Source organism: Nostoc sp. JL31 (assembly GCF_017114965.1).
Taxonomy (GTDB): domain Bacteria; phylum Cyanobacteriota; class Cyanobacteriia; order Cyanobacteriales; family Nostocaceae; genus Nostoc; species Nostoc punctiforme_A.
This window is the reverse complement of record NZ_JABXKO010000040.1, coordinates 1-115,343: the sequence shown is the minus strand read 5'-3', so window position 1 is coordinate 115,343 and position 115,343 is coordinate 1. Positions and strand designations below refer to the sequence as shown.

Here is a 115,343-nt window from a genome sequence, read left to right as displayed (position 1 = left end):
TTTTTTTAAACTCTACAATGATACTTATGGTCATTTAGGAGGGGATGATTGTTTGCGGCAATTAGCAAGTGCCCTCAAAAATATTGTTAAGCGTCCAGCCGATTTAGTCGCTCGTTACGGTGGGGAAGAGTTTACTATCATTCTGCCTAATACAGAGATTCAAGGAGCAATCTATGTAGCTCAAACTATCCGACAAGCAGTCCGCGACTTAGCCATTCCCCATGCTCAGTCTCGCGTGTGCGATCATGTTACCGTTAGTCTAGGCGTTGTTAGCATTGTGCCAAATTCCGAAATTTCGCCGCCAGACTTGATTAATGCAGCAGACAAAGCACTTTATGTAGCCAAACAGCAAGGACGCGATCAAGTTCATGCTGTTTCCGTCGTTATCCCTTCTTGACACCTAGTTGCGAAGGGGAGGCTCAATTACGAATTATTACTATACCTTGCTTTCTATCCTTAGCCTACAGTTGATAACCTTTAAGAAAATCACTGTTAAAAAATCTAAACATTTTAGTAAAAGTACTCACTGGGTTGGCCAGACTTGTATTTTTAGGTAAATGTGGTTTCTTAGATATTTATAAAGTGTTGGGGAGTCTAGTAGATGAAGATATTGGTACTGAGTTGGGAGTTTCCACCAAGGATTATTGGGGGAATTGCGCGGCATGTAGCGGAGTTGTACCCGGAGCTGGTAAAGCTAGGACATGAAATCCACCTGATTACAGCAGAGTTTGGTCAGGCATCGATGTATGAGGTTGTTGAAGGAGTGAAAGTACATCGAGTACCAGTGGCATATAGTAACGACTTTTTCCACTGGGTAGTGAATCTCAACTTGAGTATGGGAGATCACGGTGGTAAGTTGATTTTAGAAGAAGGGCCCTTTGATTTAATTCATGCCCATGATTGGTTAGTCGGAGATGCTGCGATCGCTCTCAAGCATAATTTTAAAATACCGCTAATTGCTACAATTCACGCTACAGAATACGGACGCTATAACGGTATTCACACAGATATCCAAGGCTATATCAATGGCAAAGAAACCTTGCTAGCTTACAATGCTTGGCGGATTATTGTTTGTAGCGACTATATGCGCCAAGAAGTAGAACGAGCGCTCTACAGTCCTTGGGACAAAATAGATGTCATTTATAACGGTATCCGAGCCGAAAAGAAACAGCATCACATCGATTTTCATGCTCTAGATTTTCGCCGCCAATTTGCCGCAGACGATGAGAAAATCGTTTACTACCTCGGTCGTATGACCTATGAAAAAGGTGTACCTATATTACTTAATGCCGCACCCAAAATCCTTTCAGAAATGGGAGGTAATGTTAAATTTGTGATCGTAGGTGGTGGCAATACTGACCATCTCAAACGCCAAGCCTGGGATTTAGGAATTTGGCATCATTGTTATTTTACCGGTTTTCTCTCCGATGAATACTTAGATAAATTTCAAACTGTCGCTGACTGTGCGGTTTTTCCGAGCCTTTACGAACCCTTTGGAATTGTAGCTTTAGAAAGCTTTGCTTCTCGTGTACCCGTAGTCGTTTCTGATACTGGTGGTTTTCCAGAAGTGGTGCAACATACCAAAACAGGTATTGTGACTTGGGTGAACAATCCCGATTCATTAGCTTGGGGAATTTTGGAGGTTTTGAAAAATCCAGGTTATTGCCAATGGCTGGTGGATAACGCTTATGAGGATTTAGAACAACGATTTAGCTGGCCGAAATTAGCCAAGCAAACCGAGCAAGTATATCAGCAAGTTGTACAAGAGCGATCGCAAATTGCTTGGTAAGATAAATCCTTGACTTCTTGAAGAAGTCGGGGATATAAAATTTTATTTGAACCTGCATAAATCCTTAATCAACCTTTGATAAGTTTATAGCTGGCACTGCTTCAATTTATAGAGTAGTGCAAATTTAATCTGGTTTTAGATATTACAGCATATTTCAAGTTAGTAAGGTACACAAGCTAAATCTGTTACCCAGGTATAAAGCGTTTTTTACTCCTGAATTATGCTGCATTTTTGGAAATGCGAAATCAGTAACACTAGAAAAAGCTAATTCATCAAGGATGACTATAACTATATGAAACTGCTTCCTTTGGATAAACTAGGAGCTAGAGAAGCCAACGGTATTGTTGATTTTGGACTATTTCTGCCTTGGGTTTCTCAAAAGGATGGAAATCGGCTAATAATTAAAATTATCCACGAAAAAGATCAATTTATCCAAGATATTCAGCCCTTAGAATTTGAACTAAAGCATTCTATCGACTCAGAGTATGGTGATTATTGGTCAACTCAGGTAGATATCAAAACTCAATCAAAACCTAGTGCCAAATCTGCATGGGGAGAACCAGGTAGATATGTTTACCGTTATTGCTTACAAAATCCCAATCAGGGAGAAATAGATTGGATTCTTGACCCTTTTGCCAGAGAATTTGGTGTAGGTAAATTATCCGCCTTCACACTTGGCTATCAACAATATGAGTGGAGCCAGAAGGAAAAAACTTGGAAAACTCCAAATTTAAAAGATATTGTTCTCTACGAATTGATGATTGATGAATTCGGCGGCAATATTGATGGAACAATTGAAAAACTCGTCTATCTAGCAGATTTGGGAGTTAATTGTCTGGAAATCATGCCACTTTCCAATGTAGCCTTAACGGTAGATTGGGGCTTTTTACCAATTGGCTATTTTGGTGTAGATGAGCGATTTGGCAAAAGAAAAGATTTACAAGGTTTAATTGATGCGGCACATCAACACAACATTGCTGTAATTGTAGATGCTGTTTATGGTCACACTGGTGATAGTTTTCCATACTCTTATGTTTACAGAAAACTAGGGTATCGTGAGAATCCTTTTATGGGGACATTTGCTAAAGATTATTTTGGCGAAAGTACAGGCTATAATCGTAAGTTTACCAAAGATTTTTTCTATACAGTCAACTATCACTGGCTAGATGTTTATCATGTTGATGGTTTTCGCTATGACTGTGTACCCAATTACTGGGATGGTTCTACAGGAGTTGGTTATGCTAACCTAGTTTTTAACACTTACAAAACAGTCAAAGAAAAGAGACAAGCTGGCGAGGATTGGCAGAGATTCTTTAACAATGACACAATCAATTTGATTCAGTGTGCTGAACAATTAGAAGGACCAAAGGAGATTCTCGAACAAAGTTATACTAACTCTACCTGGCAAAATGAAACTTTTGGTGCAGCTGAAAGTGTAGCTCATGGAAATAAAGGTGATTTAGCTAATCTTGGCTTTAAACTTGGTCTGGATGGCTATCCTTCAGAGATTACAAACGATGGTGACAAAATTGCTAAAACAGCACTGCAATATATCGAAAATCATGACCACTCCCGCTTTGTTTGTAATTTTGGTACGATCGCCCGCGATAATGATTTATTAAAAGAAGGTAATCGTGACTTATGGTATAAAGTCCAGCCTTACCTAATTGGGATTTTCACTGGTAAAGGGATTCCGCTACTGTGGCAAGGTCAGGAATTTGGCGAAAACTATTTCCTGCCAGAACAAGGTTTTGGTAGAGTGATGTTGCTTCGACCTGTACGATGGGATTATTTTTATGACCCCATTGGTAAGAGTGTGCTTTCCTTAGTACGCAAGTTGATTAAACTGCGTCGTCAGCAACCGCAATTTACGGAAGGTGAACATTTCTTTTACAACGATTATGACCGCTATCATTCCAAAAATGTGCTGCTATTTTCGCGCAAACATGGTAACAAGTTTAGCCTAGTGGCACTTAACTTTAGCGATCGCGATCAAAATGTACCCTTCTGGTTCCCAATTGCTGGCAATTATCAGGAAGAACTAAATGGTGAAAACAATTTAATTGGCGTTCCCAGTTATTCAGAATATTGGGTAACTATTCCCAGTAACTACGGAAGGATCTGGACAGTGACAACCAATACCTAATCTATTTTAGGTTTCATCTGACCAGAATTAAACGCTACAAGCAATGTAGAATTTTTGCACAGTAACGCAGACAATTAATGATCGCTCTGCGTTATTTTGCGTTAACAAACAGTACAAGCCCTGTACGCTGGAAATTCTACCCTATCTAGTGCCACAGTTAAGCTAGTGCGCGTCTAAATTGCACATTTTTCGTTAAGACTGTCCTAAGTCAATTGGTTATTCACAACAACTGATAAATGACTAATGACAAAGGACAAATTTCACGAATAAATAAGCAATTAAAATGCGTCACAGCCTAGCAATAATTGCAGTTTGCTCTAGAAGTTTAGTATGACAAAGGCATTCCCAAGCATAGCAAGGCGCTTGAAAAGTACAGGAATCAAGTTGTTGAAGATGGGAACCTTCCTAATAACCCGTTTTATTGCAAGCTGGAAACGCTTCTTCCTGGGTGACACTGTTGATGTTCGCCCCTCCACCTCTCCTTCCTTTGATGTCCGTCCCTCCTTAGCGGGCCCAGTCCTGAGTTTGGGTGGGGGAGGCCCCGATGTCGATGATGCTATCCAGTGGATGATTAACCAAGTTAGGGGTGGTAGTAACTCCAGCACTAAAGTTAATGTTGTAGTTCTCCGCACTAACGGTAATCACGATTACAATCGGCTAATTTATGCCATGAAGGGTGTAAATTTTGTGGAAACTCTTCTGGTTAGAGATAGACAAGAGGCAAACAAAGCTGAGATTTATGAAAAAATCCGAAATGCTGATGTAGTTTTCTTTGCTGGCGGGGATCAATGTCAATACATCCGCAACTGGAAAGATACCAAGCTTGAGGCTGCCGTTAAGTCAGTTTACCTTAAGGGAGGTGGTATTGGTGGCACTAGTGCGGGTGCAATGATCCAAAGTGATTGTGTCTATGATGCTTGCGCTTCTTCCGAAAAAGGCATTGAAACTAGAGACGCACTCGAAGATCCCTATCGAGACATTACTTTTACTTACAACTTTTTCAATTGGAGTAATTTGAAGGGAACTATTGTAGATACACACTTCGACAGACGGGAAAGAATGGGGCGAATTATGACTTTCATTGCCCGTCAAATTAAGGATGGTGTATCTAGCAGTGTTTTAGGTATAGCAGTTAGTGAAAGTACATCGGTTCTTGTGGATAAAAACGGTTTGGTGAAAGTTATGGGTAGGGGTGCAGCATACTTTGTACTTGGTAATCATCTACCAGAAGTATGCGAACCCCGAAAGCCTTTGACCTTTTCCAATTACAAAATTTGGAAAGTTCGCAGTGGCGACACCTTCAACTTAAGAAACAGACCAACTTCTGGGTACTATCTCAGGAGTGTCAAAAGGGGACGGATTGATTCAAATCCCTATTGAGTCGGGAATGATGGGCAGGGCTATTTTATATCTTGTCCGCTTGATTACTTATTAAACCCGAATCACCCCACCCCGCAAAAGGTACGCTTTGCCTCCCCTCCCCGATGCTTTGGGGAAGGGGATTAATTTTTAGGAATTATTTGTGTGTACACCGTAGCCTATTAAGAAAGGGAAACCTGTAGCTTTAGCTATAAGCTCTTTGAGGTTCTTTTATTATGGGCAATTTAACAGACATGATATCAATCTTAACCTGTGAATTTGATAGGTTGCTTAGGGGTTGTTTGAAAAGTGGTTGGCTATGATTTTAGGCACTAGCTGATCCCCCCTAGCCCCCCTTAAAAAGGGGGGAACCGGAATCAAAGTCCCCCAATTTATCGAGGGATTTAGGGGGATCTAGAATGTTTTGTTACCGAAAAGAAAACTTTTAAAACATCCTTTTAGGGTGTCGTCTGCGGTGGATTGGTGGAATTAGGAAATGGAAGAATTGGTACGATTACAGGCTGTGGTTTTGCGCCTTGCAGTTGAATTTGGGCTTGATTGCGGCCGTCTATTGCTTGTTGGTAATTAGGCTTGTATTTTATTGCTCGATCGTAAGAAGCGATCGCTTCTTGATATCGTTTTAAATTTAATAGGGCATTGCCTCTGCTATACCAGCTTTCGGAATGGTCGGGTTTATAACGAACTGCCTTATTATAAGACGCGATCGCATCTTCATATTTCTGCAATATGTATTGCGAATTCCCTAAATTATACCAGAGTTGATAGTTATTTGGCTTAAGCGTTGCCGCTTTATTATAAGCTTTTATTGCTTCTTCATAGCGTTGGTTTTGATGCAGCGACCATCCCAAATTATACCATGCTTGATAGCTTCTGGGGTTGTATTTAATTACTTGATTAAAAGATTCAATCGCTTCTGGATAACGCTGCAAATTCAGCAGGATATTACCTCTAGATAACCAAGCTTGGTAATAATCTGGCTGATATTGCACCGATTTATCATAAGCTGCAAATGCATCTTGATAGCGTTTTAAATTTACTAGCGCATTCCCTAGATTATACCAGGCTTGCTCGTAGTCTGGTTTTAAATCAACGACTTTTTGATAAGCTGCGATCGCTTCTTCATATTGCCTAGAATTCTGCAAGGCTAATCCTTTTTTATACCAAGCCTCATAATTATCTGGTTTGAGTTCAATCGCCTTTTCATAAGATTTAATTGCCTGGTCATATTGGTTTAAATTACTGAAAGCTTCACCTTTAGCATTCCAGACTTCTGAGTTGTCATTCTTTAATTCTAAGGCTTTGTCAAAAGAGGCGATCGCTTCTTGATATCGTTGTAAATTTCCCAATACAGTGCCACGTCCAATCCAAGCATCTAAATAATCTGGCTGAATTTGAATTGCTTTATCATAAGCCACTAATGCTTCTTTATATTTTCTTAATTTATTTAGCGTTTTGCCTTGACCATTCCAAGCTTTAGCATAATCTGGTCTAAGACTAATGGCTTTTTCATACACTTCTAGCGCGTCTTGATAACGTTGCAAATCAAAAAGCGTATTTCCTTGTTTAGATAATTCTATGGCATTATTTGAATTAATGTAACTCCAAATAAATATTGATGCTACTCCGCCAACAGTCAGGAAAAATATTGTTAGTAAAATTTTACCTAATATACCTTTTTTAGGTTCAGGTTTGTTGATATTTTTTGGTGGAGAAGGAGGAGTTAACGCTATTGTTTGGGTGGGTGGTTGTGTTAACTCTTTCAGCGCTTGTAATGCCACTGTTGCTGAAGGATAGCGTTGCCGAAAGTCGTAGCACACCATTCTATCTAAGAATTGAGCAAATTCTGGTGTTACCGTGGCTTTGTCATGCCAGATAATTTCGTTAGTATCAGCATCCTTTACTATTTCCTCTGGTGATAATCCAGTGAGAGCTTGAATAGCAATTATTCCCGCAGCATAGATATCACTGCTCAATTTTGGCGTACCATGAGCTTGTTCGCCAGGAATATATCCAGGTGTACCGATAGCTACTGTTGCTAGAGTTTGACCTTGGGGAGTAATAACTTGAGTAGCAATTTGTTTCACTGCACCAAAATCAATTAAAATTAATTTGCCATCTGGTTGGCGTCTGAGAATATTGTGGGGATTTACATCACGATGAATTACATTTTGTTGATGGACAAATTCTAAGATTGCCAAAAGTTCTTGTAAAAGTGAAATGACTTCCTCTTGACTGAGGATTTTACCTGGTGTTAATTCTTTACTCAAGTCATGACCTTCGATCAATTCCTGTACAAGATAGAATTCGGCATTTTCCTCAAAGTAAGCTAGAAGTTGGGGAATGCGATCGTGAGTTCCTAATTTATACAGAACTTGCGCTTCCGTATCAAATAAACGCCTAGCTGTTTCCAAAGTTACTGGATCGCTTGCCTGGGGTTTGAGTTTCTTAACAACACATAGAGGTGAACCAGGTAATTGGGTATCACAAGCCACAAAAGTTTCACCAAAACCCCCACCTCCCAAGTTACTAATAATTTGGTATCTTCCTACAAGTGTGTTTCCTAGCATCTTGTTTGCCTAGTTAAGTGCGATGCGATCTGATTTCAATCTTGCCACACGTTAAGGGGAAGTGAAGGAGTGAGGGAGGCAGGGGAGGCAGAGGAGGCAGGGGAAGAATAACTAATGACTAATGACCAATGACTAATGACAAATCTATATGATTCCTATTAGTGATAATATTCGTTGTCGAAGTAAGCCAATTATTAATTACTGGTTGATTGGCATTAACCTGGCTGTATTTTTATGGGAACTTAAACTAGAGTTTAGCGGTCAATTAGGCTATTTTGTCAATAGTTGGGGTGTGATACCAGCACAGATTAGTGGAGCAGTTACAAATGCTCTCTTTTTCAACTCTGCGGCTTGGATAGTTGTTATTTGGCGGGTATTTACCCTATTTTTTGGCATATTTCTACACGGCAGTTTTAGTCAAATATTAGGAAATTTACTATTTTTGTGGGTTTTTGGGAAAACTGTAGAAAATCTTCTAGGACACGGACGCTATCTAGGATTTTATCTGGCTGCTGGTGTGATGACAGGGGTAATACAAATTTTGGCTGAACCGAGTTTAACAGTTCCATTGATTGGGGCAAATGGTGCGATCGCAGCTATTTTAGGAGTATACGTTATGAAGTTTCCTAAAGCTAAAATTGACACTGTTTTGCCGCTTATAATCTTGTATATCCCTATCCAGCTACCAGCCTTTTTCTATATATTTTGGTGGTTTGTACAACAATTATTTTATGGTATCGGAAGTTTAAATATTCCTCCTGTTGGCGTAAATCAATCGGGTGTTGTCTTCTTAGGGCAGGTTGTGGCACTATTAATTAGTGCAGCTATCATCCGATTGAAGAAATAAAATTTATTTAGCTATCTAGCTATTTTTGTAGGGTCGGTACTATTAAGTGACTGATGTCACAAAGCTCGATTTTGATATTTTTGGCAGGCGGTGCTTACCCTACAATTATCGAAACTCATATATACCTTTTGGGTGAGATTCATAAACTGTTTTTGCTCCAAAAAGCATATATTCAATAATAAAAAAACGATCGCGGCGATAATTTTTTAATTTTTAATTTTTTATGTACCTTTTCAGAGGTTACATTTGATAGCTGGAAAATTTATAGGTGAAACTAGGGGATACCTACTCTTCAAGTCGATATTATTAAGTATTAACGGGGTATAATATGCAAGATGTTGATAAAATTAACTTTCAAGTTACTGATGAATTAGCAGTTTTACGGCAGCGTGTTGCTGAGTTAGAGCAATCAGAAATATTTTATCAACAAAGGCAAACAGCCCTTGAGGAAGAATTAATAGAACTACAAAGACAGCTGCCAGTAAAAGCAGAAAATTCTCATCTTCAAGTTGTTGATTGGCAGATTGAGAAGGATGCATCTGGACATCAAAATTTACCAAGAGATGTAGCAGTAATTTCACAACAACTCCAACAAGAAATTGCAGAGCGACAGGAGAGTGAAGAACGACTGAGGCTAGCTCTAGATGTATCCCAGATGGGCTTGTGGGATTGGAATATTGTTACCAATCAAGTTATCTGGTCAAAAAATTATGAACTGCTTTTTGGTTTACTTCCAAGTAGTTCTGATAGCCCTTATGAGACGTTTAAAAAGTGCGTTCATCCTGAAGATAGCCCATCTGTCATGGAAGCGATCGCCCACGCTTTGGCACAAAAAACTGACTACAATGATGAATTTCGTATAGTTCGCCCAGACCAAAGTACACATTGGATTTCTGCCAAGGGAAAATTTATCTATGACGCTCAAGGGCAAGCGGTGCGAATGATCGGCGTTTGTATGGAAACTACTGTGTGTCAGCAGGCAAAAGAAAGTACTCGCGAACTCACGACACAAGTCCAAGAACAGGCAAATATTTTAGATGCCATCCTTACCGCCTCAGTCGATCATATTTACATCTTTAATCGCCAAGGTTGTTATCAGTATGTCAGCCGTGATGGCGCAACTTTACTAGGTTTAAAGCCCCAAGATATTGTCGGGAAAAGTTTGCCAGAAATGGATTTACCCGCTGACCTAATAATGCAAGTAGATATTCAACGACTTACTGTCATGAGAACTGGGCAGCCGATAAAACATGAGTGTAAATATTTTACTGCCGATGGGTTGCATTATTATGAATACATTCTCACACCATTACGAAATTATAACCAAAGTATTGAAGGCGTAATTACTGTTTGTCGCGATATTACCGAACACAAACGGGCAGAAAAGACTTTACGTGAAAGTGAAGCGCGATTTCGGCGTTTGTTTGAATATAACTTGATTGGGGTCGCTTTTTGGAATGTGCATGGCTTTGTAAATGATGCCAATGATGCCTTTCTTCAACTAGCTGGCTACACTCGTGAGGAATTTGCCACTCTAGGTAGAATTAATTGGAGAGAACTTACTCCTATTGAGTATAAAGATTTAGACGATCGCGCCTTTTTGGAGGTGCAAACCACTGGAGTTTCCAGAATTTTCGAGAAAGAATACATCCACCGCAACGGTAAGCGAGTACCAATAGTTTTGGGGATAGCTTTGCTAAATGACTCCCAAGACAACGGTGTTGCTTTTGTACTGGACATAACCGAGCGCAAATTGGCTGAAGAAGAATGCGATCGCCTACTCTACCGCGAAAAGACAGCACGCCAACAAGCAGAAATCGCCAACAAAATTAAAGATGAATTTCTGGCGGTTCTCTCCCATGAACTGCGAACCCCACTCAACTCCATTCTGGGATGGTCAAAAATGCTGCGGACTCGCAAGTTTGATGAAAAAACTACTCACCACGCTTTAGAAACCATTGAACGCAACGCCAAGTTACAAACCCAGCTAATTGAAGATTTGTTGGATGTGTCGCGCATTCTCCAAGGAAAATTAAACTTGAATATCTGTCCTGTCAGCTTGGTAATGGTAGTTGAAGCAGCACTAGAAACAGTACGACTAGCAGCACAAGCCAAGTCAATTCAAATTCAGACCGTATTTGATACCAATTTGGGACAAGTGATGGGCGACCCAAATCGGCTGCAACAAGTTGTGTGGAACTTGCTCTCCAATGCAGTAAAATTTACACCAACAGGAGGACGGGTAGAAGTTCGACTCATGGAAGCTGCAAATCAGGCTCAAATTCAGGTCAGCGATACAGGTAAGGGAATTAGCCTAGACTTTTTGCCTTATGTGTTCGATTACTTTCGTCAATCTGATGGCACAACTACAAGGACATTTGGTGGACTAGGTTTAGGACTAGCGATCGTGCGTAAGGTTGTAGAAATGCATGGGGGAAATGTTCAAGCCGAAAGTCTTGGAGAAGGTTTGGGTGCAACCTTCAGTGTCGAGTTACCGCTTTTAGTCAGAAGCGAACAGGTTCGGGGTGAAGAGAATCAGTCTTCATATTCTGAGCCTGAATCCTCACTACTTGCGGATACTCAAGTTTTGGTAGTGGACGATGAACCAGATATCCGCGATTTAGTTACCTTTATTTTACAAGACTACGGTGTAGAAGTAACCGCCGTATCCTCAGCAGAGGAAGCATTACAAGCGCTATCTGAGTCAATACCAGATGTTTTAATTAGCGATATTGGAATGCCAAAAACAGACGGTTATATGCTGATGCGGGAAGTACGATCGCGATCGCCCCAACAAGGAGGAAACATACCAGCGATCGCTCTGACAGCTTATGCAGGGGAAATGAATCAGCAGCAAGCATTAGCCGCAGGATTTCAATTGCATATCTCCAAACCAGTAGATCCAGATGTATTGGTGAAAGCGATCGCTGATTTGATTGAACCAAGCTGATATAGGTAAGCGTCCGTCGGCTGTCCATAAAAGCCGATGCAATCGCATTGTTAGCCGACACAATCGCATTGTTAGCCGATGCAATCGTATTGTCAGGCGAAACAATCGCATTGTCAGCCAAAACAATTGCATTGTCAGGCGAAACAATCGCATTGTCAGGCGAAACAATCGCATTGTCAGCCCCCAAAACGCGATCGCCCCGGAACACTACTAAAGGTACTAGTTATCCCTTTGAAAATCGCTATAAGATGACTAAAAGGGTCTTCTACGTTTGGATGAAAATGACTGAGCAACGTGATGCCGACTTACCGTCAACTGATTCTCAGCAATTGAGTGAACCGAGCGACAAAACGATTACCAAGTCGGTTGATAATTCCTGGACAAATCAGATTGGTGGTGTTTGGAACAAAGCAACAACACGTCTAACGCAACTTTTACCCGTAGAACAAGTGGCACAGACAGTTGTGGAATGGTTTAGTGTAAGCGAGACTCAGGTTGCAGAGATTTTAGAGAAAATCCGAGCCGAACTGCCAACAACAGAAGCCCTTTTAATTGGTAAACCCCAAGCCGGAAAAAGTTCTATTGTCAGAGGATTGACGGGAGTTACTGCTGAAATTGTCGGCCAGGGATTTCGCCCACACACACAACACACCCAGCGCTATGCCTATCCTTCCAATGACCTGCCATTACTGATTTTTACTGATACAGTGGGGCTGGGTGATGTCAGAAAAGATACTGAAATAATTATTCAAGAGTTAGTTGGCGATTTACAACAGGAAACTCGTTCCGCCAGAATCTTGCTTTTGACCGTTAAAATCAATGATTTTGCAACTGACACCCTACGACAAATTGCTCAACAACTACGCCAGAAGTATCCAGACATTCCTTGTCTTTTGGTAGTCACCTGCTTACACGAGGTTTATCCTAGTGATATGGTCGATCATCCCACCTATCCGCCAGATTATCAGGAAGTCAACCGCGCATTTGCGGCAATGCAACAAGCCTTTGCAAAAATAACAGATCGCTCTGTACTCATTGACTTTACCTTAGAAGAAGATGGCTACACGCCGGTATTTTATGGCTTAGAAGCACTGCGAGATTCCTTAGCAGAACTACTCCCACAAGCAGAAGCCCAGGCGATTTATCAGCTATTAGATCGAGAAGAAGTTGGGAAGCAAATTGGCAACCTTTACCGAGATGCTGCACGTCGTTATATTTTGCCATTTGCAATTATGTCTGCAACTCTGGCTGCTGTACCTCTGCCATTTGCCACAATGCCCGTACTGACTGCCTTGCAAGTATCAATGGTGGGTTTGTTGGGTAAATTATATGGGCAGACAATTACTCCATCTCAGGCGGGAGGTGTTGTGAGTGCGATCGCAGGTGGTTTTTTAGCACAGGCCATTGCACGAGAGTTAATTAAATTTATACCAGGTTTTGGTAGTGCGATCGCAGCCTCTTGGGCAGCTGCCTATACCTGGGCACTAGGCGAAGCAGCCTGTGTTTATTTTGGTGATTTAATGGGAGGTAAGAAACCCGATCCCCAAAAAATTCAATTGGTAATGCAAGAAGCATTTCAGGCGGCGCAAGAACGGTTTAAGGGAATCAAACGTTAATACTTAAGAATCCCTTTCACAAATGAGAAAGGTTAAGATAAAGCACCTGTTGCCAATCAGTTAAAATACTCAAAATATTTTTCATGAAAATGATAATTGTATATGAGGAGAAGGCGAGTAACGCTCGCCTGCCTTTGATGTGAGATTATCTGTCTGTAGGGAAGCAATAAAATCATGCAAGACCGAACTTGGCAGCCACCAGGATTTATTCAACTCAACGGTCAATTTGTAACACTCAGACCCCTGATTCCAGAAAGGGATGTGGAAACCTTGTATGTAGCTTCACACGGCACTCCTGAAAAAGAAGCCGTATGGAATTATCTATTTTACGGCCCATTCGATCGCCCTTCTATAATGAAAGACTGGATGGAAAAAAACATAGTCAGTAAATCCGACCCTCTGACTTGGACAGTCTTTGAAAACTCAGCAAATACTCAAGTTGGCATTGTGGCATTACTTGCGATTGTTCCAAATCATGGTCGTGCTGAAATTGGTCATGTCTGGTTTACTCCCGCAGTCCATAAAAGTAAAATCAATACAGAATCACAGTTTTTGCTACTTCAGCATCTTTTTGATCGTCATTCTTATCGTCGAGTTGAGTGGAAGTGTAATTCCCTCAACCATGCGAGTCGAACTACCGCTACCAGAATGGGATTTATTTATGAAGGTCGTTTTCGGCAACACATGTTTGTGCGTGGAAAAAACAGAGATACTGATTGGTTTGCAATGACAGATAAAGAATGGTCGCGTTGTAAAAGCAATTTTGAAAAATGGCTTTATTCCCACGAAAATGTTTCATTAATGGAACTAAACAACAGCTAGTTTTGCATTCTTTAACACAGCAGTTACCAAAAAGTTTTTTACACCTTCTCCTTTGGTGCTGGTACAATCCCAAACTTATTTAAACGTGCATCGATTTCTCTAAGTGTTTTAAAATCCTCCTCTGGCAAAGGATAGCTGCTACTGCTGAACAAACCCCCACTGAAAGCAGGCTGTTTTTCCAAAAAAGAGAAAGCTTGGCGAAACTGATGCGGTTTAGCTTTAATTGGTGAATCAAAGTGGCAGGGAATTATCCACTCGAAGTCCCAACTTGCAACTTTATCAGCCCAGTCAATGGTTTCTTGTGGTGCGCGATTAAGAATCAGCGTTTGTAAAATTGGTGCGACAAACAAACGCCCATCACCTCGCAGGGCATCAAACGATCGCTGCCAATCTGACTGCCATTTAAAGGGATATAATCCAAAATAAGCTTTCCTTGAGCGTTGTGGAGCTTTCAAGGAATCTTGTAACACCTGACTCCATCGGCGTATATCTAATGCCTGTGGTTGAAAATACAAAGCAAACAGACAGATGCGCTGCCAACCCTTACGGCGATTTACTTGAATATCTGCAACAAGATCAGAAGCAGAATCCTTGGCATGAAATAATAAGGGATATGAATCTAATAAAACGATCGCAGGTGGATCTTCTGGGATCGAAAGTACAGAATCTGTTACTAAAAGAGTATGCGATCGCTTGTGGAAAAAAGCAACTTCCGCAAACCTTCCAGGACCAAGCCCGATGGGGCCCAGCATTGCATAATCAAACTCGTCAGCAAACGGCGTTTTGCTACTATCTTCTGGAAGTACTTGAGTTCGTTTTGGGGGTAAACCAAGCCAGCTAAGGGGGAGATTTAGCGGGAAACTCCACTGATGCGGAGCCACAAACACCTGTGCAGTCGGAAAGTATCTGGCGAAGGGGCCAACGAAGACTTTGTGTTCTATACCAGAGATAGTTGGCAAAATGATGTACTTAATGTTGCCATATTTCGCCACCAACTCATTCACAAGTCTGATGCACTCTGGGGTTGGTGCAACAGGCGCATAGACGAGAAGACCCCCTGTTTCCAGCTTTACAACAGTCATGCGAATCGGGACGACAACGTAGAAAATGCCCTGAATCTGGTCAAAATTCCAGATTGTGTCCTTAAGCACTTCTTGACGAATTGTCTGCCGCCTACCGTAGGGGTAGAGTGGCACAACAGGCCATAATCCCCAGGAAAAATCCTTTGGATAAATCTGTTGTGTGTTGACTATGCGTTCATCAGCCACTCTGCAACCCCCTCCAAATTCGCAATACTCAAATTGTTTGTATTTGCTATCCACGAAGTTGGAGAGCAAATTGTTGAGATAATAATACCAATTTGTAATTCGTAATACTTGCCAAAGGTAAGAAGTAAGCTACGTAATTAGTAATTCGTAATTAAAAGGGGTTAGATTTAATCTGGATTTCCAGCTTTGCATCTGTAGGTTTTTTTGCAAATGGTATTACCAAAAAGAGATTTTACGGCACTGGGGTTCTTTTTATGCGTCTTCATAAAGAATTGGTATCAGTCCTAAAAACAATTAATCGGAGAACAACGTGAAAATAGCGATTATTGCTAAAACATTAATTACATCTATAAGTTTGTTAACTTTGTTTGCCCCAAGTCAAGCATCGGCTCAACTGATACCGCAACCTTGGGTTTCAGTCGGTGGAAAAGATGGTGATGTAACTTATGCTGTCGGAGCTAGGGCTTTGAATTTCGGGGTTGAAGTGGGAACTGGCGCTGATGGTGCTACGGGAGTAGATGTTTTAAAATTTATCAATTTGCCTGTAATTTCACCTTATGTAGGAATTGGACTTTATTCTGAGGATAAAGGCGTTGCAGTTTCAGGTGGCGTTCAGGTAGGTGCTACTAATAACGTTTTTGTTGGTGCTGGTTACAATACTATTCGCGGCTTTAACGGGCAATTGGGAATAAGATTTTAACTAATTCGTAATTCGTAATGACGTTATCACAGCGTCATTATCAATTACGAACGAATTAATTATGCAGGGGGAGTAATTGAACTTGAGATTAGTTTTCTAACATGCTCTGCGGAATCTTGTTGCAATGCTGATGCCGCGATCGCTTCACTTTCAACTATACAAAACCTAGCGATCGCCTGTTTCACTCCAGGTATACTTTGAGGATTCACGCTCAACTCATCCAGCCCTAAACCTAATAAAATTGGTGTTGCGAAAGTATCTGCTGCCAATTCTCCACATAATCCTACCGAAATCCCTGCCGCATGGGCAGCTTGGACAGTTTGCTGCACCATTCGCAGTATGGCTGGATGTAGCGCATCAACCAAATTTGCCACGCGTGGGTTAGTGCGATCGCTAGCCATGACGTACTGAGTCAGATCGTTAGTCCCTATACTAAAGAAGTCTACTTCAGCAGCTAACCGATCGGCGATCGCAACTGCTGAAGGAACCTCCACCATAATTCCTACTTTCATCGCGGCATCAAAGGAAATACCAGCTTGATTTAGTTCAGCTTGCACTTCACCCAAAATTACCTTAGCTGCACGTACTTCAGTTACAGTAGCAATCATCGGCAACATGATCTTAATTTGGTGTCCTACGCTAGCTCTCAAAATTGCCCGTAACTGAGTTTTGAAGAGTTCTGGATGATCTAAACAGAAACGAATTCCCCGCCAACCTAAGAAAGGGTTAGCTTCTGGAAACCCTACTCTGAGATAGGAAAGTGGCTTATCACCACCGACATCGAGGGTACGAATAATTAGCGGACGATTATCTAAAACTTGGGCGATCGCCTGATATACTAATAATTGTTCTTCTTCAGTCGGGGCGCTGGTTCGGTCTAAATACAGAAACTCAGTGCGGAGTAGTCCCACACCTTCTGCACCGCTAGCCACAGCAACTTGCACATCATTTATACTACCAATATTGGCGAAAACGCTAACTTGCCGACCATCACGAGTAATCGCTGGCTGATGTGCCTTAGCTCGTGCTTCCTGTTGAGCTGTTTGCCAAGCTGACTGCTTTGCTGCCAGTAAATCCAGGATTTCTGATTCTGGTTCTACCCAAGCTCTGCCACTTTCACCATCAAGTGCCATCAGTGTACCATCAGCCAACTGCAACACCTGGGCATCTACTCCCAAAACTGCGGGAATACCCAACGTTCGGGCGATAATTGCACTATGGGAGGTGGCGCTACCAGAAGTTGTACAAATACCCAACACCTTTGTCGGATCTAGTCCCGCCGTATCTGAGGGGGTTAAATCAGTCGCCACCAAAATTGCAGGTGACTCAAGATGCAAGTTAGCTGCGGCATTCCCAGCGAGTAATCGCAGCACTCTTCGCCCGACATCTACAACATCGTCAACTCGCTCTTGCAGATAAGAATCCTCAAGTGCGCGGTAGGAAGTCGCTACTTCATCGACTACAGCTTGCCAAGCTGCTTCAGCATTTATATGGTTTTCTAAAATGCGCTGATGAGCCACTTCCAAGAGTACTGGATCTTCTAAAAATAGTAATTGGGCATCAAAAATGGCGGCTTCAGCATCACCAATTTGCAGAGATGCTTGTGAAAAAACCGCTTGAATTTCTTGTCGGGCAATATTAATAGCTGCCTGTAATCGTTGCCACTCTGCATCAGGATCGTCTACGTGGTATTGCTTAATCGCAATGTGAGTAGGTTGATAATGAACAACAGGTGCGATCGCTACTCCTGGAGAAGCTGCAATGCCCGAAAGTTCGCCGTGAGTTGCTGGAGCAACTTCATGGTGAAATGCTGGTGGAGAATTCAAGGCAACATTATCTTCACCAAAGTTATTTGCAAATAATGCCTGCAATGCTGACAGCGCCTGATCTGCATCAGAACCTGTGGCAGTAATTAGCAGTTCGTGTCCTTGACGCACCCCTAAAGTTGTAACTTGGTTAATACTGTTACCCCTGACTAGCTCAGTATTTCTCGTTAAATTCTGCACCAGAATTTGCGATTGAAACCGGGCTGCGGTTGCCACAAACTGGGCTGCGGGGCGGGCGTGTAATCCTAAGCGATTGCTCACAATCAGCCGGATTTCTGGCGTTGGCGATTCTATATTGGTTGTTATTGGGGTAACAACTGACAACGGCCTACTAACTACACCTAATTGAGTTGCTTTGGCGAGGAGTGCGCCGCGTGCTTCCGCTATAACTTGGTGAATATCTCTACCAGCCGCCGCCGCCACGACAGCAGCGATCGCGCCTTCTACTAGAGGTGCTTCGCACAAATACACTTTCTCCTGCTGTGCTTCTGGCAGAAACTCGATTGCCATTTCTGCACTCAGCAAAGCACTACCCAAATCCATCAACACCAAGACACCATCATCAGAAAAAACAGAAGCGATCGCCTCATAAACCTGAATCGGATCTGTACCCAATGGATTTTCAGGATCTTCAATACCTGCTGCAACAGCAATGGGGACTTGGCCTTGAACCATCTGCGCGGCGAGTTCCCGCACACCCAAAGCTAGTTGTTTACTGTGAGAAACAATAACAATTCCGATCAATGCCACACCGTCAACCTTGTTGAGAGGTTTGCGTTTAGCTAGTTATCCATTTCATTTTCCCATTCTGCTACAATTGCAACTGCCCGAAAATATTCCGGTCTTTCCAGCTAGAAATACGAATAAAATAGCCTTCTGTTACGGAAATACGTGGTGTCCACTCATAAACTCCATCGCTAGCAGTACGGGAAGAAATGTTTTGGATAAGTTTGTTCCCATCGTACAACTTAATCGAGACATCACCGCCAAAATTATCCCGCCACAATATTAAAAAAGGTTGATCCTTCTTTGGAAGTACCTTACCAACTGGTTGAGCGATCGAGATTTTTGGTGCAACCTGATTTGTGCTTTTCTTACGGAATCCCAGATAATGAGGTAAATGTCGGAAAGTAGGATTTTCTTGCAGATTAGACAGTTGGGGAACAATAATGTTTCCCTTTTGGGAATTGAACAAATAAGTTGATCTGCCACCGTCAATGGTAATGATATCGCCTTTGACTCCTAATTTACGTAATAAATCGGCTGCCTCATCAAGAGTTGCTTGGTTCACCGTCATAATCAACAAAAGCTCGTCACCTTTAACACCATCCTTGTTTAGAGTACCGATGACTTGATACTTATTCGCTTGGTTTTGGGCTAATACTTTCGCCGGATGATCGCTATATCGGTAAGTGACGATCGCATTCTTCACTGCTTTTTGGTTAAGAGGCGCACCGCTAGCTTGGTTGTAATCGGTAATGTACGCCTGTTTATCATCCCAGACTAAAGTCTTGAGGCGAAGTAGTCGAAGTAGTCGAGATGCTCGGCACAAGTCAAGGCAAGTCACTCAGTGACCGAGGAGCAGGGGGAAAAGGCTTTTCCGATTTTTGCACAGATGCGATAATCATAAGTGATTAACCGGACTTGAGATCGCTAGACATCTCTGAAAAAGAAGTAATTGCATTGAGCAGTCGAATGCAAGGTGCTTACAAAAGCACCTCGCAACCTGTGTCGTTTAACGAGCAGAGAATGTTAATTACGATTAAACTAATACAAAGTTCTTTTCAGTTAGTGTTACACCACCAGATAGTTGTGCAAATTTTACCTGAGTAAATGTACTTGCACTGCCATCAAGGTCAAAATATAGCGCACCTGTAATATCGTCATAGATAAATCGTTGATTGCTTGTTGTTGCAGATGTTCCGATGGTAAACTGACGTGTTTGAAGTGAAGGCGTTGACAACCCGCCACCAAAATCATAAGTCGATACCTGAATCAGTTCATTAGTAGCATTGAAGTCATAAATAGTATCAACACCTTGGTTGTAACTATTGAAAGCAAAGGTATCAGTACCAGCTCCTCCAATTAGACTATCATTACCATTGCCACCTATGAGAAAGTCATTGCCATTGCCACCTGTGAGGATATTTTTACCAGAGGCGTCATAGGCTATAAGAGTATCATTACCATCGTCCCCAGATAGCAGGTTATCGCCTGTTGAACTGCTAGCATCCAAGCGATCATTTCCTGCACCTCCGTTGAGGGTGTTATTACCAGACGAGCGAGAGTCGTTGAAATCACTGGAGTTGTAGCTGTAGTAGTTACCAGAAAGATCAAGCTGATCATTGCCATCACCTCCCGAGAGCAGGTTATCACCTGTTAAACCACCAGCTCTCAAGCGATCGTCACCTCCACCTCCGTCTAGGGTGTTATTGCCCTCCGATCGTGAGTCGTTAGAGTCGCCGTAGCTGTAGCTGTAAGAGCCAATAAGGTAAAGAGTATCATTGCCGTTGCCACCAGAGAGCAGGTTATCGCCTTTTGAACCACCAGCACTCAAGGTATCGTCACCTGCACCTCCTTCTAGGGTGTTATTCCCCAAGGAGCGAGAGCCGTAGGAGTTGCTGGGGAAAACTGAGCCAGAAACCCTAAAAAAGCCAGAGATGTCAAGAGAATCATTGCCATCACTTCCAGAGAGCAAGTTATCGGTTGTTGAACCGCTAGCATTCAAGGTATCGTCACCTGCACCACCGTCAAGGGTATCATTGCCTGTAGTGGTAATGAGAGTATCATTTCCCACACCGCCAATGAGAATATCATTTCCTACACCACCTCTAAGCAGGTCATTACCACTTTTGCCGTCGATGATGTCGTCACCCCCTTGACCATTGATAACATCATTGGAGTTGTCAAAACCCGTTATATTGTTGTCGAGGTCATTGAGGAAGGTAACTGTGTTCCTGTTGAAAAGGCTAGTTTGAGTGGAATTGGCATCAAACACATCAAAACTGTCAATGATGCTAGTTTGTCCATCAAACAGGATATTTCCAATAGCTGGTTGTGAAGAAGTTACTGGCAGATTATCCAGATTTTCTAATTTGAAGTTTTGGAGAATGACTTTGCTATTAGGAACATTTTCAAAGGTGATTTCTAAGTTGTTACCATTTTGAGTTAATTGCAGATTTTGAGCAGTGAAGACACTACCTATAGCGAATACACCACCCGTAAATTGCAAGGTGTCTGAGGAGGCAATCACTGCCGCAGACGGATTTGAGCCTTTACCTACGCCACCGAAATCGGTGATAATATCAGTGTTAGTGTCGTTAGAGTAGTAGCTGTCGTTGAAGTTGTAAACAAATTTATCATTGCCCGCGCCACCAGTTAGGGTGTCGTCACCACTCCCACCTGTCAGGATATCATTACCGACACCGCCAATAATCGTATCATTTCCACCATAGCCCCCAAAGAGCGTATCATTACCACTGTTACCAACAATGTTGTCATTGTGATATGTACCTGAGATATTTAATCGCTCGATATTTTTGTAGCTAACCCGATTCGTGCCTGCCGTAATTGCTCCAATGTTAGTAGAGGCATTGAATGTCGTTGTAATCCCCCCAGAAACACTGTTGTAATTGCTGTAATCGACAGACAACACATCGTCACCCTGACCTCCATCGATCGTATCTTTACCACCATAGCCCGCAGAGAGTGTATCGTTCCCACTGTTCCCCACAATATTGTCATCGTAGGCTGTACCTGAAATATTTAATTGTTCGATATTCTTGTAGTTAACCCGATTTGTGCCTGCTGTAACTTCTCCAATGTTAGTAGTGGCATTGAATGTTGTTCTGATTCCACCTGGAGAATTGCTGTAATAGACGGACAACACATCCTCACCCTGACCTCCATCGATTGTATCTTTGCCACCATAGCCCGTAGAGAGCGTATCGTTGCCATTGCTCCCCACAATATTGTCGTCGTAGGCTGTACTGGAGATATTTAATCCTTCGATATCCTTGTAGCTAACCCGATAAGTACCCGCTGTAACTTCTCCAATATTAGTAGTAGCATTGAATGTCGTTGTGATCCCTTCTGTAGCTAAGGTGTAATCTACAGACAACAAATCATCACCCTCACCTCCATCTACTGTTTGAGTCACTAAATCAGAGGGGGCAGTCTCTGGGGATGTCGTCTTTAAATAGAAAGAATCATTGCCATCGCCCCCAGAGAAGAAGTTATTGTTTGTTGAATACTCAGCACGCAATGTATCGTCACCAGCGCCACCATTGAGGGTGTTATGGCCTGAGGAGGTTAAAAAATTGTCGAAGGGTGTGACATAGCCAGAGATGTCAAGAGAATCATTGCCATCGCCCCCAGAGAGCAAGTTATTGCCTGTTGAATTGCCAGCATTCAAGGTATCATCACCAGCACCACCGTTGAGGGTGTTATTGCCTGATGAGCTAAAATTAGGCTCCGACCTATAAGTATAAATGCCAGAAGTGGAGAGAGAATCATTGCCATCTCCCCCAGAGAGTAAGTTATTGCCTGATGGAGACTCAGCATTCAAGGTGTCATCACCAACGCCACCATCGAGGGTATTATTGCTTGAGGAGGGGTAATAGATGTATCCGCTGACGCTACTATAAACGTTAGAGGTAGAGAGATAATCATTGCCATCGCCCCCATAGAGTAAGTTATTGCCAGATGTTGCCCCAGCATTCAAAACATCATCACCAACCCCACCGTTGAGGGTGTTATCGCCTGTTGAAAATTCGACATTCAAGATATCATTGCCCGCACCACCAACGAGAGTATCATTGCCTGTGAGGGAGTCATTCCCGACACCACCAACGAGAGTATCATTCCCCACACCACCAATGAGGAAGTCATTACCCGCACCACCTCTGAGTATGTCGTTGCCACTTAAGCCGTCAATCAAGTCATCCCCGCCCTGACCATTGATGACATCATTTGAGTTATCAAAGCCGCTAACATTATTGTTGAGGTCGTTAAGAAAAGTGACTGTATTCAAGTTGAAGATAGTGCTTTGAGTAGAGTTAGCATTGAAGACATCAAAGCTATCTATAGTGCTAGTTTCTCCATCAAATAGGATATTGCCCAAGTCTACAGTGGCACCTGTAGATTTGCTCAGGTTTTCCAGGTTTTCCAGAGCAAAGTTTTGCAGGATAACTGGGACATCAAAAAACCTCGTTATATAAGCATCCCCTGCAAAACTGATTTCCAGATTGTTGCCTTTTTGGGTCAACAACAAATTTTGGGCTATAGCACCAGTGCCCTGGAATTCTAGGGTATCCACTTCGGCAATGACTGCTGCTGTTGGGTTTGTCCCTTTACCTACACCACCAAAATCGGTGATTATCGTAGTATTGTTGTAGTAGTTGTTGTTATAGTCGTAGTAGTAGTAGACGAATTTATCGTTGCCGCCTCCACCACTTAAGGTGTCTTTGCCACCGTTAGGATATATGGTATCGTTGCCTGCAAGACCCTTAATTGTATCCGCGTCATTATAAGTACCCTGTAGGGTATCATTACCGTTGGTTCCAATGATATTTGCCATAACTTTTACCTACCTAAATCGATTTTTTTAGTAACATCAGTTGTCAATTTGCAGATTGTGCTGTTTAAGAGCGCAAAAATTCACCGAAATTTACATACTTTATACGTCACCCTTGAGGAACAGTAAATTTCTCGAATATTCACCTTATTCCAAGGTTTTTACGTATACTTTTTTAAGAGTCTCAAACTATCTAAGTCTTAAGCAACTGTACAAATTAATTAGCGTGTGAATTTCCGATAACTGGTGATTTCAGGCTTTTTTTATCATTCTTTTTGAGTAAAAATCACTCTTCCAAGTATCGGAAATTTCAGCTTCAATGAAATTCATCCTTCATATTTGATATTTGTTTTTTTGCCAGTGCCTAAGTCCTTCTAGAAGAGAAAATAATCAACAGTTGACTCTTAATCGGGAAAAAGATTTTGATGTCTTCTTTGTGGGCTGTTATCCGTGGGTGTCTAGCTTGAAAATAGAGAACATCTTAAGACCCTCAAAATAACTACATAGTCAATAAGCTGTTAAGCATATAAGAAAGCACATTGAGATCGCAGGGGGGCAGGGGGCAGGGAGCAAGGGAGAGGGTTTGCAGCTTTTATCACCATAAAAATGATGCAATTTAAATGACGATTAGCTTATCATACTTAGATGTCTATACTTAAATACTCATCTTTGCATACTCTTCACATTACTTGCTGAAAAATGTATACACAAGTACTGAGCTTTGTATATTCTTTATATTCTACTGAGGTCTAGGCAATAAGAAAGTAGAACCTAGTAGGCAAATGTTTTAAAGAGTAATAAAAAATACATCTTTTCTTTTTTAAAGGCTGCGATACCTTCTCTGCCAGACGCTACGCGTAGCTTGCTTCCCCGGAGGGGTACGGTAAGCTTTCCTGCGGAAGGCTGCGCGATCGCTAACGCCTGCAGTTTTTGCTAGCCTACGCCTTGGTTAACTTATACTACGATGAGAGCGATCGCCTGCCAATATATAATCGTGCAAAAATCACTATAGGTTATCAAAATTATTAACGCAGACATAAATTAACTTAACCAAGAATACTGCAAACCATCCGTACCCATGCCAAAAGTTAAGGAACAAAACCTAACACATCCTCTCTGTTAAAAGTAATTGTATCGATCAATCGTATGCGAGGTGTTGAAAAGAACACCTCGCAAGCTGTATCCAGACTGATGCCAGAGCGCTAATAAAAATTAAATAACCACAAAGTTGTTTTCGGTTAGTGTCAAGCCAGGAGATAATTGTGCAAATTGTACCTGAGTCTCTACACCCGCACTACCATCAGAGTCAAAATACAGTGCACCTGTAGTGAAGTCATAGATAAATCTTTGATTGCTTGTCGTTGCAGATGTTCCGAGGGTAAACTGGCTTGTCTTAAGTGAACCTACTGATAACCCGCCACCAAAACCAGCAGCCGATACTTGAATTAGTTCATTAGTCGCGTTAAAGTCATAAACGCGCTCGATACCTTCTTCATTATAAATACTATGGAAAAAAAAGGTATCAATACCATCTCCTCCATAAAAGGTATCGTTATCTGAAAGCCCAGGATGAGATAATGAATAATCGTTATAACCATAGCCCCCGGAGAGCGTATCGTTGCCATTGCTCCCCACAATATTGTCAGGGCTAAATGTACCTATGATATTTAATCCTTCGATATTCTTGTAGCTAACTCGATTATTGCCTAGCGTAATCGATCCACTGTTAGTAGTGGCATCAAAAGTCGAAGTGATTCCCTCGGTATTACTAACATCACTATAGTAGTAATAGGAGAACAGCACATCGTCACCCTTTCCCCCATCTATAGTATCTTTGCCACCATTATTACCATCATAGCCAAGAGAAAGCGTATCGTTACCATTGCTCCCCAGAATGTTGTCATCGTAGGCTGTACCTGAGATATTGAATCGTTCGATAAACTTATAGCTAACTCGATCGTTGCCCGCAGTAATTGATCCACTGTTAGTAGTGGCATCAAAAGTCGAAGTGACTCCTCCTGTAGCAAAGGTGTAATTGACAGATAACACATCGTCACCCTTTCCTCCATCTATCGTATCTTTGCCACCAGAACCTGTGGAGAGCCGATCGTTACTACTATTCCCCACGATGTTGTCATCGTAGGCTGTACCTAAGATATTGAATCGTTCGATAAACTTATAGTTAACTAGATCCGTACCTGCCGTAATTGATCCAATGTTAGTAGTGGCATCAAAAGTCGAAATGATTCCTCCAGTAGCAAAGGTGTAATCGACGGACAATAAATCGTCACCCTTACCCGCATCTACCGTTTGAGTCACTAAATCAGAGGTGACAGGAGGATATTGAGATCGGGTGTTTAATAGGGTGCTGACATATAAGAAATCATTGCCATCGCCACCAAAAAGCAGGTTATCGCCTGTTGAACCGCTAGTATCCAAGGTATCATCACCAGCGCCACCGTTAAGGGTGTTATTGCCAGATGAGACAGAGTTCGAGGAGGAGTCGTAATTATATTCGATAAAGCCAGAGACGGAGAGAGAATCATTGCCATCATCCCCAGAGAGGAGGTTATCACCTGCTGAACCACTAGCACTCAAGGTGTCGTCACCAGCACCACCGTTAAGAGTATTATTGCCTAATGCGCGATTGTTGCTGTACTGGAAAGAGTCGCCGCCAGGGTTTGAGTAATAGCCAGAGACAGAGAGAGAATCATTGCCATCGCTACCAAAAAGTAGGTTATCGCCTTTTGAACCGCTAGCACTCAAGTTATCGTTACCGGCACCACCGTTGAGGGTATTATTACCCTCTAAGCGAAGATCGTCGCCTTGTGTGTCGTCGCCTTCTTGGTATTGGCTGGAGTAATACTGGTAGCCAGAGGCAAAGAGAGAATCATTGCCATCGCCACCAAAAAGCAGGTTATCGCCTGATGAAGAGTCAACATTCAAGCTATCATCACCAGTACCACCATTGAGGGTATTATTGCCTACACCACCTCTCAAAAGGTCATTGCCACTCAAGCCGTCGATTTTGTCATCGCCTCCCTGAGCATTGATGACATCATCTGAATTGTCAAAGCCGCTAACATTATTGTCGAGGTCGTTAAGAAAAGTGACTGTGTTTTTTTTAAAGACCGTGTTTTGGGTAGAGTTGGCATTGAAGACATCAAAGCTGTCTGTGATACTAGTTTGCCCTTCAAACAGAATGTTGCCTAAGTCTACAGTCGCTCCTGTAGATTTGCTGAGGTTATCCAGGTTTTCTAGGGCAAAGTTTTCCAAGATGAGTTTGCCTTTAGGAAGCCACCCTGCAAAGGTGATTTCCAGATTGTTGCCATTCTGGGTCAGCAGCAGATTTTGAGCAGTAAACGAGAAGAAGAAGTCATTGTCCTGAAAAGTTAGGGTGTCCAGTTCGGCAATCACTGCTACCGAGGGATTTATGTTTTTATCTACTCCACCGAAATCGGTGATAATATTATTAGTTTTGCTGTTGTATGAGAAATTGTAAACAACAAATTTATCCTTGCCACCGCCACCTGTGAAGATATTATTGTTTATGCCACCGACACTTGTGGTGAAGATATCATCGCCATTACCACCGTTGAGGGTATTATTACTACCAAAGGCGCCGGAGACAAGAGAATCGTTGCCATCGCCTCCACTCAGTAGATTATCGCCTGATGAAAAGCTAGCATTCAAGGTATCGTCACCTGCACCACCCTCAATGGTGTTTTTGCCATACGAGCCAGAGCCAGAGAGGGAATCATTGCCATCGCCTCCATTCAGTAGATTAGTGCCTAATGAATAGCCGCCAGCACGCAAGGTATCGTCACCTGCACCACCAATGAGAGTATTATTCCCCATACCACCTCGCAGCACGTCGTTGCCACTCAAGCCGTCGATTTTGTCATTACCCCCCTGACCATTGATGACATCATCTGAGTTATCAAAACCGTTAACATTATTGTCGAGTTCGTTAAGAAAAGTGACTGTGTTCTTTTTAAAGAGAGTGCTTTGGGTGGAGTTGGCATTGAAGACATCAAAGCTGTCTGTAATACTAGTTTGCCCATAGAACAGGATATTGCCAACCTGGGCTAAATTGTCTAGGTTCTCCAGGACAAAGTTTTCCAGAAAAACTGTGGAACCAAACTCCGCCCCGTCAAAGCTGATTTCTAAGTTGTTTCCATTTTGAATTAATAGAGTTAATAGCAAATTTCTCGCAATTAATTGCTCTTCTCCTGTAAATTGCAAGGTATCCACTGAGGCAATCACCTCTGCTGATGGGTTTGAGCCTTTACCAATGCCATCGAAATCGGGGATGATAATGGTACGACTGTTAAGGTTAGCCTCGTAAATAAATTTATCCTTACCGCTGCCACCTTTGAGGGTATCGTAGGCTCCATTAGGATATAGTTGATCGTCACCGACTAAACCATTAATCAAGTCATCACTTGTTGTCCCATAGAGGGTATCATTACCGTTTGTGCCATTGATATTTGCCATAACTTTCTGCCTATCTAAATCGGTTTTTTCAATAACTTTAAATTTTCAACCTGCGGTTTGTGCATTTTTATGACACAAATAATTTGGTGAAATTTGACGTTTTTGGCATACTTTTCTGTCACCCTTTAAGAAAAGTAATATTTCTCTAAAATTCACCCTATTTCAAGGTTTATACGTAGCAATTATCTAACCAAATAAGTCGGTGAGAAAAATTCAATGTATATAAAGAAATATAAATTAGCTGTAGGGTGTGTTATGCCGTAGGCTAACGCACCTGGGATTGTTGACGGTGTGGCGCTTGGCGACAACACACCCTACATTAAAATTCCTTAACATAGCTGGAAATATTAGCACCGACTTACTTATCTCAAACTATCTAAGTCTTAAGCACTGTACAATTAATGAGTGTGTGAATTTAGACAATCTGCCATTTCAAACTTTTTCGATCGTCTTTGTTCAATAGAAATCACTGAACAATCATCAACAAATCTGACGATTAAATGCCTAAAATTCGCCGTTTATATTTGGTTTTTTGCCAGCGCCTAAGTCCTACTAGAAGAGAAAATAGTCAATAGTTAACTCCGATCGGGAAAAAGATTTTGATGCCCTCCTTTTGGGCTGTTATCTGTGAGTGTCTAGTTTGAAAATAGAGAATATCTCAAGAGCCTCAAAATAACTACATAGTGAATATGTTACTTAGATGTCTATGCTTAAATACTCATCTTTGCATACTCTTCACATTACTGGCTGATAAATGTATGTACAAGCACTGAGCTTTGTATATTCTTCATATTCTTCTAATTTCTAGGTCATAAGAAAGCATAACTCAGTAGGTAAAATTTTTCATGAGTGATACAAAATATATATGTTTTCTTTTTTGTGCTGCGATACCTTCTCTGCGTTCGCGCAGCGTGTCGTAGACAGACGCTACGCGTAGCTTGCTTCCCCGGAGGGGTACGGCAAGCTTTCCTGCGGAACGCTGCGCGATCACAAACGCCTGCGGTTTTTGCTAGCATACGCATTAAGCAAGAATTATTATAAGTTGCTAAAATTACAAACGCAGACATGATCCAACTTAGCCAAGAACACTTGCAAACCATCCGCACCCATGCCGAAAGCACCTACCCAGATGAGTGCTGTGGTATAATTTTGGGCTATCTGGCTAATGAGGGCAAAACTGTGGTAGAAGTCATACCAACAGAGAATGCTTGGAATACAGAAGCGGCTGCTGAGTTTCCAGGGGGACGCACAACAGAAAGTAAAAAACGGCAATATACGATCGCACCCGAAGTTATGTTAAAAACACAAAGGGAAGCTCGCGATCGCTCATTGAACATTATCGGCATTTTTCACTCCCACCCAGATCATCCTGCTATACCCTCAGAATGCGATCGCCTATACGCTTGGCAGGGATACTCGTATATAATAGTTTCCGTCCAAAACGGCAAAGCTGGAGAACTCAAAAGTTGGAGCCTTGATGATACTCATCAGTTTCAAGCAGAGGAAATTGAAAATATAAAATAACTGACTTAGTTTAAAGACAGTCACTCATAGCTGTTTTCGCCGCTATCACAAATGAAAATTCGTCTTTCCCACTCCTAATAAGATCCAGTTTTTCGATAGGATTAATATTCCGCTTTCCCACATCATAACTGCTATGCTCAATCCCAATCTGGACGAAATCCAGTTGACCAAAGACGATTACGAACGCTACTCCCGACACCTGATTTTACCGGAAGTAGGACTAGAAGGACAGAAGCGCCTGAAAGCCGCTAGTGTAATGTGTATCGGTACAGGTGGACTCGGTTCACCACTACTTTTATATTTGGCGGCGGCGGGTGTTGGACGCATCGGAATTGTGGATTTTGATGTTGTCGATACTTCTAATCTGCAACGCCAAGTAATTCACGGGACATCCTGGGTGGGTAAACCCAAGATTGAATCGGCAAAAAACCGTATCCACGAGATTAACCCCTATTGTCAAGTTGATTTATACGAAACTCGTCTAACTTCCGAAAACGCCCTGGATCTGATTCAACCTTACGATATCGTAGTGGATGGTACTGATAACTTCCCCACCAGATATCTAGTTAACGACGCCTGCGTATTGCTAAATAAGCCCAACGTCTACGGTTCAATTTTACGCTTTGAAGGGCAAGCTACTGTATTTAATTACGAAGGTGGCCCGAATTATCGTGACCTTTTCCCAGAACCACCACCACCAGGGATGGTTCCTTCTTGTGCAGAAGGTGGCGTATTGGGAATTTTGCCAGGAATTATTGGTTTAATCCAAGCAACCGAAACTGTTAAAATCATTCTGGGACAAGGCAACACTCTCAGCGGGCGATTGCTGCTATACAACGCCTTGGATATGAAATTTCGGGAATTAAAGCTCCGTCCGAACCCGATTCGCCCAGTGATTGAAAAGCTGATAGATTACGAAGAATTCTGCGGGATTCCACAAGCTAAGGCAGAGGAGGCAAAACAGCAGTTGGAAAGTCTAGAAATGACCGTCAAGGATTTGAAGAAATTGTTGGATAGCGGTGCGAAGGATTTTGTACTGCTAGATGTCCGCAACCCCCATGAGTACGACATTGCCAAGATTCCGGGTTCAGTTTTGGTGCCCTTACCAGACATTGAAAATGGGAATGGCGTTGCTAAGGTGAAGGAAATATTGAACGGCCACCGCTTAATTGCTCATTGTAAGATGGGTGGGCGATCGGCAAAAGCCCTAGCTATTCTCAAGGAAGCCGGAATTGTGGGGACGAATGTTAAAGGCGGAATTACTGCTTGGAGTCGAGAAATCGATCCTTCAGTTCCAGAGTATTAACAAGAGAGGCAGGAGGCAGGGGGAATATTACTCTCTGTTTCCTACCGTGAGCAGAGCGAGTTTGCAGTTTAAATCCCCACTTCCCATCTCCTGATGACCTTTTTGGAATTAAAAGTTAAAAATTAAAAAATATTCTATTTTTAATTAATTAATTTTGGTACAGAGCTAACAATGATAGATAGCGTAGTGTTAGCTAGGCCACGTACTCCTGCAAAGAAGCAAGCTAGGCGCAGCGTCTCGTAGAGAGCGTCTTGAAATTTTTAATTAATAATTTTTAATTTTTAATTGGAGCGAAGCGACTTGACTACCTCGAAATCTCATCTCAATATTTTATGGGTGCAAGTTTGGGTGTTGGCAGCGGTGCAGGGAGCAATTACCCTCTCGTGGTTAATTTATAATATATATTTGCCGCAACTTTTGACTCAGTTTGGTTTTCCTGCTTCACTGGCAGTTGGCTTGGTGTTAGTCGAAAATGCTTTGGCTGCGGTGCTGGAACCATTGATGGGCGGACTTTCAGACCAAGCTAGGCGCTGGGTAGGAACTCGGTTTCCCTTCATCTCAGTAGGTATGATTCTCGGATCGGCTTTGTTCATTGCGATACCATGTGTTGTAAGTTTGATCCCACCTACTACCGTGATCCGATCGCTCTTACCTATAGTGTTGGTAGCTTGGGCATTGGCAATGACAATATTTCGCTCTCCAGTTATGTGCCTATTGGGGATGTATTCAAAACCAGCCCAGTTACCTTTAACAGTAAGTTTTGTCACTTTAACAGGCGGTGTGATTGGAGCTTTTAAACCAATAAGCTACAAGTTTATTCTGAGCTTAGGCCCAGTTTATACCTTTGCAATCGGTTCTTTTGTGATGCTGGGGGCGGCAGCCGTGTTTCGCTTAGTCAATCCCTCAGAAGCACCAGTGGATAGACACCAAGCAGAAACAGTAAAGTTGCCCTTAGAGAAATTGGCTTTGATTTTAGGAACTGGTTTTGGTGTAGCCTGGGGTATCCGATTTCTCATGGATGTCTTGGGTAAAGTACTCAAAACCCAACTGAATACTGATAATATTGATATGCAACTGGTGTGGATTGGAATAGCGATCGCAATTGCCAGCATACCAGCGGGTATCTTCGCTGTCAAAATTGGTAATCGTCAAGCAATGCTTTGTGGGATCTGTGCAATCATTCCCTCGTTATTAATAATGATATCTCTGGGCGCACAAATTCCGATCGTTGTGGTAATCGTTGCGAGCTTTAGTTTAATTGTCAACGGGGCAATTCCTTTTGCTTTGGGACTAGTACCCCAGCGGTGGGCGGGATTAGGAATTGGGATGTATTTTGGTGGGTTTGCTTTAGCGATGAGTTTGTTTGGCATTATATTTCCCCAACTGCAAGTAATAACACCTTTTATTGGTGCTGTTGGGGGTGGATTGGCATTTTTGTTTGCTGGTGTTTGCATTGCGGTGAGTGGCATTTCTGAAACGCAGAGGAACCCAGAGGTTTAACGCAAAGGTACGCAAAGTTTTTCTCTGCGTACCTCTGTGGATGAAATCTGACTTTCTTAATTACGAATTACGAATGAGTTACAGGTTTAACTTGACTCAACAAACTGTGCAGTTTTTCGCCTTCAATGACCTCTGTTTCTAAGAGTTGAGTAGCGATCGCTTCTAGCAAGTCTCGATTCTGTCTGAGAATCTCTAGGGCTTGCTCGTGGGCTGTTTCCACGATTTCCTTGACTTCGCTATCAATGGCTTTGGATGTGTCTTCACTTACCGCCCGTCGAGGATTAGCCCCACCATTACCCAAGAATGCTGCTTGTTGTCCTTGTTGATAAGCTAATGGCCCTAAGACTTTACTCATTCCATAAGCTGTTACCATCCGTTCTGCCAAGTCAGTTGCTCGTTGCAAATCGTTGGAAGCACCTGTGGTAATACTGTTAAACACAACCTCTTCGGCGGAACGCCCACCTAACAAAGTTGCAATTTGACCTCGCAGTTCGTGTTCATTCATCAAAAAGCGGTCTTCAGTTGGTAATTGCAGAGTGTAGCCCAAAGCTGCCATCCCACGAGGAATAATCGAAATCTTTTCTACGCGACCGTTTCCTGTTGTGAGCGCCCCGACCATTGCGTGACCAACTTCATGGTATGCAACAATCTTTTTCTCAGTCTCGTTCATCACGCGACTCTTCTTCTCTAAACCGGCGACAACTCGTTCAATTGCTTCGGCAAAGTCTTCTTGAGCAACCTTTTCACGCAGATTGCGCGCTGCCAATAATGCGGCTTCGTTCACCAAGTTTGCCAAATCTGCGCCAGCAAAACCGGGGGTACGAGTAGCGATCGCTTTTAAATTTACATCATCCCCTAATTTTACCTTTTGAGCGTGAATTTTGAGAATTGCTTCACGATCAGATAAATCGGGACGGTCTACCAACACTTGGCGGTCAAAGCGTCCTGGACGCAGCAATGCAGGGTCTAGTACTTCGGGGCGGTTAGTAGCAGCTAGCACAATTACGGTTGCATCTCCAGCCGCAAACCCATCCATCTCAGTTAGTAATTGATTGAGAGTTTGTTCTCGTTCATCGTTACCACCGTAGAAGCCGTTACTGCTACGAGACTTACCAATCGCATCCAATTCATCAATGAATATAATACAGGGAGCTTGTTTTTTAGCCTGTTCAAACAAATCCCGGACTCTGGAAGAACCTACACCGACAAACAATTCTACAAACTCGGAACCAGAGATGCTGAAAAATGGAACTCCTGCTTCTCCTGCTACGGCTTTCGCTAAAAGTGTCTTACCAGTACCAGGAGGGCCAACCAACAGCACACCTTTGGGAATCCTAGCGCCAATTTGCGTAAACCGTGCCGGAGTCTTGAGGAAATCTACAATTTCTACTAACTCAGTTTTTGCTTCTTCTACCCCAGCCACATCTGCAAAGGTGATTTTAGCAGATTCGCCTTCAACGTAAACCTTAGCTTTGCTCTTACCAATGGAAAGCGCACCTTGGGGGCCACCGCCACCACCACCACGAGCGAGAAAGAACTGCCAAATACCAATAAAAATCAGTGGTGGAATCACCCAACTTAAGAGGGTTGTAAACCAAGTATTCTTGGGTGGCGGTGTAGCAGCGAACTCAACTCCCTTTTCTTCTAGCAGTTTGGGTAACTCTAAATCAAAGATTGGTGTCGTTGCAAACACTTGAGCCGGTTCGGCATTTTCTGCTTTTAATTGGTAGATAATCTGGTTTTGACCAACGGAAACGCGGCTGACTTCCCCTTCTTGAACTTGATGAATAAATAAGCTATATGGAACACCAGTAGGGCCAGAAGCAAATAAACCAGGCAAAAATAAATTTAAGAGCAGGAATAACCCTGATACTGCCAGTAATATATTCGCAATGATCCGAAACCGAGGTGACTTAGGCTGTTCTTTAATTGCCATAGATTTTACCAATCCTTAAGAATGAAAACTAACTTGAATAATTGGGCATAGGGCATGGGGCATTGGGCATTGGGCATTGCTTTTCCCCTGCTTCCCCTGTTCCTTATTTCCCTTAACGCTTTGAGAAACTTGATTAAAGACTGGTCAAGAATGCTGGTATATTCGCCCAATCTGAGCAATGTCTACAACGGGCTGTAAGGCTCATGATGCTCGTTAGCCCTTGCATCTCTCTTTGGGAGAAGACTCGCTAACGGTAAGGCAAAGTTGTTCTAGCTTGTCTCGGTCTTCAAGTATACTACTTTTTCTCATAATCTCTCCCATTTAGCAATGTTTGCAGCATTTTTTTACTTATTTATGTAACTAAACTTAACAATTTAATTAATCTTTGTGAACTAACGAGCAAATACGGTTTACCGTACTCAAAAAATATGCAGAGATTGGGAGACGCAAATAGAAATCCCCCACGAAGAGTTATTCTGAAGCCTTGGCGGAGCTTTCTTTGCTCCACTCCTGAATTCTTCAATAATTTCACTTTGAACTCTGGAACTGCGTTCTCCATATATGCGGTTCCTCCTAGCCATTAATGTCCATCATTTGACCAGTGGGGGCGATCGCTAGATAATTTAATCACACCGTAAGAACGGCCAACCTGCCATAAAATAGAATTTTCATAACTCGTTCGTGGCTGATCGATACTAACTGTCGTTCCGCTAGCGTTTTTGATCTTTAAGGTTCCTGACCAAGTAATTTCCCAATCAATTGCTAATCTTTGGGTATGACGAGAGGTAAGAACAGGTCGAAAAGCAATATTATAAGCAGACACCATTTCTTTAGCAGCTTGGACAGAACCAGCATTGGTGTAATGTAGCCAATTAATATCTACATTAGGCATAGGTGGAACATTTTTGGCAGCAATTTCATTATTGCTAATACGGAAAGCATAGTGCATTAAATAAGCTCGTTCCGAGGGTCGAAATACTGAAGAGATATCAATATTAGCTCCGGCATTTTTTAAGGCTTGCTCAAAAGCTTGTACTTTTTGACGGAAGGGAGAAGCTAAATCATCAATTAAGTCGCTGTCTGGGAAAAAATTAACCCAGGCTTTTCCACTCAGTAGTTGTCTTAATTTTTTGGCGTATTCAGTTATGTTGTCTAAAGCCAACTCTAAATCAATGCCAAGCTTGGTTTTTGTTGTATTAGAAAGCTGTTGAGCTAACTCGGCTCGAAAATTGATGTCTCTTATTTTATAAGTTTCCGCTAGTCCTTTTGTACTGTTAGGGCCAAAGTCCCCATCAGCGACTAACGGCGGATTCAAACGACCGATCGCTGTTAAACTTTTTTGTAAGTCCTTGACCTCATTTTCTCCAAAGTTAAGATAGGCTAAGAATTTTTTCCCAGCATCGGTATAGATAGCAAAATAAATTGCAAAACCTTGTTCTAGCGCTTTTTTATAAGTAGCAGTATCGACAATTCCCGTTACTGTTAAAGCATTACTAGTCTGATAATCACGAGTTGCTTGAGCTGTAATATTCCCAAAATCTCCATCAACGGCAGCAATAGGGAAGTCGAAATCTAAAAGAAATTTTTGCCAAGCAACTACAATTAGCCCTTCGGATTTTTTCTGGAGGGTTGGAAGTTGCAAAGCTTGAAGTTTAAAGCTCATAGTTTTTATTGAATGAAATAATTGTTTTCATCTGATTTTTCTGTCACTATTCGTTGTACAATTTTAGTTAAGTTCGCTGTCAAATTTGGTATCTCTTACTTTATTAGAGCGATTGGAGTTTAATAAACGCTGTTTTGCAAAACCCACTTTAAATTATAACATCCGTAGTTATGTTAGCTTTTTGCAGGGATACTAAAAATAGGAAACAGCGATCTCTTTGACTTACCCCTCGCAGATGTTGACGAACGGGGTCAGAAACTGGAGGTTAGCCATAGCGAATTGTGTAGGCTAACAAAAACCACAAGCATCACCCATACTATTGTCAAAGATCCGCCAATTCTGATTTGGAATGAGGATACTTCTCGCGTTAGATAATAAAACCGAAGCGGGTATTCAAAAATTTCTAGCTATGATTAACCAAAATTGTATAAGCATAGCGTAGGCAAAGCCCGCCGTAGGCATCGCTCATCACCCTATATGTAGCGCATCTACCATTTTGGTCTTTCTGTGATATCTTACGGTCAGTCGCTACGTGTAATACGTTAATTAAATTCATCCTATCAGGTGAGTCTAATGGATGAGGTACAAGAAACAGGAAGTATTGTACCTTGAGGCTATAAATAAATGGTTGTTTAGCACCCCAATTTATAGGCTCAAAAATTAGGAAGTAGATAATGACTGTAAACCAAATTATTGGAGATTCAAAAAATCAGATTTTTGCAAACCTTGGGAAACATTTGTTTGGCTGGATGATGGTTACAAGTACCAGGAAATACGATAAAATTGTCAGCGATCGCAAACATTCTCTTTTTGCTAATCTCCAAGGTAAAGTGTTAGAAATTGGGCCCGGAACAGGCACTAACTTATCCTACTATCCTAAAGATATTCACTGGATAGGAATTGAGCCAAAGGCAGATACACATTCTTCTCTCCAAAAACAAGCCGAAAAACTGGGTTTAAATATCGACCTCCGCATTGGTAATGCTGAATGGTTAGATGCCGAAGATAATAGTATAGATACTGTTGTTAGTACATTGATTTTGTGTTCAGTGCCAAATATAGATTATACATTACAGGCAATTTTAAGAGTACTTAAACCAGGTGGACGCTTCTTATTTATTGAACATGTCGCCGCAGATCAAGGAAGTTTATTGCGACAAATACAAAATACAGTTAGTCCGATTTGGAAAGCAATAGGTGATGGTTGTCATCCAGATAGAGAAACTTGGATAGCATTAGGAAAAGCTGGTTTTAGTAGCATCCATTATGAGCGATTTGATGTGCAATTACCAATTGTTAGTCCTCATATTATCGGCGTAGCGACAAAATAAAAGTATGAATAAACCCCCGACTCAAGCCGTGGGGTTTATGAAGTTTTCCACCAGAGATTTTATGGATTCTCGCGCAGGAAAGTTTCAATATCATTTAGTTCCTGCTGATTGAGGCGGAATTCTCCAGCACCAATGATTCCTTCCACCTGCTTGGGATTGCGTCCGCCAACGATCGCCGCAGTCACCGCCGGATTATTTAAAGTCCAAGCGATCGCCACCTCACCTGGTGAGCGATCGTGTTGTTTACCAATGTGTTGCAACACCTCGACTAGCTTCAGGTTACGAGATAGACGTGGCTCCTGAAATTCACTATTGTTTTTGCGCCAATCATTATCTGGGAAATTAGCAACCCGCTCAGGTGTAATCGCACCTGTGAGCAAGCCAGATTGCATAGGTGAATATACAATCACACCTATATTATTTTCTTTAGAAAAAGGCAGAATTTCTTTTTCGACATCAGGCTTCACCAATGAATAAGGCGGTTGTAATGACGTAACTGGTGCAATCTTCTGGATACGTTGCAACTGTTCGACATTGAAATTGGAAACTCCGATATAGCGAACCTTCCCCTCATCCTTGAGCTTGGCCAGAGTTGTCCAGCCTTCTTCGATATCTGAGTCAGGGTTGGGCCAGTGGATTTGGTAGAGGTCGATGGTTTCAATGTCGAGTCGGCGCAGACTGGCTTCAACCTCCCGCCGCACAGAATCTGCTTTGAGACTGCGACCAATTTCACCCTTTTCATCCCAGATCATTGAGCATTTCGTGAAAATGTAGGGGCGACTAGATCGACCTTTGAGTGCCTTAGCAACAACCTCTTCAGAATGTCCTAAACCATAAATAGCTGCGGTGTCAATCCAATTAACGCCGAGATCAAGAGCGCGATTGATCGCTGCGATCGATTCCTGATCGTTTTGCTCTCCCCAACCAAAAGCCCATTCACCGCCACCAATTGCCCAAGCACCAAAGCCGATTGGGGTAATGTTAAGCTCCGAATTGCCAAGCTGTTTGGTTTGCATATCTACCTTCTTTAAGAATTTTTGAGTCAATTGTTACTTTACGCTGCAAATATTTTCTCAACAGCTATCTCAGGTGTGAATTACTACTGGTGCAAACACGACAGCCAATCACTCTTAAATGTTGTATTGATATACACTACTGATATACCAATAGGCTTGGGTTAAGGGTTATTGGTATAGATAATTGGTATTTGAAAACACGATTTATCCTAAATCAAAGGGTTTAAGACCCCTACCTCTACAGGTAGCGCCAGTTTCAGTCGGGGTTTAAATCCCCGTCTGAAAATGTCTTTAATTTTGAATTTTGAATTTTGAATTTTGAATTGTTAACGCGTCTCTACATCAGGATTTTGTATTGACTCGTATACTAAACTTGCTCAAAGATAGTAACATTTGTCAGTGTCGAGCAAAATAGAGAAGCTATATGTCAGAAGATTTAAAAGGCAAAGTTGCGCTGATCACAGGTGCAAACAAAGGTATTGGGTATGAGATTGCCCGCCAATTAGGTTCTAGAGGTGCTACTGTTCTTGTTGGGGCAAGAGATATAAGACGTGGTGAAGAAGCGGCGGATAAACTTCGTTTCAGCGAGATCCATGCCCGAACAATTCAACTTGATGTGAGTGACCAAAAAACAATCGACTCTGCGGCTAAACAAATCGAGAGTGAATTCGGAAAACTTGATATCCTGGTGAACAATGCTGGAATAATAAGTGATGGCGATCGCCTTCCACCTAGTCAAGTTGATATTGAAACACTGCGACATACTTATGAAACGAATGTATTTGGAGTGTTTGCAGTTACAAAAGCATTGTTACCACTTTTAAAGAAGTCAAAAGCAGGGCGAATAGTGAATTTATCAAGTAGTTTAGGTTCTCTGACTCAGAACTCCGATCCAAATTATGAATTCGCTGATTTTAAGCTTCTTGCTTATAACTCATCAAAGACAGCAGTGAATGCAATCACAGTTTTATTGGCTGCCGAACTTAAAGATACCCCAATTAAAATCAATGCTGCCGATCCTGGTTTTACAGCAACTGACATTAATCAATATCAAGGATATCGCACTGTTGAGCAGGGAGCGATCGCAGCAGTGAGACTCGCTACTTTACCAGATGATGGTTCTAGCGGAGGTTTTTTTGATGAAAATGGTGTGGTTCCTTGGTAAAAAGTAGAGGCTATTGGGCATGGGTTATTTCCCTTGTCCCATCGCAAGCTACATACAGCATCTCGTAGAGAGCGTGATTACGAATTACTAAATTTACCGAATATTAATTTCTTGAAGGTAATTTACTTCTTGAAGATATTCAACCTGAGTAGTTGAGCTTTTCGGGGCGAATAAATTTGTTCTTTTTGCAGAAGCTATCTTTTGATTGTCAGCCAGTACGCGTTGCTTTTGAGTATACTCATTCAATTTGACTTGAGCTTGAGCATAAACTAAAGTATCTTGGGGAATATTTCTGAGAAATTTTACGGCACGATTAAAATCACCAATAGATGCTTTTTTATAGGCTTTCTGTAAAAAGTAGGCTGCTCTGATCTGCCGCTTTCGATTGTATTCAGCTAACTTGTCTTGAACTAAAGCACCTGCATGGCTTTCTTGAGGAATTTGACGCAGATATTGTAAGGCAGCAGAAAAATCTTTTTCGGTAGCTCTTTCGTAAGCTTTTGTTAATAAATCTTGCGTCTGTATTTCAATGTTAACAGATGCTTTCTGAACTATTTTATCTGTTTTAGATTGCCAATAGAAAATCTTGGGAACTTTCGCAGCAGCATGAAGAACATCTGACCATCTGCTCTCATTAAAAGCTAGTTGTGCTATTTCATATTGCTGTGCAGCTACTTGCCATTGTTCTTGCCATTCTTCAATTGTGGCTTGCGCTTCTGGATAAACATTGCTGTGGGAAGGAATTGATTTAGCGAGTGCGATCGCTTCTTTCAAATCTCCTGCTTGATATTCTTTTGTTGCTTTAAATAAAGTATCTGTTTCTGAGTATGCAGGTGCAGTACTAGCTAAAGAATATACACTAAATCCCATCAATAATGAATTAGCCGCCAGCCCTACTTTCATTCCTGTTAATAACGGGGATGATTTTCTAGACGCAGGATTTTTCGCTACTTCTAGGGAAAATTGAGAATCTCCCTCTAATGTTTCTGATGGCTGAGGTTCCCAGATTATTTGTTTGAGTATCCGCAGCACTTCACCCGCAGACTGAAAGCGGTCTTGGTGATTATAGCGGATCATTTGGCTGAGAACAGCAGCTATATAATCGTTAACTGGCGTGTTTTGAGAACGCCAAAAAATTTCATTAGTAAAAGGATCGGTTTTTAATTGTAGTGGTTCTAGCCCTGTTAAAGCCTGGATAGCAATCATACCCAAAGCATAAATATCACTGTTGGGCTGTGTTTGACCAATAAATTGTTCTGGCGGTATGTATCCCAATGAAGTGACGGGAATTCTATAAATGGGCAATTCTGCACCGATGCCAAAATCGATAGACTGGATTGAGCCAAAGTCAATCATAACTAACTTGCGATCGCTATCACGTCTGATCAAATTTTCCGGTTTGATATCGCAATGGATCACGCCTTGAGAATGGACAAATTCTAGAATAGCTAAGACATCTATCAAAAATTCTACAACTTCGCTTTCACTCCACAGACACCCGAAATATTCGTCAATTGGCAATTCCGCAGTCAGCGCATGTCCTTCAATACACTCTTGCACTATATAAAATCGCTCGTTTTCTTCAAAGCAGGCGATGAATTCAGGAATTTGGTCATGGCTTCCCAGAAGCTTCAAGGTTTGGGTTTCAGTCAGAAACAGTAACCTCAACATATCCAAGTAGCCGGATTCGGAACTGCTAACTTTAATCTGCTTAACAACGCATTTGGGATTCTCTGGATAATCTACGTCTACAGCAATGTATGTTTCTCCAAATACCCCTGCACCGAGGCTTTGGACAACTTGGTAACGCCCTTGTAGTAATTTACCGATTATGTGGTTGGTCATGACCTGGTTACTCAGTAAGTCCTTTTATCTAGTGTTTCTGACATTCCCTCCTGTTTCCGGAACACTTTAGAAATAAATAACCAGAATTTTGATACTTTAAATACAAGTTAAAATTTGTTAAGTATTATTGCGTAGAATTAATTCAAGCTTATATCAAAATAAATACTTAAATATTTGCTTGCAAAGTATTAGCGATGCTACATTCTTAACTGGGATATTGATGTTTATAATAGTTGCCTTGTAGAAAAAATACCTTAAAATACTTAGTATTAATTCTTAGAAAAACCGCAAATTTAAATTTCTTCTTGGGTAAAAGTATTCTTCAATATCTTGCGGAAAATACGCTGAAGATGAAGGTATTTTCTGAACAAAAGACATCTGAGGACAACAGGAGAGTAATACTTACAGCAGGTACGCCACCGCACCCATTTATGAGAACGCTATTTGCCTTATGCTAAAGCGGAAAGTAAAAACAACACTTATGAAATTTGCACAAAATATTACTCGCTGCAAAGGCTTACTGAAAGCCCTGACTCTAGCAATCCTTGTATTGGCATCCGTAATGCCCCCAACTGTTCTAGCCAACGATAGTGAAAAAGCAACATTTAACAGCACAACCACACTCCAAACCATACTCAGCAGCAGTCATCGCTCCATTGCAAATCGTGACCGAGATAAGTACCGCCACCCAGCCCAGACCCTCGAATTCTTCGGTCTGCGCCCAAATATGACCGTAGTTGAATTGTGGCCAGGGGGCGGCTGGTATACTGAGATATTAGCCCCATTTCTAGCGTCCAAGGGACTACTTATAATTACTAACTTGACTCCCAGCACGAGTAAACCCGCTTTGGCTTTCCAAGAGAAGCTGGCAGCTAATCCAGAGGTTTTTGGTAAGGTCAAAGTCGCCCAAATCAATCCCCCAAATGAACTAACTCTAGCCCCAGATAATTCTGTGGATATAGTTGTTACCTTCCGCAATATTCACAACTGGGTCAAAGCTGGCTATGACGAGCAGGTTTATGCGGCGGCTTATAAAGCACTCAAGCCAGGGGGCATCTTGGGAGTGGAAGAACACCGCGCCCTTGAGGGGACTTCTTTAGAAGAGAGTATTAAAACTGGCTATATGTCTGAAGCTGGGGTAATTGCTGCTGTGGAGAAAGCTGGCTTTAAATTGGTAGGCAAATCAGAGATTAATGCCAACCCAAAAGATACCAAGGACTATCCGGGCGGAGTTTGGACACTACCTCCAACCTTGAGCCAAGGTCAAAAAGATAGGCAACGCTTTCTCACTATTGGGGAGAGCGATCGCATGACCCTCAAGTTCATCAAACCCAAAGCCTCCTAAGAGCGGAACAGGGAGACAACTGTTGCCTCCTGACATGAATAATTACTATTGACTGTGCCAATTTTAGATTTTAGATTGAGGATTTTTTAATCCAAAATCGTCAATCCAAAATCAGTTGACCCTTGTGGTCGGGATCAATCCAAAATCCAAAATTTAAAATCCAAAATCAGTTGACTTCTTCATCATGTTCAACCACCTCAGATTTATCTTGTAATGGCTTCACCACTCGCGCGATCGCTTCCTGAATAAAAGCTTTAATAAATTCATCTCTGCGATTAATCTGAAACTGTCGCTGTACAACTTCCGTCATTCCCCCATCACCCCAATCTTGGTCATGACGAAAATATTCAATAAAACTTTTACCGGCAATTCGCGTTAAATAAGCTGCTGTCACGCCTTGAATTGCTCTACCAATAATAAAGGTGGCAACATTGAGTTGCAACGCTGTAGATAATAATTGAATTGCTCCCTTAACAATGCCTAAACTAGCGATGGTTTTCGCTAAAGAAAGAGCTAATTCTCGTCCCCGTTCCATATTCAATTCACAGCCATACACTCTGCCAATTTCCACAACCATTTGAGCGTTGACTGCGGCTGTTGCCAATAAATCTACAACTGGTATCGGCGTGACTGATACCACACCAGCACCAATCCATTGAAACCGTTCTACGATTTTGTCAGCTTGACGGCGACGCTGACCATCGATGAGTTTTCGCGCTTCATCTCCCAATCGCAGAGATTGTAAAAGAATATTATCCGCCACCAAATCTTCACCTTCGGCGCGTAAAACAGCAGCCGTGCGCCGCAGCAAAGGAACAATATCCGGTTCCGGCTGGAAGGTTTCGCCAGTTTCAAGTTGTGCAGGTTGCGGATTCGCAGCGATCGCTACCACATCATTAGTAGCAATAAATCCCCGTACCCGTTGACGCAATCTTGCGAGGATGGATTCTTTATCTTCGTCTGTATATAAATCAGTTTTGTTGAGAACTAGGAGCGATCGCTTGCCAATTTCTGCCAACCCCCGTAGCGGCTCATATTCTGAGCGTCGTAAATCGTTATCTACCACGAACAACAGTAAATCTGCTTCTGTCGCCAGTTCTCGCGCCATCTGTTCGCGTTCCGTTCCCGCCACCCCTGCTTCTAAAATTCCCGGCGTATCCGTAATTAAAATCTTGCGTTCTAATCCCTTCAACCGCAGACAATAGGTTTCTCCAACCTGAGTTGTACCCATTGGTGCATCCACCTGACCAACCATGCGTCCCATAATCGCATTTACTAGGGAAGTTTTGCCAGCGCTCCCCGTACCAAATACCACTACTTGAATTTCACCTCGTGCAAGGTTGGCTTCAATCTCTCGCGATCGACTTAATAAAGCCTGGCGTGTGACTTCATCTTGAATTTGCGCTACCTGTTGCCGTACAGCCTGGAGAGTTGTAGAAGCTGCATCAGATTTAGCAGCCGGAATTTGTGCCGCAGTCGCTCGCTTCGGATTGCGACGCGATCGCTTTTCCCCGGATCTAATCACCAATACATAATAAACAAAAGCTGCAACCAAGGCTCCAATCAGGATAATCAGCAGCAACAGCAGTAAATTGCCTAGCAACGGCGAATAGGATAATTGCCAATAGAGGCGTGACAGGGAATCAATTAGCCATAGGGCTAGCCCCAAAATGACGATCAGACCGACAATCAGCGTTACTATGCGTGACAGAGGCATGGCTGGGAAAGATTAGTGAGTATTCAGTAGGCAGATGCTTCTAATATTAATAGTTTCGGTATTTTTTACCAGAGTAGTGAGAGGCAGGGGGCAGGGAGCAGGGAGCAGAGGGACAGGAGAAAACAGGCTTTCTTAATAAACCAACAACGCTCACTCCATTTTTTGCATCTTTAAAAAATTGCAACAATGTAAAAATGCAATTGTCTACATTATCGATATTTCGAGAAGTTTTAGTATGCAGACTATTACCAAAAAGTCAATAAATAATTCCTGGGCTGGTGCGATCGCAGAACCTGCAAAAGAATTTCCCCTTACTCAACTGTCAATTATTTCTGGCAAAATTCCAGATGGCTTGCGTGGCACACTTTACCGTAATGGTCCCGCACGACTAGAACGTGGTGGCGATCGTGTTGGCCACTGGTTTGATGGAGACGGGGCAATTCTCGGCATTCATTTCACAGATGCAGGAGTTACCGGAGTCTATCGCTATGTGCAAACAGCAGAATATCAAGCTGAAACTGAAGCGGATAGGTTTCTTTATGGTGTCTATGGTATGCATCCGCCAGGCCCCATCTGGAAGCGCTGGGGTCAACAAATCAAGAATGCAGCGAATACCTCAGTGTTGGCATTACCTGATAAATTATTGGCTCTATGGGAAGCAACAAATCCCTACGCTCTTGATTTGCAAACTTTAGAAACGAAGGGGTTGGATGATTTAGGTGCTTTGGATAACGGATTACCTTATTCTGCTCATTACAAGCGTGATGCACAAACAGGCGAGATTTTTAACTTTGGAATCAGTATCGGAAGTTCTGTACAACTGAATCTCTACAAAAGCGATCGCACTGGCAAAATTATCCAAAAAACTGCTTTTAAGTTAGATCGCTACTCGATAATGCATGATTTTGTTTTAACTCAAAGGTATCTGGTGTTTTTCATGCCACCGCTGCGGATGAAAATGCTGTCACTTTTGCTAGGTTTGACTACCTTTAGTGAATCTCTGTTGTGGGAACCTCAATTAGGAACCCAGGTGTTAATCTTTGACCGGGAAAACTTATCCTTAGTTAGTCGTGGCGAAACCGATCCTTGGTTCAATTGGCATTTTGGCAACGGCTATGAAGATGAAGACGGTTCTGTGGTTTTGGACATGGTGCGATATGCAGATTTTCACCAAACTAATGAGTATTTCAGAGAATTCGCAAGTGGTGAGACGCACACAGTAACTCAAGGAACATTGTGGCAAGTCCGCCTCAATCCTCAAACTGCTAAACTGACAGCAATGCAGCAAGTTGTCAACCGCAAGTGTGAATTTCCCGTAGTGCAGCGATCGCAAATTGGGCAACCTTGGCGCTATACTTATGTATCATTAATGCCCCACAGAGGGGATATAGACAAAGAATGGTTCGGTGCGATCGCCCGCTTCGATTACAAAACTGAAACCCTCACCGAAGCAGACTTAGGCGAAAACCGCTATCCTTCAGAACCCATCCACGCCCAAGATGCCCAAAACCCTGAGCAAGGCTGGGTGCTAACTGTTGTATACGATGGTAATACTCATAGTAGTGAAGTTTGGGTATTTGATAGCGATCGCCTGGATACAGAACCCGTTTGCAAACTAGGATTGCCTAGCGTCATTCCCCACAGCTTCCACGGCACTTGGAACCCAGCTTAACAATTCGACTGGGGAATGGGTAAGAAGCAAGGGAGCAGGGAGAAATCAATTCAAAATTCAAAATGACGCTCTCTACGAGACGCTAAAAGCGAACGCGGACTCGCTAACGCTGCGCTAACAAAATTCAAAATTGAAGACTGTGAGAGATACGGGGATAAGGAGAATAACTATGCCCCATGCTCCATGCCCCATGCCCAATCCCCAATTCACTCTAATCTTTGATAATTGCTAAGTGTAAAAACGTAGTATCCTACATATTGGTATCTAAAAATAAGTCCAAAATCATGAGGAGAAACTCTATAGCATTACTAGTTAGCGGAGTGATTGTCAGCTTTGGACTATCATCATTGTTAGCTCAAGCACAACAAAAAGTTTCTGATGCCCAAGTCGCGGCAATGGTAGAGGCGTTGCGACTAGCTGCACCGCAGACCGGCATCGCAAATGATGGACTTTACAGTGAATGGCAAGTTAAACCAGAAACCTTAAAAGGCTGGTCGAAATATTGTCTCAAAAAAGAACTAACTCCGACGCAGTTTGAAAATAGCCCCACGAAGGCACGCCAAGTTGTATCTTGCATCACGCGCCGTGAGTTTAACAAGCAATTTCTCGCCAGCAATAATAATGAAACCGCTGCTGTGCGTGGCGTCGCTTGCTGGTGGATGACTGGCAGCTATACAGGCTGCAACAGTGGATTTACTGCTACATATCTTCAAAAGGTTGTCGGTTTTTACCAGCAGCAGCGTTCAAAACCAGCAACTACTCCATAGATATCACCGAATTAATCGCCGCGATGTGGCAATAGAAATATGAGTAGAAAGTAATTTAGAGACGTAGTAGTGGTATGTCTCTTCAAGGGTTATGAAAAACGCATATTTAATTTCACCGAATATCTAATGATTAAGCGATCGCAATTAAGTAAAATCAACCCCTATGCGTGTATGTTGACTTTAATACAGAGTTTTAGCTTTAACCCAACTGTCTTGAGTTATATCTAAACAAGGGATTGTTTGAACTTTGCCAATGCTGTTAGAATGCCTTGATGTCAAAAAAGCAACATTTATTAAACAAAAAACTCGGTTGGTCTTTGGATGAGCGAGATCCAAAGTTCATAGAATCTCTGATGCCTCTGTTTGGCTTTTTGTATCACTACTATTTCCGAGTTCAAACTAGTGGCTGGGAGAATATTCCACCCCAGCAAAAAGTCTTATTAGTTGGTTCGCACAATGGGGGACTCGCGGCACCCGACATGGCAATGATGATGTACGACTGGTTCCGAAGATTTGGTGTAGAGAAACCAGTTTATGGTTTGATGCATCCCAAGGCTTGGCAGGTTAGCACGCCACTAGCGCAGATGGCCGCCAAGGCTGGAGCAATCATCGCCCATCCGAAAATGGCTTACACTGCCTTGCGCTCTGGAGCGAGTGTGCTAGTTTATCCCGGTGGAGCCGAAGATGTCTTCCGACCGCATTATTTACGTAACAAAATCTACCTTGCGGGGCGACAAGGATTTATCAAGTTAGCGTTACGGGAAAATGTGCCGATTGTGCCTGTGATTTCCTGGGGCGCTCACGATACACTCATTGTTATCGCTGACTGCTACAAAGTTGTGCAGCAACTCCACGAGTGGGGGATGCCTTGGCTATTAGGTATCGATCCAGAAGTTTTTCCAATCTATCTCGGACTGCCTTGGGGATTAGCAATTGGCCCATTACCCAATATTCCATTGCCAGTGCCCATATATACGCGGGTTTGTCCGCCAATTGTATTTGAACGCTACGGCCGTGAAGCAGCTAGCGATCGCTATTATGTCGATAAATGTTATGAATTAGTTGTTAGTCAGATGCAGCAAGAGTTAGATAACTTAATAAAGCTAACTGCTAAGACCAATTCTCTTTGAATAGTTATGAGTTAGAGTTTTGAATTTTTAATTTCTCACTCCTAACTCCTAACTCCTAACTCTTTTCCTAGCCGCCGCTAACTGGTGGAATCAACACAACCTCATCCCCATCTTGTAGTAGGGTATCTGGTTCGACAAATATCAAATTAATCCCAAAACGTGTTAAATCGCGCCATTGGGAGAGTTCAGGGTGTTCAGCTATGAGGCGATCGCATACTGCTTTGACTGGCATACTATTAGGAAATTCCAGCACTAGTTCCGAAACCCTAAAGGCTTCTTGATAAGCAGCGAACAATTTGACGGTAACGGTGATTACAGATTTAGACATAGAACATACTTTGGCAGTACGAGCAAGTGTTTTAATAATTGCCAATAATCTAAACAAATGTTCAACATACTTATGTATGTCTTGCTTCCCCGCCCCTTGTGCGGGAAACAGATCTAAGTATACGCTGTTAGGACTTGCTCTAAGCGTACTCCTACGCAGTAGCGTCTCTAAAAGTTGCTTGCCGTTGGCGTACTTCTGCAAGTCTCGCAGATAAGCCTCTAGTACCATTTTTTGGAAGTAAGCTACGCGTAGTAAAGAAGGCTTTACGCTGCACTATCGTCAATCTAAAATTGCAAATCTAAAATCCCAAATTGTTTGACTATTCAGCGTTGAGGATTTTTGGCACTTTGAAAAATTCGCCTTCCTGTTCAGGCGCACCGTTGAGAATACTTTCCCGGTCAGGATAGGGTTGCAATTCATCCTCTCGTGTGATATTGCTGACATCAATTGCGCGTGTTGTTGGCAGCACATTACTGACATCAAGTTCATTCAATTGTTCGATATAGTCCAGAATACTTCCCAACTGGGAAGTGAATTGTTTCTCTTCTTCTGGAGTCAATTCTAAACGAGCAAGATTAGCTACTTTGTGAACTTGTTCTTGGTCAATCATCTTTTTTTAGTTAGGAGTTAGAGACACAATTAATTGCGTCTGTACAGAAGTTAGGAGTAGAGACGCGATTAATTATCGCGTCTCTACAGGAGTTAGGAGTGATTGATTAATAATTCCTAACTCATCACTTTTAGAAGAATACGTCAATTTGCGATCGCCCGGTGGTTTTCAGCCAGTTTTGAGCTTCGACATAGTTATTGGGGGCCATGCGAATCGCACGAATCCAATAATCTGCTGCTTGGTCAAAAAGTGCTTCGCCAGCCTCGTTATCTCCAGCTTCTTTTTCTTTTTCGCCTTGGTAGTGATAAATCACAGCAATGTTGTTCAAGGCTTGGGGCATACGTGGGTTTAACTCAATTGCCTGGTGATACAGTTCTAAAGCCTTGTTGTGGTCGCCATTGCTGGCATAGATTAGCCCCATATTGTAGAAAATATAGCCGCGATCGTTGGTATCTTCCTCTAGTGTTAGAGCTTCTTCATAATATTCCAATGCCTCAGCATATTCCCCTTCCGCTTGGGCCGACATACCATCTCGATAATAAACAAACGCTTCTTTAGCTTTTTTGTTGGTTGGCAGGATCTTCAGAATGATATCCGCCATCACAGTAAAGGATTTGTCAATAAAATTATCGTTTTTTTGTGTTCTTGGCATATTTGTCTCTGGGTATTGGGTATTAGGGCATTGGGCATGGGGCATGACGCCTGGAGGAGGGACAAGGTAGACAAGTCAGAGGGGGGAGACAAGGGAGAGACTTGTTCAATAATTCCCCCTTGTCCCCTTGTCCCCTTGTTCCCCTATTCTCCCGCCCCTCATCTCTCTCATTTCCCCAATCCCCTAGTTCACTCAATAGTTAATTTAACTGATTTGCGGGGGCATTCTTCTCGCTGAGGGGTACGATACATTCTGAACTATTATGTCGAGAGTTGTTTACCAAGGTGCTAACTGGATATGCAATCATTGCTGGCGCTGGATAGGGACGCAATAGCTGCTGTAGGGTTTGGGCCGTTTGCACTTGGGAATCTAGCCATAAATCGTAATCTTGTGGCTCTAGAATCACTGGCATCCGCTCGTGGATGGGTTGGAGTAATTCGTTAGCTGCCGTTGTCAAAATTGTACAAGAGATTATTTCTTCGTTAGCAGGCGATCGCCATCTCTCCCACAAACCTGCAAAACCGAAGGGTTGCCCATCTTGAAGACGAAAATAAAATGGCTGCTTCTTACCTTGTTGGCGTTGCCACTCATAAAAGCCATCAGCTAACACTAAACAGCGTCTGTGCTTAAAAGCCGAACGAAAAGCGGGTTTTTCGGCAACAGTTTCGGCCCTAGCATTAATCAGCTTTGCCCCCATTCCTGCATCTTTCGCCCATGACGGAATTAATCCCCAATGCAACTGCTTAAATTCCCGCTTTTCGCTTTCGGGATTTTGCAACACTGTCGCCACCATTTGCGTAGGCGCAATGTTATATTCGGCTGCCAAATCGGGAACAGACTCGACATGGAAAACTTCAGACAATCCTGCTGCCGACTGATTTAGAGTAAATCTTCCACACATAGTTTTATTTTCGACTACTAACTACATTAAATGTCTCAATCTAGAATCTCAATCTAGAAATAAATAATGCTTTTTTTTATTTTCTCGAATAATTTCCTGTAGTACGTTCAGATACTAAATACAAAAAAAATATCCGGTTTTGGGAAAATATTTTGGTAAAATATTGTATTTTGAACCTTCACTTCTCAACATATTCCTAACTGGATTTTAACATGGAACTACTGCATCTGTACGATTTTTTACCTTCTGGACATGGTTATAAGATACGTCTTTTATTGACACAACTAGGTATGCCTTTTGAGAGGATAGAGCTTAACATCTTGAAAGGCGAGACTCGAACACCAGAATTTTTAAGTAAAAATCCTAACGGTAAGATACCTGTTCTGGAAATCGAGCCAGGGAAATATTTGGCAGAATCAAATGCCATATTGGTTTATCTGAGTGAAGGTACAGAGTTTTTACCTTATAACCGCTTTTTACGAGCGCAGGTGCTGCAATGGTTATGTTTTGAACAATATAGCCATGAGCCTTTTATTGCTACATCAAGATTTTGGATTTCTATTTTAGGTAAAACTGAAGAATATAGTGAAGCTATCAAACAAAAACGTGAACCAGGCTATGCAGCACTTAACTTGATGGATAAACACTTAACTTCTCAAGATTTTTTTGTAGGAGAGCGTTACACGATTGCTGATATCGCCTTGTTCGCTTACACTCATGTAGCTGATGAAGGTGGGTTTGATTTAATACAATATCCTGCTATCCAAGCTTGGATAGAAAGAGTCAAAACTCAACCAAGGTATATCAGCATTACACAGGCATGAATCAATTCAAAATTCAAAATTAAATTCAGCCACAAGGGGTGGGGTTTCTACCTATCTTGGGAAGCAAGGATTCTTTCGCCCACAAGGGGCGAGGTTTTAAACCTTCACTTTTTTCGTAAAAATTAATTTTACAAGTTTATATCTCTCCTTTCTTGCCTCTAGTAGAGAATCTACTAGGTGGAATGTATGCTCACAGGAGATAGCAAAGTCTTCAAAAAAAGTATTTATTATTAAGTAGCAGTTAGGTATTCGTATCAATTTCCATCAGCTTTTGCCGAGAGGAAAAACCTGACTTAATTCTGATATAAGACTTGGGTACATCAAATTTATCTGCTAGTAGTTTAATTAACTCTTCATTAGCCTTACCATCAACTGGAGCCGATTTTAAATAAACAGTCAGACTGCCATCAGGTTGTTCTTCAATTTTTTGCTGTTTTGAATTAGGTTTAACCTTGACTTTTTTTTGCATAACCTATTCCGTGTAATTGTCGCAGCCACAACCAGCCTAAAACAGAACCCAATACATAATGAGGAAAATCCCACCAAACAAAGGTGGTACCAAGTAACAATTTACCTATCAAAGTGGCACGAATTTGCTCTAATAGTGGCGGATGCCAAAGTTGCAAGAATTCTAGTATACAGGTAATCACAAAAACCCATATAGGAATTTGGATTACTGCTGCCCAACTTCTGAAAAAGCAAAATGCGAACAGACACCAAAATATTTCGTAAAATACAGCTGCTCCGTAGTCATTAAACCAGTGATGGGCAGGCCCATTATAATACTTAAACAAAAACCCTATTGGTACAACGATGAGCACAGAAATAATAATAAATATTGTTTGGTTACGGTATCGAAGCATTTTCTATAGACTAGAGACTAAGCAAAATTTTAGCAACGGAATGACTATAAGTCTCGGCTGGGTACTAGGGAAGAAAATATAAGTAAGATTTGTTTAGCGTCTGAATCGCCATTCAAATTTTCAATAGTCCCCAATTTACGCGCTCTGGTTTGGCTTCAGTCACATTTCAATCCTACATAGGCTATTGCTCCAAATACAGAGTTGGGATGTATTGATCTATAGGGAAGCAATATATGACTAAATATTCATGTTTATCATCCCACAGCATAGAGAAATGTTATTTTGTAATTAAACATAATAGTTCTTTAACAAAAAAAGATATTTAAACCTAACTTCATGACAAACACCATCAAGCTAAAAAGCTGGCGAAATCAACATTAACCAAACAAATCAGTAGATTTGAAAAAATATTTAATTTCAGGTTTACAGACACATATCAATGTATTATAAATCGTATTTATTAAGGATTTTGAAGATTTGGTAAAAAAGCTCATGTAACATCATACTTCATGATAATTAAATAATTACAGTATAGGTTCAAAAAATTGGCAGCAAACCAAAGTATTTGAGCTAATTACTCAATAATTTGCGTAATCAATTAAGGGATTTTCAGAAAATAAATTATCTGATTTTGTAGGGTAGGCGTTTCGCTTGCGACTGTGGGCTGACCGGAAAAGTCAGCCCACAGTAAGTAGTTGGATATTTTCTCTTGAGAAGTTCCTAACTAAATAGTTAATGTTTTTTAACATGAGATTATGCAAATTACAAGTAATCTACATTGAACTGATAAATAGTTCTTTGATTAATGCTGAACTTACGTATTTAGTGAGAAATTTAGGAGAGATAAGATGGCTTTCGGTACTACAAATCCTGACACGATAAATGGGAGTTCGGGAAATGACACCATAGTTGGTTGGGCTAGTGGTGGTAACGCCAATAGTACCTCCGGTAACGATATCTTGAATGGTTTGGCTGGTAACGATTCCCTCGCAGGTGGGACTGCAAACGACAGTCTAAGCGGTGGAGATGGCAATGATACACTTGATGGGGGCACAGGAAACGACACTTTAAAAGGTGGTGCAGGCAGTGACATATTCAAAGGCAGTCAGGGTAACGACAACATTGATGGTGGAGATGGCATTGATACCGCAGACTATACTCAACTAGGTCAAACTATTACCTTATCAGGTGTTGGAACTATTCAAAAAGCTGGGGGATTGGGAAAAGACCTACTCTTTAAAGTAGAAAAGGTTATTGCTAATTCTAAGGTTGCCAACAATACCATAGATGCATCCCAATCTTTGGCTGGGGTATCTATCGCCGTTAACCTGCAAACCCAAAGTTTGGCTGCCAGTAACGTTCCTGGTTTAGGAACATTGTCATTTACCGCAGTCAACTTTGATAATGTCATCGGCACAAATGGAAATGACAGCATTGCTGGTGACAACCAAAATAACCGATTATCCGGTAATAATGGCAATGACACACTTGATGGAGGTGTAGGAAATGACACTTTAAAAGGTGGTGCAGGCAGTGACATATTCAAAGGCAGTCAGGGTAACGACAACATTGATGGTGGAGATGGCATTGATACCGCAGACTATACTCAACTAGGTCAAACTATTACCTTATCAGGTGTTGGAACTATTCAAAAAGCTGGGGGATTGGGAAAAGACCTACTCTTTAAAGTAGAAAAGGTTATTGCTAATTCTAAGGTTGCCAACAATACCATAGATGCATCCCAATCTTTGGCTGGGGTATCTATCGCCGTTAACCTGCAAACCCAAAGTTTGGCTGCCAGTAACGTTCCTGGTTTAGGAACATTGTCATTTACCGCAGTCAACTTTGATAATGTCATCGGCACAAATGGAAATGACAGCATTGCTGGTGACAACCAAAATAACCGATTATCCGGTAATAATGGCAATGACACACTTGATGGCGGTTTAGGTATTGATACTTTGAATGGGGGAGCAGGTGACGATACTTACATTGTTGACACTACTCTTGATACCATTACAGAGGCTGCGAATTCAGGCATAGATAACGTCCGGTCTTCTGTCAACTACACACTAGGAGCCAATCTGGAGAACTTGAGGCTCAGAGAAGGTGGCAACATTACCGGGATAGGTAACAGTTTTAACAACTTTCTTTTTGGTAATACTTCTAATAACACTATAAATGCGAGAGCAGGCGATGATACCCTAGACGGTAATAATGGCGATGATATCCTCAATGGTGAGGACGGCAATGATAGCCTACAAGGTGGGCCGGGCAATGAAATACTCAATGGGGGATCTGGAAACGATATCCTCATCGGTACTTTTCCTGGTAGTCCATTTCCACCTGGATTAGGGGAAACTGATACCTTAACTGGCGGGGCTGGGGCAGATAGATTTATTCTAGGGGATGCTGTAAATGTTTTCTACGACGATAACAATACTACGAATCCTGGTTTTGGAGACTTGGCTTTTATTACTGACTTCAACTCTAGCCAAGACCGAATTGAACTCAACGGATTTTCACAGGATTACCGCTTGCAAGTTGTTGGAAATAACACACGAATATTCTTAGACAAACTGGGAGCAGAACAAGATGAGATCATCGGTATTGTGCAGGGAGTAGTGGGTCTGACACTTGATAGTGACAGCTTCACTTTTCTATGAGCGGAAAAATACTAGATAAAGTACAAATAATACACTTGCCAGCCCTGAAGGGTTATCTTGCCTGAAGATGGCGGAACTTTCTCTGGTAACAGTTTTAATCCTGATTTTTCTTATACACTAGGAGTCAGTTTTGCATAAAAACTTTGCCAACTTAAGAAAGTACTAATTTCAGAATACAGATTCGAGGATACTTTTCCTCGTGGCTAGGGGAACACGGCTGCGTGTTCCCCTTTGTCCGACATAAGACTATTTACAAGCTAGTACTTATCTCCAGGGGCAACACATCTTAATTATTTCTAATTGATTAGCGTTCTAAAATTATCTTGATAATTGCAATTTTGGGTAAATGATAGTCAAAACTAATCACCTAGACAAATTGAATCGTCAATAGTTGCAATAAAACCGATGAAATCCCTTAAAAGTCCTTCATCCAGCTTTTCTAATTTTCAAGCACCAGAACAAACTCCTCAATTGGCCTATAGACCGTTTGGTGGCCAAACTCAAAAAGCTTCATTCTCTACGCCCGTGACACAAACGGACGTAGAGAATGAAGCTTTTGCAGAAGAAAAGATGGAAGTAACTGGATTGGAATTACAAGCCAAGCATCGGACGATTACGCCAGAGGGACAAGAACGGCTGACTGTATTGCAAGCCAAGATGGAGCGATCGTTGAATTCTCGACTGGAAAAAGCAACTCGATTTGGTCATAGCTTTGCCAATATTCCAGTCAGAAGACCAGATACACCAACACCAATTCAGGCAAAACTGACGATTGGGGAACCTGGAGATAAGTACGAGCAAGAAGCTGACCAAACGGCGCGTCAGGTGATGCAAAAAATTCATCAGCCACAGAGTGAGCAACTTCAGCGAGAAGAATTACCTGATGAAGATGAATTGCAAATGAAACCAGAGGGCAGTATTCAGTGCGAGGAACTGCTAGAGGAAGAAAAAGTACAAATGAAATCTTGGGGAGAGACTCCCTCGTTGCAACGGGAGGAACTACCAGAGGAAGAATTGCAAATGAAGCCGCTTGATACTTTATCCCAGATAGTGAATGAGGTAAAATCCCCAAGCAAACCACTTGGACATGACATTAGTCGAATATCACTGCGGCCTCCACAAACAAAACTGACAGTTAACGAGCCTGGAGACATTTATGAACAGGAGGCTGATAGCGTCGCTCAGTTGGTGATGCAGAGGATGAGCGAACCTGTGCAGTCTATCCAACGGGAGGCATTATCAGAGGAAGAAGACCAATTACAAATGAAATCCCTGGCGGATTCCATTACTCCTTTGGTGCAGCGTCAGGGTGGAGGAAGAACAGCAGCAACATCTGAGCTAGAAACTTCTATCCAACAAGCACGTGGAAATGGGCAGCCGCTTGCAGATGATATTAAGCACCCAATGGAGCAAGCATTTGGGGCTGATTTTGGCGGTGTCCGGGTTCATACTGATGCTCAATCTAATCGCTTAAATGAATCTATACAAGCTCGTGCTTTTACCACAGGGCAAGATGTGTTCTTCCGTCAAGGCGAATATTCTCCTGGAAGTGATGCAGGCAAGGAATTACTGGCTCATGAGTTGACGCACGTTGTCCAGCAGAATGGCAGTGCAGTGCAGCCGAAATCTCTTTATGTAGCACCAAAAGAAAATAAACTTCAGACAAAAGTGCCGACAACCTCTGCGGGGTATGGGCTAGCTATCCAACTGCGAGAGAATTTCCAAAAACCAAGTGACGAAGATAACCAAAAAAATTTAGAATCCAAAACTGATACGAAAAACGGCGAACAACAAAATCAGGCTACGACAGAAAAACACCAAGCTATCCCCACACCCCCAGATGATGGTGGGAACGCGGCAACAGATCCACCTCCGACAAAAAAGGTTGGTGCAGCAGTAACTCAGAAACAGGTTGAGGTTGGGGGTAATCAACCAAAAGAGCCTGAGTCAAAAGATACCAAAGCTAATACAGAGAAGGTCGATTCTCAACAGCAAGCTCAAAGCAAAGGAGCAGATGTAGCTAAGGGAGCCGCAGATTTACCTGGAGGAAACGCAGGGAAAGCGATCGCCGGATTACCAGGAGCAAATGTAGCCATTACAGCAGATGATGGTAAAAAAGCTCCCACTTCTCCTGAAGATGACCCAGCATTTCAAGCGGTAGTCGGCACAACAAAAGAGGTTGCCGGACAACAGAAAAAACACTCACCTGCCAATAGCAAAGCCCAAGAAGCCCAAGCAGCAGCCCAACCCCCAGGTAATGAAGTAGACAGCAAAGCGCAAGCCAATCAAGTTGGGGAGATGCAACAAGCCCCAACACCAGGATTTGACGCTGCCGCCTTCAAAGCCAAATTGATGGAGCGCATTGCTGATATGGCTCCCAAGAACTTGGAAGAGGCAGACAACTTTAAAAATAACAACAAACTTGACTCTGTGAAAGGCGATTTGAGTGGTCAAGTTAAAGAAGAACAGAAAAGTTCTCAGGGTCAGCTAGAAGAGAAAACCAAAGAAAAACCTGATGCCAGTGGGATTGAGGCTAAACAAGTAACACCACTGCCAAAGAATGAGCCAGGGACAACGCCAACAGGCGTTGATGCAGATAAAGCTGCACCCAAATCTAAAGGACAAGGTGAAGTCGAGGCACCACTGCAAGATGACAGTAAAAAACTTGACCAGCAGATGAAAGAGGCGGATGTTACCGAGGAGCAATTGGCAAACTCCAATGAACCGGAGTTTCAAGGGGCACTCGCAGCCAAGAAAGATGCTCAAACCAATGCACAAGAAGCGCCGCCACAATATCGCCAGCAAGAGCAAGGGATACTCGCAACCGCTCAAGCTACGGCAGAAGCTACAGCCCAGCAACATTTGCAAGCAATGCACGGTATCCGTACCCAAAACTTGGGTCAGGTAGGGGAGCAGCAGATTGGAGCCAAGAGCAAGGATGAGCAAGCACGGGCAAAAGTTGCTGGTGATATTAATAAGATTTATGACAAGACCAAAGGCAAAGTTGAGAAAACCCTTGGTGAACTAGACGGGCAAGTTATACAAGCCTTTGATGCTGGTGCTGCTGATGCCAAAAAAGCCTTCGAGGATTACGTTGGCAAGCGAATGGACGATTATAAGAGCGATCGCTATAGTGGCTTTTTTGGACCATTAAAATGGCTGAAAGACAAATTGTTTGGTATGCCCTCAGAGGTGAACGCTTTCTATCAAGAGGGACGACAGCTTTACATTAATCAGATGGATGGTGTGATTAACAAAGTTGTCGCCATTATTAGTAAGGGACTTACCCAAGCCAAAGCAGAAATAGCCAATGGTAAGCAGGAGATTCAGAATTATGTTAACCGACTGCCGCAAGACTTAAAAGGGGTCGGTCAACAAGCAGCCGCAGATATTGACAGCAAATTTGAAGAATTGCAACAAAGTGTTGACGATAAGCAAGATGAGCTAATTGACACCCTAGCGCAGAAATATCAGGAGAATTTGGAAGCTGTTGATGCCCGCATTGAAGAGATGAAGGCAGCAAATAAAGGTTTTATTCAAAAAGCTTTCGACTTCATCGTGGGAGTCATCAAGACGATCATTGAACTGACCAAAATGCTTTTGCAAGTGCTAGCGCGAGTTGCTGGCGTAGTTGGGCAAATCCTCAAAGACCCGATTGGTTTCTTGACTAATTTGATCCAGGCGGTGAAACAAGGCTTCCTCAACTTCATGAATAATATCGGGAAGCACCTCCAGCAAGGATTAATTGGCTGGCTGACAGGCACAATGGCAGAAACTGGTATTGAAATGCCAGAAAACTTCGACCTCAAAGGGATCTTTAGCCTAGCAATGCAGCTTTTAGGCTTCACTTATGAAGCAATTCGTGCCCAAGCTGTGAAACGATTGGGTGAAGAAAAGGTCGGCCGCTTGGAACAAACTGTTGATGTATTTCAAGTCTTAGCCAGTGAGGGTGTGGCTGGGATGTGGCAGTTTGTCCAAGAGAAGATGGGCGACCTCAACGCCTTGGTGATCGAACCCATCAAGAATTTTATTATTGAAAAAGTGATTACAGCAGGCATTGAGTGGATTCTCAGCCTGTTGACCCCGGCTTCAGCATTCATCAAAGCTGCTAAGGCGATTTATGAGATTGTCAAATTCTTTATTGAACGTGCCCAGCAGATTGCCGATTTAATTAATGCGATACTGGATGCTATTGGTGCGATCGCTAGTGGTGCGATCGACCAAGCAATCAAGGGCGTTGAAAATGCCCTAGCGAAATCTTTACCAGTCGTCATCAGTTTCCTAGCAAGTCTTTTGGGCTTAGATGGAATTGCTGGCAAGATTCAGGCAATCTTCCAGAAGCTGCGGAAACCGATGGAAAAAGCAGTTGATTGGGTAATTGATAGAGGTGCGAAGGCGTTTAAGAAAGTTGGTAACAAAGTTAAGAATAGCAAGTTTGGTAAGAAGGCTGGAGAACTGAAAGATTCGGCGAAGGAAAAATATAAAGCCGGTAAGCAATGGGTTGAGGATAAGAAGGAAGCTGGTCAGCAATGGGTTGAGAATAAGAAAAAATCCGTTAAGGATAAGTTTGATAACTTTGGCAATAAAGTCAAGGATAAGTTTGGGTTTGGTAAAGATAAACAGAAAGGGAAGCAAGCCAAAAATGGCAAAGCTAATGAGCAGACTGACAAGCAAAAGCAGACGATTGTTGCTCAAGCTGTCACCGATGCTGAACAGATTCTCAACCAGCAGAGAGCTACCCCTGATACCATTAAGGCAAAACTCCCACAACTAGAATCAAAATATGGACTCAAATCAGCCAAGCTGAAAAAAGACAAAGAAGGCGCTTATTACATCAAAGTTAAGATTAATCCTGAAGGCGATACAAAGAAACGCAAATTGGATGAAACTGATGAACCAAAAGGTGCGTTTGCTTTATATAGAGGAATTCATTTCAATAAGAATTGGAATCAAGAAGATTATAATGCCCAATTAGAGAAAAAACTAGTAGGCGAACCTACTTTCAGTGCAGCAGCGCGTGAAATAGCAGGGAGCAAAAAACCGGATGGTTCTGATGTTAGTAAATCTGAACTAGAAATAGCAGCACAACTTGTACGTGAGAAAGTAGAAACTACAAAAGATGCCAATAGCATTCGACAGTGGTGGGGAGATAAAAAGCACATATTTGATAATTTATTCTTGGCTATGATTCAAGACTATGTTAATAGACAGAAAATTTTTGAAGCAGAACTTAAAAAGGCAGAAAAAGGTCAATACAAAGACTTAGAATTCATTAGTACACCGATTATATCTACCTCGAAAAATGCAGAACACGCAGCTAGATATGCTTTTGGAGAAAAAGGAACATTAAAAGAAAATCAACGCACTACGGGAGATATTGTTGGTAGGCTATTTATATATCTGTTTACAGCTAAAGAACTGGTAGACCAAAAAGCAATCAATATCCAAGATTTACAAAACCAGGGTAAGGTTAAAATTAAAACTAGAATCCTCAACGAAGCTGAGGTAGCATTTACTGGTAGTGTCCCAGGAGAAAACCTTGTTGCTCAAGATGATGCTCAAATGAGTGAAGGTCCTCAAAGATTGGGAGCCAGAGCAAACCAAACCGCACGCCAAAAAGCTCAAAGTCAAGGTGGATTACGCGAATGGGAATCTTAAGCCATCAAGATTTTTGTGAATTTGTAGCACAAGAGGTTGAAAAAATTACCTTATTGTCAGTATCAGAACGTCGGATTGGCGTTTCTGAATATGCAACTGATGTCATTCACTATATTCAAAGAGATTTGAATACTGTTAAGAGTTTGATTAGTGAAGAAAACTTAACCTGGGAGAAGGCTACAAAATCGATCACAGAGTTGATATTAGAAATTACTTCATTATTGTACGCAGTTGGAGCCGAGCATACTGTGTGGCGGCATTGGTCTTCTTTAACAGCATTCGGAATGTTTCTTCAAGGTCAAATGATCCAAGCCGCTCAATATGCAGCTCTTGGGGGAGAGTGGGATTTTATCCAAAGCCTCCCAGCAACACCTGTAAAGAGTCAGCAAATATCAGAGCAGGTTTTCTGGATGTTGGTCAAAGGGAATTTTACTGCTGCTAATCTACCAGAAAGTACAAGTAATGAAGAAGATAATGCTTGGCTACAGCTTGCTCAAAGTATCCCAGTCCAAGACCATAGTCAGACAGAAGAAGCTTTGAAGGAGATTGCAAATTTTTGGATGGCAGAAGATGAAGATGAGTGGATGAATTTTCATCCCCGTAGTTATCCAGACTTTGAAACACCCGTCTGTGCAGTCGCGGCTTTAGCTCGTCATTATGGCTTTACACCCATTTCCATAACTCCTGAGCAATATAGCTTTTTGGAAGCGGGTCTAGCTATATCTGAACCTTCACCAATGTTTCCCAACATCTTTTATTTACCAGAATCTTCAAAAGTATCGGCTGTTTGAGATATGCCATTAATCATCAAAAATCGCCGTGTCTCTGTTGAAAATTTGGCAAAAGTTTATCCTAATGCAGTTATTATTGATGTGACTTCCCGTGGTTCTGAACCTTGGATTCGCTTTAGTCCTTTTTATCCTCACGCAGGAATACCTATTCCCTTCTCACCAGGACAATTTAGCATGACGGTGGAAGGTATTTGGCAGGGTTTAAAAGTTTTTGAAACCTCAAACATAGACCCTAGCAAATTTTTAATTTCTGAGATGAAAGGTATCAAGCGTTCAGCACGGAAGTATGGCAAAGTATTGGGTCATCGTATTGGTTTAACAGGTGATAAACTACTGTCCTACCAAGAAGCGCGACGGCAAATATACTTACCTTCCTATCGATGGGTACTAGAGAACCGTGTTCAAGACTTAATCTACAAATTAAAAGAACTTGTAGCACATACAACTGTCGTTTTACTAGATTACGAAACTAACTATGACATAAACAACTTGTCACGCCCTTTATCACACGCAGGTTTGATTAAACTATACCTGGAGGATAATTGGCCGACTGAAATCTAGAACAATACAGATAATATAGCGGTTCTTGCTTGGGTGCAGTACAGTTTTGACCTCTCTCCTTTTAGGAGAGAGGCTTTGAATCTTACTCCCCAACGCTAGAAGGGAAGGGGCTGGGGGTTAGGTCTGTATTCCATGCAATTGGGAACCGCTATATATTTACATGACAGCGATCTATGGTAGTGTCTCACCAGAAGTAGCGATGCCTACGGCAACCCGTTCGCGTAGCGTCTCCGACAGGAGAAGCGGGAACGCTAAAATTGAAGGGTAGTTAGACATTTGTTTTTTTGCTAGTCCCTAAGCAGAAGTCATAGTAACAATTGCCACTATGACTACTACTGTGGTTGAGTATTTCTGAGTCTTAATTTAAATTCCCAACTAAACCTTTGCTTCCAAAGATTTGAGTAACTCGGTATTCACGCCTGATTCACGAGTTAGGGCAATTTTGCCAGTGCGGGCGATTTCTTTCAAACCAAATTTTTGCAACACTTGCACGATCGCTACCATTTTACCTGGATCTCCCACAACTTCTAAGGTGAGAGAATCTTCCGCCACGTCCACGACTCGCGCCCGGAAAATCTGAGACAATTCGATCACTTCTGAGCGATTGCTGGTACTAGCATTCACCTTCAAAAGCATCAATTCCCGCTCGACACAAGGAGTTTCGGTAATATCCTGGACTTTCAGGACATTGACTAACTTGTACAGTTGTTTGGTGAGTTGCTCGATCACGCGATCGTCGCCAGGGACAACCATTGTAATTCGAGAGACTCCTCCTTGTTCAGCAGGACCAACAGCAAGGCTTTCAATATTAAAGCCGCGACGCGCAAATAAACCAGATATGCGGGAAAGAACACCCGCCTCATCTTCTACGAGAACTGAAAGGGTATGTTTCATCTTCGCCAACAGAGGCTAGAGCAGGAATTGAGTAACGCAGACACTAGCTAAGGGCAATGCTAGACCTACTACCGCACTAAATTTTCAGTGCGACCTCCTATTGTAAACTTAACCGTTGCACTCGTTGCATTCTCAATCGAGAAATTGTCTAGAAATCATACTGCAAGCAAGAATTTCATTGAATATATCTTTTTATTGGCAGATGCAGCATTTGTTTAAAGCTTTTATACTCAGATTTTATAAGCCGCTAATAGGAGAAAAGTTTTATGGGTTGGTTAAAAAGATTGTTTGGAATGGAAAAACCTGAAAATGCAGAAGTAAATCCGGCTCCACAGGCTGTACAGCAAGCTCCTAGTGCTAATGTTGCTACTGCTACGCAATCGATACCCCCAGAACGTCTGGGTTTAAGCGGAGAATATGACCAAAGTGGTTTAGCAAAGCGGGTAGCGTTAGCATTCGATCAAGACCCCCAACTCGACGATGTCGATACTCTTTGGGTGGCTCAGACGGGTAGCACTGTAGTGTTGAAAGGAAAAGTCCCCAGTCAAGAAATTCTCAATAAGATGGTTTCTGTGGCGCGTTCTGTAAATGGTGCTACAGATGTTGACACTAACCAAGCGACGATTGGCTAGTTACTGCTGATGCGATCGCACCCCCCATTGCATAATATTTAGGGAACAACCAATGGTTGGCGGTCGCCAATCCATCTTTCAATCCAATCTAAAATCGCTTGGTTAACTTGTTCTGGACATTCATCATGGGGACAATGCCCTACATCCTCTAGATTCAGCAGTTCCAACTTCTCGTTATATTGGGCAAATTGGCTAGCTAGTGCTGGCGGCACAAATCGGTCTTTTTGTCCCCAAATTAAAAGCATCGGAATTGTTAAGGTTGGTAATACTGTCTTGACACTGGGACTAAAATTAATTCCGATCGCAGCTTTGAACAAAGCACTAAACGCCCTTGCAGAACCCCGGTCTTGGGGAGGCCCTGCTAAAATTTCGATCAGTTCATCGGTAATCGCCTCTGGGTTAGCGTAGGCGAGACTAGCCCAGCGACGCAGCACCCCAGGACGGCGCACGAAGTTAAATACAGGTTTAAGTATCAACGGTGAAGCGACAACATTTTTAATTGCTGTTACCAGTGGGCGCAGCATAGGAGGAATTGCTTCTTGTTCTAATGACGGGTCTGGTAAACTCATCATCACCATACCCAGCACCATATCAGGGTGAGTGGCTGCGGCGGCCATAGATATTAGTGAACCGTTGGAATTGCCTATTAATATCGCTGGTTGACGGATAAATGTTTTCCAGAAATCGTAAACCTGTTCAACCCAGAGTTCGATGCTGTAATTAGCTGCGGCTTTTTCAGAAGCGCCAAAACCCAACATATCTATGGCGTAAACTGTGTGATGCTCACTCAACACCTCTAAATTATGTCGCCAATGGCCAATGGAAGCACCAAAGCCATGTAACAGAATTAGCGGTGTTGTATTGGGGTGACTTTGGCTAGGGCGAATGTAAGTGTAGCGGGTTTGCCAGCCACGCCAAATCCAATCTCTTTGATTACCAACCCGTTCCTGCCAGTGTACCGTAGTGGTCACACTTACCTCCGATTTATCAGCGTTGAAATTCTATTATAAGAATTGGGCATTGGGCATTAGGCATTGGGCGGGGTGCAGAGGGGAAAACTCTTGAAGCTATTCCCCATTCCCCATTCCCCATTCCCCATTCCCCATTCCCCATGCCCCATTCCCTATTTACCTAACAAATTGAGGCATAATTTCAGCAGCGGTGAATATTCCATAGATGCCGCGTTGGTGCAATTGTCTACCAGCTTTGAGATAGCCAAAAGCAGGGCCGCAGACATTGGCTGCCATGCTGGTTTCATCTCCCAGAGTAAATGTATGGGTAGAAATCTTCCCTTCAAAGGTACGTCCTGTTACCTTCACATTAGTGCTGAGAGGCTTTTTGGGATTGCGGGTATCGACTACACCACCAACTGTAACGCGATCGCGCCCTACTATCCCGGCTACTTCTAACATCACATCATCAGCGTGTTCCATATTTGTCAAGGTCAGCACGCCATTAGTTTTATCTAGTAGCGCTTCTACTTCCGCGTCAGTCATCGCCCTAGCAGTTTCTACTGTGTAACCAGGCATGTGGCCAATGTCTTCCCGAACAGTGGCGCGGTAAGCTTCCCAGTTAGCAATTCCCACCCCAAAGGTAATTTCAACTTGATGAATTTCGGCGTAACTTTGGGCGGCTAAAGCTGCTGCTGCTGTTAACAGTCCAGGGGTAGCACCACATCCTGTCATGTAGGTAATTCCGGCGGCTTGCAGTTCCTCTTTCATCGCTAGGAGTTGTTCTACAGCAGTGGTGCGTTTAATCGCATCTACTAGTACCCCACGCCAACCATATTTGATAAATTCCTTGGCGACATTGGGAATAAAATCATTTGGCAGGTTGGGTAAAGCCAAAAAATACCCATCTACTTCCGCTATTTCGATTAAATCCTGAATACTTTGATTTGTTAATGTACCAATTGGCTCTAAATAACCCACCGAACCTTGGGACTGATAGGTTGCAATGGATGCTTCAGTATTTAAACCTTCAGCAGCATAAGCGTAGCCTTTTTGATCTGCTGCTGCGACTAAAATCATTTCTCGTTTGCCAGCAACTACCTTGGCGGCTGCTTGTCCGAGTCCGCCAAAACCCAGTACTCCCACACGTATCGCTGGCGAAATATTTAGAGAATTTTTGATTTGTTCAGAATTCATAGTCAATTTGTTAATTTGAATCAAAAGCCTTGATTCTTCGGCATCTCAGCTTCCGGCTGGTAACTGGTGGCTGATGGCTGATAACTCAAAGCTATAGAGATTAATTATGATTCATTATCCTGGGTTCTTTAGCCTGATATTGCAGATATTTATCTACTAGCGATCGCTTTTGAATTTTTTAACTGGGAATATACCAGATTTAAAGCAATGTCCGCAACTGGCAAGTGAGAGGAAGGCTTAAAAATACTGGCTAAACTTGACGCTTTGACACAATAGAGTTTCTGGCACGATGATGCAAATACTCATCGGAGCGATCGCTTAAAGTGGTGTGAAATTGTTAACATTCTGAGCATTATGAAGCGCATTTGCACTACAGTTAATATTTTTACAATAACTTCATTATCTGCTTTTATATTTGCTACCACCACTAATTTATTACTAGTGTAGACAGTCACAGCTAAACCAGTACAGACAAAAAAGCCAGTCAATCAACCAATACCATTCAACTCAAGAGTACGAATATATCCTGCAAATAATAGTTTACCAGCCAGCCGTTTGATTACGATTGAAAGTATTATCAAAAAGTCTAGCAAGATGCAAATCACAGAAGCAAAACTGACAACATACGAGGAATTTGCAGCCAAAACAGGACACTATAAATCATCGATTTCTACCAACCGAATGGTGTGGATAGTGACTGGTTTTGTCCAAGGTGAGTTGAGAATGGCTAAAGGTAGAAGTGTCTGTACTGATAACGCTAAAATTGTGGAATTAACGGATGCAGAAACTGGCGATTCTTTTGGTAGAACTATTTACTGTCCTCCAAACAACCAGATAAATTTTATGTAGTAAAGTTGACTTAGAATCAAAATAACTTGATTTTAGGAGATTGACAATTACAGTGGTGCGATCGCTTCATTATCTATAGTGATAACAAGTTCACCTGTCAGCAGTAATTTTAACGCTCATAAATTTCTAATGGTAAATTGTCTGGGTCTTTAAAGAAGGTATATTTCTTGCCTGTAATTTCATCAACTCTGATATTTTCTACCTCTAAACCTTTAGATTTTAAATAAAAAACAGTTTCCTCTACATCATCAACTTGAAAAGCAAGATGTCTTAAACCACAAGACTCTGGTTTACTAGGCCGTTCTGGAGGATTTGGGAAAGAGAATAGTTCGATTTGAGTATTTTCTGCAACTTTTAAATCTAATTTATAAGAATTTCTGGCGGCGCGAAAAGTCTCTTGAATAATCGAAAAGCCTAAAGTTTCGACATAAAATGCTTTGGAGCGATCGTAGTCAGAACAAATAATCGCTACATGATGAATGCCAGTGGTTTTCATGTGTACTTTTCAAGCTACTAATCATTTACCTGTAGCACTTTTAGCAGAGTTTTGCTAGTCTTTGCAAGATAAGGGCTTTAGCAAAGTGCTAATCTGGAAAATGCAAACCTTAATGCCATCAACCTTAAAGACGCTGATTTACTTAGAACAATATTTCTTACTGTAGATCAGATTAGAACTGCTACATTTTGGTATGAAGCAATATACAACGATGATTTTCATCAGGAGATAGGGTTACTTCCATGAAATTAGATTGCATCACCAGCAATCCTAATCGCATGAATGGACAGCCCTCTATTCGTAATCTTCGTCTTACGGTTCGTCGGGTGATTGAGTTATTAGCTACCTACCCTAATCGAGAAGAACTGCACCAGGAGTTTCCTGAATTAGAAGATGAAGATATTCAGCAAGCCTTAATTTTTGCATCGTCCTACTTGGGCGATCGCATCATTGAACTACCTAACCGCTATGAAGCCCTTACAGTTGAGCCAAGCCGTATTCGTATCCGTCGTTTAGCATTTTTGCCTGATGTCTAAACTTTCGCATATTTAACTTAAATTTATATTTAATCAGCAAAAAGGCATATTACTTTCTCAAAACTTCATATTTAATAAGCAAAAAGCCATATTGCTTACTCAAAATGGCGTTTTACTTTCTCAAACCCCAGTTTGCTTTCTCATTTTGGTGTTTTCCGCAAGCAAAAAGAGCTTTTACTTTTTCAAACCCCAATTTGCTTGTTTATTTAAGTAATTTCCGCATTCATTCTGGTATATCGTTAAGCCGTTAGCTTGCGATGCCTGCGGCGGGCGTAGCCATCGCTTCATTCAGCAAAAATCCTTCAATTGTTGCTTACTATATAGATTTCATCCCTAGACATTAATATTGTCACCTAGTTATATTTAACTTTTCAGCCCATTCTCTTTATGTTGGAAAAATTGAAGCATCTGCGACACTTGGTAAAGTTAAAACCGATTCGTAATTATACTAATAAATTTATTTACCCTTATCTAAAATTTTTAGTTTTTAGCATTATTCTGCTGAGTTTATTTGTTGGTGGGTGTGAGAAGGAAGATGAAAATAAGGTGATGGATAAAACAATATCAGGACTGGAGGAAGAAGCAGAAAAGCATATTATATCTAAGGTTAAAACTCAAAGGAACTACTTCTTAAAGCCCAAAACCTTTTTTATACCTCCTGACGAACCAGCAACTAAATATGGCTCATCTCCACCAATTTTTGGAACACAAATATGTTATCAGTAGTATACTAAAACAGATACTAATATTCTCTCTAAGACAACTATTGATGCTGTTTATAGCTATGGCGTTCAAGGCGACTGTGGTGGTATGTTTGGCTTTGAACTTAGGTGGTATGTTGGAGCAAGCTTTGCTGTTCGCATTCCTGGGGAAAAGCAACTGAAACTGATCAGTATTGTCTGTAGAAGCAATGAATCTGTGGGTGTACCCTCTCGACCAGAATACATAAATGGTGTAGTAAAATGCCCCTCTAAAACAACACAAGTATTACCGATTTAATTAACTCCGCAAATGGAAAAACATGAAGTTTTGGGTCGTCAAAAAGCCACTACAGCAGAATATGGGTGTCTATGAAGTAGCTCATTCCCATTGCTGGAGTTCATCTTCTGGCAGTGGTTCAAAGAAAGCATCGCCGAGTTGTCTTTTTAATAAACCAGGGGTGCGGGGTTGTGTACGTTCTTGACTTAAACCTAGCCGAAAGTAGTAAATTAGGTCATAAATTTCTGCTAGTTTGTCTTCAGGGATGTCTTGCAATTCTTGGACAATCTTCTGGATCAGTATAAGTCAAACTCTTCGCTGGTTGTTAATCAATAAGTTAGGAATATGCGACTACTTTGTTGCTCAATTGAGGAATAAAATATTTTTTCTCGCTTTGCGCTTTGCCCCGAAACTTTCATATCGCTAATCAGCAACACTGAATTTTTACTATTCCTGTAAAACAGTCTTTGATACAATCCTAGTTTTCTTGAGGTCTGCTTCAGAAAGTTCTTCACCAGCTTGCAAGCGAGTGGCAGAAGTTTGCAACACTGTTGCTGCGCCTTTATCTCCAATTTGTAAAGCAGTTTTGGCAGCTGTTTGTAGCATCGTTGCTGCACCAGTGCGATCGCCTTGTTGCAATTTCGCCTCGGCTAACTGGGTCTGACGATACTTCGCTAATGCTAAAATAGACTTCTGTACCTGGGGATTAGATGTCGGTTGATACGCCCGCACTACATCTGCATACACCGGCATCAAGGGCGAAAGTAAACCTTCTTCGTTAACCAACGGGTTATCATAACGGATTTGTAGATGAGCGATCGCTTGTTTACCTTCTGGCAATTGTCCCAGATAAATGTTCGCTAAAACTACCCGTTCTACATCCTGCATCAAATCTCCCAAACGTACAGCAAAGCTACCATCAGCTTCCGGTTCCACTGGTAACTCGATTGTGTCTGGGGCAACTTGGGCAATGGGTTTCAATTCTGCTAGTCGGACATTAGGCACTAGAGATAACAGCAAGTAAGCATTAGTTAGCCCAATTGATTGAATCCGCCCAAACAGCCGGCTAAACTGATCCACAGCTTGTTCGGGACGTTCAATATGGGCTAAAGTCCCACCACCGACATCAGCAATTTTTTCCAACAAATCCTGATTCCAGCTATTACCAAATCCGAAAGTGTTGATAGTTAGGTTCAGCTTGGCAGCCTTTTGCGCCAGTTTGAGACAGCGCTTATTGTCATCTCGCCCAATATCCCATTTCCAAATCCGCAAAGCGCTTTCACCATGCCCATCCGTCAGCAGAAACGCCTGGGAAACAGCGCCTCTTGTACCCTTCATCAGTTCTGTAATTCCCAGTTCCAAACCGTCAGCGATCGCAGTGCCACCGCTAGCAGTCAGTTTGCTTTTTATTTGAGATTTGATGCTTTCGGGGTCTTCAATCGCTTGGCTAGGGATAATGACTTCCGCAGTGCCGGAAAAAGCCACAACTGAAATGCGATCGCCTACTTTCAACCGATCGATTAATCCTTCCACCGCCTGGATCACCGTTTTAATTGGTTGTCCATGCATGGAACCACTTTTATCCAAAATCAAGCAGAGATTGAGTGGTAGATTTTGATCGGACTCACCAGCGATCGCAAAAATCGTCATTGCTAGTTGACGTTGGCTACTTGTTTGAGCCACATCAACATTATTGTCATTTAACGCCGAGAGCAATTTAACTTTCATTGCGGAGGAGTATCTTGCAAAACTGTTTTAGAGACAATTCTGGTTTTCTTGCGATCGCTTTCAGATAAATCTCCACCAGATTGTAGCTGGGTGGCAGAAGTTTGCAACACCGTCGCCGCCCCAGTATCTCCCATTTGCAAAGCAGTTTTCGCAGCCGTTTGTAACATCGTCGCTGCACCACTGCGATCGCCCTGTTGCAATTTTGTTTCGGCTAGCTGGGTTTGGCGATACTTAGCTAATGCCAAAATAGACTGTTGCACTTGGGGATTCGGGTCTGCTTGGTAATTTTTCACTACATGGGCATAAACTGGGATATTTGGTGTAACTAAAGCTACCTGGTTGGCGGCTGGATCGTCGTAGCGGACTTGCACATTAGCGATCGCTTGTTCACCTGCTGGCAATTGTCCCAAATAAATATTAGCTAAGATTACCCGTTCTGCATCTTTCATTAAATCTCCCAACCGCACAGCGAAACGTCCATCAGTTTCTTGTTGCAGTGGTAACTCGATTGTGTCTGGGGAAACTTGGGCGATGGGTTTGAGTTCCGCTAGCCGGACATAGGGCATCAGGGAGAATAAGAGATAAGCATTAGTCAATCCCACAGTTTGAATACGGCTGAACAGGCGATTAAACTCTTCCGCTGCCTGTTCGTGTTTTTGAATATAAGATAAAGTACCTAAGCCAGCATCGGCGATTTTTTCTAAAACATCTTGGTTCCAGTTGTCACCAAATCCCAAAGTATTCAAAGTCAAATTATAGCTAGCAGCCAATTGGGCGAATTTCAAACAGCGATTGTTATCACCGTGTTCATTTTCTCCGTCGGTTAACAAAAAAGCTTGGGAAACAGTATCTTTTTTGCCCTTCGCCAACTCCTCAATTCCCAAGCGCAACCCTTCATCAATGGAAGTTCCACCATCGGCGGCTAGGCGATTAATTTGCTGTTTGATTTTCTCTGGATTTTCGACACTTTGACTGGGTACTAAGACTTTGGCACGGTGATCGAAAACTACCACACTGAGGCGATCGCCAGGATTGAGTCTATCCACCAGACGATTCGCTGCTTTTTTCACCGTTTCTAGTGATCGCCCGTTCATCGAACCACTATGATCGAGAATTAAGCATAAATTCAAGGGTACATGGCGGTCTTGAGTCTCTGCGATCGCTGAAATCGAAATTCCCAACTGACGTTGACTGTTCAGTTGATTTGCGTCCAAATTACCATCATTCAAGGCAGGCTGCAAATTAACCTTCATAACTCAGAGTCCCTATTCAGGATATACATACTAAAAAATAACTTCAAAGCACTACTTTAGCTCTACGGAAAACCTATCCAACACAAATACACTAATATAATCAGAATATCTTAGAAGCCAAGCATTGGCAGATGCGAAGCCACCTTCAGCATTAGGGAGAAATCCGCACCTTGAGGAAGGGTGGCATCGCGCTAGGATGTATTACAGTTAACGGCATAGTTTCAGGCGATCAGTTGCTATGGACATTTCCCCAATTAAGGCTGTTCAAGCCCCATATTACGGCGATAACTTTTACCGGACACCACCGCCAGATTTACCTTCCCTTTTATTGAAGGAGCGAATCGTCTATATTGGGATGCCACTGGTGCCTGCTGTCACGGAATTAATCGTGGCCGAATTGCTGTTTTTGCAATCCGACGACCCCGACAAACCGATTAAAATCTATATCAACTCCACCGGCACTTCCGGTTACAGTGGCGAACCCATTGGCTTTGAAACCGAAGCCTTCGCCATCTATGACACCATGAAATATATCAAACCTCCTATCCACACCATCTGCGTCGGTTCGGCGATGGGTATGGCAGCGATGCTTCTCAGTGCTGGTACAAAAGGTTGCCGCGCTAGTTTGCCTCACTCCTCGATTATCCTGCATCAGCCCAAGAGCTACGCCCAAGGTCAAGCAACGGATATTCAAATTCGCGCTAGGGAAGTTTTGGTAAATAAAGGGGCCTTAGTTGATATCTTACATCGCACCACTGGACAGGCTCCAGAAAAAATTACTAAAGACATGGACAGGTTGTTATATTTAACACCCTACGAAGCGAAGGAATACGGGCTGATTGACCGAGTTTTTGAGAAAGAAGAACTCGCAAATCCCCCACTCCCTGCCAGTGTCCTTTAATTTGTCATTCGTCCTTTGTCCTTCGTCCTTTGTTAATAACTAAAAATTATTAATGACCAATGACCAATGACCAATGACTAATGACCAATGACTAATGACTAATTAAAAACGGAGTAAATTATGCCTATAGGCGTTCCTAAAGTTCCTTACCGGATGCCCGGTGGACAATATACAGATTGGATTAGCATCTACGATCGCCTTTATCGAGAAAGGATTATTTTCTTGGGGCGAGATATTGATGATGAAATTGCCAATCAAATTATTGCTGTAATGCTGTATCTGGATTCAGACGATCCAGGTAAAGATATTTATTTATACATCAATTCCCCAGGTGGAATGGTTACATCTGGCATGGCTATTTTTGACACCATGCAACATATCAAATCAGATGTGGTCACTATTTGCGTGGGATTAGCTGCTTCAATGGGGTCTTTCCTGCTGGCAGCTGGCACCAAAGGCAAACGGTTAGCATTGCCTCACTCACGGATTATGATTCACCAACCTTCAGGTGGTACTCGCGGACAAGCAACCGATATCGAAATTGAAGCTAGAGAGATTCTGCGGATTCGTCACCAGCTCAATGGCATTTATGCCGATAAAACAGGTCAGACGATACAAAAGATCGAAAAAGATATGGATCGTGACTTTTTCATGTCTGCTGAAGAGGCAAAAGAATACGGTTTAATTGACCGTGTGATTGAAGAACGAACCTCGGTAATAACTGGGGAGTAGGAAGGCAGAGGCAGAAGGGCAGAGGGGCAGAGGAGCAGGGGGAGCAGGGGAAGAATTCTAACTTCTAACTCCTAGCTCCTAGCTCCTAGCCCGCTAATCCCCAATCCCCACTCCTCTTCTTTAAACAAACTGTCAAGATTGAACTTTAAAATAGAAAATTAGCCCTTATCATTAATAGTCCGGGCTTGAAGCTGATACTGACAGATAATAGCCGATAGCGAAATATTCGATAGCTGATAGCTCAAGATGGATCTTGGAGATTGCTACCGTTTACTAGGTTTAAGATCGGGAGCTTCTTTTGCTGACATCAAAGCGTCTTACCGACGACTGGCGCAGCAATATCATCCCGATATCAACCCAGATGACAACAAAGCCAAAGATAAGTTTATTGCCTTGACAGAGGCCTACAAACTCCTGCTGACGGTAGTACTACCAGAGGAAATTGGCGCACATTCAAGTCAGGTGTCAACGTCTGGACGTGACGACGCCAAGGCAACGCAGCGGCAGAAAACACCAGTTACAACGGTGACAAGCCAAGAATCAGGGAAACCAAAGCCGCCGAATCTGTTGGAAATAGAAGAACGGCTGAAGTGGAAGACTTATGAGCAATTGCAGCGATTTTTGCAAGAAAGACGATTTCCGCAAGCGATCGCCCTAGCAGAAGCTTTAGCAGATCGTTTGTCAACAGATGCAGAAGTCCGTCAATGGCTAGCGATCGCCTATCAAATCTGGGGACGGGCGCTAATTTCCGAAAAACAACTACTCAAAGCCAGAATTTATCTCAAAAAAGCTTTGAAAACAGATCCTCATAATAAAAGTCTCTGGTATGAAGTCCAGCGGGATTTCCAGCGCTTGGAACAAATTTTTTAAAGATTCAGAATTAGCCCTTTCAAGACGGGTAAAATTTTTGGAGAATCATTCTTCTTATTTCTGTGTTATCTGGGACTAATGCAGTTAAATAAATTCCCAAAAAATGCTGAGTCACCTTAAAAGGGCTGGTTCTGAGTATAAAACTTTGACCAAAAACCTTGGTTTTCGGATTCTGTTAGAAAATAAACGCTTCAATTATCGCTTTATTTACCGTTGAAAAATAAGCTCTTATTTTTCTTTTATCAGAGTAATTAAACAGGGTTAATTACTTTAGACTTTTGTTACATACTTGGAAATTTTTTTGCCTACTTACTATAAATAGTTAATCTAGTAAATAAATATAAAATTGAATTTGGAAACCACTCATGGCGATCAGAACAATCACCAGGGTTGTCGGCCTATTCACCTCCACATCGCTAGCGTTTGCGACCGCTGCTCAGGCTGCGCCTTTTAACAGTCCGGGCTATCCAAACTACCCTTATGAAGGTCGCTACCCGGAGTCCACACCCTGCCGTTACAACCTCCAGCAGAGTAAAAAGGCAACCTGGAGTGGAAGCAACATAACGTTGAAGTACTTCTATAGCGGCCAATGCGGTTCATTCGCGCGGATCGAGAATGCGCCGCCTTACTGCAAAGTCTACCTTGATCGCACCCGGAGCAGTAACCCCAAGCCCACCAGTTGGGACTATGTTGGCGAGACCGTCGATCCAGGCATTAACTTTGCCTACACGAAGGTTGGCAATAACCTCAGTGGACGGCTCTCCCGCGCTGCCCTCGTCTGCGGCACTGGAACCGTCGTAACCCGGACTAACTGGTACTGAGCCTACTTTTTACGGGATGTGGAAAGGTGAGAGTAGTTAGCGAATTGCTACGGCTCGTAATTTGGAAAATCCGATCTAAGGAAACCTTAGATCGGACTTTCCACAAAATCTAAAATTGGTACGATTATCGTTGCCATCCGTGCAACACTGCTCCCAAAGTAGCGATTCCCTCAAGAATCTTCTCGGTTGTTTGAAAGCTAAAAGCTAACCTAATGGCATCATCTCCCTGTCCATCGGCATAGCAGCTAGTCCCTGGTAAAAAACTGACGCCGTGTTCACTAGCAGCAGTTAGGAGTGCTTTGGCGCTGATGTCTGGCGGCAATTTACACCACACAAAAAAGCCCCCACCTGGTCGCAAAGCAACTACATCGCTGGGAAACTCATGAGTGATCGCTTCTAACAACAAATTACATTTATGCTTGTAGCAGGCGATTAGCTCCTGAATGTGATAATCTAGTTTGCCTGTAGCACAGTAGCGGCCAACCACATGGCTGACAAACTGCCCCACAGGTCCTTCACTTTTGAACATTGCCAACCGCTCAATAATTGCTCTATTGCCACAAGCCCAGCCTAGTCGGATACCAGGTGCAATGATTTTTGAGAAGGTATTCACGTATAACACCCACCCCTCCTTGTCAAGGCTTGCCAAGGATGGCATAACTTCGCCTTGAAAGCGCAAATCGCTGTAGGCATCGTCTTCTACCACCAACACGCCATACTCAGCCGCTAACGCTACCAGTTTTTGGCGGCGAGATAATGACATAGTAGTGCCTGTGGGATTATGAAAAGTAGGGATAGTGTAAATAAACCTGGGTCGAATACCCCGTTTTTTCAACTCGCTTAAAGTTTCTTCTAACGCATCTACATCCATTCCCATCTCATCAACAGGAATAGTAATCAGGCGTGCGCCAGCCTGGACAAATCTACTAACTACTCCCAAGAAGGTTGGCCCTTCCACAATTACTACATCACCAGGTTCGACAAACACATCTGGTAGCAAGCCCAAAATCTGACCGGAACCGTAGCCAATAATCACGCGATCGCGATCGGCAGGGATTCCTTGAGCTTGCAAGCGGAGAATTATTTGTTCATAAAGTTGGGCTGAAGGTGGCCCGTAATTGAGAGCGATCGGAGCTTCTTCTGCCAGTACAGCCGCACTTGCAGCAGACAAGTCAGCATGGGGAAAGAGAATTGGGTCAGCCAGACCATAGGCAAAGCTGACGGTAATGATTTTGGTTAACTCAGTGCCGTAAGTTGGGGGTGTCAGATTTCTAGCTCGTTCGGCAAACAAATCAGTAATTTGGTAAGCAGAAGTGGTAGGAGCCATAAGTAATTCAAAATTGGGAGTCAGAATATAGAACGCACACAAAGGCAATTGGCGAAAACTTATACGTATGTATTCTTTCTTATAACATCATGACAAGTATTGTAAATATTGATTGCTAGAACAAATTACTATGGTGAAATTAATTAACTTCAAGTGGCAGCAGCTAATTCTCAGCTTAGGCTGCCTACTACTGATTATTGGCTGTCAGAGTTTATATCCCGCTACTAACCCAGACGCCAAACTTCTCAAGGTGGCCACAGACCCCACCTTTGTCCCTTTTGAATTCCAAACAGCTGACGGTAAGTTAGAAGGTTTTGATATTGATTTGATGAATGCATTGGCGTCGCCCGCCGCAGGCGCTAAAGTAGCAGGTTTTGCAGTCCAGTTTGAAAGTCTGCCCTTTGATGGCATGATCTCGACTTTGCAAGCTAAAAGAGTCGATGCAGCAATTAGCGGAATCACAATTACCGCCGAACGCCTGAAAACAATTGCTTTTTCACGACCTTATTTTAAAGCCGGACTAGCGATCGCTGTCCGCGAAGACAATCAAAATATTAAAGACTTCAATAGTCTCAAAGGCAAAAAAATTGCTGTCCAAATTGGTTCCACTGGGGCAGATTTTGCCAAAACCATCCCCAACGCCAAAATTAGTACTTTTAATTCTGGGCCAGAATTTTTTCAAGACTTACTCAATGGCAACGTTGATGCTGTGGTTAGCGATGCTTTTGCGACTTTGTATGCGATTAAAAATGGCAAACTCAAAGGCATTAAAGTTGTTGCGGATTTGCTTACCCAAGAATACTACGGGATTGCTATGCCCAAGGATTCACCCCATTTGGATGCAATTAACAAAGGTTTAGCAACTTTGTTATCCAATGGCACTTACAAGCAAATTTATCAAAAATGGTTTAAAGTTGAACCTCCACAATTGCCAGACTCTTGACAATTGGGCATTGGGATTAGGGGAGAGGTGACAGGTGACAGGTTATAGAAAATAATCTGTACCCTATAACCTGTAACCTATTCCCTTCTTTATTCCCCATTTCTAAGGAATTGCCTGACAATATATGAAATATTTATCTAATATGCGTCACAATTAATACTGCCACCAAAATTCATTGAGAAACTACAATCTACTGTAGTCAGGGACAGCCAATTGTGGCACCTTGGATTTTAGTAGCTAGAAGCACCTTGGAACGAATGGGAATAAAGGAACTTCCACTATGCTGATTTGCCCTCAGTGTAAATTTGAAAACCCCAATAGCAACAAATTCTGTCAAAACTGTGGCACATCCCTGACTCATAAGGTCTGTCCTGAATGCAGTACCGATGATGTACCTGTGAATGCACTACGTTGTCATAACTGTGACACAGAATGTGGAACAGTGTTTTGGGCAATTATTGCTAAAGAAACGACTGGGGAAGCTTTGAGAGGAGAAGGGGATGTAGGAGATGTGGGAGGTGAGGGAGATGAGCAAGTAATACCTTCCTCATCTCCTCTATCGCCTAGTTCTCAAATGACATTAGGCTCCTATTTAGATTCCCAAGAGCGCTATCAATTGTTAGATCCGCTACCTACTCAAACGGAAACTGCCATTATTGCTGATGTAGGTGTGAGAGTTCTAGACTGCCAGCCGTATCAAATATCACCGATTGAGGCAATCCTAGAAAGTCAGGAATCAGATTTGCTAACACCGTCAGTGGAAACGAGTGAGATTCCTCACCTTGCTAAACTTTATATTGCTTTACAATCCCAAGGTGAGCGGGGGATACCGTCGATTCACGACGCATGGCAGCAAGGTGATATACAGGTATTGATAATCGAAAACCGCTCGGCGTGGCAGCATTTACTCGACCTGTGGCAAGAAGAAACAACCAGTTCGTTAAAAATTCTACACTGGTGTTATGAAATGACCCAGCTTTGGGCAGTATTGGAACCAGTAAATTGTCGTCAAAGCCTTTTAGATTTGTCGAATTTGCGATTGGATGAAGACCAAACGTTGGCACTACAAAGGTTATATGTGGAATCACCGAATACTCAGCCCGCCACGGAGTCGCCAGAAGATGCCCCTCGCCAAACATCTGCTATTCCAGAGGAGCCGTTAACTATCCAAGCTTTAGGAAGAGTTTGGCAAGCACTATTTAGACAGTCGCAACGGACTCAATTTGGCTCTGTAGTTCAGATGTTGGGGGATTTAGAGGTAGGTAAGATTCAGACGATCGCCCAATTGCGATCGCGTTTGGAGGAAATTTCTATTGAACTGGAAGCACTAGGAACTGCAACTTTGCCGCCAATACAGGAGAAAAATACTGCTGTGTCCACTATCCCGCAATCAGATGAGTTAGAAGATATCATTAGCAAAACTGATGATATGCCAACTGTTGTGCTGGCGATGCAGTTAAGCAGCTTAGAAGATGCCGGACGCACAGATGTGGGGCGTCAACGTCATCATAACGAGGACTACTTTGGCATCGAAACCAAAATTCAGAAACTGGAGTTCCCTAGAAGTCGAGTTCTAGAAGGGCATGGTTTGTATATTCTTTGTGATGGTATGGGTGGACACGCTGGCGGCGAGATAGCTAGCGAGTTAGCAGTTAATACCCTACGGCAATACTTTCAAGAACACTGGATTGCCAACCAGCTGCCAACAGAAGATAGCATTCGGGAGGCAGTGTATTTAGCTAATGAGGCGATTTACAAGCTCAATCAACAAGATGCCCGTTCTGGAGTTGGGCGTATGGGTACAACTTTAGTAATGCTTTTAATTCAAGATACTCAAGCAGCAGTTGCTCATGTGGGAGATAGCCGTCTCTATCGCCTGACGCGCAAACAGGGACTAGAACAAGTCACAGTAGATCACGAAGTTGGGCAACGGGAAATTAACCGAGGAGTGGAAGCAAGCATAGCTTACGCCCGTCCAGATGCCTACCAACTTACCCAAGCCTTGGGGCCTCGTGATGAAAACTCGATTAATCCCGACGTAGGCTTTTTCGACATCAACGAAGATACTCTTCTGCTGTTGGCATCGGACGGTCTATCAGATAATGATTTACTAGAAACCCATTGGCAGACTCACTTAGAACCCTTACTTAGTTCTGGTGCTAACTTAGAACGGGGTGTTACAGATTTAATTGATTTGGCAAATCAACACAACGGTCACGACAATATTACTGGTATACTTATTCGGGCAAAAGTACGCCCAAATCTAGAAAGTTAATCATAAATGGGCATAGGGCATAGGGCATGGGGCATGGGGCATGGGGAATAAGAAGAAAGAACAATTACCAATGGGAGCAATGCGAATTAGCTCAAAGCTTTATAAATCAAGCTTGAAAGCCTAATTTACGTATAAGTTTAAGCCCAATCCCCAATACTTCGACTTCGCTCAGTACAAGTGCCTAACGCCCAATGCCCAATGCCCCATTCCCTAATCCATTTATTTTGTAGGTTGTATTGTGGTTAGCCTGACCCTGTTAGAACCGCAACAGAAAACGCCCCTCCAGCAGTGGTGCTTTGAGAACTCCTCCATAATTCGGATTGGTCGAGCGGCAGATAATCACGTTGTTTTAAATGATAGTTTAGTTTCGCGGCATCATCTAGAACTAAGAAAAGTCGGTGACGCTAGCAATGGCCATGCTTGGCATCTGATTAGTCAGGGTACAAATGGGACTTTTCTCAACGGTATCCTTGTACTTCAGAGTCCGTTACCAGATAATTCCCTTTTGCAATTGGCACAGGGAGGCCCAATACTGCAATTCCAAATTCAGGAGGTAACAGTATTGGAAACTGGTTTGCGATCACAGCAACAAATACAAGGGGCAGAAGAAAACGCCGCCGAGACACTTTACTCAGCAAAAAACCCGGCAAATTCATCCTCTACTTGCACGCACGAAGGCAACTCTCCAAACAATCTATTTTGCATCCACTGCGGTCAACCTCTCTCAGTCCAACAGAGAATTCGCCATTATCAGGTGTTGCGAACTCTCGGACAAGGAGGTATGGGTACTACCTATCTTGCTTGGGATGAGGCTGGTCTGATTGCGGGTATGCCACAACTGTTGGTGTTGAAGCAAATGAATGCTGATATGCTGAAAATTGTCAAAGCTCAAGAGTTATTTGAGCGAGAGGCGCATACTCTCAAATCTCTTAACCATCCTGGAATTCCCAAGTATTATGACTTCTTTGTAGAAGGCGAAAAAAAATACTTGGCAATGGAATTAATCCACGGACAAGATTTGGAGAAACGGGTCTATACCACTGGCCCAGTGACACCAAACCAAGCGATCGCTTGGATGATCCAAACCTGCGATATTTTAGACTATCTTCATAGCCAAAGCCCTCCACTGATTCACCGCGATATTAAACCCGCCAATTTAATGGTGCGAAGTTCAGAAAATCGCATCGTGGTGCTAGATTTTGGTGCAGTTAAAGAAATTGGCACAGCGCCCGGTACTCGAATTGGTGCAGAAGGTTACTGCGCTCCCGAACAAGAACGAGGACAACCTTTGACTCAATCTGATTTGTATGCAATTGGCCCAACGCTGATTTTTCTGCTCACAGGTGAAAACCCGTTCAAGTATTACCGCCAACGAGGGCGAAACTTCAGGTTTGATGTGGCAAAAGTTCCCACCATTAGTTCCCAATTAAGAGATGTTATTGATCGCGTTACAGAACCATTGCCACGCGATCGCTATCAAAATGCAAAGGAATTGGCTGCGGCTTTAGCTGCCTGTAAAGTCTAGAGAGTCGGGAGTGTGTAGAGACGCGATTAATCATCGCGTCTAGGGAGTGGTGAATATTAAAAATTCCCATCCCCTATTCCCTATTCCCTACTCCTCATCCCAAGTTTCTACAGCTAGCAATTCACTAACTGGGTCTTGCATACTAAAGCCAAAGTCAAGCAATTCTTGTTTCCAGTGCTGCCATTCATTACCATAGAGCAGAGCGATTTTCCAGATGCTATCGCTTGGCTTGATAATATTCGATTCTATGAGTGATTGCACGTTGCGCTGCAATTTCACCATTGGGTGAATCACTTGCTGAGTCATAACCTCGATTGAATTCTGATTTTGTGGGTAAATGCTTAATTAAAACTGCTTTCCATTCTGCAATTGTTGCTGGCCCGTAGAGTGGTGTAATTTGGTAAAGCTAGTCTTAACTTTTTAACTATACCATAACAAACTCTACTAAGTTACTGGTAAATTCGGTTTTGTACGGTAATTACCACCAGAAAATCCTAATTTTACCAAGCAATCCTTAAACTTTTTGCAGAAGCCAGACAAAAATATAGGCAGAAGGGGTAAGGGATATTTATATTTTCCCTTTTTCCTTTAACCTTTGCCCCTTTTGTTTTTCCTGTTTATCTCTACCTTTTTTTCACAAGGGTGCAACACTACCTTTCGTAAGATATCTATTGTGGACGCCGAGCAGAATAATTAGTCCTCAAGGAAGTTCCACTAAGTAGTGTGACTGAGGACTACTGGGAAAATTCTGTTTGTTTAAATTAGGGAAAATATGCTTGCTTGTTGAAGAAGCTATAGGATACGAGCTAGTTTGAAAGTTGATGACTGACAGGGAAATTTGCAATTGAGTAGAGATATCTACTCTTTCTGTTGATTTAAATGTTATTTACAATATCGCAAACATCTGGCTTTAGGTAAAATAATTGCAAATCTTTATATAGTTTTAATATTTTGCTCAGATAATTAAGACCTGTTAGGGCGCAGGGTAGGGTTTTGCTTTGAGCTATGGGAGCGATGCCTACGGCGGTAAACTACGCATGGCAAAATTGCTGGTATAACATGGGTTAAACATAAATTCCTCCATCTTCAGAGTCAATATTTGAAGTTTGTGTAAAAAATTTTTAGCGAGGATGTTAGTTTCTGTTGAACAGATGGGTATCCTCAGAACGGGAGGCTTGCTGATACCTAAGTATTTACCGCAGCAAGTATGTGAGGCATGGCTAGTTCAGACGAAGAATACCTAATTTCCCGCAAAAAGCAGATTCAGCGGCGACAAAAGATTGTCACGATAGTGTCGATGTTCTCGTTTTTTGGTTCTACGGTATTTGCAGTTATTCCGGCAATTCAACAGGCTACTCAACCTAAGCCAGCAACTGCGTCTGCTTCTCCTGAGTCAGGATTACAGCAACAAGCGCGGGGCTACGAGTTGGTTTTACAACGGGAACCAGAAAACCAACTTGCTTTAGAGAAACTGTCTGTGCTGCGGTTGCAATTGAAGGATACGAAAGGTGCGATGGAACTTTTGGAGAAGCTGGTAAAATTGCGCCCTGATCGGCAAGATTACAAAGTTGTATTAGAGAACATTAAGAAGCAAGAGGGAAAGGAGAAGTAAATGGCGATCGCTAAATTCAAAATATTTTCAGATTACTGATTACTGATTTATTTAAAACTAATGAAATTATATAAAGTTTTAGTATTTCCAGGAGGAACAGAAATAGGTTTAGAGATTTACAATGCCTTATGTAGTTGCAAAGATATTCAACTATATTCTGCGGGTCTTGATGTGTCAAATCATGCACCATACGTATTTAAGAATCACTTCAATATTCCAAGTATTCATGATCCTGCATGGATAGACAGTTTAAATAAAATAATCATTGAGAATAATATAGATTATATTTTTCCAGCTTACGATGACATAGTAATTTCTTTAGCTATAAATGCAGAAAAAATTAAAGCTAAAATTATTAGTTCTCCTTTAGAAACTTGTTTAATTACTAGATATAAATCTAAAACATATGCGATGTTTTCTACAAATATTCCGATTCCAAAGATATATCGGAGTCTAGACGAAATAGACTATTTTCCTGTATTTATTAAACCTGATAAAGGTCAGGGTTCTAAAGATACACATATTGTTGACAACAAACAACATCTTTCTGTACTTCTGTCTAAAAATCAAGAATATATTATTACTGAATACCTTCCTGGTGATGAGTATACAATTGATTGTTTCTCTCATCGTCATACAGGATTAATATTTTGTAGAGGTAGACAAAGAATTAGAACAAAAAGCGGAATTTCTATGAATAGTCGTTCTACTAACAATAGTAGTAACGAAATTTTTTTTAATTATGCTAAGTTAATTTCAGAGAAGCTAACTTTTTATGGAGCTTGGTTTTTTCAATTGAAGAAAGATAAAGATGGAAATTATAAACTTTTAGAAATTGCTCCTCGAATAGCAGGATCTATGGCTTTTCATAGAGTACAGGGAATAAATTTTTCGTTACTTAGCATATATGAGCAGGAAAATATTCCCATCGAAGTTATCACTAACAAATTTGATGTGGAGCTAGATAGAGCATTAATAAATCGATATAAACACAATATAGAATATAAAACAGTATATGTTGATTTAGATGACACTTTAGTTATAAATGGAAAGCTTAATCTAAGTCTTATACAGTTTTTATATCAATGCATTAATAATGACAAAAAACTTATTTTATTAACAAAACATACAGGCGATGTTAATAATTTCCTCGAAAAATATCGTATTAAATGCATTTTTGATAGCATTATTCAAATTGATAAATCAGCATATAAAGCAAATTATATTCTTGAAAAAAATGCCATTTTTATTGACGATAGCTTCAATGAGCGTAAATCTGTTAATACTAAGCTAAGTATTCCTACTTTTGATTCTAGTATGATTGAACTGCTTTTAGATTACAAAGGTTAGCCAATAATGTCAGATATTATAGTTAGTCAAATGGATATCGATCATCTGAAAATTATCCGTCAAAGCATAATTGATTTTATGATATATGTTGCTAAACATTATGCTAATAAACCAGGCATTTTATTAGATATTGCTCCTCAAATTTACGAAGGAGCTAAACCTTTTTTTTTACAATCAATAAAAATTGAAACATTTGATATAAATCCGGCTTCTGGTTGTACATATATTGGTGATATATGTACATACAATAATTGCTTAAAAAATGACATTTTTGATTATATAGTTTGTACTGAAGTTTTAGAACATACTCTCCAGCCTTTTAATGCAGTAGCAGAAATTTGGCGAATTCTTAAGCCAGGAGGAATAATATTTTTGAGCGTTCCCTTTAACTTAAGGATACATGGACCACTACCAGATTGTTGGCGTTTTACAGAACACGGATTACGGGTTTTATTAAAAGATTTTTCTATATTAGAGTTGAATAATATTGAAACATTAGAGCGGCAATTAATGCCAGTACACTACACAGTAGTGGCACAAAAATTAAGTAAATAAAATCATAAATTATGAACCATTTCAAACCAAATTTACAATATTTAGCTATTTTTAGTGGGACACCCACATTCACTGAGAAATTACACGTTGGTCGTCCTAATATTGGAAACCGTGAACACCTACTTAATCGCATCAATGACATCTTAGATAAAAGATGGCTAACGAACAATGGGCCTTATGTACAAGAATTTGAGCAACGCATTGCTGAATTTGTCGGAGTAAAGCATTGTATTGCTAGCTGTAACGCTACAGTAGCATTAGAAATAGCTATCCGCGCTGCGGGTTTAAAAGGTGAAGTTATTGTCCCTTCTTTTACCTTTATTGCAACTGCACACGCCCTACAATGGCAAGAAATTACCCCTGTATTTTGTGATATTGATCCTAAAACACACAACATTGATCCAAAACAAATAGAGCAATTAATAACTCCACGCACTACAGGCATTATTGGCGTTCATTTGTGGGGTCGTCCTTGTAATGTGGAGGTTTTAAGTAAAATTGCTCGTACCCACAACTTAAAATTAATGTTTGATGCAGCTCATGCTTTCGGCTGTTCACATCAAAGACGTATGATTGGTAGCTTTGGAGATGCAGAAGTTTTTAGCTTTCACGCTACTAAATTTTTGAACACATTTGAGGGCGGAGCAATTGTGACTAATGATGATGAATTAGCCGCAAAAATTCGCCTGATGACTAACTTTGGTTTTGCGGGTCTCGATAACGTTATCTATATTGGTACAAACGGAAAAATGCATGAGACATCAGCGGCAATGGGCTTGACAGGACTTGAAAGTTTAGAAGAGTTTGTTGCTATCAATTATTGTAATTACCAACAATATGAACAAGAATTGCAGAATATTCCTGGACTAAAGCTTATTACTTATGACAAAACACAAAAATGTAATTATCAGTATATTATTTTAGAAATTGATGAAAATGATTTTGGTATAAGCCGAGATTATTTAGTTGAAATATTACAGGCTGAAAATGTTATTGCTCGAAGGTACTTCTATCCAGGTTGCCATAATATGGAACCTTATCGTTCTTATTTTCCTCATAATAAGCTATTGCTACCTGAAACTGAAAAACTTGCCAAACGAGTACTCTGCCTACCAACAGGCACGGCATTAAAACCAGAAGATATTAGCAAAATTTGTCAAATTATCAAGTTAGTCGTCGCAAATAGTTGCGAACTTTCCAAAGTCCAATTTTATTCACATATCTGAAATTTATATATTAAAGGTAAAAGCATGAAAGTAAGTATTTTAATGATTACGTATAACCATGAAAATTATATTGCCCAGGCAATCGAAAGTATTTTAATGCAGCAAACTAATTTTGAATATGAAGTTGTTATAGGGGAAGATTGTTCCACAGATAATACACGCCAAATTATTATTGATTACCAAAATAAGTATCCCGAAAGAATTCGGTTGTTATTGCCTGATAAAAATCTTGGTATGCACAAAAACTTTATCCATACGTTGCAAGCTTGCCAAGGTCAGTATATCGCAATTTTAGAAGGTGATGATTACTGGACTTCTAGCGAAAAATTACAAAAACAAGTAGATTTTTTAGATAAAAACCTAGACTTTGCTATATGTTTTCACAATGTATTAGTATTTTGGCAAGATAATAGTTATTCACCTGCAATTTTTTTACACAATCAGCCAAAAACGTCTACTATAGAAAATTTGTTAATAAACAATTTTATTTCTACTCCTTCAGTCATGTATCGTGCTGGTTTAGTACAAAAATTTCCTGATTGGTTTTATGAACAAAGTATGGGAGATTGGACTTTCCATATCTTAAATGCACAGCATGGAAAAATTGGATATATTGATGAAGTGATGTCAGCATATAGGATTCATTCAAAAGGAGTATGGTCTGGTAAAAGCCGAGAATACCAAATAAAAGAAACTATTAGAATGCTTGATACTATAAAATATGATTTTAATTCTCAATATCAAGCAATTATAAATACATCAATAAAATTCTATTCTCAACAATTATCTAGTGTATTAAAGGATGAAGAACTAATTAATTCTTCATCCGTTGATTTAAAAGAACATTTACAATTAAGAAGTACCAACTTAATTATTTTTCCAGATTGGAATCAGTCGGATGAATTATTATGTAAAAATTTAGCAAATCTTATTAAAGGATTAAACAGTCATATTAATAAGCATGAAATAACTTTACTGATATGTACTAATAATATCAGTGAAGAAAATGCAAGCCTGTATATATCTACTATCCTTATGAATCTTTATATGGAGGAAGAAATAGAAATAAGTGAGGAAGTACAAATTTCTTTTACCGGGAATCTAAGTCAAATAAAATGGCGAAACCTTATACCTCTTATTACAGGAAAAATAATTTTTAATGGAGAAGATAAACAAGCAATTTATTCATCTGGATTAGAAAAAATTCCGGCTTTAATCTGGGAAGATTTTAGTAATAAACATTTAATTTTATCTAGTTTTGATAAACCTTATAAATTAAATATCGGGTGCGGACATATCAAATTTGATAATTGGATAAATATAGATAAAGATAAAGATAAAAAGGCTGTTGATTTAGTTTGTAACGCTGCACAAAAACTTCCTTTTGATGATGATTCTTGTGCATTGATATATAATGAGCATTTTTTAGAGCATTTGACAGTTGAAGAAGCTATATTTTTTCTACATGAGTGTTACCGGGTTTTACAGCCAGGGGGAATCTTACGTATAGCTATGCCTTCTTTAGAGTATGTTGTGCAGAAATACAATTCTGAAGAGTGGCAAAATCAAGAATGGTTGAATTGGCCAGAATTCAAGTTTATTAAAACTCGTGCTGAAATGCTAAATATTTCTTTTCGTTGGTGGGGCCATCAATGGCTTTACGATCGAGAAGAGTTAAATCGTAGACTTTTTGAAACAGGTTATACAAATATTAAGGATGTTGCATGGGGATTGAGTGATATACCTGAACTAAGGAATCGTGAAACTAGAGCAGATTCATTGCTTATATATGAAGCTCAATTACCAAATCAGAATAAATTAAAGAAATCACAGAAACAAACTGTTTACAATAGAACTAACTTCTTACAAGGTCAGCCGTTAGTTAGTATTTGTATTCCTACTTACAATGGTGAAAATTTTGTTGCAGAAGCTATTAATAGTGTTTTATGCCAAACTTATCCAAATATAGAAATTATTTTATCTGATGATAATTCTACTGACAAGACTGTTGAGATTGCTAAATCATTTAATCAAAAATTATCCTTTCATTTTTCGATTATTGAGCATAGTCAGTATGGACTAGCTCACAATTGGAATTTTTGTATTTCTCAAGCTAAAGGCAAATATATAAAGTTTTTATTTCAAGATGATTTACTAGAGCCAACAGCTATTGAAGAAATGGTTAATTTGGCTGAACAAGATGAAAAAATAGGTTTAGTCTTTTCGCCAAGAAGACTTTTCACTAATACTGGCAATACCATCTATGATTCAAACTTTTTAATGCATCACGAAGCCAAGGATGTACACAAAGCTTGGTCAACATTAAAACTGATTCAATCAGGACAGCAACTTTTGCTAGATCCAAATATACTTGACAATCCAATTAATAAAATTGGAGAGCCAAGCACAGTCCTCATTAGAAAAGATGTTTTTGAAAAAGTAGGATTATTTAATTCTGAATTTTGTCAACTTGTGGATTTAGAAATGTGGCTCAGAATTATGAGCCAATATAAAATCGGTTTTGTTGACAAAGTTTTATCCCATTTTAGGATACATCCACAACAACAAACTCGTCGAAATGTTGCTTTAAAACATGCTATTTTATTAGATTATCAAAAATTGTTTCAGACAATTTATAGTGATACACGATATCCTGAAGCAACGAGACAACAAGCTCTTTATAGATATGCAACTTTAAGTGAACAAAATGCAGAATTGCATCAGTTGCGAAAACAAATAGCAGAAGAATGTCTGAATGTCTTAGATGAGCAGATAACAAATATGTATGTAGGTCTGCTAGGTAAAACACATCAGATGTTAATGAATAGTAGCATCAAATATGAAAGTCTTACTAATGAAGAACAGATTTTTGCTGATGATATAGTTAAAAGTATATCTCAAGGTTTTGAGCAGCCAAAAGCAATTCAGAATTTACTAGCAGCTATGCTGTATTACCGTGCTGACCAATTACCATTACAGCATGACCTCTCTCGCATACCATGTTGGTTACTTAAAGACTATTTACAATTCTTATTTTCTACCCCAGTTAACTTTCAAGAACTGGGTGATGCCAATAATTATTATTACTATATAGAGGGATGGGTTGATTACATATATACATCGATACTCAAAGATTCTGATTCTCAATTGTGGCATGAAATAATTAATAGTTTTGTACCCATTGCTAATTTCATTCCCCTATATTTTAATGAGCATAATCTTAAAGATATCTATGTTAAACGTGGAGAGATTATAGAGTTTTTACTGAAGCTTAAAGGTTATGAAGTAGATTACGAATTTGCTGATAGACCTATAACTAGAAAAAAAATTCGCTTGGGTGTCCTAGCAACACATTTTTTACCTGGTTCGGAAACATTTGCTTATCTTCCTGTTTATGAGTATATCAGTAGAGATTTTGAAGTAGTTTTGTACTCTCTTAATCAAACTGGTCATCAATTAGAGCAATATTGTCAAAGCTGTGCAAACTTCTTTAAACTACTACCACAAAATTTAGAAGAACAGGTAAATATTATTCGTGCTGATGATCTCGATATATTATTTATTGCTACCAATGTGACGGCAGTAACCAATCAAATCTGCTTCTTATCAATGCATCGATTAGCCAGAATACAAATCACAAGTGGCGGTTCTGTGGTGACAACAGGAATGCGGCACATAGATTATTACATTTCTGGTACGCTAACCGATCCATCGCCAACGGCACAACAGCAATATCAAGAAAAGTTAGTGAAACTTGAAGGAACTGCTCATTGCTTTAGTTATGGTAATGAAGAAGAAAATGTAACCGTCAAAGTTGATCGAGAAAGTTTGGGTATATCCACAGAAACAGTTATTTTTATCTCTGGTGCTAACTTATTTAAAATCATCCCTGAACTAATTAATACTTGGGCAAAAATAATTTCTGGAGTTCCCAACTCTGTTTTAGTGCTTCTGCCATTTGGCCCGAATTGGTCAAACAATTATCCTAAGAAAGCTTTTGTAAATCACTTAATTAAAGTATTTTCAAAGCATGGAATACGAGCAGAACAATTAATAGTTTTAGATCCTCAGCCAGTACCAAAGCGCGAAGAAGTTAAAGAATACTTTAAAATTGCCGATGTTTATCTAGATTCTTTTCCATTTGCTGGAACAACTTCTTTGATAGAACCACTACAGGTTAATTTACCAGTAATTGCTAGACAGGGAACTAATTTTCGCTCTGCAATGGGGGCTGCAATGGTGCAAGCACTCGATGTACCTGGTTTAGTTGCAGATAGTGAAGAGTCTTATATACAATTAGCAGTTGCACTCGGCAATAACCCTAAATTACGTCAAAAAAAGAGCGCCCAAATCAAGGAAAAAATGCAAGCTAATCCTAGTTTTCTAGATAGCCGCGCTTACTCAGCTAAAATAGGCAGCCTTTTCCAACAACTATTTAGTAAATATCTTGCAGATACTCTGAGTCAAAATTTTCGCTTAGGAGATATTAACTTAATCATTTTCCCAGACTGGTTACAGCCAGAAGACCTACTATATCAAGATTTAGCGAGTGTCATTTCTACTCTCACTACTCACCCAGATAAAAGTAGCTTAACTCTCCTGATAGATACTCAAAATATTTCTGAGGAAGAAGCCGATATGCTTTTATCGTCTTTGACCATGAATCTGCTCATGGAAGATGATGTCGATATAACTGAAGGCCCAGAAATTTCTCTGCTTAGTAAGATGAGTGATACACAATGGAAAACTCTTTTGCCTAGAATTAATACTCGAATTGCTTTAGCAACAGATAATCAATCTGCGATCGCACAAGCGAAAGCAGAAAATCTCCCCTTATGCGATGTAGATAGCTTGATCGCATCTTAAGAAGCCCTTTATAAATAAGTTTGTAGTAAGCACTTCAGTGCTTAAATTTATCATTTCAGAGGAGGAGGACTAAAGTCCCCACTACGAACTTCTGAATTGTTTGTAGTAAGCACTTTAGTGCTTAAAAATATATGTATGAATATCGCAAACTCACAACAGAACAAAAAGCTGAACTAGTTAAATGTCGCTTAAGCCAGGGTCATCCACCCCACTCTCCACCACATCCTGTACAAGATAAGCAATTTTATCTCTTAACAGCAGCTTGTTACGAGCATCAGTGTCATATACACACTGAATCTCGTCGTCAGCAACTGCTAAATATGATTTTTGATAGGTTTGGTGTGAGTGCAAATGAAGATAGGAGCGCTGAAGCGCTCACTACAAACTTAAGAATATGTGCTTGGGTTGTTTTGCCTAATCACTATCATTTACTGGTTGATGTGGAAAATTTTGATGTATTAGGTGACTTGTTTCGCAGAATACATGGTGCGCTTTCTCGCCAGTGGAATATAGAAGACAATGTAACTAAAAGAAAAATTTGGTATCGTTGGAGCGATCGCGCTATTCGTTCGGAAAGACATTACTATACAACTGTTAACTATATTCATTACAACCCAGTTAAACACGGTTTAGTCAAATCTCCTTACGACTGGGTTGAAAGTAGTGTTCACTGGTATTTACAAGCTTGTGGACGGCAATGGTTGCGTGATTGTTGGACTCAGTATCCAGTTCAAGATTATGGCAAAGATTGGGATAATTTTTAATGTTGGTAGTAAGGACTTTAGTCCTTATTTTCTAAGCACTGAAGTGCTTACTACGAACCCTCAAAACTAGCTTGACAAAGTTCTAAGCCCTTATTAATATTTAATTTGAGGGTTAAAACCCTCACTCACTACGAGCTTATTTCCCCTCAATATACCTTTGCCACATCTGTTCGTAAGCCTTCTCCATCTCACGGGTAAATTGCTTGCCATTCCACAACGGGGCTGTTTGCCGCGATGCTTTCAGCTTCAGAGCGACTTGCTGACGTAAAGCCTCATCTTTGCCCAAGCGCACACCCCATTCTATATACTCTTCATCTGTCCAGGCAATACCTTCTGTGATACCCGCATTTATCATCATGGTGTAGCTGTTACGCGCTGCAAATTGTTCACCGACTCGCGTCACCAAGGGAATACCCATCCACAATGTTTCTAAGGTTGTTGTCGCTCCGTTGTAGGGAAATGTATCTAATACAATATCAGCAATGCCTAAATTAGCACGATGAACTGACTCTGAAAAAACTTGTGGTAGAAATCGTAACCGAGAACAATCTACACCTTCTTCTTCGGCAATTTGGTAAAAGAAGCGTTTAATTGTTTCCTCCTCAGCAGGCCCCTTAATCAAAAAGTAGCTGTTAGGTACTTGTTTAATAATTTGCATTTGCCACTTTGTCGTTTGTGGATGGCGCTTATATCCTCTTTGGGCGCTAAGATAGACAACGGCATCCATAGGAATATCCAAATCATCGCGGCGGAGAGTTGGTACACCAACTTCAAAACCATCTACTGCTATGTAAGTTTGGGGTAATCGCCAGATTTTTTCTGTATAGTAATCTTGTGCATCATTTGGTAGTACATAAGGATCTGCGATAAAGTAATCAATTGCAGGTATGCCTGATGCATCCCATCCCAGCCAAGTAACTTGAATTGGTGCTGGCTTGAGTGCCATCACTTCACTAGTAATATCTAGAGTGATGCTATCAAGGTCAATTAAAATATCAATTTCATCTTGATATATCTGGTCAGCAATTTCTAGACCATTCATACCTAATTGACGAGCTTTTCCTGCCTGGCTTAAATACCACTCTTGAAGATAGTCATTAACTAATGTGTAGTTAACAAAATAAGTATGAATATCAAATTTCTCTCGATTCTGATGTTGAAATAACCAGCGAGCTAGCCAACCAACAGAATGGCTCCTGAAAGCGTAAGATATATAACCAATTTTTAATTTCTTTGGATGGTGTATTAAAGATTGATTATTAATAATTTTACGAGTATAATTTTTTCCTTCTGATTGGGCAAAAGCTTGAATATAATTATTAAAAATACCAGCTACTTTATTATGAATATCTCGGAAATTAGCAGGAGCATCTTTAATGTGAGGTATTGCAAAAGATGGCGAAAGCAGCCGTAATATTCTTGCTTCTTCTAAAGGAATTGGTTGGGTTTGGATAAACTGTATATAAACAGTTTCCAGTTCTTGATAAGTTGTACATATCTCTTGCCAATATCCCCCTGCTGACATTAGGCCCCTTAGTACCAAATGGAGTGCAAAAATTTTATCAGCCAAGCCTTCTGATAAGGAATAACACAACCTAGCTGTCTCTATGCCTTGAGAATAATTACGAGCATTTTGATAAAAAGTCGCTAAGTGTCGCAAAACTTCTACATTATCTGGCTCCAGTCGCAAATGAAATTCTAGAAGAGATGATGCTAGTACAGGCTTTAGTAAAGTATGGCCAATTTCTAAAGCAGCAGGAAGCAGTATAGAGAAGCATTGATGAGGATTAGAGAAATAAGGCAGACTAGCTTCTATTAAATTCAGATTATCTGGATGTAAAGGAATAGTATTTAAAAATTCTTTTAAAAGTTGAATTAATAATTCGATATCAATTTCTATATCTTCTTTTGCTTTTAAGCTTTCAATTAATCCCCACTCATTCAAATTATCAATTTCTTCAAATTTTTGCAATTTGAGAGAAAGCGTAAGAATTTGAAGCAAATTATTGAGATAACTAGGATTAATTTCCCGCATGTGCTGGCGAATTAACCAAGCTAAAGAATATTGCGTAAGTGTTTCGCGTCTTTCAGCTTCTATTTGTAAAAATTGAAACAGTTCATTTGTCCAAATTTGTAATTGTTCTTCATCTGCCTCTGTCATTGGCAGCATCCAAGTCATTTGAGCTTCTATTTCTTGCCCTTGTAATAGTAATAGTAGTCCTAAATGCCAATAATAAGAAATAGTATTTGGTTCTACTGCTATTGCTTGTTCATATAACTGTGCTGCTTGCAGATAGTTTTCTTTAATAAAGTATTGTTCAGCTTGATTTTGCCAATTATATATATCAGTAACCATTGAGATTCTCATAGAATAAGGTATGGCCATCTAATTGTGAATAAACCAAAAAAATAAAATAAAGTAAATAGGTCTAATCTTTCCACTTAAGAAAATACGTATTCTAGCTGAATAAAAGTCGTGATGACAACTTAAGTTTTATATCAAGTGTTGTCGGTGAGTAATTTTGATCTACTAACTCACATATCTACTTAGATAAGCTGGTAAAGCTGCCCGGGCAAGTAGTCGGAGTAGCAACAGTAGTTACATCTACACCACCGTTAACTCTTGCTGCGTTGGCTTCACACAAAAGAGCTATAGTAGTAGCTTCACTGGTACCAGATTGAGTTACTACACCTACACCGCCGATATAACTTCTGAGAGGTACGGTAGCACCACCTGCTGTTGCTGCTTGGTTGGTTACTATGGTAGCAGTACCACCACCACCAGCAATAGAATATACGTAATTTGTGGTTTGTGTTGCAATACCAAGACCTAAACTACCAAAATCAGCTTGAGACGCAAATCTATTTTGTTCTAAGTAAAAAGCTTGCTGTGCGCGGTTCATAGTACCTATGTAGGTTTTAGCTTCTGACTGCTTGGCTTTGTTAGCTTGGTTCAAGAAAGAAGGCAGAGCGATCGCAGACAAAATACCGATGATGATAATTACTACTAGTAATTCAATAAGTGTAAAACCCTCATTTTCGTTCTTCTTTTTGAGGATGTGTTGAAGAAATTTAGCTTTTAGTTCAGTTTTCATAAATGCTTTTACGGGGTAGTAAGTGGTTGGGTGTTATATATGCAACCTACCCACATCCATGTGCTTTCATATCAGCCCACCCGATAAATCTTTCATATCAGCCCACCCGATAAATTTTTAACCATATTTATAGCCTTGGCGAATGGAATTTGCTTGTGAATAAATCACAAAATTGAAATAAAGTGGATAGAAGAATCTACCCACTTGAGAAAATACGTAATTTAGCTGAATAAAAGTTGTGATACCAACTTAAGTTTTATATCAAGTGTTGGCGGTGAATAATTTTGATCTACTAACTCACCTGTCTACTTAGATAAGCTGCTGAAGTTGGTGGGGCAAGAACTCACACCAGTCATAGCAGATACGTCTGCACCACCGTTAACTCTTGCTGCGTTGGCTTCACACAAAAGAGCTATAGTAGTAGCTTCACTGGTACCAGATTGAGTTACTACACCTACACCGCCGATATAACTTCTGAGAGGTACGGTAGCACCACCTGCTGTTGCTGCTTGGTTGGTTACTATGGTAGCAGTACCACCACCACCAGCAATAGAATATACGTAATTTGTGGTTTGTGTTGCAATACCAAGACCTAAACTACCAAAATCAGCTTGAGACGCAAATCTATTTTGTTCTAAGTAAAAAGCTTGCTGTGCGCGGTTCATAGTACCTATGTAGGTTTTAGCTTCTGACTGCTTGGCTTTGTTGGCTTGGTTCAAGAAAGAAGGTAGAGCGATCGCAGATAAAATACCGATGATGATAATTACTACTAGTAATTCAATAAGTGTAAAACCCTCGTCTCCCTTCTTCTTGGCGAGGATGTGTTGGATAAATTTGGCTTTTAGTTCGGTTTTCATAAGTGTTTTCCTGGGGGTAGGAAGTGCTTGGGTGTTCTAGATGTAACTTACCCAGATGCGATCGCTTTCCTATCACCTTCAGAAAAAAAGTTTGGGGAGATACAGTCACACAATTCAGAATCCTTGTATTCCAAATTGCACAAACATCACTGAGCCACAGGTATTGACCAAGGGCAAGATTCTCAACTTCGATTGTGGAAGCGCCTTATTCAAACTCAGGTGGCCACAACTCTAATATTGCCAGTTCCCAACCTGGTAGCAAGTCTGGTAGTGTGAGTATATCGCCATTCTGCATCACCACTGGAGCTTGGTTTAGTCGATAAACCGTTACTGTCAATTTGTCAGGGTCAATCAACATACCGACTGTAGAGCCAAGTTGCAAGAATAGCTCAATCTTCTCCTCAAGCGGTTTAATTCTGTCACTTTTAGATTTAATTTCAACCATTAGGTCTGGAACTAACTCTACAAAGTCGCGCTTGGTCTTCTTCAATCGTTCAGCCTTAACAAAAGACACATCAGGGGCACGCAAGTTTCTTTTTTCTGAGTCGTCCTCTTCTATTCTAGGTAGTATGAAGCCTGCGCTAGAGCCAGTCACTCGCCCAAGCTTGCGCGACATTACCCAAATATTCAAGAAGGTACTCAACCGAGTACCAATTTCCTCTGACTCGTAATCGGATGGCCCCATAACTATGATTTTCCCCTCTACCAACTCCATCTGCCATTCTGGATGCTCGGTTTGTAGCTGCTCTAAGTCTGTAATGGTGAGGGACATAACACACCAAATAACATTTCTCTATCTATCATACGTACCTCAACCCCTGAAAGATACAATATATTGCATCCAAAGAAAAACGCCTGCATAGTTTGCCATTAGTAGCATCAATGAAAACAGATGTAATTTTTTATGAATTTATCAAGGAACTACCACAAATATTTTTTGAACTTATTGATCAACCTGAGACTAATCCCAATATCTACACATTTATTGCGCCTGAGATCAAACAACAATCATTTCGTCTCGATGGCTTATTTGCCACTGTCAAGGGATTTGAAAATGAACCTTTATACTTTGTAGAATTGCAAACATACAAAGATGAAGAATTTTACGAACGACTTTTTGGGGAAATTTTTGTTTACTTCCGTCAATATAAACCCGCAAACTCAGACTGGTACGCAATTGTTATCTATGATCGCCGTATTCATGAAACCCCACCTCACCCCCGCTATCGGGCTTTAGTAGAACAACATCTACGCTGCATTTATCTGAATGAACTTTCTGCTAAGGCTGAAGATTCCTTGGGGATAGGAGTTGCCAAACTACTTGCAGAAGCGCCTACAAAAGCTACTTCCTTAGCCCAACAGCTAATAACTCAAGCACGAGAAGACTTCCCCGATGAAAATCTTCAAAATAAAGTGATAGCATTTATCCAAGCCATTGTATTTTATAAGTTTCCCAATCTTACTTTAGAGGAAATTGAAGCCATGCTTGATTTAGATGCATTTAAAAATACTCGATTGTACGAGAGTATCGTGGCAAAGACTAAACCCAAAACAGAACTAGAAATAAAGTTGAAATTAGTCCCCAAATGTATTGAGAAAGGTATGAGCATTCAAGAAATAGCAGAGTTTTTAGAACTAGATGTTGAAACTATCAGAAAATATCTGCAAGAACAGCCTTAGCGATTAAGGGGATGTTTGGCAAGTGTTGAGCGCATAGCACCGTAGGCATTTGGCGTAGGCGTAGCCCGTCGCAGACATCGCTTACCATCTGACGTAGCCAATCGTAAATTGTTATGCTATATTAAGCGTAGTCGTTATGAGTTTATATATTGTCATGACTAACCCAACTGTAGAAAACTTGGTAATTATCGGTTCTGGCCCAGCAGGATACACAGCCGCCATCTATGCTGGACGCGCTAACCTGAAACCTGTTGTATTTGAAGGTTTCCAAGCCGGGGGTTTACCTGGTGGGCAATTAATGACAACGACAGAAGTTGAGAATTTTCCTGGATTTACTAAAGGAATTACCGGGCCGGAACTGATGGATCAGATGAAGGCGCAGGCGGAGCGCTGGGGAGCTGAACTATATACTGAAGATGTTATATCAGTTGACTTGAGTCAGCGTCCCTTTACAGTGCGATCGCAAGAAAGGGAAATAAAAACCAACAGTATTGTCATTGCTACGGGTGCAACCGCAAAGCGTTTAGGTTTACCCAGCGAACATGAATTCTGGAGTCGGGGTATTTCCGCTTGTGCAATTTGCGATGGTGCAACACCAATTTTCCACGGTGCAGAATTGGCTGTAATTGGTGCTGGTGACTCGGCGGCGGAAGAGTCTATTTACCTCACCAAATACGGCTCTAAGGTAAATATGTTAGTACGCACCGATAAAATGCGGGCTTCTAAAGCCATGCAAGACAGGGTTTTGAGCAACCCGAAAATCCAAGTCCATTGGAATACAGAAGCCGTGGATATCTTCGGTAATGGTCACATGGAAGGGGTGAAAGTCCGCAATACTAAAACTGGTGAAGAGAGCCAACTGCACGCTAAGGGTTTATTCTACGCCGTTGGTCACAGTCCCAACACTTCTCTATTTAAAGGACAATTAGAACTGGATGAGATAGGTTACGTTGTCACCAAGCACGGTTCTGTAGAAACCAGTGTCGAGGGCGTTTTTGCTGCTGGCGACGTACAAGATCATGAGTTTCGGCAAGCAATTACGGCTGCGGGTACTGGATGTATGGCGGCGATGTTGGCAGAACGTTGGTTGTCATCCAGTGGCTTGATTCAAGAATTCCATCAACAGCCAGAAACAGCAGATAACGAATTAGAACATCAGCCAGCCAAAAAGACCGAAGCCGAGGAAGAAGCTGGATTTAATTTGGATGGGACGCGCCATGAAGGAGGTTATGCTTTACGGAAATTGTTCCATGAAAGCGATCGCTTACTCCTTGTTAAATACGTCTCTCCTGGTTGTGGCCCTTGCCATACTCTGAAGCCAATTTTAAATAAAGTGGTGGATGAATTTGACAGCAAAATTCACTTTGTGGAAATTGACATCGACAAAGACCGAGATATTGCTGAAAATGCTGGTGTGACAGGAACGCCAACGGTTCAATTGTTCAAAAATAAGGAACTAGTGAAGGAAGTCAAAGGCGTTAAGCAAAAGAGCGAATACCGCCAGTTGATTGAAAGTAATCTTTAGGGACTGGGGCATGGGGCATTGGGCATGGGGCATAGGTAATAACCAATTCCCAATTCCCAATGCCCAATTTGATATGTAAAATGGTCAGCGTATCAAGCTTTGATCCAGGCGATCGCTTTATGGCCATTACAAAACGGCGACTACCGACATTTTTACAGTTTGGCAAAAGTCCCAATCTTTCCCAAAAACTCATGCTCATCGGGTTAGCTATTACCCTATTTTTCATCTTCCTGGCATTTTTCGCTCCCGTATTGCAGGCTTGGGGATGGCTGCAAAACCCCAAAGATTTTCTCTCTAATCCAATTCACGAGCCACCCTCAGCTAAACATTGGTTTGGTACTAGTCGTCTCGGCTATGATGTGTTCTCCCGGACGTTGTTCGGCGCTCAAGCTGCTTTGCAGGTGGTAATTTTGGCAACAGCGCTGAGTATGATTATCGGTGTGCCTTTGGGGATGTTGAGTGGTTATCTAGGCGGAAAATTGGATAAAGTGCTGCTATTTATTATGGATAGCATCTACACTCTACCAGGGCTACTGCTGTCTGTGACACTGGCGTTTGTGGTGGGGCGTGGGATATTAAATGCAGCGATCGCTATTAGCATTGCCTACATCCCCCAATATTACCGCGTTGTTCGCAACCACACCGTGAGCGTGAAAACTGAAGTGTTTATCGAAGCTGCTCAAGCAATGGGTGCTTCCACTTGGGTTGTGCTTTCTCGTTATCTGTTTTTCAACGTCATTCAAAGCGTACCCGTCCTATTTACACTCAATGCCGCTGATGCGATTTTGGTGTTGGGCGGTTTAGGCTTTTTGGGGCTAGGACTTCCCGAAGAAGTGGCAGAATGGGGACATGATTTAAAACAAGCCCTAGAAGCTCTACCTACTGGCATCTGGTGGACTACGCTTTTCCCTGGTTTAACGATGACATTCATGGTGGTAGGGTTATCACTACTTGGTGAAGGGTTAAATGAATTTGTCAATCCCCGTTTACGGAGAGAAAATAGAATCCGACAGTAATCATTGGTCATTAGTCATTAATTTTAGACAAATGACAAATAAACAATACAGAGATTTGTATGAAAGATAATCTAACGTTAATTGCTGCCGCTACTGGCGGGTTTATCCTTTCCGTTGCTCTTGCTGGTATCTTAAGAGGTGCGCCAATTACGGCTTGGCAGGAACAATCGAGTTTTCGTACCACAACTGTTGCTAATTTACAGAGAGCGGAGTTGAAAGCCGCGCATCTTAAAATCGGTGATGAAAACAACTTGCACTCAATAGAATAAAAATTTGAGTATTTTTTCGCGCCAAGATGCTAAGTATAGATTTACAGAAAATAATGGCGAATTGAGGGGTGAAATTGAAACGCAGAGGAGCGCAGAGGTAAGCGCAAAGGGTACGCAAAGGTTTGCTAGGTGGCTATGGTTTGGTCTGAGGATTTTAAAGTGGTGAGTTCTCAAGTAATTGGCATTGATGTCGGGGGAACAGCTATTAAGCTGGGGCGTTTTGCAGATGATGGTACTTGTCTGCAATCTTTGACTGTGGTATCTCCTCAACCAACAACGCCGGAAGCGGTGTTGGCGGTGCTGGTAGATGCGATCGCTCAAATCGATCCAGATAATCAAGCTGTTGCGATTGGTGTTGGTACTCCTGGCCCATCTGATGCCGCCGGACGCATTGCCAAAATCGCCATTAACTTACCTGGATGGATCGATGTGCCTTTAGCAGACTGGTTAGAAGCTAAAACTGGCAAACCGACTGCGATCGCTAATGATGCTAATTGCGCTCTTTTGGGAGAAGCTTGGCTGGGAGCCGGTCGCCACTTTCAAAATCTGATTCTGCTAACTTTAGGTACTGGGGTTGGTGGCGCAATTATCCTTGATGGCAAACTATTTATTGGACATCAAGGAGCCGCTGGGGAATTGGGTTTGATTTCATTAAATCCTGATGGCCCGATTTGTAATAGTGGCAATCGAGGCTCTTTGGAACAATATGCCTGTGCTACTGCAATTCGCCGCCGCACTCTCAAAGAACCTATCGAATTGGGTTTTCTTGCCCAACAAGGAGATGCCGCAGCATTGACTTTTTGGCAAGAATATGGTGCTAATTTGGGAATTGGTTTGACGAGTTTGATTTATGTACTCACACCGCAAGCGATCGTGATTGGTGGCGGTATCAGTGGTAGCTTTGAGTTTTTCTTACCAAGTGTGAAGGCAGAAATTGAGAAGCGAGTGCAGCCTTTATCACGAGATGGTTTACAAATATTGCCAGCGGAGTTAGGCAATTTTGCAGGAATAGTAGGTGCAGCAAAGTTGGCATGGCAAAACTATTCAAGATTTTAAATTATGGTTCAAACAACCCCAGCTAGAGACATCTGTCTTTACAAATTAGAATAAAAATTAAGCTCTAACTAAGAGATAATTTAATTAATTTTACATTACGTAACATAGTTTAATTTATTCTTGCCCACTTACTTAGCAATTCTGAACTGATGGTGAAAAGTGAGTAAAAAGCAACTATTTAAGCTTGAATAAGCGCTATGTAATGTCAGAAGATGCAGTAAAGATGTTTTTCTGACAAAAATCATAAAATGAGTATGTTATTCAGAACCAAAGCCAGTTTAATGACTAAAGGCTTGAAGAATCAGCAAAGAGTCAAGGAAACTTTTACCGTAATGCTAATAAGAGCTAGCCATCGCTACGTACTCGTGGCATTGATACTCAGCTTGATAATTCTTGCCTGCATTAACATTTTAAAATCTAGCCAATCTTCAGTCACCGAGTCTCCTATTAACAGTAAAGTCCTGAAGATTTGGTCAGATAAAGGTTATACTTTGGAAGATGATGAAGCGCTCCAGAAGATCATTAGTAACTGGGAACAACAAAGCGGCAACAAAATTAAACTTACTTTCTATACTAACGATGAATTGCCACAAAAGACTCAAAGGGCACTTCAGGCAGGTAATTCACCCGATCTCGTCATAAATAGCAGTGCTGAGAGGGAGCTGTATCCACGTCTTGCCTGGGAAGGTAAATTGGCAGATGTCTCTGATGTAATTGAGCCAGTTAAAAGTATTTATTCTGAAGGTGTTCTGGAAGCAGTTCGTTTATATAACAACGTTGATAAGAAGCCGAGTTACTATGCAGTCCCAATTAATCAATTAACAATTCACATCTTTTACTGGCGAGACTTACTAGAGAAAGTAGGTCGAACTGAAAGCGATATCCCTAAAAATTGGGATGCTTTCTGGGAGTTTTGGAAACAAGTGCAGGATGATTTGCGCGCACAGCAAAAACAGAATATTTACGGGTTAGGCTTTCCTTTCTCCACTGGTTCTACAGATACCTACTACTTGTTTGAGCAGATTTTAGAGGCATACAATGTCCAAATTTTAGACTCCAAGGGTCAACTTCTGCTCAACGATCCCAAGGTGTATCAAGGTATTGTTAAAAGCTTAGAGTGGTATGCGAAATTTTTCCAGCAGGGCTACGTACCACCGGACGCAGTAAACTGGTTAAATCCAGACAATAATCGCAGCTTGCTCAATCGTGGCGTGGTTATGACACCTAACAGCTCGCTTTCGATTTCTGCTGCTGTCCGCCAAGATTCTGACACCTATCGTCACAAGCTTGGTATCCTAGAATTTCCGAACAAACCTAATGGTAAACCGATGCGCTTCTTAGTCTCGATTAATGAAATAGTTTTGTTTGCCGAGTCTAAAAATCAGAAGGTAGCCAAAGACTTTCTCGCGTATTTAATTAAACCTGAGATAATAGGAAACTATCTCAAAGCTACCGGAGGACGGTATTTACCAGTAATGAAGCCTGTTTGGAAAGACCCTTTTTGGACAAATCCAGCAGATCCTCATCTTTCCACTGCAACTCAAACACTAACTAAAGATACTCGCCCATTTTATATTGTTCAAAACCCTGCTTACAGCTTAGTTTTAGAAGAGAATGTTTGGGGTAAGGCTCTCAATCGAATAATTGTCAATAGCATATCTCCAGAAGAAGCAGCAGACACGGCAATTGAGCGGATAAAACAAATTTTTGATGAATGGCAGTGAGCTATATGCAATTTTAGAATTAGCACCTTAGCACTAAAGTTACAATTTTATTCTTAGATAACTCTACAAAAAAGATGATTCAATAGCTAGGCTAATTGAGCAGAAATTCTTACAAAGCATTTTTTAAGATTAGGAAGGTAGTAAATCTGTTTTTCAACTTTCTTGTTACCTTGTTCTGCTACACAGGGATTTCAAGACAAAGAATATCCTGTTGCTTTCTTAACGTATTTCACAACTTTTTCATAAGATTCAGGATTACTCACAGGGTTGATGATGATGGGAATAGTGCCATCTGGCAACCAAAAAGTTATCCTACCGTTCGGTTCATGACAAAAGGAACTGATACAGTTGAGATTAATTACATATTCATTTTTTTCGTAATTTATTCTTACCCAGTGGGCGTGATCTAATTCTAATCCTGTCACACATTCTAAATAATCAAAAATCTTTTGATAATCTTCCAAATTACTTTGCGGGTTAATCACTATGGGAATGGCACTATCGGGTAGCCAAAAAGTCACCCTGCCATTGAGTTCATAACAAAAAGCATGGACACGCTCAAAATTCACCACATATTCTTTCCTCTCGTAAAGGATTTTCACCCAGTACGCCACAACATCTCCTCAAGTCCGAAATTTACGAATGATGCACCCTGGATGTCCAAATCGAGTAAAGCCCTAAGTTAATGTTGTTATGCACTAATTCAAAATCTAAAAAATTAATTTTGAATTACGAATTACGAATTACAAATTACAAATTTTTATGACACCTCCAATGGTGTTGGTGTGCTAGATGTCGAAAGAGAAAGAGCGATCGCTGTTTGAATAAACCCTTTAAATAAGGGATGAGGTGTACTGGGGCGTGATTGAAATTCTGGATGAAATTGGCAAGCAAGAAAGAATGGGTGCTTGGTTAATTCCACAATTTCAACTAAACGCCCATCGGGAGAAGTACCACTAATCACATAGCCAGACTTTAACAACAAATCGCGGTAATCATTGTTAAACTCATATCGATGTCTATGTCGTTCATAAATCACATCTTCTTGATAGAGCTTAAAAGCTAAAGTATCAGGGAGAACACGACAAGGATATAGTCCTAAGCGCATTGTACCCCCTAAATCCACTATTTCCTGCTGTCCTGGCAATAAATTAATTACTGGATCAGTTGTATAGGGGTCAAATTCAGCACTGTTGGCACCTGTTAATCCCCCTACGTGCCTAGCCCATTCAATCACGGAACATTGCATTCCCAGGCATAATCCCAAAAAGGGAATTTGGCGATCGCGGGCGTATTTAATGGCGGCAATTTTGCCATCGACTCCCCGAACCCCGAAACCTCCTGGTACAACTATGCCATCGACACCCTCAAGAGAATTTTCGGCTGCTTCAGTTTCCAAATCTTCTGAATTTATCCAACGCAGGCGCAGTTTGCCGTATGTGGAGATTGCAGCATGATTTAATGCTTCCACTACAGATAAATAGGCATCACTTAACTGCACATATTTACCAACGATCGCAATTTCTACCTCGTGCTTGGGACTATGTAAACGTTGTACCAGGGTTTGCCACTGCGTCAAATCTGGTTTACGTTGTTCCATTTGCAGCAAGTTCAGCACTTGTTCTGCCATTCCTTCACGTTCTAGATTCAGCGGTACTTCATAGATACTTTTGGCATCTTGGGAAGTAATGACGCATTCTTCCGGTACATCGCAAGATCCCGACAATTTTTGTTTTAATCCTTTGGGTAAAGGGCGATCGCTCCGACAAACTAAAATATCTGGTTGAATACCAATGGATCTCAGTTCTTTAACTGAATGCTGTGTCGGCTTAGTTTTCATTTCACCAGCCGAGGCAATCCACGGAACCAGCGTTACGTGCATATACAGCACATTCTGCCGTCCCACCTCTTTACGGAACTGGCGAATTGCTTCCAAAAACGGCAGTGATTCAATATCTCCTACCGTACCGCCAATTTCTGTAATCACTACAGAAGGGTTTGTGCTTTTAGCAACTCGCAGAATCCGGTCTTTAATTTCATTGGTAATATGAGGAATTACCTGGACAGTACCGCCATTGTAGTCTCCGCGCCGCTCTTTATTGATGACTGCCTGGTAAATCGAGCCAGTAGTCACACAATTTAAGCGCGACATTGAGGTATCGGTAAAGCGTTCGTAATGCCCCAAGTCTAAATCTGTCTCCGCACCATCTTGGGTAACGAATACTTCCCCATGCTGAAAGGGACTCATCGTGCCAGGATCGATATTAATATAAGGGTCGAGTTTGAGAATCGACACCGAATATTCGCGCGACTTGAGCAAACGCCCTAGACTTGCTGCTACAATGCCCTTACCAATACTGGAAACTACGCCTCCAGTAACAAAGATAAACTTAGTCATAGTATTTTGAATTTCTAACAACTTCTAAAAATACATCCCGTCATTGTGCCACAGTTGTTGTGGTGTCATCTTCTGTGATTTGCTGTGAAAAACCTCTTAGGATTAGTAATATTAGGCTGTATTCTCACCTCCTCAGTTGCATTGGCAGAGCCATCTCTTATAGTCGTTTTTCCCCAGACAAACTACCAGACAAGTGCCCAAAAAATCTTCTTTCTGGGCACTGCACCACCAGATGGTCAGGTTTTGATCAATAGTAAGCCAATTACCCGCAGCAAAGCTGGTCATTTTTCGCCTAGTTTCCCCTTGCAGTTGGGGGAGAATCTTTTTACTGTGCGTTACCACAATCAAGAACTTAAAATTAAGGTGATCGGGCTTAACGCTAGCCCTGAACTACCACAGGGGGTAGCTTTTGCGAAAGATTCCCTGACTCCCGCAGTTGACATTGCCAGATTACCAGGAGAAGTAATTTGTTTTGGCGCGATCGCACCCCCTAACGCTAATGTCTCTGTAACCCTGGCTAATCAAACTATTGCCCTTTTACCGCAACCTCAACAGGCACAACTACCAAGTAATTTGGCAGCTTTGACAGGGCAAAATCAGCCTCATGCCCAGTCTAGCGTAGGCAACTATCAAGGTTGCACCACAATGGCAACAGCCGCCGATCTGGGAAAACCTCAATTTCAACTGATCCTTGATGGCAAGACACTAACTCAATCAGGATCTGGTAAGATTGAAATCCTCTCAAGATCGCAGTTGCCAGTTTCTGAGGTTACAGTAGAGTCAGGCGTGGCTCGTACTGGGCCTAGCACCGATCATTCTCGACTTACACCACTGCCCAAAGGCACACGCGCAACGGTTACAGGTAGGGAAGGTGAATGGTTGCGCCTAGATTATGGCGCTTGGATTAATAGTAAAGAAACCCGCATTTTACCTGGTGCAGTTCCGCCACAAACAATAATTCGCAGTGTCGGATACCGTCAACTCCCTAGTGCGACAGAGATAGTTTTCCCTTTGCAAGTTCCCGTACCCGTGAGCGTACAACAAAGTGAGCAAACTCTCGCTCTCACTCTCTACAATACCACTGCCCAAACAGACATAATTCGCCTGGATGATAACCCCCTAATTAATCGCCTAGACTGGCAACAGGAAGCTCCAGGACAAGTAAAATACACCTTTAACCTCAAAAAAGCTCAACAGTGGGGATATAAGCTGAGATACGACGGTACAACCCTGGTTTTGGCTTTGCGTCATCCGCCTAAAATCGGGAACACAAGACGCAAGTCTTTAGCTAATTTCAAGATTGTACTAGATCCAGGGCATGGCGGTAAAGAATCTGGTGCCAGTGGCCCAACTGGATATTTAGAAAAAGATGTGAATTTGGTGGTATCTAAGTTGCTGCGCGACGAGTTGCTGAAGCGAGGGGCAACGGTGGTGATGACGCGAGAGGACGACAAGGAAGTTTCGCTAGTAGAACGTCAGGCAATTATCAGTCAAGAAGAACCTGCGATCGCAATTTCCATACACCACAACTCTCTACCCGATAATGGCGATGCCGAAAAAATTAAGGGATTCGGCGCATTTTGGTATCAACCCCAAGCCCATAACCTCGCCATATTTTTACACAACTATGTAGTCAAAAAACTCGGCAAACCTTCTTATGGTGTGTATTGGGATAACCTGGCGCTGACACGTCCGACAGCTGCGCCATCGGTGTTGCTGGAATTGGGTTTTATGAGCAATCCCGATGAATTTGAGCAGGTAGTGAACCCAAAAGAACAGAAGAAAATGGCAAAAGCGATCGCTCAGGGGATTACGGAGTGGCTTAGGAGTGTGCAGTAAATTTGGGGTTACTTTACCCTTATTGTATTTGGTGGAGTGCGATCGCCTATCTCTAATCGTAATAATATGTAATGGATTATACTCTAGATTTGGCAGTATATCAATCAAGTAAAATGAAAGTTTAGTCGTTCCTGCGAGGTGTTCGATGACTATCTTTGACCGCCGCCGTCAACTTCAACAACAGATTGCTCAACTTCCAGATGACCAACTAACTCAGGTTGAGCAGTATATAGCATTTCTTGGTTTTCAGAAAACAGTTCCATCTCAATCAGAAGTGACCAAATCACATTCCAGTGGAGCTTCGATTCTGGCATCTTTAGAGCAAGCACACACTCCGCCCGATTCTCCTCTGGAGGATGAGACTCTAACAGAACCACCTGAAGATTTTGCTGCTAAGATCGCTGAAATAAAACAACGTGGCGATCGTTCTCAATCTGTGATCCGACGAGGTTCTAAAGGTCAAGATTTGCTCAAATTTGCTGGTACTTGGCATGGAGACGACCTAGAAGAGTGCCTAGCATTTCTTGTCAATCAACCAAGCACAACGATGTCAAAGTCTGGCTCTGTCTGTTTGGTATAGATTTGAGGCTTTTCTCTGGGTGTTTTTTGGCTAAGTCCCATTAATGAATTCTCTGGATTCCTTGGTTTCCAACTCTCAAGATTTTCTCGAATAGACACTAATTCCCTAAGATATTTACTCACTTCGATTCTTTGACTTTCGAGAGTATCAATAACCTCATAAGCTTCTACTTCCCTTCTTTGCCGTTGCTTAAGTAAAGAGTCAAATTCATGTTGAAACCTATTAATGTAGTCATTGATTTGCTTCTCGGCTTTACGAAAATCATCTGATACTTGTTGTTCAATAACACGCTGAAGCAACTTTAGGTTTCTCTCTACTTGTGAGTCAATTTTTTGCTGGATTCCTTGAGAAATAAGTCGTAAATCAATTTCATAGTAAAATACTGTTTCCTCATACGAAACATCTACTTTATAGACTTCATCTGATTGACAGCATTGGCTATTCGTCCTTGATTCTTTCTTACTTCTAGTAAATACTTCTTGCTGATGTTGAATTTTAGCATCAATCCCAGAAAATTCAAAGCCATAAAATGGAATTGGATTATTATCTATTTCTAATTGAAAATGATTTTTAATAGACTCAGATAGTTCATCAGAAATAGCCTGTATTTCTCGTTTAATTTTTTGAACTAAACCTTCACGAATTATTGTTGCTTCTCTAACTAGTCTGTCCTGAGTATTTAACCAAAAACTTTGTATTATAGGGGTGCAATACTCATTAATAGTTTTACCGAATTCCTCAGCCTCGTTTTTGTTTTTGGCCTTGATTTTATATGGATCAGAACTGGAAGAGTCTTCAAATAAAGAACTGAAATTATCCCACATATATGTGAGAAGATTTTGATTATTTTTGTCCTTTAAAACCTTTTTAGATTGATTTTCAGCCACTCTATCAATTTCTGATGCTATGCGTTTTTTGGCAGTTTCGGCAAATTGATTAATCCCTTGACTGAACGTACTAATTAATATTTGCTTTTGTGCTTCTACGGACTTTTTTACACTATTCACCTGAGATTGAACTGAATCTGAATGTTTTTTGTACTCTTCTACTTTTTGTTGCAGTTCCTCAAACTCTAACTGCCAGCATCCGATATCTGTAATAAATGTCTCATCAATAGCTTTGGCTGCTTTGTTCAATTCATTTAAAACATCACTCAATAAATTCAATCCTGAATTTTGAGTAATAGTTTGAATTACTGTCTCTTGAATTATCGGAATACGACTATCATTTAAAGCTTGTAGTGCAATTTCTCCTGGTAAGGGAATAACAAGCCTTCCTTCTTTATCTCTTTGGGCATATCTAGCACTAAAAAAATCTTCAAAGTCTTTAATATGACTATCAGTTGCCTTACCTTGTTGAATAAGCTTAGATAACAACCCTTGCCATCCACTAACTGAATCAATTCTTGGTTCAGCTATACCAAATTCAATTAAATCTCTTCTTAAAGATTCTATAACATCTGCGACAGGTCTATCTCTGTCTGCTTTTCTATCTACTTTATTAAGAATAAAGTAAATCTTACCTGTATTCTCTACTAAAAATTCTTTACGCTGCTCAATTAAGTCTTTAAGCAATTCTGAGTTCGTGTTGTCCCTAAACGATGTGTAATCCAGAATGAATAATATGGCATCACAAGTTCGGAGAGCTTCTAAAGCAGTCTGCTTTAAAGAAGTTGTGTTAAACGAGACAGACTCCCACTCATTGGGGCCAGGAGTATCAACTAATGTGAAACCTTTCAGTGATGGTATTGTACTAATCGCTTCAATGGGATGTTCTAATTCAAAGCGTGTAGTATTATCTTGATTAGATTTAGCTCGAATCTCATGGGTACGCTCTAAAAATCTTTGCCGAATTTCGCTTGCTTCACCTTCTATTAAAACTATAGGTTCTCGTTTACCTGCTTGATATTCTAAAAGTCTGGGTGTTTGTCCAACATCAATTGGACGGATATCTGTGCGACAAACTGTGCAAGCTTCTGATTCACTTGCTAAAACATCTGCACCAATTATGGCATTCAAAAAGGTACTCTTACCTGCTTTCATGGCTGCAATCACAGCAACTTGATATTTTTGTTCGGCTAAGGCTTTTAAAGCTTTGGTAAGATTATCTTCAACGCTCTGTAATCCTTGGGTACTATCTCCTTCTTTGAATCTTCCAGCCCGAAGTTCTTTCAAGTACTTTAAGAGTTGATTACCAGTATCACGAATTCTGTTATAGGTTTCTTGAAATTCTTGTTCAGACATATTTTTAGCTTCTAATTTCATTGGAATTCCCTCTTCGTTTATATTTGATCGATTTGAAATATCTACTTGCTCCCAAATGATTTCGCGTTGAACAGCAGCTATAAGATTGCGTGCATAATAGTCACTGGGTACACAAATTAACTCTTCATTTATTTTGCAGAGAACATTATTTGTCAGTTCTACTGCATTGACAAATGCCTTCAAAGCCGCTTCTGTTGGATCTCTATCAATATCCCACATCAAAGAAATCAGCTTATGCTGTAATCTAACTGCTAAACGCAAACAATCTTTTTCAACTTTATCTAAAGCGTGCTGGTGAGTTAAATGCTTAATCTGTATTTTTGTTTCATCAGCTAGTTCATAGTATTTTTGCTCCAAGTTTGTATATTTATCAGCTAGTTCATTTGCAACAGTCCTATGATGTTTGGCAGCTTGTCTATCACTTTCCCCAACAGCATGAGTAGTAAAAGCACCAACAACTGCTCCAACAGCTAATCCAAGAGCGCCGAAAATAAAAGGAAGCATAAAAAACTATGTAATCCTCTATAAATTTAATTCCTATTGTTCTGCGTTCAGATGAGGTAATTGAGAACCAGTAAGCAATTTACTATCTGCTGATGTTAATCCTAGAGATTTAGCAATAGCGACTGATTCACGCAAGCGTTGCATAGCCCCTTCGATTCCCGGTGCAATTGGACGATTTGTAATTTCTTGATTAATTGCTTCTGATTGGGCCAAAAACTCTAGATTTTTCTGGTGTTCATAAATCAGTTCGTTCTCAATTGCTTGTAATCTTTCTAATTCTTGCTGAGTTAAAGATTCATAATAGATTTTCACCGTTTGTTTATGGTCATCGAGGATTTTGAAAAACTCGTAAACCATACCCGCAGTTCCAACAACAGCTAAAACTGGTGCTGCTGCGGTTAAAGCGATCGCAATTGGTGGACAAGCTGCTGCTACTGTTGTGGTTACAAACGCTGTCACGCCCCCAACTGTGCCGCCTTTTACGGTATCTTTCAATGTTTCTATAGCGGCTTCTTGTGCAGAAATTTCACCCCGAACTACGCGCAGCCCGTTGGTTAGTAACGAAAATGGTGTTGTCGTTGCTACACCAATCGCAGCTCCCAGAGGCGCGGCTTTAACACCTGCTTTAACTGCACCTGTTAGATTATCAAAATGCCATTTAGCATCTAGTCTTATTTGCTCCTGGGAAGTCATGGGTTTATCGCCACGGGCTAAATTATCTTTGGCGTTTTCCCACTTGATATTTTTCGGATCATTTGAGCCGCCTTTGCTATGCGGTTTGATATGACTAGCGTGCTTATCTGATAGGTATTTTTGGGTATTAATATCAGTAGATTTACCATTAATCCCTGCTCTTTGAGATGGAGGGATTTTATCTAACATTTCTTGGGCTTGCACTCTGGTTCTGATCGGATCACCAGATCGAATCCCACCTTTATATAATCTACGGGCTGCACTTAAGGATAAATCCTGTAATTGGGCGTGTTCAACGTTAATGTTGGCAGCAGCGTTAAAAGCGGAATTACGCTCTTGTTCGTCAGACATGGGAAACCAATCTAGTGTGATGTATTAGCTTATTTTCTTATGGTTCCCATTTGAACACAGATGCGATCGCCTCTGATAAAATCATAAGCGTCTTAATCTGTCATATTTTGGCGCGATTGCTCTCTAACCTCTGTAGCTTTTGCTCTAGCAATGGGTCGTCGTCCACTCATTGGAACTGCGCTGCTTGAAGATTATCATCTCAGTATAGATTTTTCTGAGGGTGGTACGGTTCTGGTGGATGAAATTTTATAACCTATGCAGAAGATAGCAAAAACAGCCCTCAAGTTATTGAAAGGTGCGTTGGCGTAACCCATCGTAGACATCGCTGATTTATCTACTACTGAAAAGCTGGTTGAAATCTGTGGTAAGCTTTTGCCCGTGATTACTAAGTTTTTCGGCACGCTCCGCGAACACAAACGTACCATCGGACTCTGGTAGTTGAGTGTGATCGGGAAACTGAGGCGGTATGCCAATATCGGCAAGTGTTTCACTCATACTTTGAAAAGTATTGCAGCTATTTATTTAGTGCTTGACGCTTCCCATAAAGTGTTACTAACTAGTATAACACCTTGCTCTGTCTTGATTTCAGTGCTTTTACCCTGCCAGAACCCCTTTGATTGCGGATAGAAATATATGAAATCTTATATTTTGAAACTGTATGTATTTTAAAATAGGCGGCATGGTGGGAGCGATCGCTATTTTATTGAGTAATGGCAGTGCAATCGCCCAAGATGCACAAAGATATATCACTGTAGGGCATGATAAATTAGGAAACAGCGTAGCTTTGGATACGGAAACTATAAAAGGCACTACATACAAGCTTTACGGAATGTATGGTGATGGCATCTTTGAGACTACGTTCGATGCTTCATGCAAAGAATCGCGGCTTTTTCGGAATCGCATTGCCATTTATGGATCGAAAGGACAGCTACTTCAAGAAGATCGAGAAAAAGGAGAAATACCTTTTATAGCTAATTCTTCACCAGGTAAAGGAATGCAAATTGTTTGTCAAAAGATTGGTGCAAATGGTTGGTAGGTAATCATTAAAAAGACAGGAGGCAGGAGATAAAAACTGCTCAGGAAGATGATTTCAGGGGCTGGCATTTGTACATTTCATGATGTCCAGCCCATTTATTTCTACCTGTAGATTAGGTAGGGACTGAAGAAGATTTAATTAAGTAAATTAAAGCAAATTTTCATTACAGAAAGTTTAAATCTCTCCCCTCGTCGGTGACTTCCCTTTCTCTTGCCTCCTGCCTCCTACTTAACTAAGGACAAAACAACGTGTCACGCGTATCTCTTCCTGTAGTTGGATTAGTCCCTTTGGCAAGTTTGCACAATTTTTTTTGCTCATCGGGACGCAGTAGGACATCGGTAAAATCTGCCCCGTCAATGACTGCACCATCAAATCTGGCGTTAGCAGCAAATGCACCTTCCAACAGTGCATTTGTCAAATTTGCTCTGACTAAACGAGCTGAGTCTAAAGTGGCATTTCTCAAATCAGAACCCTCTAAATTCGCAGACTCCAAATTTGCTGCAAAGAAACTGACACCGTTCAAATTAGCTCGGCTGAAGTTGCTCTGGCGAAGATTAGCTTTAGTAAAGCTAGAGTCTGTTAAATCACGTCCTGAAAAATCAGCCTCAACCAAAATTTCCTTATTATATTCGAGTGCCAAAGCTGTTGGAGCAAAACCGACCGTTGCGGTGATGCTAACCATTCCCCACAGGAATAAGCTGAGTATGCTTACCCAAATGTGATGGTTTGTTTTACGCTTCAATTCCAACTCAGTGCTGGATAAGTTGAGTGTAGAACCCGTTGTGCGTAGGCGTAGTCCGCCGCAGGCATCGCTTAACCTAGAATTCACAGAATTCATGATATTTATTAGTCAATGGCTAACCTTCCTCCATCTCATTATCCAGATATTGGTTCATTAGGAGAAGACCTAGTAGCCCAATGGTTGCAATCTACTGGTTGGATAATTCTCCATCGTCGCTTTTCTAGCCGCTGGGGGGAAATTGATATCATCGCTGAATATGATAGAAAAGCAGAGGAAGCAGGGGAGCAAGGGAGCAGGGGAGCAGTAGAAAAACTCAGGACTCAGCACTCATTATTGGCATTTGTTGAAGTCAAAACCCGTAGTTCAGGTAGTTGGGATGCCGGGGGAAGAAGCGCAATCACTTTACAAAAGCAAGCAAAAATCTGGCGTACAGCTGAAATATTCTTAGCCCAGTATCCTGAGAAGGCAGATTATTCTTGTCGATTTGATGTTGCTATTGTCTACTGTCAAAGGATGTCAAAAAATCTGACTGGGGTTACAGCAAACCAGGAAGCTCTAGCTACTTCATCAGTACCCGGATATAAGTTTAAGCTGCAAGAATATATTCTGGCAGCTTTTGACTCTTCAATTGATAATGGTTAATTGGTAATTGATAAAATATCTTAATTACCAATGACCAATAATTTTGTAGTGGCGTTACAACCAAAAGTGTCACGCCAAAGTTTCTGGACAGTAACCTAAGCCCCGGACAAACTGTTGCCGGAACGCTTCAATTTCGTCTCTTTCTGGGCTACCATGAGAAACGATCGCTACCTGATAGCGACGCATCACATCCACAGGGCACTGTCCCGCTTCCAAACTCCAAAGTGCCATTTGCACCCTCATTGGCGGTTCGTAGCTAATTCCTAATTCATTTAGAAAAGCCCGAAAGTCGCCATCTTCTTGGGCCGAGACTTGACCTTTGAGTTTGATCCTAACCACCCAGCCATCAATTTGATGAATTACGGTGACGAACGAAACTGGTGTCTGGGGTCTAGCGTGGAGGTGTTGAACGACCCTCAGGGTTAGACTGGCATTTGCCAGATAGTACAAGTATTCCATGTTTGTTGGTGCTTGGGATCAAAGCCAATCCTACATATCTATATTCGTCAATAAGTCCCTGTTCCCGGTAGGGTAAAAGCCCCCGTTTTTAGATGGGGAGGTTTACCCAATTTTTATGTTAATTTTTCCGTGTTACTTAATAGTAACAATCTTATAGCCTAGCGACAAAACTGAGCGAAGATGCCTTAAAGTTCCTTTATAAGGGAAAACTTAACCTAGCCTTTTTAAGAGAGTATAAATACTAAATAAAGCAAAAACTAGTACAAGCCAATTTGAAAGATACTTCTAGCCCACAAGAAAAAGATTTGGAATTAGATTGCTCGGTAGCTGGCTATGACTACGAACTACCTCCAGAACTCATTGCCCAAAACCCAGCAGTTCCTAGAGATAGCTCACGGTTACTGGTGATTAATTCTCCGACTACAGGCATCGAAGCAGCACCTCTTCACCATATTTTCCATGATTTGCCTGCACTGCTGCGCTCTGGTGATTTGTTGGTTATGAACAATACAAGAGTCATTCCAGCGCGGCTTTATGGTCATAAATCCACTGGTGCGAAAATCCAGGTGTTGCTATTGGAAGAACGGCAGCATAACTGTTGGTTAGCTTTAGTTAAGCCAGGAAAAAGCTTTAAACGGGGAGCTAAGATTATTTTTGAACCAAGGGAAGCGGGGATTGGGCATTCAAAAGAGGCAGAGGGGCGGGGTGCGGGGGGCAGAGGGGAAAATTCTCCCTTACTTCTTGCTCCTAGCCCTCAGCTAACGGCTACGGTTCTAGAAACAGACGCAGCAACCGGGGGGCGTTTGTTGCAATTTGATGTACCAGAGGGAAAGACTTTGGTGGAACTGTTAGAGGTATTTGGTGAAGTACCGTTACCACCGTACATCACTACCTCAGAAGCTGCTGATGAGCAGTATCAGACAGTTTATGCTAAACAGCCAGGAGCGATCGCAGCTCCGACGGCAGGATTACACTTTACCCCAGAATTATTACAACAGTTGCGCGATCGCCAAATCAATCAAGCTTTTGTGACGCTGCACGTTGGTGTCGGCACATTTCGCCCTGTGGAAGTAGAAGACGTAACTACCCATCAGATGCATGAAGAATGGATTGAAGTTCCTGCGGCTACAGTAGAGCAAATCCGCGCCACGAAAGCTGCTGGCGGTCGAATTATTGCTGTGGGAACAACGGCAGTACGGGCTTTAGAAGGGGCGGCTCAATCTGGTAATTTACAACCATTTTGCGGAAAAACAGACTTGTTTATTTATCCCGGCTACCAATGGCGGGTGGTAGATGGTTTGATTACGAATTTTCACTTACCGCGTTCTAGTTTGTTGATGTTGGTAAGTGCCCTAATTGGCAGACAACGATTATTGAATATATACAACGAAGCGATCGCTTTTGGATATCGCTTTTATTCATTCGGCGATGCCATGCTAATTTTGCCTTCATCTGTGGGAGTGGGAAGTTAGGAGTAGAGACGCGATTAATCGCGTCTCTACGAACCTATCCCACTAATAATATTTTGTTAATCCAGATATGAATTGTAGCAAGGTCAATGAATGCGTCAAAGTAAACT

At 41.4% G+C, this 115,343-nt stretch carries 88 protein-coding genes (1 of these 88 running past the window's edge); 51 read left to right on the top strand and 37 right to left on the bottom strand.

The annotated features are described in order from the left end of the window. From HWQ43_RS09065 to HWQ43_RS09050, 4 genes are all read left to right on the top strand, one after another. Positions 1–397, top strand: the end of a protein-coding gene (locus HWQ43_RS09065) for a PAS domain S-box protein (RefSeq protein ID WP_292732223.1). Its footprint begins 1,787 nt before the window's first position; the window shows 397 of its 2,184 coding nt (coding positions 1,788–2,184); its start codon lies off the left edge, out of view; its stop codon occupies positions 395–397. A 204-nt stretch (positions 398–601) separates the two neighbouring features. Next, positions 602–1,789: a glycosyltransferase family 4 protein gene (locus tag HWQ43_RS09060; protein ID WP_292732220.1), complete on the top strand. Its 1,188-nt coding sequence runs from the start codon at positions 602–604 to the stop codon at positions 1,787–1,789. 292 nt (positions 1,790–2,081) lie between these two features. Continuing rightward, positions 2,082–3,935, top strand: a complete 1,854-nt coding sequence (locus HWQ43_RS09055; protein WP_292732218.1) for an alpha-amylase family glycosyl hydrolase — start codon at positions 2,082–2,084, stop codon at positions 3,933–3,935. A gap of 330 nt (positions 3,936–4,265) precedes the next feature. Then, positions 4,266–5,315, top strand: coding sequence for a Type 1 glutamine amidotransferase-like domain-containing protein (locus HWQ43_RS09050; RefSeq protein ID WP_292732215.1), 1,050 nt, complete (start codon positions 4,266–4,268; stop codon positions 5,313–5,315). 437 nt (positions 5,316–5,752) lie between these two features. Here the strand turns inward: HWQ43_RS09050 and HWQ43_RS09045 are convergent, their stop codons facing one another. Beyond that, positions 5,753–7,882, bottom strand: a complete 2,130-nt coding sequence (locus HWQ43_RS09045; RefSeq protein ID WP_292732213.1) for a serine/threonine-protein kinase — start codon at positions 7,880–7,882, stop codon at positions 5,753–5,755. A 148-nt stretch (positions 7,883–8,030) separates the two neighbouring features. On the opposite strand from HWQ43_RS09045, the gene HWQ43_RS09040 reads away from it, so the two are divergent. The 4 genes from HWQ43_RS09040 (at position 8,031) to HWQ43_RS09025 (ending at position 14,117) form a co-directional block, all read left to right on the top strand. Then, positions 8,031–8,729 (top strand): rhomboid family intramembrane serine protease, encoded by a 699-nt coding sequence (locus tag HWQ43_RS09040; RefSeq protein ID WP_292732211.1) that lies wholly within the window; start codon positions 8,031–8,033, stop codon positions 8,727–8,729. 328 nt (positions 8,730–9,057) lie between these two features. After that, positions 9,058–11,679, top strand: a complete 2,622-nt coding sequence (locus HWQ43_RS09035; RefSeq protein WP_292732209.1) for a PAS domain S-box protein — start codon at positions 9,058–9,060, stop codon at positions 11,677–11,679. Between the two features lie 281 nt (positions 11,680–11,960). Further along, positions 11,961–13,295: a YcjF family protein gene (locus tag HWQ43_RS09030; RefSeq protein ID WP_292732333.1), complete on the top strand. Its 1,335-nt coding sequence runs from the start codon at positions 11,961–11,963 to the stop codon at positions 13,293–13,295. Between the two features lie 174 nt (positions 13,296–13,469). Further along, entirely contained in the window at positions 13,470–14,117 is a 648-nt protein-coding gene (locus HWQ43_RS09025) for a GNAT family protein (RefSeq protein WP_292732207.1), read from the top strand. A 38-nt stretch (positions 14,118–14,155) separates the two neighbouring features. Here HWQ43_RS09025 and HWQ43_RS09020 read toward each other — a convergent pair whose 3' ends face one another. Beyond that, positions 14,156–15,385 (bottom strand): DUF4336 domain-containing protein, encoded by a 1,230-nt coding sequence (locus tag HWQ43_RS09020; RefSeq protein ID WP_292732205.1) that lies wholly within the window; start codon positions 15,383–15,385, stop codon positions 14,156–14,158. A 310-nt stretch (positions 15,386–15,695) separates the two neighbouring features. Here HWQ43_RS09020 and HWQ43_RS09015 point away from each other — a divergent pair, with 310 nt between their 5' ends. Further along, a complete protein-coding gene (locus HWQ43_RS09015; protein WP_292732203.1) occupies positions 15,696–16,085 on the top strand; it encodes a hypothetical protein in 390 nt (129 codons plus the stop codon). A 59-nt stretch (positions 16,086–16,144) separates the two neighbouring features. Here the strand turns inward: HWQ43_RS09015 and ptsP are convergent, their stop codons facing one another. The 4 genes from ptsP to HWQ43_RS08995 form a co-directional block, all read right to left on the bottom strand. Continuing rightward, positions 16,145–18,655 (bottom strand): phosphoenolpyruvate--protein phosphotransferase, encoded by a 2,511-nt coding sequence (gene ptsP / locus HWQ43_RS09010; RefSeq protein ID WP_292732332.1) that lies wholly within the window; start codon positions 18,653–18,655, stop codon positions 16,145–16,147. Between the two features lie 67 nt (positions 18,656–18,722). Further along, positions 18,723–19,478, bottom strand: coding sequence for a hypothetical protein (locus HWQ43_RS09005; protein ID WP_292732202.1), 756 nt, complete (start codon positions 19,476–19,478; stop codon positions 18,723–18,725). Between the two features lie 195 nt (positions 19,479–19,673). Then, positions 19,674–23,489 (bottom strand): calcium-binding protein, encoded by a 3,816-nt coding sequence (locus HWQ43_RS09000; protein WP_292732200.1) that lies wholly within the window; start codon positions 23,487–23,489, stop codon positions 19,674–19,676. Between the two features lie 1,209 nt (positions 23,490–24,698). Then, positions 24,699–27,983 carry a calcium-binding protein gene (locus HWQ43_RS08995; RefSeq protein ID WP_292732198.1) on the bottom strand — a complete coding sequence of 1,095 codons (3,285 nt, stop codon included), beginning with the start codon at positions 27,981–27,983 and terminating at the stop codon, positions 24,699–24,701. A 1,065-nt stretch (positions 27,984–29,048) separates the two neighbouring features. On the opposite strand from HWQ43_RS08995, the gene HWQ43_RS08990 reads away from it, so the two are divergent. The 3 genes from HWQ43_RS08990 (at position 29,049) to HWQ43_RS08980 (ending at position 32,313) form a co-directional block, all read left to right on the top strand. After that, positions 29,049–29,507, top strand: coding sequence for a M67 family metallopeptidase (locus HWQ43_RS08990; protein WP_292732196.1), 459 nt, complete (start codon positions 29,049–29,051; stop codon positions 29,505–29,507). A gap of 133 nt (positions 29,508–29,640) precedes the next feature. Further along, positions 29,641–30,813 carry a molybdopterin-synthase adenylyltransferase MoeB gene (gene moeB, locus HWQ43_RS08985; protein ID WP_292732194.1) on the top strand — a complete coding sequence of 391 codons (1,173 nt, stop codon included), beginning with the start codon at positions 29,641–29,643 and terminating at the stop codon, positions 30,811–30,813. Between the two features lie 300 nt (positions 30,814–31,113). Next, positions 31,114–32,313: an MFS transporter gene (locus HWQ43_RS08980; RefSeq protein WP_292732192.1), complete on the top strand. Its 1,200-nt coding sequence runs from the start codon at positions 31,114–31,116 to the stop codon at positions 32,311–32,313. A gap of 67 nt (positions 32,314–32,380) precedes the next feature. Here HWQ43_RS08980 and ftsH4 read toward each other — a convergent pair whose 3' ends face one another. Both ftsH4 and HWQ43_RS08970 read right to left on the bottom strand, forming a co-directional pair. Further along, entirely contained in the window at positions 32,381–34,249 is a 1,869-nt protein-coding gene (gene ftsH4 / locus HWQ43_RS08975; protein ID WP_292732190.1) for an ATP-dependent zinc metalloprotease FtsH4, read from the bottom strand. A gap of 580 nt (positions 34,250–34,829) precedes the next feature. Beyond that, a complete protein-coding gene (locus HWQ43_RS08970) occupies positions 34,830–35,912 on the bottom strand; it encodes a peptidoglycan-binding protein (protein WP_292732188.1) in 1,083 nt (360 codons plus the stop codon). A 674-nt stretch (positions 35,913–36,586) separates the two neighbouring features. Here HWQ43_RS08970 and HWQ43_RS08965 point away from each other — a divergent pair. Next, positions 36,587–37,243, top strand: a complete 657-nt coding sequence (locus HWQ43_RS08965) for a class I SAM-dependent methyltransferase (protein ID WP_292732186.1) — start codon at positions 36,587–36,589, stop codon at positions 37,241–37,243. Positions 37,244–37,302: 59 nt separating this feature from the next. Here the strand turns inward: HWQ43_RS08965 and HWQ43_RS08960 are convergent, their stop codons facing one another. After that, positions 37,303–38,259 (bottom strand): aldo/keto reductase, encoded by a 957-nt coding sequence (locus HWQ43_RS08960; RefSeq protein WP_292732184.1) that lies wholly within the window; start codon positions 38,257–38,259, stop codon positions 37,303–37,305. Positions 38,260–38,683: 424 nt separating this feature from the next. On the opposite strand from HWQ43_RS08960, the gene HWQ43_RS08955 reads away from it, so the two are divergent. Further along, positions 38,684–39,424, top strand: coding sequence for an SDR family oxidoreductase (locus HWQ43_RS08955; protein ID WP_292732182.1), 741 nt, complete (start codon positions 38,684–38,686; stop codon positions 39,422–39,424). 93 nt (positions 39,425–39,517) lie between these two features. Here HWQ43_RS08955 and HWQ43_RS08950 read toward each other — a convergent pair whose 3' ends face one another. Further along, positions 39,518–41,269 carry a protein kinase gene (locus tag HWQ43_RS08950; protein ID WP_292732180.1) on the bottom strand — a complete coding sequence of 584 codons (1,752 nt, stop codon included), beginning with the start codon at positions 41,267–41,269 and terminating at the stop codon, positions 39,518–39,520. Positions 41,270–41,750: 481 nt separating this feature from the next. On the opposite strand from HWQ43_RS08950, the gene HWQ43_RS08945 reads away from it, so the two are divergent. Continuing rightward, complete coding sequence (locus tag HWQ43_RS08945) at positions 41,751–42,614, top strand: class I SAM-dependent methyltransferase (protein ID WP_292732178.1); 864 nt, start codon at positions 41,751–41,753, stop codon at positions 42,612–42,614. A 166-nt stretch (positions 42,615–42,780) separates the two neighbouring features. Here the strand turns inward: HWQ43_RS08945 and HWQ43_RS08940 are convergent, their stop codons facing one another. Beyond that, a complete protein-coding gene (locus HWQ43_RS08940) occupies positions 42,781–44,331 on the bottom strand; it encodes a YcjF family protein (RefSeq protein WP_292732176.1) in 1,551 nt (516 codons plus the stop codon). Positions 44,332–44,566: 235 nt separating this feature from the next. Here HWQ43_RS08940 and HWQ43_RS08935 point away from each other — a divergent pair, with 235 nt between their 5' ends. The 3 genes from HWQ43_RS08935 (at position 44,567) to HWQ43_RS08925 (ending at position 47,900) form a co-directional block, all read left to right on the top strand. Continuing rightward, on the top strand, positions 44,567–46,003 hold the full coding sequence (locus HWQ43_RS08935) for a carotenoid oxygenase family protein (RefSeq protein ID WP_292732174.1): 1,437 nt from the start codon (positions 44,567–44,569) through the stop codon (positions 46,001–46,003). 284 nt (positions 46,004–46,287) lie between these two features. Beyond that, positions 46,288–46,770: a hypothetical protein gene (locus tag HWQ43_RS08930; protein WP_292732172.1), complete on the top strand. Its 483-nt coding sequence runs from the start codon at positions 46,288–46,290 to the stop codon at positions 46,768–46,770. A gap of 272 nt (positions 46,771–47,042) precedes the next feature. Beyond that, complete coding sequence (locus HWQ43_RS08925) at positions 47,043–47,900, top strand: lysophospholipid acyltransferase family protein (protein WP_292732170.1); 858 nt, start codon at positions 47,043–47,045, stop codon at positions 47,898–47,900. Positions 47,901–47,967: 67 nt separating this feature from the next. Here HWQ43_RS08925 and HWQ43_RS08920 read toward each other — a convergent pair whose 3' ends face one another. The 4 genes from HWQ43_RS08920 to HWQ43_RS08905 form a co-directional block, all read right to left on the bottom strand. Next, the gene (locus HWQ43_RS08920; RefSeq protein WP_292732168.1) at positions 47,968–48,228 is read right to left on the bottom strand and encodes a MoaD/ThiS family protein; all 261 of its coding nucleotides are present in this window, start codon (positions 48,226–48,228) and stop codon (positions 47,968–47,970) included. A gap of 319 nt (positions 48,229–48,547) precedes the next feature. Further along, positions 48,548–48,838, bottom strand: a complete 291-nt coding sequence (gatC, locus tag HWQ43_RS08915) for an Asp-tRNA(Asn)/Glu-tRNA(Gln) amidotransferase subunit GatC (protein ID WP_292732166.1) — start codon at positions 48,836–48,838, stop codon at positions 48,548–48,550. 130 nt (positions 48,839–48,968) lie between these two features. After that, on the bottom strand, positions 48,969–49,490 hold the full coding sequence (locus HWQ43_RS08910; RefSeq protein ID WP_289797571.1) for a photosystem I assembly protein Ycf3: 522 nt from the start codon (positions 49,488–49,490) through the stop codon (positions 48,969–48,971). Between the two features lie 199 nt (positions 49,491–49,689). After that, on the bottom strand, positions 49,690–50,391 hold the full coding sequence (locus HWQ43_RS08905; protein WP_292732164.1) for an SOS response-associated peptidase: 702 nt from the start codon (positions 50,389–50,391) through the stop codon (positions 49,690–49,692). A 212-nt stretch (positions 50,392–50,603) separates the two neighbouring features. Here HWQ43_RS08905 and HWQ43_RS08900 point away from each other — a divergent pair, with 212 nt between their 5' ends. Continuing rightward, entirely contained in the window at positions 50,604–51,215 is a 612-nt protein-coding gene (locus HWQ43_RS08900) for a glutathione S-transferase family protein (RefSeq protein ID WP_292732162.1), read from the top strand. Positions 51,216–51,456: 241 nt separating this feature from the next. Here HWQ43_RS08900 and HWQ43_RS08895 read toward each other — a convergent pair whose 3' ends face one another. Together HWQ43_RS08895 and HWQ43_RS08890 are read right to left on the bottom strand one after the other, a co-directional pair. Further along, entirely contained in the window at positions 51,457–51,684 is a 228-nt protein-coding gene (locus tag HWQ43_RS08895) for a DUF167 domain-containing protein (RefSeq protein WP_292732161.1), read from the bottom strand. Continuing rightward, entirely contained in the window at positions 51,662–52,078 is a 417-nt protein-coding gene (locus HWQ43_RS08890) for a DUF2809 domain-containing protein (protein ID WP_292732160.1), read from the bottom strand. Before HWQ43_RS08890 ends, HWQ43_RS08895 begins: the two co-directional genes overlap by 23 nt. A gap of 848 nt (positions 52,079–52,926) precedes the next feature. Between HWQ43_RS08890 and HWQ43_RS08885 the strand changes: the two genes are divergently transcribed. The 4 genes from HWQ43_RS08885 to HWQ43_RS08870 all read left to right on the top strand — a co-directional run bounded on the left by HWQ43_RS08885 (position 52,927) and on the right by HWQ43_RS08870 (position 61,754). Then, positions 52,927–54,744 carry a calcium-binding protein gene (locus HWQ43_RS08885; protein ID WP_292732158.1) on the top strand — a complete coding sequence of 606 codons (1,818 nt, stop codon included), beginning with the start codon at positions 52,927–52,929 and terminating at the stop codon, positions 54,742–54,744. Positions 54,745–55,149: 405 nt separating this feature from the next. Beyond that, the gene (locus tag HWQ43_RS08880; RefSeq protein ID WP_292732157.1) at positions 55,150–60,402 is read left to right on the top strand and encodes a DUF4157 domain-containing protein; all 5,253 of its coding nucleotides are present in this window, start codon (positions 55,150–55,152) and stop codon (positions 60,400–60,402) included. Further along, positions 60,390–61,193, top strand: a complete 804-nt coding sequence (locus HWQ43_RS08875) for a hypothetical protein (protein WP_292732156.1) — start codon at positions 60,390–60,392, stop codon at positions 61,191–61,193. Before HWQ43_RS08880 ends, HWQ43_RS08875 begins: the two co-directional genes overlap by 13 nt. Positions 61,194–61,196: 3 nt before the next feature. Next, positions 61,197–61,754, top strand: coding sequence for a hypothetical protein (locus tag HWQ43_RS08870; protein WP_292732155.1), 558 nt, complete (start codon positions 61,197–61,199; stop codon positions 61,752–61,754). 375 nt (positions 61,755–62,129) lie between these two features. On the opposite strand, the gene ilvN is transcribed toward HWQ43_RS08870, so the two are convergent. Next, on the bottom strand, positions 62,130–62,648 hold the full coding sequence (gene ilvN / locus HWQ43_RS08865) for an acetolactate synthase small subunit (RefSeq protein WP_099101540.1): 519 nt from the start codon (positions 62,646–62,648) through the stop codon (positions 62,130–62,132). Positions 62,649–62,914: 266 nt separating this feature from the next. Between ilvN and HWQ43_RS08860 the strand changes: the two genes are divergently transcribed. After that, a complete protein-coding gene (locus HWQ43_RS08860) occupies positions 62,915–63,280 on the top strand; it encodes a BON domain-containing protein (protein ID WP_292732154.1) in 366 nt (121 codons plus the stop codon). 38 nt (positions 63,281–63,318) lie between these two features. Here HWQ43_RS08860 and HWQ43_RS08855 read toward each other — a convergent pair whose 3' ends face one another. Then, complete coding sequence (locus HWQ43_RS08855; protein ID WP_292732153.1) at positions 63,319–64,251, bottom strand: alpha/beta fold hydrolase; 933 nt, start codon at positions 64,249–64,251, stop codon at positions 63,319–63,321. Positions 64,252–64,407: 156 nt separating this feature from the next. Then, on the bottom strand, positions 64,408–65,427 hold the full coding sequence (locus HWQ43_RS08850) for a saccharopine dehydrogenase-like oxidoreductase (protein WP_292732152.1): 1,020 nt from the start codon (positions 65,425–65,427) through the stop codon (positions 64,408–64,410). A gap of 594 nt (positions 65,428–66,021) precedes the next feature. On the opposite strand from HWQ43_RS08850, the gene HWQ43_RS08845 reads away from it, so the two are divergent. Next, the gene (locus HWQ43_RS08845; RefSeq protein WP_292732151.1) at positions 66,022–66,276 is read left to right on the top strand and encodes a hypothetical protein; all 255 of its coding nucleotides are present in this window, start codon (positions 66,022–66,024) and stop codon (positions 66,274–66,276) included. 109 nt (positions 66,277–66,385) lie between these two features. On the opposite strand, the gene HWQ43_RS08840 is transcribed toward HWQ43_RS08845, so the two are convergent. Continuing rightward, on the bottom strand, positions 66,386–66,772 hold the full coding sequence (locus tag HWQ43_RS08840) for a VOC family protein (RefSeq protein ID WP_099101545.1): 387 nt from the start codon (positions 66,770–66,772) through the stop codon (positions 66,386–66,388). 242 nt (positions 66,773–67,014) lie between these two features. Here HWQ43_RS08840 and HWQ43_RS08835 point away from each other — a divergent pair, with 242 nt between their 5' ends. The 3 genes from HWQ43_RS08835 to HWQ43_RS08825 all read left to right on the top strand — a co-directional run bounded on the left by HWQ43_RS08835 (position 67,015) and on the right by HWQ43_RS08825 (position 68,307). After that, positions 67,015–67,308: a DUF433 domain-containing protein gene (locus HWQ43_RS08835; RefSeq protein WP_292732149.1), complete on the top strand. Its 294-nt coding sequence runs from the start codon at positions 67,015–67,017 to the stop codon at positions 67,306–67,308. A gap of 417 nt (positions 67,309–67,725) precedes the next feature. After that, on the top strand, positions 67,726–68,034 hold the full coding sequence (locus HWQ43_RS08830; RefSeq protein WP_292732148.1) for a hypothetical protein: 309 nt from the start codon (positions 67,726–67,728) through the stop codon (positions 68,032–68,034). Between the two features lie 84 nt (positions 68,035–68,118). After that, positions 68,119–68,307: a hypothetical protein gene (locus HWQ43_RS08825; protein ID WP_292732146.1), complete on the top strand. Its 189-nt coding sequence runs from the start codon at positions 68,119–68,121 to the stop codon at positions 68,305–68,307. Positions 68,308–68,388: 81 nt separating this feature from the next. Here HWQ43_RS08825 and HWQ43_RS08820 read toward each other — a convergent pair whose 3' ends face one another. The 3 genes from HWQ43_RS08820 to HWQ43_RS08810 all read right to left on the bottom strand — a co-directional run bounded on the left by HWQ43_RS08820 (position 68,389) and on the right by HWQ43_RS08810 (position 71,267). Beyond that, a complete protein-coding gene (locus tag HWQ43_RS08820; protein ID WP_366932808.1) occupies positions 68,389–68,589 on the bottom strand; it encodes a hypothetical protein in 201 nt (66 codons plus the stop codon). Between the two features lie 144 nt (positions 68,590–68,733). Continuing rightward, positions 68,734–70,014, bottom strand: a complete 1,281-nt coding sequence (locus HWQ43_RS08815) for a VWA domain-containing protein (protein ID WP_292732142.1) — start codon at positions 70,012–70,014, stop codon at positions 68,734–68,736. Further along, the gene (locus HWQ43_RS08810; protein ID WP_292732140.1) at positions 70,011–71,267 is read right to left on the bottom strand and encodes a VWA domain-containing protein; all 1,257 of its coding nucleotides are present in this window, start codon (positions 71,265–71,267) and stop codon (positions 70,011–70,013) included. The genes HWQ43_RS08815 and HWQ43_RS08810 overlap by 4 nt, the downstream gene beginning before the upstream one ends. A 238-nt stretch (positions 71,268–71,505) precedes the next feature. Here HWQ43_RS08810 and HWQ43_RS08805 point away from each other — a divergent pair, with 238 nt between their 5' ends. From HWQ43_RS08805 to HWQ43_RS08795, 3 genes are all read left to right on the top strand, one after another. Then, on the top strand, positions 71,506–72,168 hold the full coding sequence (locus HWQ43_RS08805; RefSeq protein WP_292732139.1) for an ATP-dependent Clp protease proteolytic subunit: 663 nt from the start codon (positions 71,506–71,508) through the stop codon (positions 72,166–72,168). A gap of 120 nt (positions 72,169–72,288) precedes the next feature. Beyond that, complete coding sequence (locus HWQ43_RS08800; RefSeq protein WP_094347586.1) at positions 72,289–72,900, top strand: ATP-dependent Clp protease proteolytic subunit; 612 nt, start codon at positions 72,289–72,291, stop codon at positions 72,898–72,900. A gap of 246 nt (positions 72,901–73,146) precedes the next feature. Continuing rightward, a complete protein-coding gene (locus HWQ43_RS08795; protein WP_292732138.1) occupies positions 73,147–73,770 on the top strand; it encodes a J domain-containing protein in 624 nt (207 codons plus the stop codon). A 945-nt stretch (positions 73,771–74,715) separates the two neighbouring features. On the opposite strand, the gene HWQ43_RS08790 is transcribed toward HWQ43_RS08795, so the two are convergent. Next, positions 74,716–75,918, bottom strand: a complete 1,203-nt coding sequence (locus tag HWQ43_RS08790) for a PLP-dependent aminotransferase family protein (protein WP_292732137.1) — start codon at positions 75,916–75,918, stop codon at positions 74,716–74,718. A gap of 130 nt (positions 75,919–76,048) precedes the next feature. On the opposite strand from HWQ43_RS08790, the gene HWQ43_RS08785 reads away from it, so the two are divergent. The 3 genes from HWQ43_RS08785 (at position 76,049) to HWQ43_RS08775 (ending at position 80,661) form a co-directional block, all read left to right on the top strand. Next, positions 76,049–76,861 (top strand): basic amino acid ABC transporter substrate-binding protein, encoded by an 813-nt coding sequence (locus HWQ43_RS08785; RefSeq protein WP_292732136.1) that lies wholly within the window; start codon positions 76,049–76,051, stop codon positions 76,859–76,861. Positions 76,862–77,141: 280 nt separating this feature from the next. Further along, positions 77,142–79,136, top strand: a complete 1,995-nt coding sequence (locus HWQ43_RS08780) for a serine/threonine phosphatase (protein ID WP_292732135.1) — start codon at positions 77,142–77,144, stop codon at positions 79,134–79,136. A gap of 238 nt (positions 79,137–79,374) precedes the next feature. Continuing rightward, complete coding sequence (locus HWQ43_RS08775) at positions 79,375–80,661, top strand: protein kinase (RefSeq protein WP_292732134.1); 1,287 nt, start codon at positions 79,375–79,377, stop codon at positions 80,659–80,661. Between the two features lie 87 nt (positions 80,662–80,748). On the opposite strand, the gene HWQ43_RS08770 is transcribed toward HWQ43_RS08775, so the two are convergent. Further along, positions 80,749–80,967, bottom strand: a complete 219-nt coding sequence (locus tag HWQ43_RS08770; RefSeq protein ID WP_012407469.1) for a DUF4327 family protein — start codon at positions 80,965–80,967, stop codon at positions 80,749–80,751. A 910-nt stretch (positions 80,968–81,877) separates the two neighbouring features. Here HWQ43_RS08770 and HWQ43_RS08765 point away from each other — a divergent pair. The 6 genes from HWQ43_RS08765 (at position 81,878) to HWQ43_RS08740 (ending at position 91,034) form a co-directional block, all read left to right on the top strand. Further along, a complete protein-coding gene (locus HWQ43_RS08765) occupies positions 81,878–82,273 on the top strand; it encodes a tetratricopeptide repeat protein (protein WP_292732133.1) in 396 nt (131 codons plus the stop codon). 60 nt (positions 82,274–82,333) lie between these two features. After that, positions 82,334–83,623 carry an ATP-grasp domain-containing protein gene (locus tag HWQ43_RS08760; RefSeq protein ID WP_292732132.1) on the top strand — a complete coding sequence of 430 codons (1,290 nt, stop codon included), beginning with the start codon at positions 82,334–82,336 and terminating at the stop codon, positions 83,621–83,623. A gap of 6 nt (positions 83,624–83,629) precedes the next feature. After that, complete coding sequence (locus HWQ43_RS08755) at positions 83,630–84,178, top strand: methyltransferase domain-containing protein (protein ID WP_292732131.1); 549 nt, start codon at positions 83,630–83,632, stop codon at positions 84,176–84,178. An 11-nt stretch (positions 84,179–84,189) separates the two neighbouring features. Then, entirely contained in the window at positions 84,190–85,404 is a 1,215-nt protein-coding gene (locus HWQ43_RS08750; RefSeq protein WP_292732130.1) for an aminotransferase class I/II-fold pyridoxal phosphate-dependent enzyme, read from the top strand. Positions 85,405–85,428: 24 nt separating this feature from the next. Next, positions 85,429–90,270, top strand: a complete 4,842-nt coding sequence (locus HWQ43_RS08745; protein ID WP_292732129.1) for a glycosyltransferase — start codon at positions 85,429–85,431, stop codon at positions 90,268–90,270. A 131-nt stretch (positions 90,271–90,401) separates the two neighbouring features. Beyond that, on the top strand, positions 90,402–91,034 hold the full coding sequence (locus HWQ43_RS08740; RefSeq protein WP_292732128.1) for a transposase: 633 nt from the start codon (positions 90,402–90,404) through the stop codon (positions 91,032–91,034). A gap of 136 nt (positions 91,035–91,170) precedes the next feature. On the opposite strand, the gene HWQ43_RS08735 is transcribed toward HWQ43_RS08740, so the two are convergent. From HWQ43_RS08735 to HWQ43_RS08720, 4 genes are all read right to left on the bottom strand, one after another. Continuing rightward, positions 91,171–93,390: an O-linked N-acetylglucosamine transferase, SPINDLY family protein gene (locus HWQ43_RS08735; protein WP_292732127.1), complete on the bottom strand. Its 2,220-nt coding sequence runs from the start codon at positions 93,388–93,390 to the stop codon at positions 91,171–91,173. A gap of 187 nt (positions 93,391–93,577) precedes the next feature. Then, positions 93,578–94,129: a type IV pilin-like G/H family protein gene (locus tag HWQ43_RS08730; protein ID WP_292732126.1), complete on the bottom strand. Its 552-nt coding sequence runs from the start codon at positions 94,127–94,129 to the stop codon at positions 93,578–93,580. A gap of 305 nt (positions 94,130–94,434) precedes the next feature. Beyond that, positions 94,435–94,986, bottom strand: a complete 552-nt coding sequence (locus tag HWQ43_RS08725; RefSeq protein ID WP_292732125.1) for a type IV pilin-like G/H family protein — start codon at positions 94,984–94,986, stop codon at positions 94,435–94,437. Between the two features lie 205 nt (positions 94,987–95,191). After that, positions 95,192–95,758: a Uma2 family endonuclease gene (locus tag HWQ43_RS08720; protein WP_292732124.1), complete on the bottom strand. Its 567-nt coding sequence runs from the start codon at positions 95,756–95,758 to the stop codon at positions 95,192–95,194. Between the two features lie 110 nt (positions 95,759–95,868). Here HWQ43_RS08720 and HWQ43_RS08715 point away from each other — a divergent pair, with 110 nt between their 5' ends. From HWQ43_RS08715 to HWQ43_RS08690, 6 genes are all read left to right on the top strand, one after another. Next, the gene (locus tag HWQ43_RS08715; protein ID WP_292732123.1) at positions 95,869–96,666 is read left to right on the top strand and encodes an Rpn family recombination-promoting nuclease/putative transposase; all 798 of its coding nucleotides are present in this window, start codon (positions 95,869–95,871) and stop codon (positions 96,664–96,666) included. 154 nt (positions 96,667–96,820) lie between these two features. Further along, positions 96,821–98,191, top strand: a complete 1,371-nt coding sequence (gene trxB, locus HWQ43_RS08710; protein ID WP_292732331.1) for a thioredoxin-disulfide reductase — start codon at positions 96,821–96,823, stop codon at positions 98,189–98,191. Between the two features lie 119 nt (positions 98,192–98,310). Then, positions 98,311–99,207, top strand: a complete 897-nt coding sequence (locus tag HWQ43_RS08705; RefSeq protein WP_292732330.1) for an ABC transporter permease — start codon at positions 98,311–98,313, stop codon at positions 99,205–99,207. 59 nt (positions 99,208–99,266) lie between these two features. Next, positions 99,267–99,476, top strand: coding sequence for a hypothetical protein (locus HWQ43_RS08700; RefSeq protein ID WP_094347563.1), 210 nt, complete (start codon positions 99,267–99,269; stop codon positions 99,474–99,476). Positions 99,477–99,611: 135 nt separating this feature from the next. Beyond that, positions 99,612–100,532, top strand: coding sequence for an ROK family protein (locus tag HWQ43_RS08695; RefSeq protein ID WP_292732122.1), 921 nt, complete (start codon positions 99,612–99,614; stop codon positions 100,530–100,532). Positions 100,533–100,786: 254 nt separating this feature from the next. Then, the gene (locus tag HWQ43_RS08690; protein WP_292732120.1) at positions 100,787–102,256 is read left to right on the top strand and encodes an ABC transporter substrate-binding protein; all 1,470 of its coding nucleotides are present in this window, start codon (positions 100,787–100,789) and stop codon (positions 102,254–102,256) included. A gap of 191 nt (positions 102,257–102,447) precedes the next feature. On the opposite strand, the gene HWQ43_RS08685 is transcribed toward HWQ43_RS08690, so the two are convergent. Both HWQ43_RS08685 and HWQ43_RS08680 read right to left on the bottom strand, forming a co-directional pair. Continuing rightward, positions 102,448–102,870, bottom strand: a complete 423-nt coding sequence (locus tag HWQ43_RS08685) for a hypothetical protein (RefSeq protein WP_094347562.1) — start codon at positions 102,868–102,870, stop codon at positions 102,448–102,450. A gap of 146 nt (positions 102,871–103,016) precedes the next feature. Then, complete coding sequence (locus HWQ43_RS08680) at positions 103,017–104,654, bottom strand: CTP synthase (RefSeq protein ID WP_292732119.1); 1,638 nt, start codon at positions 104,652–104,654, stop codon at positions 103,017–103,019. Between the two features lie 84 nt (positions 104,655–104,738). On the opposite strand from HWQ43_RS08680, the gene HWQ43_RS08675 reads away from it, so the two are divergent. Further along, positions 104,739–106,493: an N-acetylmuramoyl-L-alanine amidase gene (locus HWQ43_RS08675; RefSeq protein WP_292732118.1), complete on the top strand. Its 1,755-nt coding sequence runs from the start codon at positions 104,739–104,741 to the stop codon at positions 106,491–106,493. A gap of 145 nt (positions 106,494–106,638) precedes the next feature. Further along, entirely contained in the window at positions 106,639–107,073 is a 435-nt protein-coding gene (locus HWQ43_RS08670; protein ID WP_292732117.1) for a hypothetical protein, read from the top strand. Here HWQ43_RS08670 and HWQ43_RS08665 read toward each other — a convergent pair. The 3 genes from HWQ43_RS08665 to HWQ43_RS08655 form a co-directional block, all read right to left on the bottom strand. Beyond that, positions 107,025–109,841: a dynamin family protein gene (locus HWQ43_RS08665; RefSeq protein WP_292732116.1), complete on the bottom strand. Its 2,817-nt coding sequence runs from the start codon at positions 109,839–109,841 to the stop codon at positions 107,025–107,027. The genes HWQ43_RS08670 and HWQ43_RS08665 overlap by 49 nt on opposite strands. Before the next feature lie 33 nt (positions 109,842–109,874). Next, positions 109,875–110,885 (bottom strand): hypothetical protein, encoded by a 1,011-nt coding sequence (locus HWQ43_RS08660; protein ID WP_292732115.1) that lies wholly within the window; start codon positions 110,883–110,885, stop codon positions 109,875–109,877. 330 nt (positions 110,886–111,215) lie between these two features. Beyond that, complete coding sequence (locus HWQ43_RS08655) at positions 111,216–111,380, bottom strand: hypothetical protein (RefSeq protein WP_292732114.1); 165 nt, start codon at positions 111,378–111,380, stop codon at positions 111,216–111,218. A 163-nt stretch (positions 111,381–111,543) separates the two neighbouring features. Here HWQ43_RS08655 and HWQ43_RS08650 point away from each other — a divergent pair, with 163 nt between their 5' ends. Continuing rightward, positions 111,544–111,921, top strand: coding sequence for a hypothetical protein (locus HWQ43_RS08650; protein ID WP_292732112.1), 378 nt, complete (start codon positions 111,544–111,546; stop codon positions 111,919–111,921). Between the two features lie 232 nt (positions 111,922–112,153). Here the strand turns inward: HWQ43_RS08650 and HWQ43_RS08645 are convergent, their stop codons facing one another. Beyond that, a complete protein-coding gene (locus tag HWQ43_RS08645) occupies positions 112,154–112,603 on the bottom strand; it encodes a pentapeptide repeat-containing protein (RefSeq protein ID WP_292732328.1) in 450 nt (149 codons plus the stop codon). A gap of 171 nt (positions 112,604–112,774) precedes the next feature. Here HWQ43_RS08645 and HWQ43_RS08640 point away from each other — a divergent pair, with 171 nt between their 5' ends. After that, positions 112,775–113,305, top strand: coding sequence for a YraN family protein (locus HWQ43_RS08640; RefSeq protein WP_292732110.1), 531 nt, complete (start codon positions 112,775–112,777; stop codon positions 113,303–113,305). A gap of 69 nt (positions 113,306–113,374) precedes the next feature. Here the strand turns inward: HWQ43_RS08640 and HWQ43_RS08635 are convergent, their stop codons facing one another. Further along, on the bottom strand, positions 113,375–113,764 hold the full coding sequence (locus HWQ43_RS08635; RefSeq protein ID WP_099103349.1) for a hypothetical protein: 390 nt from the start codon (positions 113,762–113,764) through the stop codon (positions 113,375–113,377). A gap of 245 nt (positions 113,765–114,009) precedes the next feature. Between HWQ43_RS08635 and queA the strand changes: the two genes are divergently transcribed. Further along, complete coding sequence (gene queA / locus HWQ43_RS08630) at positions 114,010–115,236, top strand: tRNA preQ1(34) S-adenosylmethionine ribosyltransferase-isomerase QueA (RefSeq protein WP_292732326.1); 1,227 nt, start codon at positions 114,010–114,012, stop codon at positions 115,234–115,236. Positions 115,237–115,343 lie beyond the last annotated feature (107 nt).

Coding starts and splice junctions, on each gene's coding strand:
- HWQ43_RS09060 (WP_292732220.1), top strand. CDS start 602: ATGAAGATATTGGTACTGAGTTGGGAGTTTCCACCAAGGATTATTGGG.
- HWQ43_RS09055 (WP_292732218.1), top strand. CDS start 2,082: ATGAAACTGCTTCCTTTGGATAAACTAGGAGCTAGAGAAGCCAACGGT.
- HWQ43_RS09050 (WP_292732215.1), top strand. CDS start 4,266: ATGACAAAGGCATTCCCAAGCATAGCAAGGCGCTTGAAAAGTACAGGA.
- HWQ43_RS09045 (WP_292732213.1), bottom strand. CDS start 7,882: ATGCTAGGAAACACACTTGTAGGAAGATACCAAATTATTAGTAACTTG.
- HWQ43_RS09040 (WP_292732211.1), top strand. CDS start 8,031: ATGATTCCTATTAGTGATAATATTCGTTGTCGAAGTAAGCCAATTATT.
- HWQ43_RS09035 (WP_292732209.1), top strand. CDS start 9,058: ATGCAAGATGTTGATAAAATTAACTTTCAAGTTACTGATGAATTAGCA.
- HWQ43_RS09030 (WP_292732333.1), top strand. CDS start 11,961: ATGACTGAGCAACGTGATGCCGACTTACCGTCAACTGATTCTCAGCAA.
- HWQ43_RS09025 (WP_292732207.1), top strand. CDS start 13,470: ATGCAAGACCGAACTTGGCAGCCACCAGGATTTATTCAACTCAACGGT.
- HWQ43_RS09000 (WP_292732200.1), bottom strand. CDS start 23,489: ATGGCAAATATCATTGGAACCAACGGTAATGATACCCTACAGGGTACT.
- HWQ43_RS08995 (WP_292732198.1), bottom strand. CDS start 27,983: ATGGCAAATATCAATGGCACAAACGGTAATGATACCCTCTATGGGACA.
- HWQ43_RS08990 (WP_292732196.1), top strand. CDS start 29,049: ATGATCCAACTTAGCCAAGAACACTTGCAAACCATCCGCACCCATGCC.
- moeB (WP_292732194.1), top strand. CDS start 29,641: ATGCTCAATCCCAATCTGGACGAAATCCAGTTGACCAAAGACGATTAC.
- ftsH4 (WP_292732190.1), bottom strand. CDS start 34,249: ATGGCAATTAAAGAACAGCCTAAGTCACCTCGGTTTCGGATCATTGCG.
- HWQ43_RS08970 (WP_292732188.1), bottom strand. CDS start 35,912: ATGAGCTTTAAACTTCAAGCTTTGCAACTTCCAACCCTCCAGAAAAAA.
- HWQ43_RS08965 (WP_292732186.1), top strand. CDS start 36,587: ATGACTGTAAACCAAATTATTGGAGATTCAAAAAATCAGATTTTTGCA.
- HWQ43_RS08960 (WP_292732184.1), bottom strand. CDS start 38,259: ATGCAAACCAAACAGCTTGGCAATTCGGAGCTTAACATTACCCCAATC.
- HWQ43_RS08955 (WP_292732182.1), top strand. CDS start 38,684: ATGTCAGAAGATTTAAAAGGCAAAGTTGCGCTGATCACAGGTGCAAAC.
- HWQ43_RS08950 (WP_292732180.1), bottom strand. CDS start 41,269: ATGACCAACCACATAATCGGTAAATTACTACAAGGGCGTTACCAAGTT.
- HWQ43_RS08945 (WP_292732178.1), top strand. CDS start 41,751: ATGAAATTTGCACAAAATATTACTCGCTGCAAAGGCTTACTGAAAGCC.
- HWQ43_RS08940 (WP_292732176.1), bottom strand. CDS start 44,331: ATGCCTCTGTCACGCATAGTAACGCTGATTGTCGGTCTGATCGTCATT.
- HWQ43_RS08935 (WP_292732174.1), top strand. CDS start 44,567: ATGCAGACTATTACCAAAAAGTCAATAAATAATTCCTGGGCTGGTGCG.
- HWQ43_RS08930 (WP_292732172.1), top strand. CDS start 46,288: ATGAGGAGAAACTCTATAGCATTACTAGTTAGCGGAGTGATTGTCAGC.
- HWQ43_RS08925 (WP_292732170.1), top strand. CDS start 47,043: ATGTCAAAAAAGCAACATTTATTAAACAAAAAACTCGGTTGGTCTTTG.
- HWQ43_RS08920 (WP_292732168.1), bottom strand. CDS start 48,228: ATGTCTAAATCTGTAATCACCGTTACCGTCAAATTGTTCGCTGCTTAT.
- gatC (WP_292732166.1), bottom strand. CDS start 48,838: ATGATTGACCAAGAACAAGTTCACAAAGTAGCTAATCTTGCTCGTTTA.
- HWQ43_RS08910 (WP_289797571.1), bottom strand. CDS start 49,490: ATGCCAAGAACACAAAAAAACGATAATTTTATTGACAAATCCTTTACT.
- HWQ43_RS08905 (WP_292732164.1), bottom strand. CDS start 50,391: ATGTGTGGAAGATTTACTCTAAATCAGTCGGCAGCAGGATTGTCTGAA.
- HWQ43_RS08900 (WP_292732162.1), top strand. CDS start 50,604: ATGGAACTACTGCATCTGTACGATTTTTTACCTTCTGGACATGGTTAT.
- HWQ43_RS08895 (WP_292732161.1), bottom strand. CDS start 51,684: ATGCAAAAAAAAGTCAAGGTTAAACCTAATTCAAAACAGCAAAAAATT.
- HWQ43_RS08890 (WP_292732160.1), bottom strand. CDS start 52,078: ATGCTTCGATACCGTAACCAAACAATATTTATTATTATTTCTGTGCTC.
- HWQ43_RS08885 (WP_292732158.1), top strand. CDS start 52,927: ATGGCTTTCGGTACTACAAATCCTGACACGATAAATGGGAGTTCGGGA.
- HWQ43_RS08880 (WP_292732157.1), top strand. CDS start 55,150: ATGAAATCCCTTAAAAGTCCTTCATCCAGCTTTTCTAATTTTCAAGCA.
- HWQ43_RS08875 (WP_292732156.1), top strand. CDS start 60,390: ATGGGAATCTTAAGCCATCAAGATTTTTGTGAATTTGTAGCACAAGAG.
- HWQ43_RS08870 (WP_292732155.1), top strand. CDS start 61,197: ATGCCATTAATCATCAAAAATCGCCGTGTCTCTGTTGAAAATTTGGCA.
- ilvN (WP_099101540.1), bottom strand. CDS start 62,648: ATGAAACATACCCTTTCAGTTCTCGTAGAAGATGAGGCGGGTGTTCTT.
- HWQ43_RS08860 (WP_292732154.1), top strand. CDS start 62,915: ATGGGTTGGTTAAAAAGATTGTTTGGAATGGAAAAACCTGAAAATGCA.
- HWQ43_RS08850 (WP_292732152.1), bottom strand. CDS start 65,427: ATGAATTCTGAACAAATCAAAAATTCTCTAAATATTTCGCCAGCGATA.
- HWQ43_RS08845 (WP_292732151.1), top strand. CDS start 66,022: ATGCAAATCACAGAAGCAAAACTGACAACATACGAGGAATTTGCAGCC.
- HWQ43_RS08840 (WP_099101545.1), bottom strand. CDS start 66,772: ATGAAAACCACTGGCATTCATCATGTAGCGATTATTTGTTCTGACTAC.
- HWQ43_RS08835 (WP_292732149.1), top strand. CDS start 67,015: ATGAAATTAGATTGCATCACCAGCAATCCTAATCGCATGAATGGACAG.
- HWQ43_RS08825 (WP_292732146.1), top strand. CDS start 68,119: ATGTTTGGCTTTGAACTTAGGTGGTATGTTGGAGCAAGCTTTGCTGTT.
- HWQ43_RS08815 (WP_292732142.1), bottom strand. CDS start 70,014: ATGAAAGTTAAATTGCTCTCGGCGTTAAATGACAATAATGTTGATGTG.
- HWQ43_RS08810 (WP_292732140.1), bottom strand. CDS start 71,267: ATGAAGGTTAATTTGCAGCCTGCCTTGAATGATGGTAATTTGGACGCA.
- HWQ43_RS08805 (WP_292732139.1), top strand. CDS start 71,506: ATGGACATTTCCCCAATTAAGGCTGTTCAAGCCCCATATTACGGCGAT.
- HWQ43_RS08800 (WP_094347586.1), top strand. CDS start 72,289: ATGCCTATAGGCGTTCCTAAAGTTCCTTACCGGATGCCCGGTGGACAA.
- HWQ43_RS08795 (WP_292732138.1), top strand. CDS start 73,147: ATGGATCTTGGAGATTGCTACCGTTTACTAGGTTTAAGATCGGGAGCT.
- HWQ43_RS08790 (WP_292732137.1), bottom strand. CDS start 75,918: ATGGCTCCTACCACTTCTGCTTACCAAATTACTGATTTGTTTGCCGAA.
- HWQ43_RS08785 (WP_292732136.1), top strand. CDS start 76,049: ATGGTGAAATTAATTAACTTCAAGTGGCAGCAGCTAATTCTCAGCTTA.
- HWQ43_RS08780 (WP_292732135.1), top strand. CDS start 77,142: ATGCTGATTTGCCCTCAGTGTAAATTTGAAAACCCCAATAGCAACAAA.
- HWQ43_RS08770 (WP_012407469.1), bottom strand. CDS start 80,967: ATGACTCAGCAAGTGATTCACCCAATGGTGAAATTGCAGCGCAACGTG.
- HWQ43_RS08765 (WP_292732133.1), top strand. CDS start 81,878: ATGGCTAGTTCAGACGAAGAATACCTAATTTCCCGCAAAAAGCAGATT.
- HWQ43_RS08760 (WP_292732132.1), top strand. CDS start 82,334: ATGAAATTATATAAAGTTTTAGTATTTCCAGGAGGAACAGAAATAGGT.
- HWQ43_RS08755 (WP_292732131.1), top strand. CDS start 83,630: ATGTCAGATATTATAGTTAGTCAAATGGATATCGATCATCTGAAAATT.
- HWQ43_RS08750 (WP_292732130.1), top strand. CDS start 84,190: ATGAACCATTTCAAACCAAATTTACAATATTTAGCTATTTTTAGTGGG.
- HWQ43_RS08745 (WP_292732129.1), top strand. CDS start 85,429: ATGAAAGTAAGTATTTTAATGATTACGTATAACCATGAAAATTATATT.
- HWQ43_RS08740 (WP_292732128.1), top strand. CDS start 90,402: ATGTATGAATATCGCAAACTCACAACAGAACAAAAAGCTGAACTAGTT.
- HWQ43_RS08735 (WP_292732127.1), bottom strand. CDS start 93,390: ATGGTTACTGATATATATAATTGGCAAAATCAAGCTGAACAATACTTT.
- HWQ43_RS08730 (WP_292732126.1), bottom strand. CDS start 94,129: ATGAAAACTGAACTAAAAGCTAAATTTCTTCAACACATCCTCAAAAAG.
- HWQ43_RS08725 (WP_292732125.1), bottom strand. CDS start 94,986: ATGAAAACCGAACTAAAAGCCAAATTTATCCAACACATCCTCGCCAAG.
- HWQ43_RS08720 (WP_292732124.1), bottom strand. CDS start 95,758: ATGTCCCTCACCATTACAGACTTAGAGCAGCTACAAACCGAGCATCCA.
- HWQ43_RS08715 (WP_292732123.1), top strand. CDS start 95,869: ATGAAAACAGATGTAATTTTTTATGAATTTATCAAGGAACTACCACAA.
- trxB (WP_292732331.1), top strand. CDS start 96,821: ATGACTAACCCAACTGTAGAAAACTTGGTAATTATCGGTTCTGGCCCA.
- HWQ43_RS08705 (WP_292732330.1), top strand. CDS start 98,311: ATGGCCATTACAAAACGGCGACTACCGACATTTTTACAGTTTGGCAAA.
- HWQ43_RS08700 (WP_094347563.1), top strand. CDS start 99,267: ATGAAAGATAATCTAACGTTAATTGCTGCCGCTACTGGCGGGTTTATC.
- HWQ43_RS08695 (WP_292732122.1), top strand. CDS start 99,612: ATGGTTTGGTCTGAGGATTTTAAAGTGGTGAGTTCTCAAGTAATTGGC.
- HWQ43_RS08690 (WP_292732120.1), top strand. CDS start 100,787: ATGTTATTCAGAACCAAAGCCAGTTTAATGACTAAAGGCTTGAAGAAT.
- HWQ43_RS08680 (WP_292732119.1), bottom strand. CDS start 104,654: ATGACTAAGTTTATCTTTGTTACTGGAGGCGTAGTTTCCAGTATTGGT.
- HWQ43_RS08670 (WP_292732117.1), top strand. CDS start 106,639: ATGACTATCTTTGACCGCCGCCGTCAACTTCAACAACAGATTGCTCAA.
- HWQ43_RS08665 (WP_292732116.1), bottom strand. CDS start 109,841: ATGCTTCCTTTTATTTTCGGCGCTCTTGGATTAGCTGTTGGAGCAGTT.
- HWQ43_RS08660 (WP_292732115.1), bottom strand. CDS start 110,885: ATGTCTGACGAACAAGAGCGTAATTCCGCTTTTAACGCTGCTGCCAAC.
- HWQ43_RS08655 (WP_292732114.1), bottom strand. CDS start 111,380: ATGAGTGAAACACTTGCCGATATTGGCATACCGCCTCAGTTTCCCGAT.
- HWQ43_RS08650 (WP_292732112.1), top strand. CDS start 111,544: ATGTATTTTAAAATAGGCGGCATGGTGGGAGCGATCGCTATTTTATTG.
- HWQ43_RS08645 (WP_292732328.1), bottom strand. CDS start 112,603: ATGGTTAGCATCACCGCAACGGTCGGTTTTGCTCCAACAGCTTTGGCA.
- HWQ43_RS08640 (WP_292732110.1), top strand. CDS start 112,775: ATGGCTAACCTTCCTCCATCTCATTATCCAGATATTGGTTCATTAGGA.
- HWQ43_RS08635 (WP_099103349.1), bottom strand. CDS start 113,764: ATGGAATACTTGTACTATCTGGCAAATGCCAGTCTAACCCTGAGGGTC.